110 protein-coding genes, 3 pseudogenes and 1 riboswitch (2 of these 114 running past the window's edge) are annotated in these 115343 nt (G+C 53.1%); of the genes and pseudogenes, 69 read left to right on the top strand and 44 right to left on the bottom strand.

Annotation, left to right across the window (positions count from 1 at the left end; genetic code table 11):
- From IEV46_RS05945 to obgE, 4 genes are all read left to right on the top strand, one after another.
- Positions 1-90, top strand: partial view of a ribosomal-processing cysteine protease Prp gene (locus IEV46_RS05945; protein ID WP_188430920.1) — the 3' end only. Its footprint begins 249 nt before the window's first position; the window shows 90 of its 339 coding nt (coding positions 250-339); its start codon lies beyond the left edge, outside the window; the stop codon is at positions 88-90.
- A gap of 26 nt (positions 91-116) precedes the next feature.
- On the top strand, positions 117-419 hold the full coding sequence (gene rpmA, locus IEV46_RS05940; protein WP_188430918.1) for a 50S ribosomal protein L27: 303 nt from the start codon (positions 117-119) through the stop codon (positions 417-419).
- An 89-nt stretch (positions 420-508) separates the two neighbouring features.
- Complete coding sequence (locus tag IEV46_RS05935) at positions 509-1234, top strand: Spo0B domain-containing protein (RefSeq protein WP_188430915.1); 726 nt, start codon at positions 509-511, stop codon at positions 1232-1234.
- Between the two features lie 17 nt (positions 1235-1251).
- A complete protein-coding gene (gene obgE / locus IEV46_RS05930) occupies positions 1252-2529 on the top strand; it encodes a GTPase ObgE (protein ID WP_188430913.1) in 1278 nt (425 codons plus the stop codon).
- Between the two features lie 35 nt (positions 2530-2564).
- Here obgE and IEV46_RS05925 read toward each other — a convergent pair whose 3' ends face one another.
- The 4 genes from IEV46_RS05925 to IEV46_RS05910 all read right to left on the bottom strand — a co-directional run bounded on the left by IEV46_RS05925 (position 2565) and on the right by IEV46_RS05910 (position 7579).
- Positions 2565-2942 carry a ribonuclease G gene (locus tag IEV46_RS05925; RefSeq protein WP_188430911.1) on the bottom strand — a complete coding sequence of 126 codons (378 nt, stop codon included), beginning with the start codon at positions 2940-2942 and terminating at the stop codon, positions 2565-2567.
- Between the two features lie 366 nt (positions 2943-3308).
- Entirely contained in the window at positions 3309-4775 is a 1467-nt protein-coding gene (putP, locus tag IEV46_RS05920) for a sodium/proline symporter PutP (protein ID WP_188430909.1), read from the bottom strand.
- A 158-nt stretch (positions 4776-4933) separates the two neighbouring features.
- Entirely contained in the window at positions 4934-6481 is a 1548-nt protein-coding gene (gene pruA, locus IEV46_RS05915; protein ID WP_188430907.1) for an L-glutamate gamma-semialdehyde dehydrogenase, read from the bottom strand.
- A 183-nt stretch (positions 6482-6664) separates the two neighbouring features.
- Complete coding sequence (locus IEV46_RS05910; RefSeq protein ID WP_188430905.1) at positions 6665-7579, bottom strand: proline dehydrogenase family protein; 915 nt, start codon at positions 7577-7579, stop codon at positions 6665-6667.
- Positions 7580-7760: 181 nt separating this feature from the next.
- Between IEV46_RS05910 and IEV46_RS05905 the strand changes: the two genes are divergently transcribed.
- Complete coding sequence (locus IEV46_RS05905; protein WP_229735929.1) at positions 7761-9338, top strand: sigma-54 interaction domain-containing protein; 1578 nt, start codon at positions 7761-7763, stop codon at positions 9336-9338.
- A 229-nt stretch (positions 9339-9567) separates the two neighbouring features.
- Here IEV46_RS05905 and IEV46_RS05900 read toward each other — a convergent pair whose 3' ends face one another.
- Both IEV46_RS05900 and IEV46_RS05895 read right to left on the bottom strand, forming a co-directional pair.
- Positions 9568-10464, bottom strand: a complete 897-nt coding sequence (locus IEV46_RS05900; protein WP_188430903.1) for a fructosamine kinase family protein — start codon at positions 10462-10464, stop codon at positions 9568-9570.
- Positions 10464-10928, bottom strand: coding sequence for a low molecular weight protein-tyrosine-phosphatase (locus IEV46_RS05895; RefSeq protein ID WP_188430901.1), 465 nt, complete (start codon positions 10926-10928; stop codon positions 10464-10466). The genes IEV46_RS05900 and IEV46_RS05895 overlap by 1 nt, the downstream gene beginning before the upstream one ends.
- 204 nt (positions 10929-11132) lie before the next feature.
- Between IEV46_RS05895 and IEV46_RS05890 the strand changes: the two genes are divergently transcribed.
- The 6 genes from IEV46_RS05890 (at position 11133) to ilvE (ending at position 16960) form a co-directional block, all read left to right on the top strand.
- Positions 11133-11582 carry an ACT domain-containing protein gene (locus IEV46_RS05890; protein ID WP_188430899.1) on the top strand — a complete coding sequence of 150 codons (450 nt, stop codon included), beginning with the start codon at positions 11133-11135 and terminating at the stop codon, positions 11580-11582.
- Positions 11583-11601: 19 nt separating this feature from the next.
- A complete protein-coding gene (locus IEV46_RS05885) occupies positions 11602-12903 on the top strand; it encodes a homoserine dehydrogenase (protein ID WP_188430897.1) in 1302 nt (433 codons plus the stop codon).
- Complete coding sequence (gene thrC / locus IEV46_RS05880; RefSeq protein ID WP_373284558.1) at positions 12900-13961, top strand: threonine synthase; 1062 nt, start codon at positions 12900-12902, stop codon at positions 13959-13961. Before IEV46_RS05885 ends, thrC begins: the two co-directional genes overlap by 4 nt.
- A 1-nt stretch (position 13962) precedes the next feature.
- Positions 13963-14883 carry a homoserine kinase gene (thrB, locus tag IEV46_RS05875; protein ID WP_188430893.1) on the top strand — a complete coding sequence of 307 codons (921 nt, stop codon included), beginning with the start codon at positions 13963-13965 and terminating at the stop codon, positions 14881-14883.
- 33 nt (positions 14884-14916) lie between these two features.
- Positions 14917-15813: a prephenate dehydratase gene (gene pheA, locus IEV46_RS05870; protein ID WP_188430891.1), complete on the top strand. Its 897-nt coding sequence runs from the start codon at positions 14917-14919 to the stop codon at positions 15811-15813.
- Between the two features lie 235 nt (positions 15814-16048).
- Entirely contained in the window at positions 16049-16960 is a 912-nt protein-coding gene (gene ilvE, locus IEV46_RS05865; RefSeq protein ID WP_188430889.1) for a branched-chain-amino-acid transaminase, read from the top strand.
- Positions 16961-17045: 85 nt separating this feature from the next.
- Here the strand turns inward: ilvE and IEV46_RS05860 are convergent, their stop codons facing one another.
- The 7 genes and pseudogenes from IEV46_RS05860 to IEV46_RS05835 form a co-directional block, all read right to left on the bottom strand.
- Entirely contained in the window at positions 17046-17846 is an 801-nt protein-coding gene (locus tag IEV46_RS05860; RefSeq protein WP_188430887.1) for an alpha/beta fold hydrolase, read from the bottom strand.
- Positions 17797-18180, bottom strand: a complete 384-nt coding sequence (locus IEV46_RS05855; RefSeq protein WP_188430885.1) for a hypothetical protein — start codon at positions 18178-18180, stop codon at positions 17797-17799. The genes IEV46_RS05860 and IEV46_RS05855 overlap by 50 nt, the downstream gene beginning before the upstream one ends.
- Positions 18181-18465 carry a hypothetical protein gene (locus IEV46_RS18010; protein ID WP_229735928.1) on the bottom strand — a complete coding sequence of 95 codons (285 nt, stop codon included), beginning with the start codon at positions 18463-18465 and terminating at the stop codon, positions 18181-18183.
- A gap of 52 nt (positions 18466-18517) precedes the next feature.
- Positions 18518-18634, bottom strand: a pseudogene (locus IEV46_RS18595) (TetR/AcrR family transcriptional regulator); the annotation flags it as partial.
- 190 nt (positions 18635-18824) lie between these two features.
- A complete protein-coding gene (gene map / locus IEV46_RS05845; protein ID WP_188430883.1) occupies positions 18825-19574 on the bottom strand; it encodes a type I methionyl aminopeptidase in 750 nt (249 codons plus the stop codon).
- A gap of 317 nt (positions 19575-19891) precedes the next feature.
- On the bottom strand, positions 19892-20101 hold the full coding sequence (locus IEV46_RS05840) for a YbdD/YjiX family protein (protein ID WP_188430881.1): 210 nt from the start codon (positions 20099-20101) through the stop codon (positions 19892-19894).
- Entirely contained in the window at positions 20098-22191 is a 2094-nt protein-coding gene (locus IEV46_RS05835) for a carbon starvation CstA family protein (protein WP_188430879.1), read from the bottom strand. Before IEV46_RS05835 ends, IEV46_RS05840 begins: the two co-directional genes overlap by 4 nt.
- A gap of 388 nt (positions 22192-22579) precedes the next feature.
- Here IEV46_RS05835 and IEV46_RS05830 point away from each other — a divergent pair, with 388 nt between their 5' ends.
- On the top strand, positions 22580-23866 hold the full coding sequence (locus tag IEV46_RS05830) for an MDR family MFS transporter (protein ID WP_188430877.1): 1287 nt from the start codon (positions 22580-22582) through the stop codon (positions 23864-23866).
- A 583-nt stretch (positions 23867-24449) separates the two neighbouring features.
- Here the strand turns inward: IEV46_RS05830 and IEV46_RS05825 are convergent.
- From IEV46_RS05825 to IEV46_RS05815, 3 genes are read right to left on the bottom strand one after another with little or no spacing between them, the layout of a single operon-like run.
- Positions 24450-25433 (bottom strand): DUF2705 family protein, encoded by a 984-nt coding sequence (locus IEV46_RS05825; RefSeq protein ID WP_188431169.1) that lies wholly within the window; start codon positions 25431-25433, stop codon positions 24450-24452.
- Between the two features lies 1 nt (position 25434).
- Complete coding sequence (locus IEV46_RS05820; protein ID WP_188430875.1) at positions 25435-26364, bottom strand: ABC transporter ATP-binding protein; 930 nt, start codon at positions 26362-26364, stop codon at positions 25435-25437.
- Positions 26354-27166, bottom strand: a complete 813-nt coding sequence (locus tag IEV46_RS05815) for an SGNH/GDSL hydrolase family protein (protein WP_188430873.1) — start codon at positions 27164-27166, stop codon at positions 26354-26356. The genes IEV46_RS05820 and IEV46_RS05815 overlap by 11 nt, the downstream gene beginning before the upstream one ends.
- Before the next feature lie 210 nt (positions 27167-27376).
- Between IEV46_RS05815 and IEV46_RS05810 the strand changes: the two genes are divergently transcribed.
- The 9 genes from IEV46_RS05810 (at position 27377) to IEV46_RS05775 (ending at position 33928) form a co-directional block, all read left to right on the top strand.
- On the top strand, positions 27377-28288 hold the full coding sequence (locus IEV46_RS05810; RefSeq protein ID WP_188430871.1) for a LysM peptidoglycan-binding domain-containing protein: 912 nt from the start codon (positions 27377-27379) through the stop codon (positions 28286-28288).
- A gap of 23 nt (positions 28289-28311) precedes the next feature.
- On the top strand, positions 28312-29259 hold the full coding sequence (locus IEV46_RS05805) for a phosphotransferase (protein ID WP_188430864.1): 948 nt from the start codon (positions 28312-28314) through the stop codon (positions 29257-29259).
- Between the two features lie 59 nt (positions 29260-29318).
- On the top strand, positions 29319-30155 hold the full coding sequence (locus IEV46_RS05800; RefSeq protein WP_188430855.1) for a nitrilase-related carbon-nitrogen hydrolase: 837 nt from the start codon (positions 29319-29321) through the stop codon (positions 30153-30155).
- A 78-nt stretch (positions 30156-30233) separates the two neighbouring features.
- Positions 30234-30983 (top strand): YebC/PmpR family DNA-binding transcriptional regulator, encoded by a 750-nt coding sequence (locus tag IEV46_RS05795; RefSeq protein WP_188430853.1) that lies wholly within the window; start codon positions 30234-30236, stop codon positions 30981-30983.
- Entirely contained in the window at positions 30961-31125 is a 165-nt protein-coding gene (locus IEV46_RS05790) for a hypothetical protein (RefSeq protein ID WP_188430851.1), read from the top strand. Before IEV46_RS05795 ends, IEV46_RS05790 begins: the two co-directional genes overlap by 23 nt.
- Before the next feature lie 73 nt (positions 31126-31198).
- The gene (locus tag IEV46_RS18005; protein WP_229735927.1) at positions 31199-31603 is read left to right on the top strand and encodes a GNAT family N-acetyltransferase; all 405 of its coding nucleotides are present in this window, start codon (positions 31199-31201) and stop codon (positions 31601-31603) included.
- Entirely contained in the window at positions 31531-32445 is a 915-nt protein-coding gene (locus IEV46_RS05785) for a cation diffusion facilitator family transporter (RefSeq protein WP_229735926.1), read from the top strand. The genes IEV46_RS18005 and IEV46_RS05785 overlap by 73 nt, the downstream gene beginning before the upstream one ends.
- 661 nt (positions 32446-33106) lie before the next feature.
- Positions 33107-33586 (top strand): ArsI/CadI family heavy metal resistance metalloenzyme, encoded by a 480-nt coding sequence (locus IEV46_RS05780; protein ID WP_229735925.1) that lies wholly within the window; start codon positions 33107-33109, stop codon positions 33584-33586.
- 21 nt (positions 33587-33607) lie between these two features.
- A complete protein-coding gene (locus tag IEV46_RS05775) occupies positions 33608-33928 on the top strand; it encodes an ArsR/SmtB family transcription factor (RefSeq protein ID WP_188430847.1) in 321 nt (106 codons plus the stop codon).
- A 198-nt stretch (positions 33929-34126) separates the two neighbouring features.
- Here IEV46_RS05775 and IEV46_RS05770 read toward each other — a convergent pair whose 3' ends face one another.
- Genes IEV46_RS05770 through IEV46_RS05760 form a run of 3 tightly spaced genes read right to left on the bottom strand, consistent with a single transcriptional unit; the run spans position 34127 to position 36538 of the window.
- On the bottom strand, positions 34127-35527 hold the full coding sequence (locus tag IEV46_RS05770; RefSeq protein WP_188431165.1) for a nucleoside recognition domain-containing protein: 1401 nt from the start codon (positions 35525-35527) through the stop codon (positions 34127-34129).
- Positions 35499-36290: a FeoB small GTPase domain-containing protein gene (locus tag IEV46_RS05765; protein WP_188430845.1), complete on the bottom strand. Its 792-nt coding sequence runs from the start codon at positions 36288-36290 to the stop codon at positions 35499-35501. The genes IEV46_RS05770 and IEV46_RS05765 overlap by 29 nt, the downstream gene beginning before the upstream one ends.
- Positions 36287-36538 (bottom strand): FeoA family protein, encoded by a 252-nt coding sequence (locus IEV46_RS05760; RefSeq protein WP_188430837.1) that lies wholly within the window; start codon positions 36536-36538, stop codon positions 36287-36289. The genes IEV46_RS05765 and IEV46_RS05760 overlap by 4 nt, the downstream gene beginning before the upstream one ends.
- Before the next feature lie 357 nt (positions 36539-36895).
- On the opposite strand from IEV46_RS05760, the gene IEV46_RS05755 reads away from it, so the two are divergent.
- Entirely contained in the window at positions 36896-37255 is a 360-nt protein-coding gene (locus IEV46_RS05755; RefSeq protein WP_188430835.1) for a DUF2512 family protein, read from the top strand.
- A 115-nt stretch (positions 37256-37370) separates the two neighbouring features.
- Here the strand turns inward: IEV46_RS05755 and IEV46_RS05750 are convergent, their stop codons facing one another.
- Positions 37371-37838 (bottom strand): hypothetical protein, encoded by a 468-nt coding sequence (locus IEV46_RS05750; protein WP_188430833.1) that lies wholly within the window; start codon positions 37836-37838, stop codon positions 37371-37373.
- Positions 37839-37990: 152 nt separating this feature from the next.
- Between IEV46_RS05750 and ruvC the strand changes: the two genes are divergently transcribed.
- Genes ruvC through IEV46_RS05730 form a run of 4 tightly spaced genes read left to right on the top strand, consistent with a single transcriptional unit; the run spans position 37991 to position 40334 of the window.
- Positions 37991-38497, top strand: coding sequence for a crossover junction endodeoxyribonuclease RuvC (gene ruvC, locus IEV46_RS05745; RefSeq protein ID WP_188430831.1), 507 nt, complete (start codon positions 37991-37993; stop codon positions 38495-38497).
- Positions 38494-39108 (top strand): Holliday junction branch migration protein RuvA, encoded by a 615-nt coding sequence (gene ruvA / locus IEV46_RS05740; RefSeq protein ID WP_188430829.1) that lies wholly within the window; start codon positions 38494-38496, stop codon positions 39106-39108. Before ruvC ends, ruvA begins: the two co-directional genes overlap by 4 nt.
- Before the next feature lie 12 nt (positions 39109-39120).
- Complete coding sequence (ruvB, locus tag IEV46_RS05735; RefSeq protein WP_188430827.1) at positions 39121-40119, top strand: Holliday junction branch migration DNA helicase RuvB; 999 nt, start codon at positions 39121-39123, stop codon at positions 40117-40119.
- Positions 40116-40334, top strand: a complete 219-nt coding sequence (locus IEV46_RS05730; protein WP_188430825.1) for a DUF2905 domain-containing protein — start codon at positions 40116-40118, stop codon at positions 40332-40334. The genes ruvB and IEV46_RS05730 overlap by 4 nt, the downstream gene beginning before the upstream one ends.
- 113 nt (positions 40335-40447) lie before the next feature.
- On the opposite strand, the gene IEV46_RS05725 is transcribed toward IEV46_RS05730, so the two are convergent.
- Positions 40448-41905: a potassium/proton antiporter gene (locus IEV46_RS05725; protein ID WP_188430823.1), complete on the bottom strand. Its 1458-nt coding sequence runs from the start codon at positions 41903-41905 to the stop codon at positions 40448-40450.
- Positions 41906-42055: 150 nt separating this feature from the next.
- On the opposite strand from IEV46_RS05725, the gene queA reads away from it, so the two are divergent.
- The 3 genes from queA to yajC all read left to right on the top strand — a co-directional run bounded on the left by queA (position 42056) and on the right by yajC (position 44650).
- Entirely contained in the window at positions 42056-43087 is a 1032-nt protein-coding gene (gene queA / locus IEV46_RS05720) for a tRNA preQ1(34) S-adenosylmethionine ribosyltransferase-isomerase QueA (protein ID WP_188430821.1), read from the top strand.
- 73 nt (positions 43088-43160) lie between these two features.
- The gene (gene tgt / locus IEV46_RS05715; protein ID WP_188430819.1) at positions 43161-44297 is read left to right on the top strand and encodes a tRNA guanosine(34) transglycosylase Tgt; all 1137 of its coding nucleotides are present in this window, start codon (positions 43161-43163) and stop codon (positions 44295-44297) included.
- A 50-nt stretch (positions 44298-44347) separates the two neighbouring features.
- Positions 44348-44650: a preprotein translocase subunit YajC gene (yajC, locus tag IEV46_RS05710; RefSeq protein ID WP_188430816.1), complete on the top strand. Its 303-nt coding sequence runs from the start codon at positions 44348-44350 to the stop codon at positions 44648-44650.
- Positions 44651-44912: 262 nt separating this feature from the next.
- On the opposite strand, the gene IEV46_RS05705 is transcribed toward yajC, so the two are convergent.
- The gene (locus IEV46_RS05705) at positions 44913-45311 is read right to left on the bottom strand and encodes a TIGR04086 family membrane protein (RefSeq protein ID WP_188430814.1); all 399 of its coding nucleotides are present in this window, start codon (positions 45309-45311) and stop codon (positions 44913-44915) included.
- 129 nt (positions 45312-45440) lie between these two features.
- Here IEV46_RS05705 and IEV46_RS05700 point away from each other — a divergent pair, with 129 nt between their 5' ends.
- Positions 45441-46127, top strand: a complete 687-nt coding sequence (locus IEV46_RS05700) for a DUF421 domain-containing protein (protein WP_229735923.1) — start codon at positions 45441-45443, stop codon at positions 46125-46127.
- Here the strand turns inward: IEV46_RS05700 and spoVB are convergent.
- On the bottom strand, positions 46124-47707 hold the full coding sequence (gene spoVB / locus IEV46_RS05695) for a stage V sporulation protein B (RefSeq protein ID WP_188431163.1): 1584 nt from the start codon (positions 47705-47707) through the stop codon (positions 46124-46126). The genes IEV46_RS05700 and spoVB overlap by 4 nt on opposite strands.
- A gap of 271 nt (positions 47708-47978) precedes the next feature.
- Here spoVB and IEV46_RS05690 point away from each other — a divergent pair, with 271 nt between their 5' ends.
- The 7 genes from IEV46_RS05690 (at position 47979) to IEV46_RS05660 (ending at position 55254) form a co-directional block, all read left to right on the top strand.
- Positions 47979-48278 carry a post-transcriptional regulator gene (locus IEV46_RS05690; RefSeq protein ID WP_229735922.1) on the top strand — a complete coding sequence of 100 codons (300 nt, stop codon included), beginning with the start codon at positions 47979-47981 and terminating at the stop codon, positions 48276-48278.
- Positions 48279-48374: 96 nt separating this feature from the next.
- Entirely contained in the window at positions 48375-49616 is a 1242-nt protein-coding gene (secD, locus tag IEV46_RS05685; protein ID WP_229735921.1) for a protein translocase subunit SecD, read from the top strand.
- Positions 49606-50514, top strand: a complete 909-nt coding sequence (secF, locus tag IEV46_RS05680) for a protein translocase subunit SecF (RefSeq protein WP_229735920.1) — start codon at positions 49606-49608, stop codon at positions 50512-50514. The genes secD and secF overlap by 11 nt, the downstream gene beginning before the upstream one ends.
- Before the next feature lie 83 nt (positions 50515-50597).
- Positions 50598-51488, top strand: coding sequence for a cation diffusion facilitator family transporter (locus IEV46_RS05675; RefSeq protein WP_188430805.1), 891 nt, complete (start codon positions 50598-50600; stop codon positions 51486-51488).
- An 80-nt stretch (positions 51489-51568) separates the two neighbouring features.
- On the top strand, positions 51569-53914 hold the full coding sequence (recJ, locus tag IEV46_RS05670; protein WP_188430803.1) for a single-stranded-DNA-specific exonuclease RecJ: 2346 nt from the start codon (positions 51569-51571) through the stop codon (positions 53912-53914).
- Between the two features lie 13 nt (positions 53915-53927).
- Positions 53928-54440 carry an adenine phosphoribosyltransferase gene (locus tag IEV46_RS05665; protein ID WP_188430801.1) on the top strand — a complete coding sequence of 171 codons (513 nt, stop codon included), beginning with the start codon at positions 53928-53930 and terminating at the stop codon, positions 54438-54440.
- 661 nt (positions 54441-55101) lie between these two features.
- Positions 55102-55254 carry a hypothetical protein gene (locus IEV46_RS05660; protein WP_188430799.1) on the top strand — a complete coding sequence of 51 codons (153 nt, stop codon included), beginning with the start codon at positions 55102-55104 and terminating at the stop codon, positions 55252-55254.
- 410 nt (positions 55255-55664) lie between these two features.
- Here the strand turns inward: IEV46_RS05660 and IEV46_RS05655 are convergent, their stop codons facing one another.
- Positions 55665-57194 carry a class I adenylate-forming enzyme family protein gene (locus tag IEV46_RS05655; protein WP_229735919.1) on the bottom strand — a complete coding sequence of 510 codons (1530 nt, stop codon included), beginning with the start codon at positions 57192-57194 and terminating at the stop codon, positions 55665-55667.
- A gap of 220 nt (positions 57195-57414) precedes the next feature.
- Here IEV46_RS05655 and mobB point away from each other — a divergent pair, with 220 nt between their 5' ends.
- The 3 genes from mobB to IEV46_RS05640 all read left to right on the top strand — a co-directional run bounded on the left by mobB (position 57415) and on the right by IEV46_RS05640 (position 59930).
- On the top strand, positions 57415-57927 hold the full coding sequence (gene mobB, locus IEV46_RS05650) for a molybdopterin-guanine dinucleotide biosynthesis protein B (RefSeq protein WP_188430797.1): 513 nt from the start codon (positions 57415-57417) through the stop codon (positions 57925-57927).
- Positions 57928-58094: 167 nt separating this feature from the next.
- Positions 58095-59270, top strand: a complete 1176-nt coding sequence (locus IEV46_RS05645; RefSeq protein ID WP_188430795.1) for a homogentisate 1,2-dioxygenase — start codon at positions 58095-58097, stop codon at positions 59268-59270.
- A gap of 12 nt (positions 59271-59282) precedes the next feature.
- Positions 59283-59930 carry a flavin reductase family protein gene (locus IEV46_RS05640; protein ID WP_188430793.1) on the top strand — a complete coding sequence of 216 codons (648 nt, stop codon included), beginning with the start codon at positions 59283-59285 and terminating at the stop codon, positions 59928-59930.
- Between the two features lie 139 nt (positions 59931-60069).
- Here the strand turns inward: IEV46_RS05640 and IEV46_RS05635 are convergent, their stop codons facing one another.
- From IEV46_RS05635 to crcB, 3 genes are all read right to left on the bottom strand, one after another.
- A complete protein-coding gene (locus IEV46_RS05635) occupies positions 60070-61200 on the bottom strand; it encodes an AbrB family transcriptional regulator (RefSeq protein ID WP_188430791.1) in 1131 nt (376 codons plus the stop codon).
- 145 nt (positions 61201-61345) lie between these two features.
- Positions 61346-61702, bottom strand: coding sequence for a fluoride efflux transporter FluC (locus tag IEV46_RS05630; protein WP_308420276.1), 357 nt, complete (start codon positions 61700-61702; stop codon positions 61346-61348).
- A complete protein-coding gene (crcB, locus tag IEV46_RS05625) occupies positions 61696-62076 on the bottom strand; it encodes a fluoride efflux transporter CrcB (protein ID WP_188430789.1) in 381 nt (126 codons plus the stop codon). The genes IEV46_RS05630 and crcB overlap by 7 nt, the downstream gene beginning before the upstream one ends.
- Before the next feature lie 235 nt (positions 62077-62311).
- On the opposite strand from crcB, the gene IEV46_RS05620 reads away from it, so the two are divergent.
- Together IEV46_RS05620 and IEV46_RS05615 are read left to right on the top strand one after the other, a co-directional pair.
- Entirely contained in the window at positions 62312-63250 is a 939-nt protein-coding gene (locus IEV46_RS05620; protein ID WP_188430787.1) for a hypothetical protein, read from the top strand.
- A gap of 170 nt (positions 63251-63420) precedes the next feature.
- Positions 63421-64929, top strand: coding sequence for a family 10 glycosylhydrolase (locus IEV46_RS05615; protein ID WP_188430785.1), 1509 nt, complete (start codon positions 63421-63423; stop codon positions 64927-64929).
- A gap of 17 nt (positions 64930-64946) precedes the next feature.
- Here IEV46_RS05615 and IEV46_RS18590 read toward each other — a convergent pair whose 3' ends face one another.
- Complete coding sequence (locus IEV46_RS18590; RefSeq protein ID WP_188430783.1) at positions 64947-65240, bottom strand: IS3 family transposase; 294 nt, start codon at positions 65238-65240, stop codon at positions 64947-64949.
- 491 nt (positions 65241-65731) lie between these two features.
- Here IEV46_RS18590 and IEV46_RS05605 point away from each other — a divergent pair, with 491 nt between their 5' ends.
- Complete coding sequence (locus tag IEV46_RS05605) at positions 65732-67039, top strand: anti-phage deoxyguanosine triphosphatase (protein WP_188430781.1); 1308 nt, start codon at positions 65732-65734, stop codon at positions 67037-67039.
- A gap of 53 nt (positions 67040-67092) precedes the next feature.
- Positions 67093-67434, top strand: a complete 342-nt coding sequence (locus IEV46_RS05600; protein WP_188430780.1) for a hypothetical protein — start codon at positions 67093-67095, stop codon at positions 67432-67434.
- 312 nt (positions 67435-67746) lie between these two features.
- Here the strand turns inward: IEV46_RS05600 and IEV46_RS05595 are convergent, their stop codons facing one another.
- Positions 67747-68052 (bottom strand): hypothetical protein, encoded by a 306-nt coding sequence (locus IEV46_RS05595; RefSeq protein ID WP_188430778.1) that lies wholly within the window; start codon positions 68050-68052, stop codon positions 67747-67749.
- A 273-nt stretch (positions 68053-68325) separates the two neighbouring features.
- On the opposite strand from IEV46_RS05595, the pseudogene IEV46_RS18585 reads away from it, so the two are divergent.
- Positions 68326-68892: pseudogene (locus tag IEV46_RS18585) on the top strand (GNAT family N-acetyltransferase).
- A 25-nt stretch (positions 68893-68917) separates the two neighbouring features.
- Here IEV46_RS18585 and IEV46_RS05585 read toward each other — a convergent pair.
- Positions 68918-69736, bottom strand: coding sequence for a YqhG family protein (locus IEV46_RS05585; RefSeq protein ID WP_188430775.1), 819 nt, complete (start codon positions 69734-69736; stop codon positions 68918-68920).
- Positions 69717-71441, bottom strand: coding sequence for a DEAD/DEAH box helicase (locus IEV46_RS05580; RefSeq protein ID WP_188430773.1), 1725 nt, complete (start codon positions 71439-71441; stop codon positions 69717-69719). The genes IEV46_RS05585 and IEV46_RS05580 overlap by 20 nt, the downstream gene beginning before the upstream one ends.
- Before the next feature lie 150 nt (positions 71442-71591).
- Positions 71592-71688: riboswitch (glycine riboswitch) on the top strand.
- Between the two features lie 157 nt (positions 71689-71845).
- On the opposite strand from IEV46_RS05580, the gene gcvT reads away from it, so the two are divergent.
- The 4 genes from gcvT to IEV46_RS05560 all read left to right on the top strand — a co-directional run bounded on the left by gcvT (position 71846) and on the right by IEV46_RS05560 (position 76924).
- Positions 71846-72943 carry a glycine cleavage system aminomethyltransferase GcvT gene (gene gcvT / locus IEV46_RS05575; RefSeq protein ID WP_188430771.1) on the top strand — a complete coding sequence of 366 codons (1098 nt, stop codon included), beginning with the start codon at positions 71846-71848 and terminating at the stop codon, positions 72941-72943.
- A gap of 190 nt (positions 72944-73133) precedes the next feature.
- Complete coding sequence (gene gcvPA / locus IEV46_RS05570; RefSeq protein ID WP_188430769.1) at positions 73134-74480, top strand: aminomethyl-transferring glycine dehydrogenase subunit GcvPA; 1347 nt, start codon at positions 73134-73136, stop codon at positions 74478-74480.
- Entirely contained in the window at positions 74477-75937 is a 1461-nt protein-coding gene (gene gcvPB, locus IEV46_RS05565) for an aminomethyl-transferring glycine dehydrogenase subunit GcvPB (protein WP_188430767.1), read from the top strand. Before gcvPA ends, gcvPB begins: the two co-directional genes overlap by 4 nt.
- Positions 75938-76108: 171 nt before the next feature.
- Entirely contained in the window at positions 76109-76924 is an 816-nt protein-coding gene (locus tag IEV46_RS05560; protein WP_188430765.1) for an SPL family radical SAM protein, read from the top strand.
- A 34-nt stretch (positions 76925-76958) separates the two neighbouring features.
- On the opposite strand, the gene IEV46_RS05555 is transcribed toward IEV46_RS05560, so the two are convergent.
- Complete coding sequence (locus tag IEV46_RS05555; RefSeq protein ID WP_188430763.1) at positions 76959-77417, bottom strand: ferritin-like domain-containing protein; 459 nt, start codon at positions 77415-77417, stop codon at positions 76959-76961.
- A 274-nt stretch (positions 77418-77691) separates the two neighbouring features.
- On the opposite strand from IEV46_RS05555, the gene IEV46_RS05550 reads away from it, so the two are divergent.
- The 3 genes from IEV46_RS05550 to IEV46_RS05540 all read left to right on the top strand — a co-directional run bounded on the left by IEV46_RS05550 (position 77692) and on the right by IEV46_RS05540 (position 81142).
- Positions 77692-78324: a TetR/AcrR family transcriptional regulator gene (locus IEV46_RS05550; protein ID WP_188430761.1), complete on the top strand. Its 633-nt coding sequence runs from the start codon at positions 77692-77694 to the stop codon at positions 78322-78324.
- Positions 78325-78585: 261 nt separating this feature from the next.
- Positions 78586-80418 (top strand): AMP-dependent synthetase/ligase, encoded by a 1833-nt coding sequence (locus IEV46_RS05545; RefSeq protein ID WP_229735918.1) that lies wholly within the window; start codon positions 78586-78588, stop codon positions 80416-80418.
- 571 nt (positions 80419-80989) lie between these two features.
- Positions 80990-81142: a hypothetical protein gene (locus tag IEV46_RS05540; protein ID WP_188430757.1), complete on the top strand. Its 153-nt coding sequence runs from the start codon at positions 80990-80992 to the stop codon at positions 81140-81142.
- 594 nt (positions 81143-81736) lie between these two features.
- On the opposite strand, the gene IEV46_RS05535 is transcribed toward IEV46_RS05540, so the two are convergent.
- Complete coding sequence (locus IEV46_RS05535) at positions 81737-81961, bottom strand: hypothetical protein (protein WP_188430754.1); 225 nt, start codon at positions 81959-81961, stop codon at positions 81737-81739.
- 268 nt (positions 81962-82229) lie between these two features.
- Between IEV46_RS05535 and exaC the strand changes: the two genes are divergently transcribed.
- Positions 82230-83762, top strand: a complete 1533-nt coding sequence (gene exaC / locus IEV46_RS05530; protein WP_188430752.1) for an acetaldehyde dehydrogenase ExaC — start codon at positions 82230-82232, stop codon at positions 83760-83762.
- 4 nt (positions 83763-83766) lie between these two features.
- Complete coding sequence (locus IEV46_RS05525; protein WP_188430750.1) at positions 83767-84159, top strand: DUF779 domain-containing protein; 393 nt, start codon at positions 83767-83769, stop codon at positions 84157-84159.
- Between the two features lie 49 nt (positions 84160-84208).
- On the opposite strand, the gene IEV46_RS05520 is transcribed toward IEV46_RS05525, so the two are convergent.
- Together IEV46_RS05520 and IEV46_RS05515 are read right to left on the bottom strand one after the other, a co-directional pair.
- The gene (locus tag IEV46_RS05520; protein WP_188430748.1) at positions 84209-85525 is read right to left on the bottom strand and encodes a D-arabinono-1,4-lactone oxidase; all 1317 of its coding nucleotides are present in this window, start codon (positions 85523-85525) and stop codon (positions 84209-84211) included.
- Positions 85522-86712 (bottom strand): amino acid deaminase/aldolase, encoded by a 1191-nt coding sequence (locus IEV46_RS05515; protein ID WP_188430746.1) that lies wholly within the window; start codon positions 86710-86712, stop codon positions 85522-85524. The genes IEV46_RS05520 and IEV46_RS05515 overlap by 4 nt, the downstream gene beginning before the upstream one ends.
- A 134-nt stretch (positions 86713-86846) precedes the next feature.
- Here IEV46_RS05515 and nagZ point away from each other — a divergent pair, with 134 nt between their 5' ends.
- From nagZ to IEV46_RS05480, 7 genes and pseudogenes are all read left to right on the top strand, one after another.
- Positions 86847-88562: a beta-N-acetylhexosaminidase gene (gene nagZ, locus IEV46_RS05510; protein WP_188430744.1), complete on the top strand. Its 1716-nt coding sequence runs from the start codon at positions 86847-86849 to the stop codon at positions 88560-88562.
- A gap of 103 nt (positions 88563-88665) precedes the next feature.
- The gene (locus IEV46_RS05505; RefSeq protein WP_188430742.1) at positions 88666-89643 is read left to right on the top strand and encodes an SDR family NAD(P)-dependent oxidoreductase; all 978 of its coding nucleotides are present in this window, start codon (positions 88666-88668) and stop codon (positions 89641-89643) included.
- A gap of 65 nt (positions 89644-89708) precedes the next feature.
- Positions 89709-90545 carry an octanoyltransferase LipM gene (gene lipM, locus IEV46_RS05500; protein WP_188430740.1) on the top strand — a complete coding sequence of 279 codons (837 nt, stop codon included), beginning with the start codon at positions 89709-89711 and terminating at the stop codon, positions 90543-90545.
- A 120-nt stretch (positions 90546-90665) separates the two neighbouring features.
- A complete protein-coding gene (locus IEV46_RS05495; protein ID WP_188430738.1) occupies positions 90666-92072 on the top strand; it encodes a hypothetical protein in 1407 nt (468 codons plus the stop codon).
- 106 nt (positions 92073-92178) lie between these two features.
- Positions 92179-94437, top strand: a pseudogene (locus IEV46_RS05490) (DEAD/DEAH box helicase).
- A 43-nt stretch (positions 94438-94480) separates the two neighbouring features.
- On the top strand, positions 94481-95743 hold the full coding sequence (locus IEV46_RS05485) for a ribonuclease H-like domain-containing protein (RefSeq protein WP_188430736.1): 1263 nt from the start codon (positions 94481-94483) through the stop codon (positions 95741-95743).
- A 177-nt stretch (positions 95744-95920) separates the two neighbouring features.
- Positions 95921-97720, top strand: coding sequence for a serine/threonine-protein kinase (locus IEV46_RS05480; protein ID WP_188430734.1), 1800 nt, complete (start codon positions 95921-95923; stop codon positions 97718-97720).
- A 72-nt stretch (positions 97721-97792) separates the two neighbouring features.
- Here IEV46_RS05480 and dat read toward each other — a convergent pair whose 3' ends face one another.
- Positions 97793-98641, bottom strand: a complete 849-nt coding sequence (gene dat, locus IEV46_RS05475) for a D-amino-acid transaminase (protein WP_188430732.1) — start codon at positions 98639-98641, stop codon at positions 97793-97795.
- 224 nt (positions 98642-98865) lie between these two features.
- Between dat and IEV46_RS05470 the strand changes: the two genes are divergently transcribed.
- A complete protein-coding gene (locus tag IEV46_RS05470; protein ID WP_308420282.1) occupies positions 98866-102249 on the top strand; it encodes a vitamin B12-dependent ribonucleotide reductase in 3384 nt (1127 codons plus the stop codon).
- Between the two features lie 45 nt (positions 102250-102294).
- Here the strand turns inward: IEV46_RS05470 and IEV46_RS05465 are convergent, their stop codons facing one another.
- Positions 102295-102957, bottom strand: coding sequence for an SGNH/GDSL hydrolase family protein (locus IEV46_RS05465; protein ID WP_188430730.1), 663 nt, complete (start codon positions 102955-102957; stop codon positions 102295-102297).
- A 154-nt stretch (positions 102958-103111) separates the two neighbouring features.
- Between IEV46_RS05465 and IEV46_RS05460 the strand changes: the two genes are divergently transcribed.
- Positions 103112-103852: a metallophosphoesterase gene (locus IEV46_RS05460; RefSeq protein ID WP_188430728.1), complete on the top strand. Its 741-nt coding sequence runs from the start codon at positions 103112-103114 to the stop codon at positions 103850-103852.
- A gap of 42 nt (positions 103853-103894) precedes the next feature.
- On the opposite strand, the gene hutH is transcribed toward IEV46_RS05460, so the two are convergent.
- Complete coding sequence (gene hutH / locus IEV46_RS05455; RefSeq protein WP_188430726.1) at positions 103895-105424, bottom strand: histidine ammonia-lyase; 1530 nt, start codon at positions 105422-105424, stop codon at positions 103895-103897.
- A 1111-nt stretch (positions 105425-106535) separates the two neighbouring features.
- Here hutH and mntR point away from each other — a divergent pair.
- The 3 genes from mntR to IEV46_RS05440 all read left to right on the top strand — a co-directional run bounded on the left by mntR (position 106536) and on the right by IEV46_RS05440 (position 108460).
- Positions 106536-106970 carry a transcriptional regulator MntR gene (gene mntR, locus IEV46_RS05450; protein ID WP_188430724.1) on the top strand — a complete coding sequence of 145 codons (435 nt, stop codon included), beginning with the start codon at positions 106536-106538 and terminating at the stop codon, positions 106968-106970.
- 94 nt (positions 106971-107064) lie between these two features.
- Positions 107065-108021, top strand: a complete 957-nt coding sequence (locus tag IEV46_RS05445; RefSeq protein ID WP_229735916.1) for a patatin-like phospholipase family protein — start codon at positions 107065-107067, stop codon at positions 108019-108021.
- Between the two features lie 13 nt (positions 108022-108034).
- Positions 108035-108460 (top strand): protease complex subunit PrcB family protein, encoded by a 426-nt coding sequence (locus IEV46_RS05440; RefSeq protein WP_188430722.1) that lies wholly within the window; start codon positions 108035-108037, stop codon positions 108458-108460.
- 105 nt (positions 108461-108565) lie between these two features.
- Here IEV46_RS05440 and IEV46_RS05435 read toward each other — a convergent pair whose 3' ends face one another.
- Together IEV46_RS05435 and IEV46_RS05430 are read right to left on the bottom strand one after the other, a co-directional pair.
- On the bottom strand, positions 108566-108856 hold the full coding sequence (locus IEV46_RS05435) for a hypothetical protein (protein ID WP_188430720.1): 291 nt from the start codon (positions 108854-108856) through the stop codon (positions 108566-108568).
- 38 nt (positions 108857-108894) lie between these two features.
- Complete coding sequence (locus tag IEV46_RS05430) at positions 108895-109839, bottom strand: DUF1385 domain-containing protein (protein WP_188430718.1); 945 nt, start codon at positions 109837-109839, stop codon at positions 108895-108897.
- A gap of 193 nt (positions 109840-110032) precedes the next feature.
- Here IEV46_RS05430 and aroQ point away from each other — a divergent pair, with 193 nt between their 5' ends.
- From aroQ to efp, 3 genes are all read left to right on the top strand, one after another.
- Positions 110033-110476, top strand: coding sequence for a type II 3-dehydroquinate dehydratase (gene aroQ / locus IEV46_RS05425; protein ID WP_188430716.1), 444 nt, complete (start codon positions 110033-110035; stop codon positions 110474-110476).
- 131 nt (positions 110477-110607) lie between these two features.
- On the top strand, positions 110608-111699 hold the full coding sequence (locus IEV46_RS05420) for a M24 family metallopeptidase (protein ID WP_188431151.1): 1092 nt from the start codon (positions 110608-110610) through the stop codon (positions 111697-111699).
- Between the two features lie 24 nt (positions 111700-111723).
- Entirely contained in the window at positions 111724-112281 is a 558-nt protein-coding gene (gene efp / locus IEV46_RS05415; RefSeq protein ID WP_188430714.1) for an elongation factor P, read from the top strand.
- Between the two features lie 39 nt (positions 112282-112320).
- On the opposite strand, the gene IEV46_RS05410 is transcribed toward efp, so the two are convergent.
- From IEV46_RS05410 to IEV46_RS05395, 4 genes are all read right to left on the bottom strand, one after another.
- Entirely contained in the window at positions 112321-112776 is a 456-nt protein-coding gene (locus IEV46_RS05410; protein WP_188430712.1) for a DUF441 domain-containing protein, read from the bottom strand.
- A 69-nt stretch (positions 112777-112845) separates the two neighbouring features.
- Positions 112846-113550, bottom strand: a complete 705-nt coding sequence (locus IEV46_RS05405) for a 2-phosphosulfolactate phosphatase (protein WP_188430711.1) — start codon at positions 113548-113550, stop codon at positions 112846-112848.
- Positions 113547-114365, bottom strand: a complete 819-nt coding sequence (gene comA, locus IEV46_RS05400; RefSeq protein ID WP_188430709.1) for a phosphosulfolactate synthase — start codon at positions 114363-114365, stop codon at positions 113547-113549. Before comA ends, IEV46_RS05405 begins: the two co-directional genes overlap by 4 nt.
- An 87-nt stretch (positions 114366-114452) precedes the next feature.
- Positions 114453-115343, bottom strand: partial view of an MFS transporter gene (locus tag IEV46_RS05395; protein WP_188430707.1) — the 3' portion only. The gene runs 405 nt beyond the window's last position; the window shows 891 of its 1296 coding nt (coding positions 406-1296); the start codon falls outside the window, past its right edge — the gene reads right to left on this strand; the stop codon is at positions 114453-114455.

The raw sequence follows: 115343 nt of genomic DNA, 5'->3' as shown, positions 1-115343 counted from the left end.
AAGGTCCGTTTCCTCCTGGATGTGATGGCGGCAGCCCTTCAATCGGTGGCGGATGCATACCCCGCTTTTATTCAAATCCGAGAATGTTGATTTTCATATAAAGGAGGTGGACATCCATGCTGAAAATGAACTTGCAGTTTTTCGCTCAGAAAAAAGGGGTCGGTTCCACCAAAAACGGCCGGGATAGCATTGCCAAGCGCTTGGGTGTGAAACGTGGAGACGGTCAACTGGTAAGTGCTGGAAGCATCCTTGTCCGACAACGGGGGACCAAGATCTATCCCGGGATCGGCGTTGGCCGTGGCGGCGATGACACCCTCTTCGCCAAAGTGGAAGGCGTCGTGAAATTTGAACGGATGGGCCGAGACCGCAAACGGGTCAGTGTTTATCCCCAAGCGGAATTGGCCCAAATCGAAGCCTGATTGGAGTCGAGAAACCCCGGCTGGACCGCCGGGGTTTTTTCATGGGCAAAAATGGATTAACATAGATAGAAAAGACGGGAGAGGGTTTTGTGCCGAAAGGGTTCACTTTTTGGCTGAGGATGGCTCCCCTGGCAGTGGGGATGCTGCTTTTATCCGTGCATCCTTGGGATTGGCGGGTGGGCCTGGCGACTGGATTGGGGTTGTCTGTTGTGGCCGCTTGGTGGGTGAGAGATTGGTTACGCCAGTTGGAAAAACAGCATCAAAAGCGGAGCGCCCGGGAACAGTTGGAACTGTTGAGCCGGCAACGCCATGACTGGATGAATCATCTCCAGGTTTTGATGGGGTTTACCACTTTGAATAAACCGGAACGAATCGCCCCCTATCTGCAGGAGCTGGTGAACCGGTTGGAAATCGAACGAGTGAGTTCCCGCTTGGAGCCTCCGGACTTGGCTTTGAGACTCGCCTTGTTGAACCGGGATCACCCGGAGTGGCACTGGGTGGTGGAGATCGGGGAGGAAATGGGGCAACTGCCGGAAAATGTGGCTGATCGAATCGGACGGATCCTCGAACAAACGGCAACCTGGCTGAAACCGTTTGCCGGGGAGCAGGGGGAAGTGAAGGATTTGTACTTCCAACTCTCCGGAGATCAGGAGGGATTCCTGATGAAATTCAGACCGGAAGGGGAAGAGAAGAAATATTCCACGGGTGAATGGCAGCAGCTTCGGGAAAGGATAAAAGCATGTGGAGGAGAAGCGGTGCTTGGGGATTCCGGACGGTTTTTCGACATCTGGATTCCGAATGATAGAAATACATAACACAGGCGGTGGGGAACATGTTTGTGGACAAGGTGAAAGTGTTTGTCAAAGGGGGCGACGGCGGGAATGGCATGGTCGCCTTTCGGCGGGAAAAGTATGAGCCCCACGGAGGTCCGGCAGGTGGGGACGGTGGCCGGGGCGGGGATGTTGTGTTTCAAGTGGACGAAGGCCTGCGGACGCTGATGGATTTTCGTTATCGAAAACAATTTAAAGCCGACCGGGGAGAGCATGGACGTTCCAAAAGTCAGCATGGAAAAGGAGCGGATTCCTTGGTGGTGAAGGTTCCGCCGGGAACACTGGTCGTCGATGCGGAGACTGGCGAGACGATCGCCGATCTGACCGAAAAGGGTCAGACAGCGGTCATCGCTCGAGGGGGGCGGGGAGGACGGGGAAACATCCGGTTTTCCTCTCCCAAAAATCCAGCTCCCCGTGTTGCGGAAAACGGAGAGCCCGGGGTGGAGCGATGGGTGGAACTGGAGTTGAAACTCCTGGCCGATGCAGGACTGGTAGGTTACCCTAGTGTGGGGAAGTCCACTTTGCTGTCTGCAGTGTCTGCGGCCCGTCCCAAAACCGGAGCCTATCATTTCACCACCATCCACCCCAATCTGGGTGTGGTGGAAACGGAGGATGGTCGCAGCTTTGTCATGGCAGACCTGCCCGGTCTGATCGAAGGAGCGCACACAGGGGTTGGTCTGGGTCATCAGTTTTTGCGTCATGTGGAACGGACCCGGGTATTGGTACATGTGGTGGATATGGCGGGTTCCGAGGGGAGAGATCCCTATGAGGACTGGGTGAGAATCAACGAAGAGTTGAGATTGTATCGGGATGAGCTGGTCAATCGGCCCCAAATCGTCGCTGCCAATAAAATGGACCTCCCCGAAGCGGAGAAAAATCTGGAGAGGTTTAAAGCCGCCATCGATGGGGAAGTTCCTGTCTTTCCCGTTTCCTCCGCGACCCGCGAGGGCCTGCGGGAGCTTCTGTTTGCGGTGGCGGATCGTTTGGATGCGCTTCCTGAAGAGACACTGGAAAAAGGGAAGAAGGAAGAACGGAAGATATACCGAAGTCCTGCTGCTGAGGAGCCTTTCTGGATCCGCAGAGAGAATGAACTCTTTGTGGTGGAAGGGGAACGGGTGGAAAAGTTGGTCAAAATGACGAATTTCCAGTATGACGAATCGATCCGCCGCTTTGCACACACCCTGAAACGGATGGGGGTGGATGATGCTCTCCGGGAAAAGGGGGCCAAGGAAGGGGATACAATTCGGATTGGGGAGATGGAGTTCGATTTTCAGGATTGAAACAAACAACTGGGCGAAATCCGCCCAGTTGTTTGTTAATAATCTGTTGTCGGCATTTCATAATTTCTTGTCGGCACATCTACAGAGACTGCTAAAATAACGGATAAAACGATAAGCAAGATTGACACTAGGATTCCGGCGAAAAAAATCACCGCTCCCCAGATGGCCCACTTGCGTTGCACCCGTTTAAAGTGCTCCACACTCTCCCAGTCCTTCGCTTTCCAAGCCCATTCGCTTCCTTTGGCTCCCAGGACAAAAATCATAATAAATCCGACAAAGGGCACAAAGCTTAGAAAAGAGATCCAGACATGGTTGCCGATTCCCCAGATCCAGCTGAGGAAAAAGGCACCCCAGTTCCATTTTTTTACTTCCGAAGGAACTTCTTCGGAATGGGGTTCGATTCTTTCTTCCATGTTTCATTCTCCTTGCTGCTATGTAGTTGAGTTGAAGCTCACCTTTAGTGTGGGAAGCGTATGTACAGTGTACATCGATTCAGCTTCAATAGTAAAGTTGTTTTTTGGTTAAATTCCCTTTTCTGATGGTTTACAGGGAGACCCAGAACATCTTTTTTGATCATGACCGTTTACCGGGCAAATTGCTGCTTTCCCGCTTCCTTAGTCGGTGTTTGCCGATGGTTTCGGGGAGGCGTCGACACAGGCCTCTCACCTTTATTTCATAATGAAATAAGTGTATGTGATGAAGCAGACCTCGTCAAGTTCCCATCAAAATAAAGAGGATGGTTCCCATGTTTTGGGGAACCATCCTGTTGATCCAGCGCGTTAAACCTTGATTTGTTTAATCGCTTGGTCAAAATCGGCTTCAATCTCAGCTTCGGGTTTCTTAGTCAACAGACTAACTACAATAATTGCGATCGTGCAGGCGATGAATCCGGGAATCATTTCGTAGATCTCCTGTACAGCCTCGATATTTGACCAGATGATCACTGTTGCCGCACCGGTCAGCATACCCGCCAGTGCACCCCATTTGTTCATGCGTTTCCAGTACAGGCTGAGAAGTACCACCGGTCCAAAGGCGGAGCCGAATCCGGCCCAGGCGTAACCCACCAGATTCAAGATGGTTTCATTGGGGTTGAAGGCCAGGTAAAGGGCGATCAGAGCCACTCCCAGCAAGGAGAGGCGACCGACCAGGACCAGCTCTTTGTCCGAGGCGGAGCGGCGGAAAAAGGCGCGATAGAAATCTTCGGTCAGAGCGCTGGCCGTCACCAGTAACTGAGAGGAGATGGTGCTCATAATCGCTGCCATGATCGCCGACAGCAGGAAACCGGTGATCAGGGGATGAAATAAAATTTTGGCCAGTACAATAAAGACGGTCTCCGGATTGTCCAAGGTCAATTGCTCTTTATGAAAGTAAGCAATACCGATCAGACCGGTAAACATCGCTCCTACGATGGAGAAGATCATCCAGCCCATGCCGATGCGGCGGGCGTTTTTCATCTCTTGGACTGAAGTGATGGCCATAAAGCGAACGATGATATGAGGCTGCCCAAAGTACCCCAATCCCCAGGCCAACAGGGAGAGGATGCCGATCACACTCGTCCCTTTAAAGGCATCCAGCAACGACGGATCAATGGAACGAATCTCAGCGAAAGTGGCATCGAATCCCCCAGTTTGCGTAATGACCACGATCGGAACCAGGACCAGGGCGAGAAACATGATCGTTCCCTGCACAAAGTCCGTCCAGCTGACAGCGAGAAAGCCGCCGAACAGGGTGTACAGGATTACGACTCCCGCAGTGAGCCAGATTCCCCACAAATAATCCATGCCGAAGGCGCTTTTAAACAACTCGCCGCCGGCAACCATTCCCGAGGAGGTGTAGAAAGTGAAGAAGATGAAAATGACCAGTGCAGAGACAATCCGCAGGATGCGGGAATCGTCTTTAAAGCGGTTTTCAAAATAGTCCGGAATTGTGATGGAATTATTGGCGATCTCTGTGTAGGTTCGCAGACGGGGAGCTACATACAGCCAGTTCAGCCAAGCACCGGTGGTTAATCCGACCACGATCCATCCACTGCTCAAGCCGGCGGCGTACATCGCGCCGGGAAGACCCATCAACAGCCATCCGCTCATGTCCGATGCTCCGGCGCTCAACGCCGTCACTGCAGGTCCGAGGTTCCGTCCTCCGAGCATATAGTCAGATAAGTCTGAAGTCCGTCTGTAGGCATAATAGCCGATGGACAACATGGCAACCAAATAAATTCCGATGGAAATAAAAACGCCAGACTCCATGAGTTCCCCCCCTAAATGGTTCAGCAATCATTTTAAAATGCTTTCAAGCTGGATTCAGTGAAAAAACAACCTGCACTCTATGATACGATACATTGATCCGCTTTATTTATTTTTACGGACAGCAATCTCGATATCTGAGACTGCTGTCCGTGTAATTTTTATAACATCTGACTGATCGTTTTGGCCTGCATGTGTAGAATCAAGTAGTCAGGTCCGCCGGCCTTTGAATCAGTTCCTGACATCTTAAATCCGCCGAAGGGATGGTACCCCACAATGGCTCCGGTGCAGTTGCGGTTGAAGTAGAGGTTCCCCACATGGAAGTCACGCTTGGCACGCTCGATGTGCTCCGCATTGTTGGAGATGACAGCTCCGGTTAAGCCGTATTCGGTGTTATTGGCAATCTCAATCGCTTCATCAAAGTTCTTGGCTTTACAGAAGGCGACTACCGGCCCGAAGATCTCTTCCTGCATGATGCGGGCTTTGGGATCGACGTCGGCGAAGATGGTCGGCTGGATGAAGTATCCTTTGGAATCATCCGCCTCGCCGCCGATTACCAACCGCCCTTCCTCTTTTCCGATATCAATGTAACCGGTGATTTTGTCGAAGGCCTTCTGGTTGATGACTGGCCCCATGTAGTTCTGGTGGGAGCGGGGATCTCCGACGGTCAGATCCTTCGTCAGCCGAACCACTTTTTCCAGCACCTCATCGTAAACATCCTCATGGATGACGGCACGGGAACCGGCGGAACATTTTTGGCCGGAGAAGCCAAAGGCAGAGGTGACGATAGCTTCGGCTGCCAAGTCGAGATCCGCCTCCCGGTCCACCACCATGGTATCTTTTCCACCCATTTCGATGATGACGCGCTTCAGATGGGTCTGACCTTCATGGACGACGGATGCCCGTTGGTAAATGCGGGTTCCCACGGCGCGGGAACCGGTGAAGGTGATCAGTGCGGTTTTCGGATGGTCGACCAGGTATTCGCCGACTTCAATCGGATCTCCGGGAACAAAGTTTACAACCCCTTTGGGGACCCCGGCTTCTTCCAGTACCTCAACAAATTTGGCGGCAATCACTGGTGTCGATTCCGCTGGTTTCAACAGCACAGTGTTCCCGGTGACCAAGGGGGCGACAGTGGTGCCCACCATGATCGCGCAGGCGAAGTTCCATGGGGGGATCACCACACTGACGCCGGTTGGGGTGTAAATGTAGCGGTTCACTTCGCCTTCCCGGCTGTTGACCGGTTTCCCGTCTTTCAGCTCCAGCATCTGGCGGGCATAGTATTCCATAAAGTCAATCGCCTCAGCCGTGTCGGCATCTGCCTCTTTCCAGGGTTTTCCCGCTTCTTTCACCAACAGAGCGGAAAACTCATGTTTGCGACGACGGACCTTGGCAGCGGCACGGAAAAGGATCTCGGCACGGGCAGCTGGGTCCCACTTTCTCCAGCTTTCAAAGGCTTCAAGGGCGGCATCCATCGCTTGGTCAGCCAGTGCTTGGTTGGCTTTGGAGACGGTGCCGATGATTTCTTCTTTATTTGCAGGGTTGACAGATACCAATTTTTCTTCGGTGGAAATCCGCTCCCCGCCGATGATGAGCGGATAGTCCTGACCCAGGGAAGCTTCCACTTGGTTTAAAGCGGCTTCAAAGGCCCGCCGATTCTCCTCATTGGAAAAGTCGGTGAAAGGTTCATGCTTGTAAGTGGTGGTCATGATCAATCTCCTTTCCTCATCCGGATCTCAGCTTATTTTTTAAAGCAAGAAATATGCCATAAACCATCCCCGTTTAGATGAGGATGGATTCTCTTTTAGATGGAGAGTTATACATATTTGTAAAGACAGTGTACAGATATTAACATGATTGTAAATGTATCCGTTTTCCTGAATTAACATCTTTTACTTGGAGAAGAAGCCTTTCAGGGCGAAGGTGACATTTTGCGGCCGTTCGGCCAAACGACGCATGAAATAACCAAACCAGTCGTTGCCGTAGGGGACATAGACTCGTACTGTGTATCCTTCTTTTACCAGCTGGAGCTGCAATTCGTTCCGAAAACCGTATAACATCTGAAACTCAAACCGGTTCCGGGAAATTTGTTTCTCCTCGGCAAAGGCTTTCACCTTGGCGATGATGTTGTGATCATGGGAAGCGATGGCAGTATAACTGCCGCTGGTGAGGTGCTCCTGAATAATCTTTATATAGTTTTCGTCCACTTTTTCCTTGTCCTGAAAAGCCACCTCGGGGGATTCCTTGTAAGCACCCTTCACCAGGCGGAGCGGAATCCCCTTCAAATCCTTCACATCCTGCATGGAACGGTGAAGATAAGCCTGAATCACCGTCCCGACGTGATCATAATCCTTGCGGAGCTCTTTGAGCAAATCCAACGTGATCTGGCAATGGGCGTAATCCTCCATGTCAATCCGCACAAAATTGTTGTGTTTTTGGGCGGTGTCCAGTATTTTACGCATATTGTCGAGGCAGAATTGATAATCGATATCCAAACCAAGTTGGGTCAATTTCAGGGAGAGATTGGAGTTGACTCCGAATCTAGCGATCGCTTTCAAGGTGTCGATGCAGTACCGGGTGGATTCAGCGGCTTCTTCCCTGCTGGAAACAAACTCACCCAAGTGGTCCACGGTGCATACGAGCCCTTTTTCATTCAGGGAACGGACTGTCTTCATGGCACTTTCGATGCTTTCCCCGGCCACCACCTGGGCAGCTCCGAATTTCAGTCCCCACCTCCTTGCAGCCCGATTGAGAATTTTGTTTTGAGAGGCGTATAGAAAGATATTTTTTGAGATGGATTCAATCATGGTCTTCCTCCCAACCACCGTAATAGTTCAGTTCCTCTGATTTCAAGTGTTATGAACAAGCAATTATCGTGCCATTTATGTTTTCCACTGAATGGAGATTGACAGGTTCTTGATTTTGAACAATTATGTTTAAGTAGATACAAAGTTGTATTTTTGTATACAAAAGTGAATATGGAGGGGGGTGAAGAAATTGCAACAACAGATCTCTCTGCTTTCATTGGCGTCACCTTGGGAGAAAGCCTTGGATCCGGCCGGCATGCAAAAGGTTCCCATGGATGCATCGCTGTCCGATTTGGATGAATCGGCTCTGGACAAGGATCTGGCACTGCAGGATCAAGAGGGAGAATTTGTAGGGTGGATCCCTGCTCGAAAGATTACAAAAGTCCTGTGGCAACAGTGGAACATCTGCCGCGCCTACTATGAAACACTGTTGGAGGCTGTTGATGATGCGATCACAGCTGTGGACGGAAAAGGGAATATCGTTTCCTGGAATCATCGATCGGAAGCGATCTTTGATTATTCCCGGGATCAAATTCTGGGCAGGCCGATCACCGAGTTTTTTGAGCAGGATGCCCTTGAAGTGATGTCGGTGTTGACCGGGGGAAAAGGGGGGAAAGGGGTCTTCCGGAAGTACCATCAACCCAGCCCCCATGTTTATGTTCTGATCAATGCATTGCCGGTGGTGATGAATCACCGAGTGATCGGCGGGATTTCTGTGGAACGGGATATTACCGATGTGGTCAGACTGAATGATGAACTGTCCACGACCACTGCTTACATTCAGGATTTGGAAAAGCAGTTCGATAAACAGAAGGTTGAGGATCCGTTTCATAAAATCAAAGGAAGGAGCCAAACCATTCGTCACGCGGTGGGGCTGGCCAAAAAAGTGGCGTCGACGGACGCTTCGGTTTTGATCACGGGGGAAAGCGGTGTGGGCAAGGAATTGTTCGCCGGCGCCATCCATAAGGGGGGACCCCGTGGAAAGGGGCCCTTCATCGATATCAACTGCGGAGCCATTCCCGCCCCTCTCTTCGAAAGTGAACTGTTTGGTTATGAACGGGGGACTTTCACCGGGGCAAACAAGGAGGGGAAAAAGGGGAAGTTGGATGCCGCCAAGGGTGGAACCCTGTTCTTGGATGAAATCGGGGAGATGCCCTTGGATCTGCAAGTAAAGCTGTTACGGGTTTTGCAGGAAAAGCGATATTATCGGGTCGGCGGCACGGAGCCGATCCCTTTGGACGTCCGGATCATCGCTGCCACCAACCGGGATCTGGAGGAGATGATCGAGGCGGGACGGTTCAGATCGGATCTGTATTATCGGCTCCATGTGGTCTCTATCCGAATCCCTCCTCTGCGTGAACGAATGGAAGATATCCCGGAGTTGATCCAGCTCTGTCTGAATGAGTTTTCCCTCAAATATTCCAAGCCGATTCCCGAACTCGACCCAGAGGTGATGTATCGCTTTATCCACCATGACTGGCCCGGGAATGTGAGGCAACTGCGCAACATTATTGAACGGATCATGATCTTGACTGATGGAGAAACGATTCGGCCCCATCATTTGCCAAACCAGTTCATGAAGAGGAAAAAAGATGGAACCACAAGCCCACCCTCTCTCCATTCCCCGGTGGCCGACAGTGAAGAGATGAGGATCCGGAATGCTTTGAAAACCACCTATGGCAATAAATCCGCCGCCGCCAAACTGCTCGGCATCTCCAGAGCCACACTGTACAATAAAATACGGAAGTACCATTTGTGAAAGGAAAGGGATTCCTGATCGGGAGTCCCTTTTTGTGTTGGTGGAGAAGGCGATGCTGGAACTGCGGACATGGAGGGAACACTGTCGCCCCCCCTGTTCCCGATTCATCATATTGTGAGCAAGAAGGGGAGGCTGCTTTGGTCAGCTTGTTCCGGTGAGAGGAGAATGTCGCTTCGGAGCTGTTACATCAACAAAGTCCGTCTCCCGTAACAGGGAGACGGACTTTGTGCTACCCCGCATATTGTTTGAGGATCCGGTCCACTGAGGCCCCGTAGGATTCCCCAAAGTGGTTGAGGTGGACGAGGAGGTAGTAGAGTTGGTAGAGAGGCTTTCGGTCTTGATAGTCGGTTTTCAGAGGAAAAGCTTCCCGGTAGGCATCATAAAAGCGGTTAGGGAAACCGCCGAAAAGTTCGGTGAAAGCCAGATCCACTTCTCGATGCCCATAGTAGACCGCCGGATCGATCAGATAAGGAGCCCCGCCGGGACCGACCATCCAGTTGCCCCCCCACAGGTCGCCGTGGAGAAGAGAGGGGGAAATGGTGGAGTCATCCAGCCAGTTATCCAGCCGATCCAGCAATCGGTTTAACAGACGGTTCCGATCGGGAGGAAGTCGGTTTCTTTTGCCGGCGATCTCCATTTGGGGCAGTAGGCGGCAGTCCCGGTAAAAGTCGGCCCACTTTTTTCTTTGACGATTGGGTTGGGGCAGGAGACCAATAAAGTTGTTCCGTTCCAGACCGTAGACGGAGGAGGTATGTTGGTGGAGTTCCGCCAGTCCCCGGCCCAGGGTTTCCGCCATCCCATGAGGCTGGATCGAACTCGGCTCGATCCATTCCATCAAGATCCAGCCGGTCCCTGTTTTCTCCGGTCCTTCGTGGGCGATCACTTCCGGGATCTGAATGGACCGGCTGTTCCGGGCCAATCTCTCCAACCCGTCCCGTTCAGCGGTGAAGATACCGGCGGGAGCCTCGGTCCGGAATTTTAAAAAATAGCGCCCTGCCGGGGTTTCCAACCGGAAAGACTGTCCGATGTCCCCGCCAGAGACGGGGTGGGGTGGTTGCAGTGGACCGGGATCACCATATGTGCGCAGTGCTGATTCCACCGTCGACTTGAGGGCGAGAGGGAGCATCAGAGTCCTTCCCTTTCTCTGAGGGTTTTGATGATCCCTTGGCAACCTGCTTCCACCAACCGGTAGGTTTCCTCAAAATCCCCGGTGAAATAGGGATCGGGGACTTCTTTGTACTCTGTGTCGGGTATGAAATCGACAAACCGGTGGATTTCAGTTTCATTTCTTGCCAGTTTCTTTACATCCCCATAATTGTTGTTATCCATCACAATGACATAATCAAAGTTCTCCAAGTCTTGCTTCCCGATTTGCCGGGCCCGAATTCCGTCGACGGAAATACCGCGATCGGCGAGGAGGTCGCGAGTTCCCCGGTGGGGAGGTTCACCGGCGTGCCAGTTACCGGTTCCGGCGGAATCGACCCGTACTTTCTCCACTAATCCTTCCTCACGAAGTTGGTGTCGCAGCACCGCTTCAGCCATGGGAGAGCGGCAGATGTTTCCCAAGCAGACGAACAGAACAGATACCAAAGTAAGAGCACTCCTTTTTCATCCGGAATCAGAGCCAATCCTATCTTAACACAACATACCCCTGGCCCGGTGCAAAGGGAATTTTTACGATGAAAATGAAAGTGCTTTAAAGGAGAGTTAACAAAATAATTCTTGCAAAGGGAAGAGGTACCCGGTATAATGTCCGTTATATAAAAACATTTGTCTTCTTTAGGAGGACATAAAATGAATCCAAAGGATGAGACCTACTATCTGATCCGTTCCGACATGTTGCCCGAGGCGATTCAGAAGACGGTGAAAGCCAAAGCGATGCTGGCATCAGGGGAGGTGCAAACAGTCCAGGAGGCAGTGGACGGGGTAGGGATGAGCCGCAGTTCTTTTTACAAATATAAAGACGGAGTGTATCCCTTCAATGCCCTGATGAAAGAGAAAATCGTCACCATCTCTCTGACGTTGGAGCATCGTGCAGGAGTGTTATCCGGCATTTTGTCCTATCTGGCGATGCGCAGAGGGAATGTGCTGACGATTCATCAGACCATTCCCCTGCAGGGAATAGCAGGGGTTACCATGTCTCTTGACACGGCGCAGGTGCTGATCAGTTTGACAGAGTTGATCGACGGAATGAAAGAGATGGACGGGGTGGTTCGGGCGGCCCTTGTGGGTCGGGGAGAATAAGATAGAAGGAGTGGGGAAGATGGTACAAGAACCGATCCGGGTGGGTTTGATGGGCCTTGGCACTGTGGGTTCCGGCGTGGTCCGTCTGGTGAAAAACCACCGGGAGGACCTGTTTCATCGGTCGGGGCGTCGGATTTCCATTGAGAAGATATTGGTGAGAGACAAGGAGAAAGAGCGATCTGTTCAAGTGGATCCCGCCTTGCTGACGGACCGGCCGGAGGAGATTTTGCAAGATCAACGGATCGATTTGGTGGTGGAGGTGATGGGCGGGATCGAACCCGCATACTCCTGTATCCGGCAAGCGCTGGAAGGGGGAAAACATGTGGTTACGGCCAACAAGGATCTGATGGCGCTGCACGGGACGGAGTTGCTGACCATCGCCCGTGAAAAGGGTTGTGACCTCTTTTACGAAGCCAGCGTTGCCGGAGGAATTCCCATTCTGCGGGCCTTGACGGAAGGACTTTCCTCGGATCGAATCACGGCGATCATGGGGATTGTCAACGGCACCACCAACTATATTTTGACGGAGATGACCCGGAAAGGCACTCCCTTTGCCGATTCCCTCGCCCAGGCTCAGGACCTGGGTTACGCCGAAGCGGATCCCACCGCTGATGTGGAAGGGCTGGATGCGGCCCGAAAGATGGTGATCCTGGCCAATCTGGGCTTCCATACTCACCTTTCTTTGGAGGAAGTGTCCGTGCGGGGGATCACTGACGTGACCACGGAGGATATCCGGTTTGCCGGGCAGTTGGGTTATGTGCTCAAGTTGATGGGGATCGCCAAGCGGGACGAGGGGAGAGTGGAGGTGAGTGTGCAACCGGCACTGTTGTCCGAGGAACACCCTCTGGCAACGGTGGATGGGGTGTTCAATGCGGTCTATGTCCATGGGGAAGCGGTGGGAGAGACGATGTTCTATGGTCCGGGGGCAGGAGAGATGCCTACTGCCACCGCTGTGGTCTCCGATCTGGTGACAGTGGTGAAAAACATGGGGCTCGGGGTCAACGGCAGGGGAATCGTGGCCCCTTATTGTGAGAAACGATGGAAAAGTTCCCGGGAGATTTTCGCCAAACATTTTCTTCGCCTCCGGTTGGCGGATGAGGCAGGTGTGATGGCTGGACTGACGGGAATCTTCGCCGAGGAGGCGGTCAGCCTGGAAAAGGTGTTACAGGTACCGGTTTCCCGGGGGGATGAGGCGGAAATCGTCCTGATCACGCATACGGCGAGTCAACACCAGTTGGAGGCGGTCCTCCATCGGCTGGACGAGATGCCGGCAGTGCGCCGGCTGATGAGCCACTATCGGGTGGAAGGAGGAGAGGGATGATGAATCCGGGGGTGATCCAACGATATCGACAATTTTTGCCTGTCACCGATGAGACTCCCCATCTGACCCTTCATGAAGGGGGCACTCCTTTGATTCAAGCCCGCCGGCTGTCAGAGGAATGGGGGATCGATCTCCGCTTGAAAGTGGAGGGATTCAATCCCACTGGCTCCTTCAAAGATCGGGGAATGGTGATGGCCATCGCCAAGGCGGCGGAAGCCGGGAGCCAGGCGGTGATTTGTGCCTCGACGGGGAACACTTCGGCTTCTGCGGCAGCCTACGCTGCCCGTATGGGACTTCGTTGCATTGTGGTAATTCCCGACGGTTACGTCGCCCTGGGGAAGTTATCCCAGGCAGTAATGTATGGGGCGGAAGTGCTGGCGGTGCAGGGCAACTTTGATCAGGCGCTGGAAATCGTTCGGGAGATCGCCGGCCATCATTCGGTCACCTTGGTCAATTCGGTCAATCCTTACCGGATTGAGGGGCAGAAGACGGGGGCTTTTGAGATCTGTGACCAATGGGGAGTGGCTCCGGATATCTTGGCGATTCCTGTAGGCAATGCCGGCAACATCACCGCTTACTGGAAAGGATTCAAGGAGTACCGGGAGGCGGGCCGCAGTGGGAAACTGCCGCGCATGTGCGGGTTTGAAGCGGAAGGGGCGGCCGCCATTGTGCGGGGAGAGCGGGTGGATCAACCGAAGACAATGGCCACTGCGATCCGGATCGGCAACCCGGCCAGCTGGAAGTCGGCTGTGGAGGCGGCCAATGAGTCCGGCGGCAAAATCGACAGTGTCACCGATGAAGAGATCCTGGAGGCTTACCGGGATTTAGCCCAAAAAGAAGGGGTTTTTTCCGAACCGGCCTCGGCGGCTTCCCTGGCAGGGGTGAAAAAACTGTGCCGGTCGGGGGAGATTCCGAAGGGTGCCCGGGTGGCTTGCATTCTGACGGGAAACGGTCTTAAAGATCCGACAACGGCCATGGAAGCGATTGCCGTGAAACCCCGGGTGCTTTCCTGTGACAGGGAAGCGGTGATGGAAGCGGTGACGGGAAGGGAGGGGTAAAATGGATCCGTTTCAACCCTTTGAAGTGACGGTGCCGGGAAGCAGTGCCAACCTGGGTTCCGGCTTCGATTCCATCGGTATGGCGGTGAACTGTTTCCTCCACCTGCGTTTTTCTCCGGCGGAAAAATGGACTGTCTCGTCTGAAAACGAGTCACTCCGGGAAATTCTGCGAAACGGGGACAATCTGATCCTGGAGATGATGGGGGAGGTATTCCGATCCGTGGATCAGCCGCTGCCCCCCTTCCGAATGGAAGTGGAGACAGGGATTCCCTTGATGCGGGGGTTGGGAAGCAGTGCGGCCGCCATTGTGGGCGGGTTGGTGGCGGCCAATCACCTGTTGGGCAACCCCTTCAGTTCTCAGGAGCTGTTTCGGCTGGCGGTCCACCGGGAAGGACATCCCGACAATGTGGGTCCGTCGCTGTTCGGCGGAGTGGTGGTCGCCTCCTGGGACGGGGAGGAAGCCCATGCAGTTCAGGCGCCGCTTCCTCCCTTCACCGTGGTTGCAGCCATTCCGGAGGTGCCCTTGGCTACCTCCCGCTCCCGGAAAGCTTTGCCCGGCCGATTGGGTTTTGGTGAGGCGGTTTTGGGCAGCAGCCGGGCCAATTTGCTGACCGCGGCTCTCTTCGCCGGGGACTGGGATGCCTTTCGGGTGGGCTTGAGGGACCGGTTCCACCAACCCTATCGGAGTCCCCTGGTTCCGGGGTTGGACCGGGTGTTGCAGGGGGCGGTCCGCCATGGCGCCCTCGGAGCGGCTCTGAGCGGAGCAGGTCCCACCATGGTCGTCTTCACTTTCGATCCTGATCCGGTACGTCAGTTTGTGGCGGAAGTCTTCCGAGAGGAGAGGGTCCCGGTTCAGGTGTTGACCCTGTATCCACAGGCTGAAGGGGCTGCCGTCCGGTTGACAGAGGAAAGGGGATCATAGTAGAGTGTTGGGAAACATCAAAGGAGAGAGCCCATGAGACATCCGGTGGCCTATCTCGGGCCGCGGGGGACTTTCACCCATGAAGCGGCCCGGGCATTGTTTCCAGAGACAAACTACCAACATACACCCTGCGACTCCATTCCGGAAGTATTGCTCGCTGTGGACCGGGGGGAGTTTGCTCACGGGGTGGTGCCTGTGGAAAACGCGATTGAGGGATCGGTCAATCTGACACTGGATTGGCTGGTGCATCATGTAAGCGTGACCCTGACTGCAGAACTGGTCCATCCCATCAACCAGAATCTGATGGTTCATCCAGATCATGCCCATTGGCCGCTGGCCGGTTTTACACGGGTATTGTCCCATCCTCAAGCGGTGGCTCAGTGCCGATCCCATCTGCGGAAAATTTTGCCTGGGGTTGCTGTCACCTATGTGGACAGCACCGCAGAAGCGGCTCGACGGGTGGCAGGCCATCCGGAGGAAGCCTGGGTAGCCATCGGTCCCCAAAGTTCCGGCTTGTTGTACGGTTTGACGATACTGGAGTCAGGGGTCCAGGATTATCCCAACAATTTCACCCGGTTTATCTCCGTGGGCCAACCTTGGACACACCCGACGGCAACCGCTGTCGGGTGGAAGACGACTCTCCTGATCACGCTGCCCTCAGATTTTCCCGGTGCTCTTCACCGGGTGCTGGCCTCTTTTGGCGACCGCAAGATCAATCTGTCCCGGATTGAGTCCCGGCCCACCAAGAAAAGGCTGGGAACCTACTACTTTTTCATTGATGCGGAGGAGGCATTGGAGCACCCGGGGATGGTTGAAGCCGTCGCGGATGTGGAGCAGTGGGGTTGCCGGGTGCGCCGGTTGGGCTCCTACCCCTGCTACACTTTCGACAAAATCGGTGGTCCCCGTCCGGTTGACAAGGGCCAACGATGAACCTATAATCATCGTTAAATTCAGTTTTTTATATTCAGCTTTTGGAATCATATCAGAAGGATACCTAGGGTTCCGCTTCGCCGATGTTGTGAAGGTCTGGTCCAAGCGGTATCAACACCTGACTCCGGTGTACACCGTGGGGAGAAAAGCCCCTTGCGGCAGGTTCTGATTTCCGTTCAGCCTGTTGTGAGGGGTTTTGTTGTATCCAAAATTAGAAATTTCGGGGGTGGAATCCATGGAAGAGCGCTGGGTGTACATGAATGGAAATTTTGTGAAAAAGGAGGAGGCTGCTGTCTCTATTTTTGATCACGGGTTTCTCTACGGGGACGGGGTGTTTGAGGGAATACGGGTCTACGGGGGGAATGTATTCCGGCTTCGGGAACACTTGGAGCGCCTGTATGAATCCGCCCGTTCCATCCTTCTTGACATTCCGGTGGGGATCGAGGAGATGGAGGATGCGGTGCTGGAAACAGTAAGGAAAAACAGGTTGACTGATGCATACATCCGGTTGGTAGTCTCCCGGGGGAAGGGGGAACTCTGTCTGGATCCGGCCAAGTGTTCCAATCCCCAGGTCATCATCATTGCCGATCAAGTCAAAATGTTCCCCCAGGAACAGTATGATAATGGATTGAAAATCATCACCGTCCCTACCCGTCGCAATGTACCTGATGCACTCAACCCGAAGATTAAGTCCCTCAATTATCTGAACAATATCCTGGTGAAGATCGAAGCCAATCAGGCCGGGGTGGGGGAGGCCCTGATGCTGAACAGCGACGGTTACGTGGCCGAAGGATCGGGAGACAATATCTTTATTGTCAAGCGGGGTATCCTTTATACACCCCCCGGATATGTAGGCGCCCTGGACGGGATCACCCGCCGCGCCATCATGGACTTGTGTGACCGTCTCGGATATGTGGTGAAGGAGCAGCCTTTCACCCGTCATGATGTTTATGTGGCGGATGAGGCTTTCCTCACGGGAACCGCCGCCGAAGTGATCGCTGTCGTCCAGGTGGATGGCCGCAGGATCGGGGAGGGCAAGCCGGGGCCGATCACCCGTCATCTACTGGCGGAATTCCGCAAGCTGGTTACCGTTGAGGGGTCCAAGGTGTATCCAAAACCCACTGTGGAGAAAGCGACGAGCGGTTAAGCGGATGGAGAGCAACTTCATAAGAGAGGAAGGAGCAATAAAAAGTGCCCATGGAGCCGAGCCAAGCTCGATTCCATGGGCTTTCTCATATCTGATCCGCTGTTTCACTCCACACCCACCGGAGGGCATCAAAGAGGGCTTCAGGTCTGACAGTCGGGATCATATGTGACGTGTCGGGAAGCTTGATCAATCTGGAATGGGGAAGCTCCCGGTGCAACCGGTTGGATTGCAGTTTTGGATCGAGGAAAGGATCCTGTTCCCCGATGACGATGGCGACCGGCACCCAGATCTCAGGGTAGCGGGGACTCAGTTGGCTTGCAGTTGGACTGAAATAGAGAATATCCTCCCAGTTGGCCTTGATTTGGCCGGGTCTTGGCCATAGGACTGAAGCCAGTTTCAGATACTCGGGCGGGGCGGGGTCCGGTGCAAAGGTGGCTTTCACCACGGAGTTGACGATCCTGCAGCCCAGAGGTGGTAGAACCGTGTTCGACAGAAAGTCCCCGATTACGGGGGTGGTGATGAGTCGGGAGAGAAGGAGGTTGCCCCGGCTGGCGGGGTAGGCTTCCCCGCCATACACTGCCGCCCCGAGCAGGACGGCGCCGCTGATCTCCCTGGGGTAGTTCAAGGCATAGGAGAGGACAAGCGGGCCGCTCATGGAATGTCCGGCGAGTACAGGCCTCTCAACACCCACTTTCTGTAATGCACCATGCAGAAGTCGGGCCTGGACGGTTGCCGTCACTTTTTCCCTGCGAGGTCGTTCGCTGTAGCCGTATCTCGGACGATCAAATGCGATGGCCCGGCAATCCCGGTGAACCAGGTCCAGCACCCTGGAATAATCATAGGTGGACAGGATTCCACCATGAAGGAAGACGATAGGTTTGCCCATCTCCTTTGCTGACGTAGTGCAAGCGGTGGCCTTCAACGGAGACAAAGGAGCCGGCCGGAGGGAATTCCTCCTCCGCCTGATGAACCCTGCGACGGTTGTACCCATAGAGAAGGATGAACAGGAGGACCAGGGTCACCAGAATGAACGCCAGATCATCTCGGTTCGCTCCACCTCCATCATAGGGGTTGCAGATGAAATCTGATTCTCCATCCACCATCCAAGGCAGGGAGGGAAGGGTGAGGGACTCGGGGGCGGGAACCGGCGGGATTCCCCATAGATCACAGCCGGTTTTGTACAAAAGTTGAAGTTGGTCGGCACCTTGGGTGCCGAACATCTAGCTGCCCAACAGGGCATTGAAGACCAGACAGGCCAAAGCGGGAGCTTCCTTCTCTGGGTGACCCCGCTCGATGAGCACGGTGCCCAGGGATTGGATGGTCGTCTGGGTAAATAGATTCAATGCCCGGACAGAGGCTGGGGAATGCAGTCCGGGAGCGCCCAGGATTTGCATGACCATCCGGGTGTACAGCGGGAAAAACCCGGTCTGGCCCAGACGAAGGGTCATGGAAAATGCCCATCTTCGCAACCGGTCTTCCGGCGTTTCTCCTTCTGAAAGCGCCAAACGGCCCGCTTAATCCAAGCCTGACTGAAGCACTTCTGCAAAAAAGCTGTTCCTTTGAACCGAAGTAATGATGGACCAGGCCGTGACTGAGTCCAGCATCGGCCGCAATGGCCGAAACGGTCGTCCCCGCATAGCCGTTGTCGGAGAATCTTCGCAGACCGGCTTTCAGGATTTGAAGGCGGGGATCTTTCCTGTGGGTTTGGTTGGGGGGGATGTTCGTCGCGGTTTTGGCTGTGGTTCCGACGGATCACTGATCGGCTCCGTCTTCATTCACACTGGAAAATTGCGATGGAGAGGATCGACAGTCTCCGGGAGGGGAGAAACCGATCAAGATCGGGGCCCACATGGGCCCCAAATCTTTATTTCTGTTCCGTCAAAACGACCGGTCCGTCATCGGTGACGGCCACGGTGTGTTCATATTGAACGCAGATGGAGCCGTCGACCGTACGGGCTGTCCACCCGTCTTTGTCAATCTGTGCGCACCAACTGCCGAGGGTGAGCATTGGTTCAATGGCGAGAACCATGCCCGCTTTCAGGAGGGGCCCGGTATTGGGAAGGCCGAAATGGGGAACTTGGGGCTCTTCCCAGAGTTCACGGCCGACACCATGGCCGGAGAACTCCCGGACGATTCCGTAGCCGAGGGGTTCTGCAAAGGACTGTATGGCGTGGCCGATGTCTCCGATCCGGCGGCCGGGTCGGGCCTGTTCAATGCCGAGGAACAGTGCTTTCTCACTATCCTTCATGAGTCGGCGGATCTTCGGGGAGACCTCACCCACGGCATAGGTCCAGGCGGAGTCACCATGATAGCCTTCATAGCGGGCTCCGATGTCGATCGTGACCACATCGCCTTCTTTCAGAGGCTGGGAGCGGGGAAAACCGTGGCAGATCTCATCATTGAGAGCGACGCAGATGGAAGAGGGAAAACCATGATGCCCCTTGAAACTGGGTGTCGCCCCGCTTTTTCGGATATGTTGTTCCACCAAGGCGTCCAGATCCCGGGTGTTCACCCCGGGGCGGATGGCTTGGCTCATCAGGGCGTGACACTCGGCAACGATGGAACCGGCCTTGCGCATGACTTTCAGTTCATCCGAAGATTTCGTACGAATCATGCAGGACACCACCAGATGAAGAGTGCCGTCGGCGCAGAGGGGGTAGCTTGGGTGCAATCCACCGCCAAGCACCGCCGGAAGGTACTTAATGTGATCCTATGCAAACCGGAAAGTATTGTCAATCGATGACCCAAAAAGAAAGGCCCGCCGCCTTCACGGCGACTGGCCTTTCAGAAGCGTTGTGAAAAACCGTACAGGGAGGGTTGGGTTTCACATGAAGTGATTTTGGCAGGTTAAGAACTTTTACGCCGGAATGTAAAATCCAATTCCGACCGCCTTCAAACGCAGTAAATCACAACGCTCATAGTGGGAAGGATTCAACAACAGCGGCGAATCTTGCCCCCGCCGTATTTTTCGTCAGTGGCCCGCTTGTGGAATTCCTTCTCTGAGAGTGGGGTCTCACCGGGATGATTGCGGCGGAAGTGTTCCAGATAGCGTGCATAATCGGGAACTCCTGCGATGGCATTCAGGTAGGCGGTCATCGCTTTAAAGGATTTGGTGCAGGCTTGGAGAATGGTGTCAGTCATCCTTTGACGTTCCCTCCTTCCCAGGGGATGTAAGGGGATTCGGACAAGGGCAGGGCCTCCCGTTTCACCAGCTTTTTGTACCAGATCCGACCGGCGTCCAAGATGATCGCGATCACCATCAACATAAACAGACCGGTGAGAAGGGCGTCGATCTGGTTGTTGAACGCGATTCGGCTCATCTCATCCAGAGATTTGGCAGGGTGAAGTACCTCCCCGCTGGCAGCTGCCGCTTGAAATTTGTTGGCGGCGGCGAGGAACCCGATCTGGGGATCGGTATGAAACAGTTTCTGCCAACCGGCTGTCATTGTGACAACAGTCAACCAAGTGGTGGGAACCAGCGTGACCCAGGCATAAACGGCTTTGCCCATTTTGATCAGGATCGTGGTTCCGACGACAAGGGCGATCACTGCCAACATCTGGTTGGCGATGCCGAACAGAGGCCACAAGGTGTTGATCCCACCCAGGGGATCGATTACACCCTGATAGAGAAAATATCCCCACCCGGCGACGATGACGGCACTGCAGATCACATTAGCCGGATACCATTCGGTTTCTCCCCATTTTTTGGAGAATTGACCGAGGAGATCCTGCAACATAAAACGTCCGACCCGGGTACCGGCGTCAATGGTGGTCAGGATGAACACTGCTTCAAACAGAATGGCAAAGTGATACCAGAAGGCCATCAAGGCTTTCCCACCGATAATACTGGAGAAAATGTGGGCCATCCCCACGGCGAGGGTTGGCGCTCCACCGGTGCGGGACAGGATACTTTGTTCGCCGATATCTTTGGCCATGCCCGCCAGCTGTTCCGGTGTGACGACGAAGCCCCAGGTGGAGATGGTCCGGGCGGCGGAGACAACGTCTGCACCGATGACGGCAACGGGACTGTTCATGGCAAAATAAACTCCCGGAGTGAGCACACAGGCGGCGATCAAGGCCATGATCGCGACGAATGATTCCGTCAGCATCCCACCGTAACCGATGAAACGGGCCTGGCTCTCCCTGGAGATCATCTTGGGAGTTGTCCCCGAGGAGACCAAAGCATGGAATCCTGAGATGGATCCGCAAGCGATGGTGATAAAGACAAAGGGAAATAGATTTCCGGAGAAGACAGGTCCCGTCCCATCGATAAACCGGGTCACCGAGGGCATCTTCATTTCAGGCATCACAAGCAGAATGCCTAGAGCAAGACCAAAGATCACCCCGATTTTGAGAAACGTGCTTAGATAGTCCCGGGGCGCAAGCAGGAGCCAGACCGGGATGACGGATGCGACGAAGCCGTAAATGATCATCATCCAGGCGATGGTGGTTCCTTCAAAGGTAAACAGAGGGGACAAAGACGGGTGCTCGGCCACATACTGACCGACCCACAAGGAAATCATCAGCAAAAGGAAACCGATGATGGAGGTTTCCAGCACCCGGCCCGGCCGGATGAATCGCATGTAGATTCCCATAAACAGGGCGATCGGAATGGTCATCGCCAGTGTGAACATTCCCCAGGGACTGTTGGCGAGGGCTTGAACAACGACCAAGGCCAAGACTGCCAGCAGGATGATCATAATTCCGAGAATGGCGAAGAGGGCGATGAAGCCGCCGACGGGTCCGATCTCTTCCCGGGTGATTTCACCGAGGGATTTCCCGTTTCTGCGCATGGAACCGAACAGGATGATGAAATCCTGTACCGCTCCCCCCAGCACCACTCCGACAATAATCCACAGGGTGCCCGGCAGATAACCCATCTGGGCAGCCAAAATCGGTCCAACAAGGGGCCCTGCCCCGGCAATTGCTGCGAAATGATGTCCAAACAGAACCCATTTGTTGGTGGGGACATAATCCTTGCCGTCATTGTGCACTTCTGCAGGTGTTTTTCGCTTGTCATCCAGCTCAAATACTTTTTGGGCCAGGAACCGGCTGTAAAAACGATAGGCGACAGCGTAGGTGCAGACTGCGGCCACCAACAACCAGACAGCGTTGATCGATTCGCCCCGGGAAAGGGCGAGAATGCCGAAGGCAGCTGCTCCAGCGGCGGATACGGCGGCCCAGACCAGATAAGAGATCCACTTTTTCAACGGGAAGCTCCTCCAATCCATGAATCAGGTCAAATAATATACTCTTTGATGATTTCGATTATATCTGAGTAGTCAGTTTAATTACAAGCGATAATCGAGAGGAAGTTCGGTCAGGGAAAATCGAGGGGAACATCGGAAATTTATTTTTTACGATGTGCGATGGTTCGATTCAAGTACTTTTTGCTTTATGAATAAATATTCAATAGATATAGAGGTTTAAGTGTCTATTTTTGATAAAGGGACAGATAAGAGGTAAATCCGCTGATTATGTGTCACCTCAAATCTAATTAAAGGATAAGTAAAACGGAAAATTTTTAACCATTCTGTTTCCTTTCTCTCAGTTTGGTGTTATAATCTGTAAACGGTGTGCATTGAAAATTTGAACATATCTGCAAAGGGGTAAGGTTGAGTGACCAAAAATCCCAAATCTTCTTTCAGGACGAATGTGAGCGGTGTGATTCGGGACACGGTGATGAAGGTGCGTGACAGGTACCATCCGATTGTCTGGGTTCACTTTTGGCTCACAATGTCCCGGTGTATCACCGGATTTATGATGTATCCTTATTTGGTGGTCTATATGACAGAACAGTTGGGCGCCTCTGTTGTGGCTGCAGCGGGGGCAATCAGCTTTCCGTCATTTCTGTCCATGTTTTTCAAATTATGGGCGGGAAATGTTTCCGACCGGTTCGGGCGGCGACCGGTGTTGCTGTTTGTTCCGATGTTGCAATTTTTGATGCTGACGGGGATGATGTTTGCCAACGAAGTCTGGCACTTTTATGTGTTGTTGACATTGAACGGGTTGGTTTTCAACCTCTATACTCCGGCGGAAAGTGCACAGATCACCGATGTCGTCCCTGAACAGGAACGTACGGAAGCCTTTGCCCTCAATAATGTCGCGATCAATATCGGAGCGACACTGGGCCCTCTGCTTGGGATCGCGGCATATCATTTCAATCCCACTCTGATCTTCGGGGGAGAGGCTGCAGTGACACTGCTCACGGCGGCCCTGGTTTACTTCAAAGTTCCGGAGACAAAGCCTGATCACGTAGAGAAACCTGCGGAACAGGTGAGCAAAGGCTCTGTTTTTCGGGGATTGGGATCCCATTTCCCGTTGCTTCTGCTGATTGTATTGACCGTTCCAGCCTTTATGGTGGAGATGCAGATGAATTCGACGATGCCCTTGTATTTGAAAACCCAATTTGTTGACTATCTGTTCATTTACGGAACATTGCGAACTACCACAGGGATTTTGACTGTGGTACTCCAGATGCCTGTCACTCTGTGGAGTAAAAAATGGCAGGCGAAAAGGGTGGTCCTGGTGGGTTATTCTCTCTTGGTGGCGTACAGCCTCTTTTATGGGTTCACCCCTTTTTTCTGGATACTCGTGATTGCCGAAGCTTGTTGGACCTTGACCGATATGCTACTCTTTCCCAGGTTGAAACAGATTGTGTCGGTGATGGCCGATCCCAAAGTCCGGGCCCGGTATTTCTCCTTGTTTGACATCAGTCTCAGTGTGGCTAAAATGACAGCACCGGTGTTAGGAAGTATGGTGTTGGTACAATACGGCGGGAAAGCTTTGTTTGGAGGATTGGCTGTTTTATTGCTCCTAGCCGGGGTTTGCCAAGTGATCTTGGTATCGCGGGTGCTTTCCCCTGACAGCGGAAAGAAAGAACAGGCTCCTGAAATGACGGGTTGAGAGCGCAGGATATGCAATTTATCGAGTCTCTCATTCAAGACGCGATTCACCGATACCGGAATGTGCCTGGCTGACCAAAGGACTAAATGTAAACTTGCATAGCTCCTTCAACATTCAGAGGAGCTTGATTGAATGAGAGACTGAAGAAAAAACTGCACAAAATCTATCTGTATGATCTGGTTTATGAGCTGAGTAACTCTGATGCATGGAGAAAAAAGTGGATCAGACTTCATATAGGAATAAAATTCATATCTGTAAACTTAGCTATGGAAATCTACCGGATATTTAAGAAGAAAGATGGTCCGTCATAACCTACCTTATGATGTGTATAAGATTGGAGAAAACCGAGAGTATAAGATATATTGTTTTGAATCCTCCAGCTTGCCTGACCATGTGCGTGATTATTCATTAAATAACCCGGACAAGGTGTTGTGATCCGCCAAGATCATGTGTGTAAATGCATCCTTTTTGCGACCTGCATGGGTGGATGGATGGATTGGGAAAACAATGTTTCTAAATCGAAAGAATAAGTGTTTCCATTGGAAAAGAGACAAACCACCCCTTTCTACAGGATGGTTTGTTGTCATGCCAGTACATCCCGTTTCACAAACACCGTGAAAGCCACCACTAGACTGGCCAAGGACCAGATGCTGAGAACCGCCAGGGAGAAGGGAAGGGTCATTCCTTCGATCATGGTGGGAGTGCCGGAAAGATAGTCCGTCAGGCGAAGGTTAGTGAAGGCCAGGTACTTGAGGGCCGTCCAGCTGGGCGCCGCCTGGGTGAGCAGACTTCCGGAGATCAGGGAGGCCAACATGATTCCCATTCCGGCGGCGGTACTCCGTACGACGACAGACACCATGAAGGAGAGAGTGGCGACAGCTGTACAAGAAAACCAGGCCAGTCCGCAACTCATCAGGATGTACTGCCATTGTGGCACCAAATGTACCTGGTCCGTGATCATCTCTCCATTAATCTCCTGGAATCCGGTGAAGACAGGCAGTTCCCATCCCCCATATCCAAAGATAATTCCCGACAGGAGAGTACCGAGGATCGCTGTGGCAACCACGATCAGAGATACCAGCAGGAGAAGAGCCAGGTACTTGGATAACAGGATGCGCCATCGCCGGATCGGCCGGGTCAAAAGTAGTTTGATCGTGCCTGCTGAATGTTCCGAGCTGACGATGTCCGCCGCCACCACCACCACCAACAGGGGAAGGAACAGGGAGATGGATTCCTCGGTGAATTTTCGGACGAAGGTGGGAGCCCCGGGAGCCATCGGGTTGATATCGTGATCCAGATAGTATTGTTGTTGTTGGATGTTGAGACGGACGAGTTTCTTCCATTCTTCAGGCATGCGATTGGATGAAAGGCGGTTTTGGTTATCGATGATCTGTTGTTGCAGGATGGAGCGCCAGTCCGAAGTTCCCATCTGTTGAATCGTGGTTTGAACGGTACGGTACTGGGCATAGGTGAAAACGGGGATCAGTACGGCGATGATCAGCAGGACGACAAGCACCCTTTTTTTCTTCACAGTTTTCAAGAGCTCGTTATAGACAAGAGCGATCAGGTTACGCAAGGGAATCCCCCTCTGTCAACTGAAGGAAGATATCCTCCAGTGTGGGGGATTTGCGGTGGATGGTTTGGACCTTCACTCCCGCGTGCAACAGTTCCCGGTTGGCCTCATGGATGCAATCCTCCGGGATTCGGGTGAAGACAAGGCCATCATCCCGACGCTCCAGGATCGTGACATCCGGGAGGGACTCCAACACTTTCACCCCTCGGTCAAGAGGGGAAAACTTCCATTCCACTGGAGAATCCCCTTCCAAGAGCTGATCGACGGGGCCGATTTGGATGATCCGGCCTTTGTTGATGATGGCTACCCGGTCACACAGCAGTTGCACTTCGTGCAGGATATGGCTGGAGATCAAGACGCTGATTTTTTCTTCTCGGGCCAGTTGTCTGATAAAACGGCGCATCTCGCGGATGCCGGAGGGATCCAGTCCATTGGTGGGTTCGTCCAGGATCAGCAATTTGGGTCTTCCCAAAAGGGCTTGAGCGATGCCGAGTCGTTGTCGCATGCCCAGGGAATAGGTTTTTACTTTGTCATCGATCCGCTGATCCAGTTCTACCAGCCGGACCACTTCCTCGATCCGGTCCGGGGTGACCTCTTCGATCATTCGTCCGAAAATTTCTAAATTCTCCCGGCCAGTCAAATAGGGATACATCTCCGGATTTTCCACGATACAGCCCACATGTCGGAGTGCCTGTAACGGTTCTTTTCCGAGGTCGTAGCCGCCGATTTGTACCTTTCCCCGGGTGGGGCGGATCAATCCGACCAGCATTCGGATGGTGGTGGTTTTCCCTGCTCCATTGGGTCCGAGGAAACCGTAGATCTCACCGTGTTCCACATCGAAGGTGAGGTCCGTGACGATCTCTCTTTGACCGATTCGCTTACTTAGATTCTCCACAAACAGAATCTTTTCTTCATCAGCGGGCACCGGCCGACACCTCCTCCGAGTTTTCTTCCATCGCCTGCAACAGACGATTGGCCATCCTTTGATACCCTTTTTGGTTGGGATGGAAGTGATCACTATACAGATAAGCCTGTGGATTCAGTTGGAAGAGATCGAAAACGGGAATCACCACCACTTTGTCAAACTTTTCGGTGGTTTCCGTGAGGGTTCGGTTCCATTCCCCCACGATTTGATTGCTGGTTTCTTTTTGGCCGAGATCACCGAAGGGATTGTAAAGTCCAAACAGGAACACCGGAGTGTCTGGATTTTCCTTGCGGATGACGGACAAGATGGTTTTAAGGTTTTTTTGATATCTTTTTCGCGCTTTTTCTGATTGCTTCCTATCGATGGTTTCCGATTGCCCACTGTTTTGAAACAGATCGTTTCCGCCGATGGTCAGTGTGATCCAGCGAGCTTCTTTCAACAGACGCCGGACTCGTGGTTGGCGGACTTGATCTTTCAATTGGTCGGAGGTCTGTCCTTTCACAGCAAGATTGACTGCACTGATGCGACTGTGTTCCTTTCGGAGGCTTTCTTTGATCCGACCGGCATAGCCTTGTCCATCCGGGTCCCCGGTACCCCGGGTCAATGAATCCCCAAGGGTGAGCAGAAGTGCTGTTTCCGTGGAGTTGCCTCTTTCTTGCCGGGGCTTCTTGAGAGACAGACCTTCTGACGGGGGATGGAGTATATCTTTGATGGCCCATCCGAAGCCGGCAATCAGGAAAAACAGAGAGAACAATGAAAACAGACTGAATGCAATCCATGTAGGGTTTCCTTTGATCCTCATAGCCCACTCCTTTGAGTCATATGATCGAAGATGGATGACAAAGTTTTAAAGGATGCATCCCGCCAGAGGACCGGCAAAATATATCTTATCACAAAAAGGGTTCTGGTTCTCCCAATCTTTTCATATAACTTTTCCGGGGACAAATGGGCGCAAACAGCCCATGGTCGCATATATATAGAACGCATGGTTTTTTAAAGGAGGGATATCTCGTTGAAGTTGCATATCGTTCGGCCGGGGGATACCCTTAGGAAGATTGCCCGGCGATTTGACATTCCTGTGCAACGTCTGATGGATCTCAATCCATCATTGGATCCGGAGCATCCGGAACCGGGGGCAAAAGTTAAAATCCCAGGGGGAAAGGTTCCTGTTGCCAGACAGGGGAAGAGAAAGGCGGCGGTGACGGGGGAGAAGCCGAAATCCTCCCACCGGAAACCGGATTCACCCCCGGTTCCCGGTCTCTCCGAAGCGAGTATGGAAGGGTCCGAGTCTCCCGAAGAGCAACCGCTGCCCAAAAAGCCGGACCAATCTCCTTTCCGGATGATTCCCCCGATGCCCAAAGCACCGGAGTACCGACCGGGAATGGCTGAAGAGAAGGTGCCGGAAAGTAAGGAGATGTCACCAGATTACACTTTTCAACCCCTTCCGTATCCGTTTCCTTCCATGAGTGTACCCTACTCGGGAGAACAATTTCCCCAACCGACCAAACCCTATCCTTATCCTTATCCGATCCTGCGTCAACCGGGGCCGGATGACCGGCAACGATGGCCCGTGTGGCCCTGCCCGGGAATCGGGCAACCGCAGTCACCCGGATTTCCTTACCCCGGCTACGGTCAGCCCGGTCAGGAACAACTACCCGGATTCTTCACCCCCGGCTACGGAGAACAGCCGGAACAAGGACAGCCGCAACAACCTTGGATTCCCATGCCATATCCTTTACCGGGATTCCCCCAGTCTCAGGGATTCACTCCCAACCTGGGGTCCACGATGGGGGAGTCGGCAAGAGAGGAGAACGTCGACTTCGACGGACAATCGGTCAATGAGCCGAAGGCGAGTGAATGGGATATTTCCACTCTCCTCCATCAGGAGGAAGAAGCCTGGGAGGAAAGCTCCACAGAGAAATAACGAGGCCGGAAGGGGGGAACGGGATGGAGGACGCAGTGATCCATCATTGGGAAACCACCTTGGGGACAAGAGTTTATCGGGTGGGGATTTTTCACGGAAACTATCTGTTGGAAACGGGTTCCGGAGAATGGGTGGCGAAAAGATCCCGCCATCCCTCCCACCTCCGATGGTGGATCTGGGTGGATCGGGAGCTTCGGTATCGTGGATTTGACCGTATGCCCGCTTTTGTGACTGATGGTCGGGAGTGGGTGCTGACATCCCGGGTAGAGTCCCGTCCCGCCACCTACCGGAACCCCGAGGAGATTCGCAAGGCGGCAGGTCTCCTTTCCCTCTTCCACACAGCGGGGCGGGGTTTGCTCACTCCACGTGCTTCATCCGGTTCCCAGACTTTGATGGAGCGGATCGAAATCCGATACCGCTCCTTTTCCCAATTGATGAAAAGTGTGAACAGGGTGGATGGTGAGCTGGGAGAAATGCTGCGGGAATACGGGGCGCTCTACCAAAGGTACGGAAAGGTGGCCAGGGAACGCTTGAAACACCTGCCCCTGCGGAAATTAATCGGGTGGGAGCGAGGGGGGCGTTGTGTGGCCCACCGGGATCTCGCCAGCCACAACATTTTGATTGATGAGAGTGGGAAGAGCTGGCTGATCGACTTTGAGACGGCAGAGTATGATGCTCAGATCGGGGATTTGTGGCAGCTGTTGTCGAGAAGTCTTTCGGAACAGGATTGGGATCCGACGGTGTTAAGAGAAACCGTTGCTGCCTATGAGAAAAACCGTCCACTGGTGCCGGCGGAGCGAATGATCTTGTCCGTTTTGCTCGGATTCCCCAATGAATTTTTCCGGGAGGTGCTGGGCTTGACTCTGGAAAAGAAGGGTTACACCAAGGAAAAGACCCTGCCCTATCTTCAGAAAATTGCCCGTGCACTCCCCCAGTGGCAGGAGTTTCTCCGGGATTGGGCAGGTTGGTAGCTTCAGGCATGTATGTTATGATAAAAGACAGTCTGAAATCCTTGGCGGGGGGTGTTGTGATGAAAGTGGGTCTGGCCCAGCTCGCCCCGGTGTTGGGTGGGGTGGAAGAAAACCTGCGGCTCCATGAAGAGATGATCCGCCGTGCCGATTCTGAGCAGGTGGATCTTTTGGTTTTTCCGGAGCTGAGTTTGACAGGGTATTCCTTGGGAGAGCGAACGCCGGATGCGGCCAGAATGGCGACGGACGAAGATCTTCTTGCACTGGGTGCCTCGGCGGGGAAAACAGATGTTGTTTTAGGATTTGCGGAGGAAAGCCAAGATCACGTTTTCTACAATTCCGCCGCATATCTCAGCCAGGGGCAGATCCGGCTGATTCACAGGAAAACGTATCTGCCCACTTACGGGATGTTTCAGGAAGGGCGGTATTTTGGGCGTGGAAGCCGCATCCGCGGGGTGGATACACGCTTTGGTCGGGTGGGGGTGGTCATCTGTGAAGAGGCCTGGCATCCTTCTGTTCCCTATCTGTTGGCCCAGGAAGGAGTCAAACTTCTCCTGGTGATGGCCAACGGGCCGGTGAAGGAAGGTGGGGAAGAAGCCTCCCGGGAACCCTGGCACCGGATCTTGTCCACCCATTCGATGCTTCACAGTGTATACACTGTTTTCGTCAACCGGGCGGGTATGGAAAAGGGTGTTCGTTTTTTCGGCAACTCCGCTGTTTTTAATCCTTTCGGAGACAAGGTGGAGGAAGCCCCCTTGTTGGAATCGGGTCTGTTCATCGTGGACATCGACTTGGATGCTCTTCGACAGGCTCGCTGGCGGATGCCTTCAGCTTTGCGGGATGAAGACCTGGATCTCACCCTGAGGGAATTGGAACGGATCCGTCAATCGAGGGGATGACCACCCTGCAGGATTTCACTTCCTTCCAAAGGGCTTTTTCTAACCATTGATCCGGATCTTGATAAAGAGGTGATCGGAATGGCCGGCCATTCCAAATGGAAAAATATTCAACATCGTAAAGGGCGTCAGGATGCTCTGCGTGGGAAACTCTTCGCCAAACTGGCTCGCGAAATTTCCGTGGCGGCAAGGGAAGGGGGCGGGGATCCCGACCAAAACCAACGATTGCGCCTGGCGATTTCCAAGGCCCGCTCCCAAAACATGCCCAATGATAATATTGAACGGGCGATCAAACGGGGGATCGGTGCTGAAGGCGGGAGCAACTATGAAGCCGTCACCTATGAAGGCTATGGTCCGGGGGGTGCGGCGGTGATGGTGGAAGCCCTGACTGACAACCGCAACCGAACGGCGGCGGATGTGCGGCATATCTTCTCCAAACGGGGGGGCAGTATGGGAGAGGCTGGTTGTGTGGCTTGGATGTTTGATAAAAAAGGTTTGTTGCGAATCGATCGGGTGTCCGCCGGGCAGGATGAGGATGAAATGATGTTGCAGGTGTTGGAAGCCGGTGCGGAGGATTTCGAAGCGTCGGAAGATGTTTTTGAGATCACGACCTCTCCGGACCACTTTGAAGAGGTGAAAGAGTCCTTGGAAAGGGAGGGCTTCCGCTTTTCTACGGCGGAAGTCACCATGATGCCTCAAAACACGGTAACATTGACTGGAGACCATGTGAGCAAAATGCTTCAGCTGCTCGAAGCGCTGGAAGATCACGATGATGTTCAGAACGTCTACTCCAATGTGGAGATCGATGATGAACTGGAAAACCATGGGTGAGTCGGTACTCGCCGTTGAACGGGTGCGTCTCACTGCGCTGGAGGAGAAGGACTTGGCCACTGTTGCCACCTGGTACCGGGATGATCATTTTAGCGCTCATTGGCCGCTGAAGCCTCCTTACCCCAAACGGAGAACCTACTGAAGAAGTGGTTGGCCGAGTACCATGAAAGTGACAAGGACTTCCTGTCCCCCTCCGTTCCCCGGAAAGGGAAGAGATGATCGGGTTTGTCGAAATGGATGGTCTCCTCTGGAACCACAGGACCGGTTGGATCTCCATCGGCATCGGCAGTCCGGAGTATCGCGGCCGGGGGTGGGGTCGGGAGGAGATGTCTATCGCCCTCCGCTTTGCCTTTCTGGAACTGAATCTCCATCGATTGCAGTTGACGGCGTTCAGTTACAACACCGACGCGATCCGGCTGTATGAAAGGCTGGGATTACCCGGGAGGGGACCTATCGGAGATTTTTGGAGCCGGACGGAAAACGTTGGGACATGTTGTTGTTCGGATTGCTGCGACGGGAATGGAATCACCGGAAAGGAGGGCCATCCTTGCATCATCATGGACACACTCATGATCATGCCCATGGCCGTCAGCGGGAACAAAATAAAAAAGGGTTGCTGATCGCTTTGGTGATCACCACTGGAATCATGTTTCTGGAATTTTTCGGGGGATTGATCACCAACAGTCTGGCCCTGTTGTCCGACTCGGGTCACATGTTGAGTGATGCCGCTTCCCTCGCCCTGAGCCTGGTTGCTTTCCGGTTTGCGTCCCGGCCTCCGTCACCGAACAAAACATACGGTTTTTACCGATTTGAAATTCTGGCGGCCCTCTTCAACGGTGTGACGCTGTTTGTGATTGCAGGGCTGATCATGTGGGAAGCCGTTCATCGCTTTTATTCCCCACCCCAAGTGGCGGGAACCTCCATGATGCTGATCGCTGTCGTCGGACTGACGGCCAACGTGGTGAGTGCTTGGTTTTTGGCGAAAAAAGGTGATGTGAAAGGGAATGTCAACCTGCGGAGCGCTTATCTGCATGTCCTCGGCGATGCTTTGGGCTCTGTGGGGGCGATTGTGGCGGCTTCGCTGATGATTTCCTTTTCCTGGTATGTGGTGGATCCCCTTATCAGTGTCGCTGTGGCGTTGTTGATCTTGCGCAGTGCCTGGGGAGTCATCAGTCACAGTGTCCATATCTTGATGGAAGGAACTCCGATCACCATCGACCAGGAAGAGGTGAAGGAGACCCTCCGGGAGGTTCCCGGAGTGAGGGATGTGCATGACCTTCACATCTGGACGATCACTTCCGGTTTGGATTCCTTAAGTTGTCATCTTCTTATAGAGGATCATCTTGACGGGCAGGAAGTACTGCAACAGGCGATCCGGAAAATCGAGGAGCGATTCAAAATCCGGCATACCACGATCCAGGTCGAGAAAGCCGATCTGGAGCATCCGGAAACGGAAGTCTGATCAAAAAAATGCTGCGGTGCTGCTCCGCAGCAGGAATATCCTTGTTTGGCAGGCTAATTCATAGTCTGCTGTTTTTTGTGCGCTGATGGGGGCGTGTATTGTGGGAAAATTTCGTGTCGGCTGATTTCATATTTTTTCTGCAACCACAGTCAAATGAAATATCCTCCGCTGATTTCAGCGAGTCCCGTGATTAAAAACAAGCTATTGGCGCATCCTCTCCTTATAACTATAAGCGGGCAAAGTTCCTACAAATATTAAGGTCGGTACTTTTTTCTCTCCGCATTTGAACGGATCCTCTGTCAAGTGAAAAACATATAACCATCAAAGTTCCATTCAAAAAACATTCCCGTCACCAAACGATAAGGATTGACACATCAAATATTGTTGATATATGATTGCATCAACAAAAATTGCTTTGAGGTGAATCGTCTTGTTCAACGGTTACGAAACAGAGATGGCCCGTATCCGTCATGAAGAGATCAAGAACCAGTTCCAGAAGGTTAACCGTCTCTCTCGGAAACGGCTTAGCTGGATCCAAATCCTCCGGTCCATCTGGAAAAACTTCGATAACCATGAACCTCACCATGTAAAACAAGGGTTGTCCTGTTGTTCAGCTCCGCTTTGCTGTGAATAATTTTTATTGAGGAGAGGATGGAAAATGGTGTTGAAACCCCATGTCGCCATCAATGTAAAGGATTTAGACGCATCAATCAAGTTTTATCGGCACCTGTTCGGAGAGGAACCGGCGAAGGTGCGTCCCGGCTATGCGAAGTTTGACCTGGATGAACCGCTCCTAAACTTCGCCTTGAATGAGGGAGGCGAAATCGTTGGGGGAATCAACCACATGGGGATTCAAGTGGGGTCGACAGAGGCGGTGATCGCTGCCAAGGAACGATTGGAAAATGCGGGGTTGGCTTCCTTCGACGAAATGGATACCACCTGTTGCTATGCCCGTCAGGACAAAATTTGGGTGATCAGTCCCGACGGTCATCGATGGGAAGTCTTTTTTGAAGGAAGATGCGGATCAATTTGGGCACTCATCGACCATTCCCGAGACCAGAAACGCTTGCTGTACCCACAAACAGCCGTAAGTCCATTTTACCCAGAACAAAACTCGGGCATCGCCCGAGTTTTGCAATGACCTAATAAGGAGTGAAGGCCGATGGCTTGTTGCACCAGTGAACAATTGTCACTGATCACCCGGGCGTTGTCGGACCCGATCCGGTATCAAATTCTGGACCTGATCGCTCAGAGTGACACAGAAGATCCAATACAATGTTGTAAGATCGGAATGTGTGTCTGTGATATCCAAGAAGCTTTAGACTTAAAGCAATCAAAGGTCTCATATCACCTTAAGGAGCTGAAAAATGCGGGACTGTTACACATGCGCAAACAAGGGAAATGGAGCTATTATTCGATCAACCAAAGTATGCTGAAGGCCTTCTGCGATGAACTGTCCCGACGTTTCCACCTGACTCGATGAACTGGTGACCTTGGGCTAGATCGGAACGCTCTTAACGATGAAGAAAGGTGAAGGTTTATTTTGTTGACAAACACTTCTACTGTTGAGAAATCGGAAGGGAAGATCGCTGGGTTTCTGTCGGTGTCGGGAAATAAAAAACAGCCGCAGAAATTCTCTGCGGCAGGATCTCATTGCCCCAACACTTGGGTTTTGCAGGCTTTAGAGCAGTCCCAGTGCCCGAACTGTCTGGGTCACGATAAAGGTGACCCCGATGGCGATCCCCGTGGGAATGGCAAAGGAGAGGAAGGTCCATTTGGGACTTTTGGTTTCCTTGTATATATTGATAAGGGTGGTTCCACAGGGATAGTGGAGGAGGGAGAACAACATCATATTGAGGGCAGTCAGCCAAGTCCAACCGTGATCCAGAAAGATCTGTTTCAGGGCAGCCATGTCTTCCACTTCGGTCATGGCTCCGGTGGAGAGATAACCCATCAGCAGGATGGGCAGGACAATCTCATTGGCGGGTAATCCCAGGATAAAGGCCATCAGGATAAAGCCGTCCAACCCCAATGCCCGCGCAAAAGGATCGAGAAATGCGACGACCTGTTCCAGAGCGCTGACATCTCCCGCCGGAGTGTTGGCCAGAATCCAGGTGATCACCCCGGCGGGGGCGGCCACGATCACGGCCCGTTTCAACACGTACAGGGATTTGTCCAGGGTGGCGCGCAGGATGGTGTTCCAAAATTTCGGCTTGCGGTAAGGGGGGAGTTCCAGTGTGTAGTGGGTGGGAACTCCCCGCAGGGCGGTTTTGGACAGTCCCCAGGAGACCGTCAGGGTGACGACGATGCCGAAGAGCACCATTCCCATCACAACGGCGGCGGTGACGAAGGTTTGCATGCCATCGGCAATACCTGCAGCCATAAAGAGGGAGGAGAGCAGAATCAGGGTTGGCCACCGGCCGTTACAGGGGACAAAATTGTTGGTCAGAATGGCCAGCATCCGCTCTCGGGGCGATTCGATGATCCGGGTGGACAGAATCGCCGCCGCATTGCATCCGAATCCCATGGCCATGGTTAAGGATTGTTTGCCGTGGCCGCCGGAACCTTTGAACAGACGGTCCATGTTAAAGGCGACCCGGGGCAGGTAACCGAAGTTTTCCAACAGGCCGAAAATCGGGAAGAAGATGGCCATCGGAGGCAACATCACGCTGACCACCCAGGAGATTCCCCGGTACAATCCCAACACCAACAAGCCGTGAAGCCAATCGGGGGCATGAAGTGCCTGGAAGGTGAGGGTGAGATACCCCTCCAACCAGCCGAACAATTGTGCCAACATCTCCGAGGGGGCATTGGCCCCGGCGATGGTCAGCCAGAAGATCACGCCCAGCATGGCCAGCATGATTGGGTAGCCCCAGATCGGGGAGGTCAGGACCCGATCCAACTTTTCCGTGCGGAACAGACGCTCCTTATCCTGATAATGAACCACATCTTCGCAGATGGAGCGGGTGGTTTGATAGACACGGGCCACGATGTCATCCCGCGCGGAAGCATCTCCAAGTTGCCGGGAACGGGCGATCAGGGAGTCCAGATGGTTACGCTTCGACTGGATAAGGGGATCCATCGGTTGTCCCACTTTGATCGACCTCCTCCTTTCCCAGGCGGTTCCGCAAGGCCTTCGCCAGACCGGCGTCCCCGTCCAGCAGGCGGAGGGCAATCCAGCGGGAGGGCAGGCGATTGCCGAAGACTCTTCGAACCTCCGGCTCCAGTTCGGCGATCTTGGTCTCCAGTTTCTCGTCGTAGCGAAGCCGGTAGGGCCGGGTGGTGATTTTCCCCTGGGCCATGCGGGCGATCACCTGCTTCAGTTCTTCCAGCCCTTCCCCCTCTCTCGCCGCTGTCTTGATTACCGGCACCCCCAGCTTGTCGGAGAGTTTCCCGCTGTTGATCTGGATTCCCTTCCGTTTGGCCTCATCCATCAGGTTGACGCAAAGCACCACATGATCACTCATCTCCAGTACCTGAAGAGCCAGGTTGAGGTTGCGTTCCAAGGCGGTGGCATCGAGAACCACGACTGTTACATCCGGCTGATCAAAAACGATATGATCTCGTGCCACCTCTTCATCGGCGGAATTGGAAAAAAGAGAATAAGTGCCCGGCAGGTCAATCACGGTGTAGGTCTCCCCGTTGTGAAGATATCTTCCCTCCGCATGGAGCACGGTTTTTCCCGGCCAGTTTCCCGTATGTTGGCGCATACCGGTCAGAGCGTTGAAAAGAGTGCTCTTTCCTGTGTTGGGGTTGCCGGCCAATGCCACACGATAGCCGGAGAGCGAGGGGGATTTTCCCGGCTGTTGCCGGTCCCAGGGTCTTTTGTTTCCTTGGGAGTTCACAGTTTGTTCCCTCCTTTGACTTCCCCGAAAATTCGGGAACTCTCTTCTTTTCGAAGGGCAATCGTCGTATGACTCACCCGGAAGGCGACGGGATCACCCAGTGGGCTTTTTTGCAGAACATAGACCTCGGCTCCCGGGACAAAGCCCAGATCCAGCAACCGACGGCGCATGGTGCCCGTCAGATCCAGTCGGGTGATTCGGACGGATTGGCCGACGGCTGCTTCAGACAGTGGGATTTCGGTGTGCATGGGTACCCCTCCGTTGATCTCTGTACAAAACTTTTCAAAGTAGGAGATGGAAACGTTTCAGAAAAATATGCCTGAAGGCATAATTGTTTTATAGAGGAATTAATGTTTGCTAGGAATATCAATTTTGCCCTAGGTAAACTTTTGACTATTGTTAGTTTATGCCCCAAATGTGTGAGATGTCAACATCTTTTTTGTTTGTTTTTCAACTTTGGGGAAACAGCCTGAGTTTCGCATGCAAATGAAAGGAGTGGAGAGTGTTGACAACCATTCTCGCAGTGGATGATGAACCTAAGTGTATATTCCTCGCGATGTAGGGAATCATGGAAACGCCATTTATTTTATGAAAGGAGCGTTCCGATGAAACACGGTGCGTTTCTTGTAACTAAGTTTATCGCTTACTTTGTGACTCTCTCGGTGATCTTGGGATGGTTGACTAATTTCAGCTGGGAAAATCTAGCTTTACTCAGTGGGGTGCTGGCAGTGGTGGCATTCTTGGGGGATGTGATCCTCCTTCCCAAACTAAATAACACCGTGGCCACTTTGGCCGATATGGGGATGGCTCTCCTGATAATCGGATTTGCAGGCAACCGTCTGCTCTCGATGGATCTGACGCTGATCAACATCAGTTATTTTTTGATTGCCGCAGTGGTAATCGGTGTTGTGGAATGGATTGCCCACGGATATTATCAACGGATGGTTTTGAAACGGCCCCTTTGAGATCCCCGAGGAAGGGTGATCCTTCAAAGTCCTTTCGATATTTACGGAAAGGACTTTTTTTTCGTTCATAAATGAAAGGTTGCGGAAACATTTCCGCAACCTCCCTCATCATTTGCTATGGTTGTTCCACCCGTTTCCACTTCAAACCGGGATATTCCCTGACATAGCGTTGAAAGGCGTCGTTCCCGATATAGCCGCCTCTGCGGTTGTCGTAGTTTTGTTGGAAGTTGACCACCTTCCAGCCACGGGCGGTTCGACGGAGTTTGACCCGGAAGTCCCGCTTATCCGATGGACGGTGAATCCAGATGGTTTTGCTCATGATTTGGGAATCGGATGGAGAGACCGTGACCAGGATGGGTGGATTTTTCTTTTCGGAGCTCTTGGTCTGTTCCACCCGCCATCCCAACTCTTTCCGGTTGTGCTGACGGTCCAACAGACGGGAGGAATGGTTCAGATCGCCTTCCACCCAGACTTCTTTGTAAAATCGGACTGCGGTCTTTTCCGGACCGGACAGTTTGTTTCCGCAGCCTCCCGAGGCCAGGCCCAGCAGGAGGGTGAGAAACAGGATCCCGTATTTTTTCATCCTCGGCACTCCCGACATATGGATTCTTCAGTCATAGTCATGTGCCGGGAGGAGGGAAATCATTCAAACCTTCATTCCTTGTGTCGTCAAAAAATATGATATAATCGATCAGTTGATGCCAAACGCAGGTTCGACCACCGGGAGGTGCAGGTGTGCGAATTATAGGGATTGATCCGGGAATCGCCATTGTGGGCTATGGTGTAATCGATCAACAGGGAAATCGGCTAAAAGCCGTCGACTACGGCAGTATCCAGACGGAGGCGGGATTGTCAACGGCGACCCGGCTCAAACAGATTTATGATGAGATTACTCAACTGTATCAAAAATTCCGGCCGGATGTGGTGGCGATTGAGAAATTGTTCTTCAATCGGAATGTGACCACGGCGTTCACGGTTGGACAGGCGCGGGGTGTGTTGATGCTGGCGACGGAGGAGGCGGGAGCCGCCATCACAGAGTACACGCCGTTGCAAGTCAAGATGGCAGTGGTCGGTTACGGTCAGGCACAAAAGCGGCAGATTCAGGAGATGGTTCGGATCCTCCTGAATCTGCCGGAGATCCCAAAGCCTGATGATGTGGCGGATGCTCTGGGAGTGGCGATTTGTGAGGCCCATTCTGCCACCTTCATCGATCGATTCGGGAAGGGGAGGTGGAACGGATGATTGAGTTTATCCGGGGAGTTGTGGCTTATCGGACGACGGAAGCGATTGTGGTGGAAACAGAGGGGGTGGGGTATCTGATTTTTTGCATCCAACCTCTAAAGTGGGAAGAGGGAAAAGAGGTGACGGTGTATACCCACCAAGTGATTCGGGAGGATGCCCATACTCTGTACGGATTTCGTGAGCGGCAGGTGCGGGATCTGTTCCGGCTCCTTTTGGGGGTTTCGGGTATCGGGCCCAAAGTGGCACTGGCGGTGACCGGTTCCGGAGATCCAGGGCGGTTGGTGAAGGCGGTGGAGCAGGAAGATCTTCGCTTTCTGACCAAACTGCCGGGGGTGGGGAAAAAAACGGCCCAGCGGATCGTGTTGGATTTGAAGGACAAGTTGAAAAAAGCGGGTTTCAGTGGGAACACCTTTTCCGATTCTCCGGTTGAAATCCAAGAGGACGTGGAACGTGTCGGGTCCGAAGAGGCGATTGAAGCCCTCCAAGCCCTGGGATATAATGAAGAGGAAGCTTCCCGGGCCGTGGCGATGGCCAGGAAAGATTTCGGTGATGAAGAGCCGGAACTGGATCGATGGATTCGTCGGGCATTGCAACTTTCCATGAAGGAATAAGGGGGGGACGGGATGGAAGAACGGATGATCTCTTCCCATTTCTCAACGGAAGATGAACCGATGGAATTCAGCCTGCGTCCCCGTTACCTGGATGATTACATCGGACAGACACGGGTGAAAGAGAACTTGAAGGTGTTTATAGAGGCGGCCAAGATGCGGAGGGATCCCCTGGATCATGTGTTGTTGTACGGTCCTCCGGGTCTGGGGAAGACCACCCTTTCCCACATCATTGCCAATGAGATGGGAGTTCAGGTCCGGATCACTTCCGGGCCGGCCATCGAACGTCCGGGGGACCTTGCTGCGATTTTGACCAATCTGCAACAGGGCGATCTCCTGTTCATCGATGAAATTCACCGACTCAACCGCAGTGTAGAGGAGGTTCTCTATCCGGCGATGGAGGACTTCGCTCTGGATATTGTGATCGGAAAAGGGCCCAGTGCCCGCTCAGTTCGCTTGGATCTTCCCCCTTTCACCCTGGTGGGTGCCACCACCCGGGCCGGTTCTCTCTCTTCCCCGTTGCGGGACCGGTTTGGCGTGGTCAGTCGGTTGGAATACTATTCCACTGAGGAGCTGTCCCTGATTGTGATGCGGGCGGCGGACCTTTTGGGGGTGTCGATCCAGGAAGAGGGGGCGGAGGAGATCGCCTGCCGGTCCAGGGGAACGCCGCGGGTCTCCAACCGTTTGCTGAAGCGGGTGCGGGATTTTGTCCAAGTTCAAGGCGACGGAGTGATTACCGGGGAGGCAGCCCGGGATGCATTGGATCGCATTCAGGTGGACAGACTGGGATTGGATGAGGTGGATCACAAGCTGTTGAAAACGATCATTACCCATTTTCGGGGAGGGCCCGTCGGGCTGGAGACGATTGCGGCCACGATCGGGGAGGAAGCGCATACGGTGGAGGATGTGTACGAGCCGTATCTGATGCAGATCGGATTTCTGCAGCGGACCCCCCGCGGGCGGATGCTCACTCCCCGTTGTTATCAACACTTTGGGGTGGAGTCGCCAACATGAATCCAGTTCCGAAGATGCTGATTTTCCTTGGTATCCTCTTGGTTGTGTTCGGTCTGTTGTGGCATTTTGGCGGCCGTTTTTTCAACTTGGGACGTCTGCCGGGAGATATTGTGATTGAAAAAGAGAACTTCAAATTTTACTTTCCGCTGATGACCAGCATTCTGATCAGTGTGGCACTTTCCTTGTTGCTTTATTTGTTTCGCCTGTTCCGGTGAGGAGCAGGTATTTTTTCTTCCTGAAAAAAGATCCGGCGATCCCTGTCAGGCGATCGCCGGATTCTCTGTGATTGGTTGGGATATGTTGCGAAAAAGTCATTACAGGGGGGGGGTTAGCCGGTGGGCTGGCTTCCCAACATCTGTTTTTTGAGAGAGGCGCTATTCTCCTTGGATACCAATACGAACAGAACGTCTCCTTCCTCAATCACTGTTTTTCCTTTGGGGGTGATCACTTGATCATCGCGAATGATCGCGTTGATCAACGTATCTTTTGGAAGCTGCAAGGCACGGATGGCTTTTCCGACTATCGGGGAATCCTCTTGGATCGAAAGTTCGATGATGTCGGCGTTGGCTCTCCGGATGGAGACCAGTTCCAAGGAGTAGGATGTGGTGTTTTTTTCGTCTTCGGCCAAGTTGAGATATTGGGCCAGGGGGGAAATGGTCAACCCTTGGATCAGTGCCGAGGAGACCACAACAAAGAAGATGACGTTGAAGAAGAGTTGACTCTGTTCATATCCAGCCAACATGGGAAAAGTGGCCAGAATAATCGGGACAGCCCCTCTCAGCCCCGCCCAGGAAAGGAAGGTGCGTTCCTTCCAGGTCATCTTGAAGAAGGCCGTACAGATCAGGACTCCGATGGGACGTGCTACAAACATGAGCAGCAGGGAAAGGGAAAATCCGGGTATCACCACCTGGATCACCTGATCGGGGAACACGAGCAGCCCCAACAGGATAAACATCAAGATCTGCATCATCCAGGCAAACCCTTCATTAAAGCGAAGGGTGGAGTAGCGGTTGGAAATCTCCGAGTTTCCAATGACGAGACCAGCTACATAGACGGCGAGAAAGCCACTTCCACCGATGGCTGCCACCAGTCCGTAAATCAGCAACCCCAGGCCGATGGTTAATACAGGGTAGAGGCCGCCGGCTTCCAGATGGATTCGATTGATCAACCAAACCGCGATTCGTCCCAATACATAGCCCAATAGTAAACCGAGGGCCATCTGCCAGAAAAAACTTCCGATAAATGTCCATATGTTGGCCTGATTTCCCATAATCACTTCAATCAAGGAAATCGTCAAAAAAACAGCCATGGGATCGTTGGAGCCGGATTCCGCTTCCAGGATGGAACGCATTTTCCTTTGGATACTTTTGCTTCCCAACACCATGAAGACAGCGGCAGCATCCGTTGAGCCGACAATGGCACCGAAGAGAAGACCTTCGAAGAGGGAGACATCCAAAATAAGAGCCGCAAATCCTCCGATGATGGCAGTGGTGATCAGGACTCCGATCGTGGCCAAGGTCAAGGATTCCCACTTCACCTGCTTGATATCGGTCCACTGGGTTTGTGTCCCACCGTCAAACAAAATAATAATCAAAGCCAGGACGCCAAAAAACTGGGCCAGTTCGGCGTTGTCGAAATAGAAGAAGTGGCCGACCAGCATGCCGACGGCGATAAACAACACCAGAGCGGGAACCCCCATCCTGGAGGAGACCTTGGTGGTCAAAACACCCACCACCAACAGAAGAGCCGTAAACAATACAAAAGAATCAGGGGAAAAAGGGAGCATTATCTCCATCCTTTACTTGTTTAATCTATCTTATTTATTATATATGAACAATGGGGTGGTTTGTATCAAGGGGAAATCTTGTTCAAATGATGTACAAAAAATACATCGGAGGGCAGATTCGCATTCTTCCAAGATAGGAGTTTTGAGGAGATGGATGTTTCACAGTTCGATTTTGAACTCCCCGAAGAATTGATCGCTCAGGAACCGGCCCCAAAGCGGAGCGGTTCCCGGTTGATGGTGGTAAACCGGGAGAATCAGACCGTTGAGCATCGCCGGTTCCCCGATCTTCTGGAATATCTTCACCCGGGTGATGTGTTGGTTCTGAACGACACCCGGGTGCGCCCCGCCCGCCTGGTGGGCGTAAAGGAGGAAACCGGTGCCCGGATTGAACTTCTATTACTCAGCCCTCTGGGCGGGGATCGTTGGGAAGCTTTGGTCAAACCGGCGAAGCGGGTGAAAGAAGGCACTGTGATCCGCTTTGGGAAAGGGGAGCTTCAAGGGACGGCTCAAAAAGTGACGGATGCCGCGGGGGGGCGGGTGTTTCAATTTCAATATCAGGGGCAGGATCTGGAGACATTGTTGGAAAGGCTGGGGGAGATGCCGCTGCCCCCTTATATCCACCGGCGGCTGGATGAACCGGAACGATATCAGACCGTCTACTCCCGGGCCGTCGGTTCTGCCGCGGCTCCCACGGCAGGTCTTCACTTTACGGAGGATCTTCTGAACCGGGCAAAGGAGAAGGGAGTGAAGATCGTCACGATCACATTGCATGTGGGATTGGGTACCTTTCGTCCGGTGACGGCGGAAAGTATCGAGGAACATCAGATGCATGCCGAGTTTTATGAGGTATCCGAGGAAGCGGCGGAACAGATTCGCGTCGCCAAGGCAAAGGGGAACCGGGTGATGGCGGTGGGCACCACTTCGGTGCGGACGTTGGAGACGGTGGCCCGGGATCACGGGGAGATCCGGGCGGCCAGGGGTTGGACGGATATCTTCATATATCCGGGGTTCCCGTTCCGGGTGACTGACGCCCTGTTGACCAACTTTCATCTGCCCAAATCGACATTGCTGATGTTGGTGAGCGCCTTTTCATCCCGGGAGCTGATGCTTCAAGCTTACCGGACAGCCGTCCGGGAGAAATACCGCTTTTTCAGTTTCGGCGATGCCATGCTGATTCTGTGACGCATGGGAAATAAGTCAAACCGTTTATCCCAAGCAAGTATTAAGGTATAATGGAAAAGTAGGAGGAGACCCATTGGCTTTGCGATATGAATTGATCAAGACGTGCAAACAGTCAGGTGCCCGACTCGGGCGGTTACATACTCCCCATGGAACAGTGGACACCCCGGTGTTTATGCCGGTGGGAACGCTGGCCACCGTTAAAACGATGAGCCCTGAGGAATTAAAGGAGATGGGCAGCGGGATCATCCTGTCCAACACTTATCACCTGCTTCTTCGTCCCGGACATGATGTGGTCCGGGAAGCGGGCGGGCTTCATCGGTTTATGAACTGGGATCGGGCGATTTTGACCGATAGTGGGGGATTTCAGGTATTCAGCCTCAGTGACCTTCGGGAAATTACCGAAGAAGGAGTCTCCTTCCGTTCCCATCTGAACGGAGAGCCACTCTTTCTCAGCCCGGAGAAATCGATGGAAATACAAAATGCTCTGGGTGCCGATATTATCATGGCTTTCGACGAATGTCCGCCTTACCCGGCGGACCGGGAGTATGTAAAAAACTCCATGGATCGTACCCACCGTTGGTTGCAACGATGTGCAACGGCCCATCGGCGGAAGGAAGAGCAAGCCCTCTTCGGCATTATTCAAGGGGGAATGTACCGGGATCTTCGGGAAGAGAGTGCCCGTCAGATCACATCAGTGAACTTGCCGGGTTATGCCATCGGTGGTCTCAGCGTCGGGGAACCGAAAGAGATGATGTATGAAGCGCTCGAATGGACCACTCCTCTGATGCCCAAGGAAAAACCCCGGTATTTGATGGGAGTGGGTTCACCTGATGCCCTGGTGGAGGGAGTGATCCGCGGAGTGGATATGTTTGACTGTGTTCTGCCGACCCGGATCGCCCGCAACGGCACCACGATGACCAGTCGGGGGCGGGTGGTTGTCCGAAATGCCAAGTATGTCCGCGACTTTTCCCCTTTGGACCCGGAATGTGATTGCTACACCTGTCGGAATTATTCCCGGGCCTATCTGCGCCATCTGATCAAATCGGAGGAGACCTTTGGGTTGCGTCTGACGACGTACCACAATCTCCACTTTCTGCTGAAATTGATGGAGAAGGTACGGCAAGCGATCCGGGATGATCGCCTGTTGGATTTTAAGAATCGCTTTTTTGAGGAGTATTACGGGTCCATCCGACCCACGAGGAATTTTTAACCGGCTTCTGCCTGGAAATAAACATAACCCTGTGACAGGAGGATGTTGAAATGTCAGCCACATTGAGCCAGTTTCTTCCGCTGATCTTGATCATCGCTGTTTTTTATTTTCTGTTGATCCGACCGCAACAGAAACATAAGAAAGAGCGGAATGCGATGTTGTCCGCCCTCAAAAAAGGAGATAAGATTATCACCATCGGCGGATTGCATGGGACGATCACAGATTTGACGGAAGATCGTGTCACCCTGAAGGTGAACGACAACAGTCGTCTGGTCTTTGAGCGTTCCGCCGTTAACTCGGTGGTCAACGCCGAAGATGGAAATGAAGAAAAGGAAGAGAAAAAGGAAAGTTGAATTCAGCGGAACCATGGCCGACCCAGGGACGAACCGATCCGGTTCGTCCCTGCTTTTTTGAAGAGGAACTCCCCGCAGACAATGGATTCGGTGTATCCCAAAGTGAGACCATTCCGTCTTTATTTAGGCTGGAACCGGCCGCTTTCCATCGTTTTCGGATCCTTTTTTTCAGTGGGCTTAAAGAGTGCGCAGGCCCGAGTCATGATGTTCGCGATAAACTTCGGTTTTATAACCGGTGCGTTAATGATCTCTAACCCAGTGATCAGGGTCTCCTCGTGCTGACACCGAAGATTCCTCCCAAAGCACTCAAGCCCGTTGCGCACACGGTGAACAGAAAAGGTTGCACCCGCATGCTGGCATCAAAGGCCAGAAAGCCAATGATCAATATGATGAGAACATACAAAATTCCGGTTATCCCTCCATACAGCCACCCCTTATACCCCGCCCTTCTCCCGGCCAACCATCCCCCGGACAGGAGTGCCACTCCATTGATCCCATATGTGAAGTAAGGCAAATCCGCCTCAGCCACAGCGGAGAAGCGGAGTAACACTGCAAGGATTAGGGACCCGGACAAAACGGTTCCCAGAACGACAGTGATTCCGGTCAGGAGAGGAGAGCGAAAAATGGGCCGAGCTGATTCGTCCATGCTGGACTGTTTCATTGCTGCACCTCCCGGCAGTCTTTGTACATGGGTATGAGTTTTTGTCACCATATATTCCGTGACGGCGAATGTGGAGAAGGCACATAAATCCCCATCTCAGGAAGAGAATATCCGAGAGGGGGGATGGCTGTGCAAGAACCAATGACCATGATGATACGGGCATTGTTTATCTATCTGTTTGTGCTCCTGATCATGCGGTTGATGGGAAAACGGGAGATTGGCAAACTTTCCGTGTTTGATCTGGTTGTTTCCATCATGATTGCTGACTTTGCAGTGATCTCCATTGAGAATACCAATATGCTTTTTGTATACGGATTACTCCCGATTGTGGTGATGATGGCTGCCCAAATTCTGTTCTCTTGGCTGTCTTTAAAAAGTTCCACGATCCGGAACATCATTGACGGGAAACCCACCTATATCATTAAAAACGGAAAGATTAATGAAAATGAGATGAAAAAGCACCGATACAATATGGACGATCTTCTATTACAACTTCGGGAACACAAGATCGCCAATGTGGACGATGTGGAATTTGCCATCCTGGAGACGACGGGAAAGTTGACGGTTTTTCCAAAAGAGGGGAAGTCACCTCTGAAGAAAGAAGACCTGTTGCCTTCCCGTCGTGTTTCCAGGTTGCCGATTCCCTTGGTGATCGACAGTCAAATCCAGCGGGATTCGCTGAAAATGATCGGACAGGATGAAGCGTGGTTGAGGGATCAACTGCAGCGCTATGGCTACAAAGATCTGAACCAGGTTTTTTTTGTCAGTGTCGATCATACAGGAAAACTATACGTGGATGCTCGCGATGATGACTAACGGGGCAGGATGGGGGAAATCCACTTTCCGATGTACGGAATTCGAAGAAGGTCCTCCCGCCGCACCAAGGAAAAGAGAATTAATCCGGCCACGTAAACGGCTAGCCCCGCACCCAGGGCCAGTAAGAGATTTCCTGTCTGTCCGCCTGTTTTCAACAATACTCCGTGGGAAGCAAAAGCCATCGTCGCAACAGTCAGTGCCAGTTTGATCAGATCTCCCGCCATCAGCGTAAAGGGGACATAGTGTAACACACTGAGAAAGTGGAGGACAGTGACGATCACGATTCCGCAGTTGATGGCGATCACTACCCCGTCGATCCCCAAGGAAGGCTGAGAGCCCAGGAAAAAGATGAGGACTGTTTTCACCACGGAACCGAAGATGGAGTTCCGCATGGCATCCTTTGCCTTGTCCAATCCCTGCAAGACTGCGGAAAGGGGACCTTGGATATACTGGAAGACGGCGAAAGGGGCCAGGATTCGCAGCAGTCGGGCCACCTCCACATTGTTGTACAGGAGATCGGTGAGAGGAACTGCCAGGATGAACAGGATGGCAGCGCAGGGGGATCCCACCACCAGAGCCAGCCGCAGTGCCTGATTGAGCCGATGTTCCACCATTCGCTGTTGACCTTTGGCTGTTGCTTCCGAAATGGCCGGAACCAGGGAGACAGACAAAGCATAGGTGATAAACCCGGGAAAAAACAGGAGCGGGATCGCCATTCCTTCCAGTTGTCCGTACATCGCGGTGGAAGCAGCCACTGTGATTCCGGCGATGGCCAGACTCTGGGAAACGACGATTGGTTCCACCGCATAAGAGAGTGAACCGACGATGCGGCTGGCAGTCACGGGAATCGTGATTCGCATCAAGCGAGTGGTGGTGGTGCGGAAGCGTCTCCACTGTCTCAGATGGAAGACTTCTGTCAGACGAAAACGGATGGGCGGTCGTTTGGGATCTTTTTTATAGGAGCGGAACAAAAAGAGCATTCCCGCAAATTCGCCAAAGACAACTCCCATCATGGCTCCCGCCGCCGCGTATTCCACTCCCAAGGGAAGCAGATGGCGGGCCAACAGCAGAACGGCGAAGATGCGAACGATCTGTTCGACGATCTGGGAAACAGCGTAAGGACTCATATGTTGCCGCCCCTGAAAGTATCCCCGGAAGATCGAAGAGACCGCCACGATCGGGATGACCGGAGCAATGCCCATCAAGGAATAGACTGCCCTTCGATCGGTCAGGAGGGTGTCGGCGATCACCGGTGCGGCCAGCAGAATGAGGATGGTGAAAAAAATGCTGGTGCAGGCGACAAACAGAATGGCGACCACCAGGGTGGACCGGATCCGTTGTTCATCTTTCTTTGCCTCTGCTTCGGAAACCAATTTGGAAATGGCCACCGGGATGCCGCCGGTGGTGATCACAATGATGAACAACAGGATGGGAAAGGCCATCTGAAACAGGCCGACCCCTTCGTCCCCGATCATGCGGGACAGGGCGATTCGATAGATAAACCCCAGGACCTTGGTGATAAAACCGGCACCGACCAGGATGAGGGTTCCATGTAAAAAGGTTTGCTTGGTCAAAACCATGCCCCTCTTTCTTCGAGGTTGATGATACAAGCTTATGCCCTTGTCTCCCAGGATCATGACTGAGGAGGGCCAAGACGATAAATATGCCTGTTAAATCCTTGGGGGAAAAGGGTTTCTCACCTGGGTCTCTTGCCGGGAAGCGATGGCAACTCTATAATGAGAAAAGGATAAAATATTTGCGGCGGTCAAAAAGGGGTAACGGGTTGCGGACAAGCCCGGAACAGCCGGTCGTTCGTCATTCCGGGCCGCACGCCGAAAGGGGGAAGAGGGCGTGGCAAGACAGAACCTGAAGCCGGTCAGCCGGCGGCGAAGGCAATCGGCAGAGCTGCTGAGTGAAGCGGAATTGATGAAGTGCATCGAAGATTTGTGCAACAGTAAGGCAGAGGAATTCCGTTATTTCGGCTACGAAGATGTGACCGGTGAGCAGGTTTGGGCCTGTGTCTCTGAAAATTACCGCAGGGGTTGGCCCCGGCTGAATCGATTGGTCAACGATATCTTGTCTTTGAAGGCGACACGATTCATGAACTGGCTGATGGTCAGCGTCTACAAAAACCCGGGCGACGAAAAATAACGCGCTCGGTTTTTTGTTCGTGCCCATAAATTGACATGTCTGTCCCGGCTTGGGATAATGGGGATGGTCTCTCAAAGAAGAAGGAGGAGCGTCAGCATGAGGGTTCGCAAAGGGAAAATGGTGATTTTTTCCCTCCTGGTGATTTCCATTTTGGTCACTGTGGCCTTGACCGGGCAACAAGTGGCCAACCGCATCACCCTGGGTTTGGATTTGCAGGGCGGTTTTGAGGTCCTGTATGAAGCCGAGCCCCTGGAAAAAGGACAGAAAATCACTGCATCCACACTGAATGATGCCGCACAGGCGGTCAGCCGGCGGATCGATGTTCTCGGTGTATCGGAACCGCAGATCACGGTGGAAGGCGAAGATCGGATCCGGGTGCAGCTGGCTGGAGTGACCGATCCGGATAAAGCCCGGGATATCCTTGGCAAACCTGCCGTTCTCACCTTCCGGGCCCCCGACGGAAAAAAGGTTCTGATGCGGGGAACGGATTTGAAAGAAGGCGGGGCAAAGCAAGATTACAACGAGAACGGTCAACCGATTGTCAGTGTGAAATTTAAGGATCCAAAATTATTTGCGAAATACACCAAAGAGTATCTGGGCCAACCGATGCCGATCTATTTGGACCAGCAGGAACTCTCTTCCCCTGTCATCCAGGATGTGATTGCTGGCGGAAATGCCCAGATCAGCGGCAACTTCACCACGGAAGAAGCCAAGGAGCTGGCCAATCTGCTCAATGCGGGCGCTCTGCCGGTCAAGCTGAAGGAAAAGCAGAGTTTTGCCGTCGATTCCACTTTGGGAAAGGAATCCCTGATGAAGAGTCTGGAAGCCGGCGTCTATGCTCTCTTGATTATTTTCATCTTCATGATCGGCTATTACCGATTGCCCGGTTTGGTGGCGGTGATCACCCTGGTGACTTATGGCTATCTGGTGCTGTTGGTTTTCTCTCTGTTACACGTAACCCTCACTCTGCCGGGAATAGCCGCTTTCATCCTGGGTGTCGGGATGGCCGTGGATGCCAACATCTTGATGTATGAACGGATCAAGGACGAGATGCGTCATGGAAAAAGTGTTCCATCGGCGTTTAAGTCGGGCTCTCGCCGTTCCTTCCTGACGATTTTTGACGCCAATATCACGACTGTGATCGCGGCAGCTGTCCTGTTCTATTTCGGAACCGCAGGCGTGCGGGGGTTCTCCGTCTCCCTGATCACCGGGATTTTGGTCAGCTTTCTGACTGCGGTGGCCCTCTCCCGGATTTTGCTGAACCTGTTGGTTAAATCCAACCTGTTCCGGCATCCAAAGTGGTTCGGTGTGAAGGAAGGTGAGATCGGTGAACTTTAAACTGGATTTTGTGGGCTACAGAAGATGGTTCTTCATCTTCTCGGGTATTGTTCTCATCCTGGGCATTTTGTCCCTTCTGTTTCAAGGCCTCAATCTCGGGGTGGACTTCGTCAGTGGGACCCGGGTGGATATCAAGATCGACAAACCATTCGATCTGGAAGAGGCGAAGGGGCATCTGGAAAAACTGGGATATAAAAGCCCGGATGCCAGTACGGCCGGGGCCAACCATGAGTGGCTCATTTTCCGAACCAATCAGGTATTGGATCACAAAGATATCGGAAAGATCCGAGATGAATTTCGCAGTAGTTATGGCAAGGGAGTCGATGTGAACGAACAGAAGGTGGATCCGATCATTGGCCGCGAATTGGCCAAAAATGCGATTTTCTCCCTTCTGATCGCTTCCCTGGGTATCATCCTTTATGTGACGATCCGGTTTGAATACCGGATGGCGGTGTCGGCGGTTTTGGCATTGCTTCACGATGTTTTGGTGGTGACCGGTGTCTTTTCCATCTTTCAGTGGGAAGTGGATCTGGTGTTTATTGCCGCCATCCTGACGATTGTCGGTTTTTCGATCAATGACACCATCGTGATCTTTGATCGGATCCGGGAAAACATGAACTTGGAAAAACCGAAAACCTGGGAAGACTTCGGGAAAACAGTGAATGAAAGCATTCAACAAACCTTGGTCCGTTCCATCAACACATCTTTGACTGTGGTCTTTGCCGCCTTGTCATTGTTCGTGTTGGGCGGGGAGAGTATCCGGTATTTTTCCCTCGCTCTCCTGATCGGGTTGATTTTCGGTACCTATTCGTCCATTTTCATTGCCAGCCAGATTTGGGTTGGTTGGAAGTGGAGGTCCATGAAAAAGACGAAACTGAAGGTCCAGACAGCTGAATAAAAACATCCTTCTTGAACCAAAATGGTACAAGGCGGAGGCCGCGGGAGATCCCCGCGGCCTATTTTTGAGGGGCGATACAAGGTATGAACAATCAACAGACCCGTCAGGCGAAGACAGGTGCCTGGGTGGGGATCATCGGAAATCTGATCCTGGCAGTGCTGAAGGGGGGCATCGGTTGGTTTTCCCACAGCCGGGCATTGATGGCGGATGCAATCCATTCCGCCTCGGATGTGATCGGATCCATGGCGGTACTGATCGGTGTCCGGGCAGCCAATCTCCCGCCGGATGAGGAACACCCCTACGGCCATGGCAAGGCGGAATCTGTTGCGGCGATTATTGTCTCGATTCTGCTCGGATTGGCCGGACTTCAAATCGGGTACGGTTCCTTCAAAGCGCTGTTTGGTCCGGCAATCGCACCGGGGTGGCCGGCCGCCGCCGCCGCTATTGTCTCCATGCTGGCCAAGGAAGGGATGTTTCGGTACAAATATATGTTGGGCAAGCGAATTGGCAGCCAAGCCATCATCGCCAACGCTTGGGAGCATCGCTCGGATGTCTACTCCTCGGTTGCCGCTCTGGTCGGGATCGGGGGAGCACTTTTGGGGGAACAGTGGGAAGTGCCTTTGCTTGTTCAATTGGATCCGGTGGCCGGCATGTTCGTCTCCGTTCTGGTGTTGCAAATGGCGTGGCGTCTGTCCAAAGAGTCCATCCGAAGTACATTGGATCAAGTTCTCCCGGAGGAAGAATCCCGCGAATTGGTGAAGGTTGCCGCCCAAGTCAAAGGAGTCCGGAATGTGGATGTGCTCCGGGCCAGAAAACATGGTTTTTATGTGATTGTGGATATCAAAGTGGCGGTGGATTCTCAATTGACAGTGGAGGAAGGGCACCAAGTGGGAAAAGAGGTGAAGCGGCAATTATTGGACCGATTTGACCATGTGGCCGATGTACTGGTCCACATCAACCCCTATCACATATAGATAAAAACTTCGCTGCTGTTATAAGTACCGGCATTCAGGTGTGCTATAATGAAAAACGGCAAAGCGAGGTGAACCGCTTTATGCTTCAATCCAAGACCCGTTGGCAACTTGTTGAGGCTGAGGAGTCACAGGTACGGGAACTGGCCGGGAAATTGGAAATTCACCCTCTGACTGCCCGTCTCCTGATCAACCGGGGAGTCTCCGACCCGGAACAAGCCCGAAGGTTTCTACAGGTGGATCTGTCAGGGATTTACAGCCCTTTTTTGATGGACGGAATCCAAGAGGCGGTGGATCGAATTCGCGCCGCTTTGGATCAACGGGAGAAGATCTTGATTTATGGGGATTATGATGTGGACGGCGTCAGTAGTACCACCCTGTTGATGAAGATGTTCCAAGGCCTGGAGGCCGATGTGGACTATTACATACCTAACCGTTTCACGGAAGGATACGGATTGAACGAAAATGCTCTTAGAAGAGCCAAAGAGGCCGGTGTGCAGTTGATGATTTCCGTCGACACCGGCATCAGTGCAGTCAAGGAAGCAAAGATTGCCAGGCAGTTGGGTCTGGACCTGATTATCACCGATCATCACGAACCGCCGGCAGTACTGCCTGAGGGAGTGGCGGTGATCAACCCGAAAAAGCCGGGTTGTTCTTATCCCTGTAAACTGTTGGCGGGGGTAGGGGTGGCCTTTAAACTGGCCCATGCCTTGTTGGGGCGTGTACCGGAAGAGGTGTTGGATCTGGCCGCCTTGGGCACGATTGCCGACTTGGTTCCTCTGATGGATGAAAACCGGGTCATCGCCGCCCTGGGGCTGAAAGAGATCAACCGGAGACGCAATATCGGTCTTTCCGCCTTGATGGATGTTGCAGGTATTCAGGGAGAAGTAACGGCGGGGCATGTCGGTTTTTCCCTGGGTCCCCGCATCAATGCCGGGGGACGGTTGGATACTGCGGGAACCGCCGTGGAACTGTTGCTGACGGAGGATCCAAAACAGGCCCGTGTCTTGGCGGAAGAATTGGACGGGATGAATCGGGAACGGCAGAAATTGGTGGAGGAGATCGCCGGGGAGGCTTGTGCCGCCGTGGAATCCGCTCCTGAAAAGCACCGCCGTTTCATCGTGGTGGCTGCACCGGGATGGAACGTCGGGGTGATCGGAATTGTTGCCTCCCGCTTGGTGGAAAAATACTACCGCCCCACGATTGTGCTGGGAATTGATGAAGAGACAGGCATGGCCAAGGGTTCGGCCCGCAGTATCGCAGGCTTGGATCTATACCAGGCCTTAACAACATGTACTGATCTGTTATCTCAATTTGGCGGACATGAAATGGCAGCAGGAATGTCACTTCCCCAGGAAAACATTGAAGAGTTTCATCGCCGGTTGGATCAAATCGCCGGCGAGTGGCTGCAGGAGGAGGATTATATCCCTCTCTCCCGGGTGGAGGCGGACCTCTCAATTGCAGAGGTGAATCTGAATCTGATCGAAGAGCTGGAAAGCTTGGAACCCTGTGGTATGGGAAATCCGACTCCACGGTTTCGACTGCGGGGGGCGGGTCTGTCCCGTCTGCAAGTGATGGGCCGGGAAAAAAATCATCTCAAGATGGTTCTCAAAGATCAAAGAGATTCCCTGGAAGCCGTCGGTTTCCGATTGGGAGAATTGGCCGAGGAGATCGCTCCCTTGGCTCGGCCGGAACTATTGGGCGAATTAACGATCAATGAATGGAATCACCGTCGAAGTCCGCAATTCCTGATCCGGGACATCCGTGTGCCCCATCTGCAGGTGTTTGATTGGCGCAGCAACGGTGATTTGATTGATCGCTTCCGTCGGTTGGCTGAAGGGGATGCTCCTCTGTTTATCATCTGCCAAAAGACGCTTCAGGAAGAGTGGGTCACGGAATTGATGATTCAAGCCCTCACTTGGGAGGAGCTCTCCCTCGGAGAAAAGCAGCCTCCGACGGAGCCTCGGCAACTGGTTCTGGCGGATCTTCCGCCGGCAGTTTCTGTTTTTGAAGAGTTGTTGCGCTCCTTTTCCGGTCTGGAAAGGCTGTACTTCGCCTTTGGGGATACCGAATTGGTGGGGAGTTTGACTCGGACACCGGATCGGGAACAGTTTAAAGTGCTGTACACCTCCCTCATGCGACGGAAGCACTTCAGAATCCCTTCCGAACTGAATGGATTGTCCCGGATGACAGGGTTGTCCGGCCGTTGGATCGGGTTTATGCTAAAAGTCTTTGGTGAGCTGGGGTTTGTGCGGGTTTCCGGTGATCAGCTGGAGGTGATCCCCCAACCGGCCAAACGGCCGCTCACCCAATCCCGTCTCTACCGGGAACAGTTGGAGCGGGAAAAAGTGCAAAACGCATTCGTTTATTCATCGTATCGTGACCTTTGCCATTTAGTCGCTTCGCTGCTTTCAACCGATCGGAAATGAGGAGGAACCGATGATGGATTTCAAAGAAAAAATCCGGGTGATCGAGGATTTTCCACAACCGGGAGTTCGCTTTAAGGATATCACCACTCTTTTGAAAGACGGAAACGCCTTCCGGGCTGCAATCGACACCATGGCGGACTCTTTTCGAGACCGGAAAGTGGACTTGGTGGTCGGGCCGGAGGCCCGGGGATTTGTGGTGGGTACTCCGCTGGCCTATGCGCTGGGCGTCGGGTTTATTCCTGTTCGGAAGTCGGGAAAACTGCCGGCGGAAACCGTGGAGGCGGATTACAGCTTGGAATACGGGAAGGATCAATTGGCTATTCACAAGGATGCCATCGAGCCCGGACAACGAGTGTTGATTGTGGATGATCTGCTTGCCACCGGCGGAACCGTCCGTGCCACGCTGAACCTGGTCCACCGCCTGCAGGCGGAGGTGGTGGGGGTCGCTTTTGTGATCGAGTTGACCTACCTGAACGGAAGGGAAAAGCTGCCGGGTGTGGATATTTTCAGCTTGATCCAATATTAGGATAAAGCTTTTAACATTTGATCAAGCCAGGAAAACGAGCTTTTGTGGAGAGTTTGGCCAGAGCACGATGAAACGAGAAGCTCGCCATTTCAATGGCGGGAGGTTTACAACAAGTTCCCCTGCTTCCAATAAGCAGGGTTTTTTTCTGGTCTGGTTTCCGAAATGTCTGTGAATTGGGGAGGAGGATTGGTATTGAAGCAGAATTTTATTAGAAACCTAGAAGCGTTGTGAATTAGTGGTGGCCGGGTCGGGTTTCATATGATCTTTTCGTTGTTCTGAACTGCCAAATCACTTTATGTAAAAGCCAACCCTCCCTGCATAGCGTGACCGGGGAGCGAAGCGACCCTAGGCACGACTTGTGCTCTGTGGGTATGAACGACTTTTAACAATGCTTCTAGTATTGCTTTGAGTGTTGATGAATTTTACTCAAGAAAATGTCGAATGTTGTCCCGAGTCAATTGAAAACAGACGGTGATTCTGCATTTGGAGTTCGCTCCATACCCACAATACAGACTATGTTCGACATCGATTGACACTCTTTAAGTAAGGCTCAAGGTAGTACTAGTGGATTGGTTCTGATTTTTTAAAACGGGAAGGGAGAAGTGGTTCATGTGCTGCTTGAGAAAGCTTTGAAGACGTTCATAACAAGGAGGGGAGAATATTGAAAAGGAGAAAAGATGATTTGATTCCGGAAGATGTGGAGAACCAGGAGGAACCGGGAATCAATCTGACATTGATCGGATTGGGAGTCTGGGGGGTGGGTGTCATCACCTATGTGGTGATGGTCCGTCTCGGTCTGATCAGTGGTCTGTAATACATCAGAGACAAAGAGAAAAACCGACTCCGAGCTCGGAAAGTTGGCACTCTCTCTTTTTTGGGGGCGGTTCTACCGGGATCACCCGGACGGAACGTCGATGATAAAGTTTCTTGGAGGGAACATTTAAATTGCAGCTTGGCCCTTTTTCCCCGACTTGCCCTGGGATTCCAGAAGATCAGACCCTCTTGCTCCCGGTTTATCCTTCACATTCGGGTGGAACCCCACAACTTGCCGGAAAGGTCCGACAGAAAGGCATGGGTTGCCAAGGGTATGCCCCCGAACTGTAGTGCTCGATGATTTTTATTGGGATCACCTGATGTTGCAGCGAAGTCAGACGGGACATCGGTGAAAAAGAGGGCCCGGCGCAACCGCCGGGCTTTTGCAAAAAGTGGCGTTTGGGCTATCTATCAAATCTGGGCGGGATGGTTTTCCTGGTTGGCATGTTCCCGGAGGATGAACTTGAGGACTTTGCCCATGCTGTTTTTTGGCAATTCATCTACAAACACCACATCGTGGAGGTTGTGGTCGGCCAGGTGTTTCCGGGTGTGAGCCAGTATGTCCTCTTTCGAGAGGGCAGCTTCTTCTTTCAGGACCACATAAGCACGGGCCAGCTCTCCCCATACCTCGTGGCGGACTCCTACGACAGCGGCTTCAGCCACCCCCTCCAGTTGCAGGAGGACGGACTCCACTTGGGCGGGGAAGACCTTTTCTCCGCCGGTGATCACCATATCCTTGAGTCGGTCCACAATATGGAGAAATCCCTTTTCATCCATCCAGCCCAAGTCCCCGGTGTGATACCAGCCGTTTTTAAGAACTTTCTCCGTCTCTTGCGGTCGATTCCAATAACCGGCGAACAGAACTGGACTGCGGCAGATGATTTCGCCGATCTCTCCGTTGGGAAGGGCTTCGCCGGTGGATGGATCGATGATTTTGATTTCAGCATGAAAAATAGCGGGTCCGACGGAATCACAGGTCTCAATCCCCATATCGGGCAGCCAGTAGGTGATGGCTCCGGAGGTTTCTGTCGCTCCGTACACCTGGACCACATGGTAACCCAGTTCAAACATCACTCGGATCAGCGGGGCCGGAACCAAAGATCCGCCACAGAGGATCATCCGGAGAGAGGGAACATCCACGTCCTGCGCTTTGAGGCCTTCCATCATATAGTTCAGAATCACAGGCACCGACATCATACCGGTAATTTGTTCCTTTTGCAACAGTCCCCAGATTTTGACGGGATGGAACTGGGTCTCCAGGACCAGGGTGAATCCGCGCATGATCGGTGCCAACATGAACATCATCCCGGAAATGTGGAACAGGGGTGTGACGAACAGGAACCGATCCTTATACCGCAGATCGAGTGTATTGGTATTGGCAACTCCGGCTGCGTAGATATTGGCGTGATTGTTGACGACCCCCTTGGGGCGACCGGTGGTTCCCGAGGTGTAGATGATCAGGGCCGGATCTTCATCACGTACCTCCACCTTCGGCTCTCCACCGGGGCGGGCGGAGTAGAGTTCTTCAAAATAGGGATGAATCATCTCCCCGTCACCGACCCGGATCTTCTGTTTCAAGAAGTCCAGCTCATTGAGCAGGGGGAGAACCTGTTTGAAATCATCATCATAAAAAAGAATGCGTGGACGGCAGTCTTCCAGGATCCAACGGAGCTCATCAGTTTTCATGCGCCAGTTCAGCGGGACGGTGATTGCTCCAATCTTGGCGGCAGCCAGGTAGATCAGGGGCATGGGATATTGATTTTTGCACAGGATCGCGATCCGATCCCCTTTTTCGATACGGGATTCCAGCAGGTAGTGTGCCAGCTGGTTCACCATGTGGTTGTACTCCCGGTACAGAATCCGACGGTTTCCTGACACGATTGCTTCCATATCCGGGGACAGCCGGGCCCGATCCCGAAGCAGGTTTCCAATGACAGCCATGATGGACCTCCGTTTCCTATATATAATGATTGAAGAGAGCTCAAGATTGATATTAATATATGTATTTGCTTTTTCCAAGAATTTTGTATTGCAAAAACCAACGGTACTGGTGTGGATCGAATTTTTTGACGAACTTCCAGCAACCGATCAGATGTTAAACCGGGGATGGGGGACCAGTTGATTGTTTACCTTGATAGATCAAAGAAAAGGAGGAACACCTGTGACCATTGGATCGATTCCACCTGTCGTCCAGATCGTCGGCTATTCCGACTCGGGAAAGACGACCTTGATCGCCAGCCTGATCCGGCACTTGACCCGGGTAGGATGGCAGGTGGGCGCCATGAAGCGTCATGCCGGGGAGCTGGAGATGGATCAACGGGGCAAGGACTCTTGGCGTCATCGGGAGGCGGGGGCGGATCGGGTGGCCGTCACCGCTGCCAACCAGACAGCTTTGATCATTCCCCGCCACTTGGATTTGGCGGAGCTTCTCCCCTTGTTTCGGGGATTGGATCTGGTGCTGGTGGAGGGGTTTAAAGGGGCTTTATATCCCAAGTTGGTGGTGGTGAGAGATCCAACCGACCTTTCCATTCTGGGAGAGTTGTCCGATGTGCGGGGTGTGGTCACTTCCTTTCCTTTGTTTCAGACATCCGTTCCAGTCTACCGGCGGGAGGATGTGGAGGGGATCGCAAAAGCGGTGAAGGAGATGATTCCCCGGGGTTTTCCGTCCAAGTGATGGCCGGGAATCCTTTTTTGTGGAGCAGTTTTGCAGTGAGTATGTTCCAAAGCGATAAAGGAAAAACGAAAATTGCGAAAGTAAGGTAAAAGATGCCGACGGAATCGTAGTCTGTTAATATGGAATTGAAAGGGTTTTCGGAAAACGGAATAAGGAGGAGGTTTCAAATGCCCTTCTATCACCGGCTGGGAAAGATCCCTCATAAACGTCACATCCAGTTTCGCAAGGAAGATGGCTCCCTTTTCCGGGAAGAAGTGATGGGGACCAAGGGATTTTCCGGGATCCAATCGATCCTGTATCATCACCATCCGCCGACTCAGGTAAGCCGGGTGGAATGGTTGCGGGAGTGGCAGCCGGAGTTGGAGGAACAGGGGGCCAACCGTCATCGCCATCTGCTCACCGAAGGTCTCACTGCCGGAGGCGATCTGGTGGAGGGGCGTGTTCATCTGTTGGCTAATGAGGATGTGGCGATCGGTGTGGTCCGACCGACGGAAGCGATGGATTACTACTTCCGCAACAGTGACGGGGATGAGGTGCTGTTTGTTCACGAAGGGGAAGGTGAGTTCCAGTCTGTCTTTGGCCAGATGCCTTACCGGCCGGGAGATTACATTGTGATTCCCGTGGGGACCACCTATCGGCTGGAAATGAAGAAGGGACCCCAACGTTTTTTGGTGATTGAATCCACAGGCGAGATCACTCCGCCCAAACGATACCGAAACGAATTTGGGCAGTTGATGGAGCACAGCCCTTATTGCGAGCGGGACATTCGCGTGCCGGAGTCTTTAAAACCCCGCCTGGAGTCAGGTACCTTTGAGGTTCGGGTAAAGGCTCAAGGTCAGCTGACTGTTTATCAGTATGACTTTCACCCCTTTGATGTGGTGGGATGGGATGGTTACCTCTACCCGTGGATCTTCAATGTGGAGGATTTTGAGCCGATTACCGGACGGATCCATCAGCCGCCACCTGTTCACCAGACCTTTGCCGGCCCCAATTTTGTGATCTGCTCTTTTGTGCCGCGTCTCTATGACTACCATCCCGAAGCGATTCCGGCTCCTTACTGGCACAGCAACGTAAACAGCGATGAAGTGCTCTATTATGTGGACGGTAACTTTATGAGCCGGAAAGGCATCCGGGAAGGCTCGATCACTCTCCACCCCAGCGGTCTGCCCCACGGTCCTCATCCGGGGAAAGCGGAGGCCAGTATCGGTAAGAAAGGGACGGAGGAACTGGCAGTGATGATCGACACTTTTCGTCCCCTGAGAGTGACCCGGGCCGCTTTGAAAATGGAGGATGCGGACTATATCTACAGCTGGCTTCCCGAAACCGATGCCGCAAAAAACTGAGGAGAGATCGCAGTGCAAATCGACCCCAAGAAGCAACAAAAACAGGATAACTACAAACTGCTGATCGGAAGCGTCCTGCCTCGGCCGATCGCTTTCGTCACCACCATGGGAGATGCGGATGTGGTGAATGCCGCTCCTTTCAGTTTTTTTTCCGTAGTCAGCACGGATCCGCCGATGTTATCAGTAACTGTTAATCGGAAGCCCGGCGGAGTCCGGAAAGATACGGCCCGCAATATCGCTGCAACAAAAGAGTATGTGATCCAGGTAGTGGATTCAGACACTGTGGAAAAAGTGAATCAGTGCTCCACCGATTTTCCACCGGAGACGAGCGAAGCCGAAGTTGTCGGTTTTGACCTCCTGCCAAGTCAAAAGGTGAAGGTCCCCCGAATCGCTCAGTGCAAGATTCAGATGGAGTGCCGTCTCCATCAGATCCTGCCCATGGGGGGGAGAGAGGAAGAACCCAATGCGGACCTGATCATAGGTGAAGTGGTCTGGTTCCACATCCGGGATGATCTGTATGATCAAGGCCGGATCGACACCGTCAAATTGGATCCCGTCGGCCGTTTGGCGGGGGTGACCTATGGTAAGCTGGGAGAGATGTTTTCCCATCCACGCTTGGGTTACGAAGAGTGGCAGAAACAGTACGGGAGCCAATCCTGACAGAAAGAAATCCCCGTCCAACTTTATGAGACGGGGATTTCTTTTGTTTATGAAAACAACCGGAGGCGCCTTCGTTGTCGGTCGGATCCGATCCGGGCGTGTCTTGGGAAGGAGGTTTCCGGGGTGAAATCCGGCATGTTCACTTGTTGCCTCCATCTCGTCGGGTAAGATGGAGGCTTCTCGGTGATTTTTTATGATCGGTATTGGTGGAACGTTTAAACAACCATCGCAGAAAGGGAGGGACAAATATCAGGATAAAGAAGACCCGAAACATCTGGAATCCGGTGACCGTGGCCAAATCCGCTCGGATATCCTGAGCCACGACACCCATTTCTGCCATTCCCCCCGGTGCCAGGCTCAGAAAGGCAGTGGTCAGAGAGGTTGGAGTCCACAGGGTGAACAAACAGCTGATTCCAAAGCTGATCACGATGAGAACAAGGGCGGTCAAAACAGCCAACAGGGGAACTCTCCGCTGATGGATCAGTTGTTCCGTCCGGATCATCAAGCCGAGATGGGCTCCCATAAACATTTGACCCATGTGATTCAAAAAGGGTGGAAGTGGGGGGGCCTCAAAGCCCAGTATTTGAAGAAGGGAGACTGCAAGGACCGGTCCGATCAGGAACGCCGTAGGGAACTTCAGTTTCCAGGCGGCCCAAGCGGCCAAGAGGGCGACGGACCCGAACAGAAACCCATCGGTAAACGTTGTTGCCTGTCTCATGGTTTCCGGCACCATTTTGGCCACATTCTCTTCCGGGAGCCACTCGATAAGAAATGGAACGATGAATACAACAATCAGCAGGCGTGTCACCTGAAACAGGGTGACGACGGTGATGTCGATCCCCCGGATCTCTTCCCCCAGTGTGACCATTTGCGACAGCCCACCTGGGATGTTGGCGGTGAGAGTCGTCCGGTAGTTGAGACCGGTCCACCGGGAGACCAGCCAGGCGATTCCCGCGCCACAACCGATCGTGATCATGGTAATCGCCAGCATGAGCGGTAAATGACCCACCATATCCCACATCGTTTCCCGTGTAAAGGAGGTCCCCAAGGTGTACCCAATGGCGATCAAGCCCGCATTTCTCCATCCGGCAGGCCAGCGGAGGGGAATGCGCAGCGTTTTGGACCAGAGAAGGATCATCACCATCGGTCCGAGAACCCATGGGAGGGGGATCTGTATCCAAGCAAAAAGTGTGCCCCCGGTCACGGCCAATAGAAGCGTCCGCAACCAGGGGAAGAGATGGTGTCTGTATTCTTTGATGATCGCTGTCACCTTCCTGCTCGCACATACTCAACTCCAACTTAAAGCAAATCACCTCTGTTGACAAGTGTTTGGAGGGACGAAAGTTTCGAATGAGGAATGATATGGGATCCCTGTGGGTATCCCGGGGGGCTGTCATCCAAAGAGGGGCCGGTCTTTAAGAGACAGCCGCACCGGCGGCACTTCCGGCAAAGGCTCCCAGGATACCCAGGGTGTAAGTGATGCCCAAATAGATCACCGCCCGGGAGCAACCTTTCCCCTGAATCATCTGCCGGGCCTCCCAATGCAGGGTGGAAAAGGTGGTGAAGGAGCCCATAAAGCCGGTCCCGGCAAACAAGAGAGCATAGTGACCCCAACCGGCTCCCGAGATCCAGCCCAGCAGGAAGGATCCCGACAGGTTGGCCGCCAGGGTACCCCAGGGGAGGAAAGCCCCCCGGTTCCAACGGCTGAGGAGATGGCGGGCCAGCGCTCCCAATCCGCCCCCCGCCGCCACCCAAAAACATGATGTCAGCACGCCCGATCCTCCTTTCCCCTCGCCAGGCGCACCCCGGTCCGGAGGAGGAAGATGCCTCCCCAGAGGCTGGCCAGCAGGTAGAGACAGGCGGTTCCCATCTGTCCTGACTGCAGCAATTGATGGGTTTCCACACTGAAGGTGGAAAAGGTGGTGAAGGAACCGATCAGACCGGTGGCGATCCCCCCTCGAACAGCCGGAGAGAGAGGAGCTCCGGAAAAACGGCTGTGAAACCATCCCAAAGCCAGACAGCCGATCCAGTTGGCGGTCAGGGTTCCCACAGGAAAACCGCCGACCGGCGGTGCCAAGGCGAGCCCCAGTCCATACCGGAGGAGGGCTCCCGCCATTCCTCCCAAACCCACGGCAAGAACTTGCATGTCACCTTCTCCTTCTTCACGGCAAATTGTTGGTTCCGGTGTACAAACCGGAACTTTTTTCAGTTTAGAGGAGAGGAACTCCCCTGTGCAAGTGAGGAGAAATCCTATATGGGCCCGTTTTTAGAATTTGTGGAAAAAAGCCTTGTCATGGAGTCAGGGAGTGTGTATTATATAACAAAACGAATAATCGTTATACTGTTATACTACAATTAACCTGTGGGAGGAGCGGGGTAGGATGGAAAGCCGGGAGCTGGAACGTTATCGGGGAGTGTTTACCAAAGTGCCGGGAGACCCGTCCCGGTGGAGACGGTGGGAACGAATGGGGCATAGGTGGGTGCTGGATTATCTCCGACGACAGGGAGGTCTCCCGATTTCCCTCGTCTGTAGGGGAGGGGAGAAGGTGTTTCCCCGTTACTTTCAGCTGCTGGCGCCGGGGGGGAGGCTTACTTTCCGGGGTTCCCTGGAGGGAGTTCACTATACATTTTTGGGAAAACGAGGCAATCTCTCTCCCCGGCAAGCCTTTGAAAAAGCAGAGATGCGGCGGGGAGAAACCGTATTGATCTATTACGGCTCCGACTGGAATTCCAAGGTGGATCCCGTTGGTATGGAGGCGATTGAGTCAGCACTGGATCTGGGAGGGATCCCGGTAGTGGCCGTCGCCACGGAGGAACAAGGCCACTTTGTGAAAAAACGATGGGTCGGGCAACTGGCAGGTGTGTTCAGTCTAGAGGAGATGGCAGGGGAAGTGAAGTCTTTCGATTGGCCTTCGTCGATGCCCGTCCTGCCGGATCCGGCATCGCAGTTTCGGGAGTGTCGGGAGGCATTGGCCTTGTATCAGGAACGAACTGTTCATCCCTTCCGCAACTGGGCCCTCACCCGGCTTGGGCGGGAGGTTCTTCCGGAAACGGGATTTGACCTGGTGTTTGAACGGAGCGGACAGGATACCCTCGGGATCAGTATTCATCTGATCCGACCCGGCACAGGACGGGTGGTTTACGGGGAGGAGATGGCTGGTCGACGCTACAGCTTTTATGCACCGCAACTTTGGATGAATCAAAGACAGATCATTATGCCCTCGGCGATCATCATGGGGAAGGCGCCTGTTCCGGAGGGGGAACTTTCCACGGATGTGGAGCAGCTCGCCCGTCGTCTGGAACCGGTGGGTATCCGATAAAAAAAGCAACCGCCTGTTTGTTGACAGGTGGTTTTGAATTTTTGCATGATATTTTCCGTGAGGACAGATTTCTACAAACCTCGCAATACGAAGAAGATAGAATATAAGTGTTGAGTTGGATCCGTCTGGATGTGGGTCCGCTCCAGATACAGTTTTGGAGGAGGAGAAAAATGAAGCGATGGATCGCATGGCTGATGGTGACAGTTCTAGTGGTGTCATTGATGCCGGCGAGAGGTCCATCTCCGGTGGCGGCTGTGGAACCGAAGCGGGAATTCCGCGCTTTTTGGGTGGATGCATTTCACGATGGATTTAAAACTCCGGACCAAGTGGATCAATTGATGAAAGAGGTTCGCCGTTCCAAGGCCAATGCAGTGATTGTCCAGGTACGCCGCAGGGGAGATGCTTATTTCAACAAGTCTCTGGAACCCCGCACCGAAGATCCGGCTCTGAAAGAAGGCTTTGATGCGCTGGATTATCTTTTGGAAAAGGCCCACAGCGAAACGCCACGGATCGAGGTGCATGCCTGGTTGGCTACTTTGCCCATATGGAATTCAGTCACTCCGCCGAAATCCCCAGATCATGTGTTTAATCAGCACGGCCCCGGAGCAAAGGGAAAGGATTACTGGTTGATGGACAACTATGCCGGGGAGAACCGTTCCGGAGCCGATTATGTGCTGGATCCAGGTCATCCCGATGCCCTGGATTACACCGTTGAACAATATATCAACGTGGTGAAACAGTATCCTGTGGATGGAATCCATCTGGACCTGGTCCGGTATATGGGAGAGGAATGGGGATACAATCCGGCCAGCCTAAAGCGTTACCGGAAACAGACAGGAGCCGTGGGCAGGCCGGATCCCGGGGACGTGAAGTGGAAAGAATGGCGTCGGGAACAGGTGGATCATCTCATGCGTAAGGTTTATCTGAAATCGATCGCCATCCGTCCCGATGTGAAGGTATCGGCGGCGGTGATTGCCTGGGGAAAAGGTCCGCAGACCATGGAAGAGTATCGACAATCCGCCCCCTATAACCAGGTAATGCAAAATTGGGACGGTTGGCTTTCGGAGGGGATCCTGGATCTTGCCCTGCCCATGAATTATGACCGGGAACATGTGGAGGAACAGAAGGCGTGGTACGATCTATGGATCAATTGGGAAAAAGATCACCAGTATAACCGACAGATCGCCGCCGGACCGGGTATCTACCTCAATTCCATTTCCGGCAGTCTGGCCCAGATCGCCCGGGCCCAGGCTCCTTCTGCGGCGGGTCATCGCCTCGCCGGGGTCAGTCTTTACAGTTATGCCGAAACCAACAAAGACGGGGATTCCCGTGAGGAATTCCTGACTGCGCTCAGAAAACCCACCTCCCATGGGGATCCGGTGTTCACAGAACCCGCCCTCCCTCCGGAAATGCCCTGGAAAACCCGCCCTGCAAAGGGCACACTGATGGGACAAGTCCTCGACAGACATAAAAAACCACTGGATGGGCTTACTCTCCAACTCCGTCGTGGAAGGCGGGTCCATACACTCCGAACTGACGGCAACGGTTTCTTCGGCAAAACAGAGCTCCTTCCGGGTCTCTACACTCTCAAGCCTGACCCGTCTTCCGGTTCCAGTCGCACCCAAGCAGTCCGGATCGCTGCGGGAAAGGTGGTGGAGGTGAAGGTGCAAATGAAGTGAAGGGTTTCATCCCCCGCTTAAGGATCGATGATCAGGAGGACTGATGTTCGCGAAAAGAAAAGGTTTCCTATCTGGTCTTGATCCGTAAAGTAGACAGTGAAAAAAGAACAATTTATGCGGAGACTTTTTCCTGATATTCTACAGGGGAAAGGTTCTTTGTTGTAAAAGTTGGTAATGTATTCCTCTACAACTTGGCAGGCTTCTTCGAAAGTCTTTGAGTGTGTGAGATGAAGTTTCCCCGTTTTCAGATGGGAGAAGAAGGATTCGATGCAAGCAACTTCTCCAGCGCGAGTGGCTCCAAACGGTGGCATGGATCAGGAGGTATACTGAAAACCTTGATCCGAGTGTACCGGATCTCCAAGTGCTCACAAATGGAAAGGTAGGACAAGCCTTCCTCCAGATGAAGGTGAATCCCTTCCACCTCAGTTCCAATGTAAAGAAAATCCCTCCCGGCAGTTGAGTGCTTTGTGCTTTTGTCCATCTTACCAGATGGACTTTTTTCGTTGTCTATCGTATGGGGATAATACCATTCCATGGTGTCGGGGAGTGTTCTTTGTTCCACGGAGTGCAGCTTGGCCCTTTTTCTCACTCCCCGGTTCGTGATCCAATGGGTTTCCCGCTCGGAAGGGATCGTTTCATGAAGGTGTTTCTCTTTAATTATCTCTTTCCGGAAAGGGAGGAAAGGCAGGCGGTTCTCTGTGCTCATAATACGGGTCCAGCTGGAGAAAATCCAAAAGAGGAAACTGTCAAATTCGGGTGGAAATCCTATTCATGAATGAAAGGTTCGGGAGGTAAATCCACCATGTGGTTCACAGTAGGGGAAAACAGATTCTATCGGAGAGAGGACAGGGAACGTCGGATTCCACACGGCCCCCGCTCCGAACGGGACTTGCGTGATCCCTTTGAACGGGATCACGGACGGATTGTCCACAGCGCCGCCTTCCGGCGGTTGCAGTCGAAAAAGCAGGTGATCGGGACTGATCGGGGGGATTTCCACCGAACACGGTTGACCCATTCGATGGAGGTGGCCCAGATTGCACGGGGTATCGCACTTTCCCTCAACCGCCGCTCCCCCCTGCTTTCGGAAGGGGGAAAGATAGATATCTCGCTGGTGGAGGCCGCTGCCCTGGCCCACGATCTGGGTCATCCTCCCTTCGGACATGAAGGGGAGCGGGCCCTTCACAGATGCATGTCCGGGGAGGGGGGATTTGAAGGGAATGCCCAAACCTTTCGGATACTGACCCGATTGGAAGGAAAGAAAGGCGAAGGCTTGAACCTGACCCGCGCCTTGCTGCTCTCTGTCATGAAATATCCCATTCTTCTGGGGAAAGCATTACAGGATCCGGACCATCCTCAAGCGGCAAATTTTCCCCCGAAAGCGAGTGTCTACACAGATGACCGGGAAGTATTTCACTGGGTGTTGGATCCCTTTACAGTGGAGGAAATCCGATTCTTCACGGAAACGGAGCCTGAAGTCTCTCCCTTCCTTCGGACTTCTCGCAAGTCTTTGGAGTGTTCTCTGATCGATTTGGCTGACGATATCGCTTATGCCACCCATGATTTGGAAGACGCTATAAATTTTCGATTGGTGGAGGTGGAGGAACTGTTGGGGATTTTGGAGGAGGCGGCTGCATCTCCAACAATTGAGGAACTGAGGCAGGCCTTGGCTCTGACCCGGAAGCTTCATCCCCGGCAAAGGGATTTCAAATACAAGCTGAAGCAGGTGGTGGCCAATCTGATCTCCGCCTTTGTCAACTGTACAGATTTGGTGAAACAAGGGGATTCGACTTATTCCCCCCGCTTTCGTTATCGGGTGGTTCTGCCTGAAGGGTTGAAACAACTGAATCGAGCCCTGAAGAAAACTGTGAGGAACCGGGTGATCGATTCCCCCGATGTCCAAGCTCTGGCATTCAAGGGGGAACGCATCGTTCGTTTGCTGTTTGAGGCGATGATGGCTGAGGAAAAACTGCTTCCGGAAAACGATCGCAGAAGCTTGGAGCAAGCACCGGAACAACGGGCGAGGATTGTCTGTGATTACATTGCCGGAATGACCGATCCCTTTGCCGAGCGCATGTACCATCGGTTGTATGGATCCGGCCGGGACCTCTGATCATACTTCCTCCTCTCATTATGCAAACTATAAAATCCAAGGGAGGAATGAAAATGAGCACGATCCGGACAAAAACGGCCGTACTGGTTTTGATGTGGATAATGACAGTAAGTCTGTTCCCGGTGGATGCCCGGGGGGAGCCGCAAAGGATGGAATTGACCGGAACCATGCATTTTCTTCATATCCAGGGAGGATGCTGGGTGTTGGAAGCAGATCGGGGAAGGCGCTATGAACTGGTGGGTGACAGAGCGTCCCTCCTCCCCTTGCGGCAGGAGGGACTGCGGGTGACCGTGGAGGTGGAGGCGGACCCGGATCTGGTGGGGCGATGCATGGTCGGCAGAATGGTGCGTCTGATCCGGGTGATCCACACAGAATCTCATTTGTCGACCAGTTAAAAAAAGAAAAACTGAGGAATCAGGTGATGGAAAGATGGAGTATCTTATCTGGATTTCCATCAGATGGGATTGGGGAGGATATCATTTCGGACTTGGATCAAGTTCTCTGGCGATGCCGGAAATCGGCCGTTTGCTGAACATTCTCCTCAAAGAGTAAAGGTAAAGCGCCCCCGACAAAATATCGCTGTCGGGGGCGTTTGATGATGAGCAGATCACTTTTTCTCCGGGTGTTCTGCAGAGGAAACAGTCGGCAACCGGTCCCATCCGGATCCTTGACCTGAGAAAGGATGGATTCAATCAAAATCGGACGGTTCAATAATAGGAAGGTTTGGTTTGGGGACGGGCGGGGTATTCCGGCTTTTTCTCTTCGGTGGGACCAAATTCCGTAACCAGCGGCTGACGTTCGATTTCAAGAATATCCTGCCATTCATCCCGTTCCGTTGTTTCGGGTTTCAGGTTGAGCCGGTCAATTTCGACCGTATGTATTTCCTTACGGATATGAATGGAATTCAGTTCGAAATATTTTTCCAACACCCGGCGAAGGTCCTGTTGAAACTCCTCTTTGTCCTTGCCCTCATATTCCCGGGCAATATCAATTTGGATATCCAGTTTCCGCATGTGGGTGGCTCCTTCCTGATATACTCTCCTTAACGGTGATATCCACCTTCATACTAAGACAAAACCCCGGGCAGTGACAAGCCGCGGACAGGTTGAACCCACCTTCAGTCTGCTTCAGCATCCACGCTGAATTGATTTGGTTCCAGGCCGTCCGTTTTGGGTGGCCTTATTTTTTAATTTTTTGATTGTGGAAGGAGCACGGCTTGTGATAGATTGACAACGAACAGGGTTCCCCCGTGGGCAGCCACAATGGAGTTGAAAGGATGAGGATCGTTGGAGATGGTGAGCGGCCGGATCGCACTTCGCTTTCTCGAGGAATCGGATGCGGAGGCGCTTCTCCACCTGCATCTTCGAAACCGTTCATTTTTTGAGCGCTACTCGGTCACACGGGATGATTCTTTTTACACCCTCGATTCACGGAAGGAAGCGATCCGGCAACAGCAGATGTTGCGGGAATAGGATGTTTCGTATTCCTTTGGAATATTTCTGAGGGAAACAGGTGAACTGATCGGAGATATCGCCCTTACCGAGATTCAGCGCGCCAACTTGCAGAGTTGCTGGCTCGGTTACCTATTGGACGAACAACACAACGGAAAAGGATATATGACGGAAGCGGTCCGGTGGGTCGTTGGTTACGCTTTTGACGAATTGACTTTGCACCGGATCGAAGCCGGTGTAATGCCGAAGAATCCAGCTTCCATGCGGGTCTTGGAAAAAGTGGGTTTTCGGAAGGAAGGTCTGGCCCGGAAAAACGTGAATATCAATGGTCAATGGGAGGATCACTGGACCTTTGCCATTCTGAGCGGGGAGCACCGAAAACAAATAAGTCCGGCAGGCTGAAAGCTTGCCGGACTATCGAGGAAGTTTAACTCTCCGGCGGGGAATCCAAATAGAACAGTCCCGCATTGATCACTTCGACTTCAACCCGGGGGTGATACTGCCAGACGGTTTCCCGGATTCGCTGTTTCTTCTCGTCATGGAGAGAATCACTCATTCGCCATTCCTCCGGGTAATAAGCATGGAGCTGCTCCAGTTCTTGCTCCATTCGCTTCATGGCTTCCCGGGCCCAGGAAAGGTCTTGCTTTTCAATATACCCTTGCAGGTTGTATTCCAGTTCACCCACAGCCTCTGCCAGAGGGAGGAGTGGAGGGAGAATGTGGCGCCGGGCAGGCAGTCGTGGGGACCAGTTGCGGGATTGAATCCGGCGATAAAAATGCTTTAAGACTTCCCCGGTCCGCAAATGGATTCCCATATGAAGGATCTCATCTTTTTTCATATCACAGATATAGGATATGTGGTAGTTGACGCCCAGCCAGGGGTCGTAGGGGTTGGAACCGGTCCGACTGCGTATCGGACGGGGGGTGTCTTCATACAAGCGGACAAATCGTCCGTTTTTTTGTGCGGAGGCGAGCATCTGGTTGAAGCGGGGGGAACCATAGCTTAACAACTCCGCCCCGACTCCCTTTGGAGTATCGGTTCCGTCAAAGACCCAGGTGAGGGTGGTCGTTTGCGGCGTGAGCCCCATCTTCTCCACATACATCCAGTAGAAGGGGCGGTGAACCAAATCCTGATCGGCTTCGACGGAGAGTTCCGTCTGGATCCAATTGGGGGCACGTTCCAGGATGCGGCAGTCGAAGGCGGTCAGATATCTTTCAGCAAAGGACTCAACTTGAGTGGGTTCCATCCAAGATTACCTCCCTTCGGTCTTTTTTGCCTGTGGTCTCTTGCCGGGCATTTTCGAATGTGTCTCCCAGAGCGGAGAGCCGCTGTCGAATCTCCCGGTCATCCTCGGATTCCAGCAGGATCTTCATCACATTCTGCTCCATCTCTTCTCCGGATCCCCATTTTGTCAAGATGGTTTCCATGTCTCCGATCACCATGCGAAACATATCGATCTTTTCGTGGAGGAGCCACAAAATATGCTCTTCAATGGTGTCCCGGGTGGAAAAATTATAGATAGTGACATCTTTCTCCTGCCCCAGTCGGTGGACTCTGCCGATCCGTTGCTCCACCCGCATCGGGTTCCAGGGGAGGTCGTAGTTGATGATATGATTGCAAAATTGAAGATTGATCCCCTCACCGCCGGCTTCCGTGGCCACCATCACCCGGGCTCGGGTGCGGAAGAGTTCCATCATCCAATCCTTTTTATTGCGGGCAAAGCCGCCTCGATAAGGAACAGCGATGATCCCTTCGGCGGAGAGGGAGCGAAGGATCAGATCCTGGGTGGCCCGGTATTCAGTGAAGATGATCATTTTCTCCCCGGTGGAGCGAACCAAATCCACTGCCCGTTCCACTTTGGATTGTCGTTTCACGCCACGGAGCAGTTCCACTAGTCGGTGGACATGGGGCGGAAGTTCCGCATCTGAGCCCACCCCTTTTTTCAGGAGTTTGAACAGGGTGAGGAACGCGGCGTCCCGGCTGCTGCATACTTCCCTTTGCAGGGTGATCAGAGAGAGAAGGCTTTTGATGTGACCGTCGTGCTCCCGGTATTGCTCCCTCACAAAACGGGTGATTTCTTCGTACAGTTCCCGCTCGGCGGGGGAAAGGGTGATGGAGATGGTCTGCACATTTCGTCTGGTGAAAGCGATATGGCCGTCGCTCCGTTTGTTCCGGATCATCAGCCGTTGCACTTCTTCCCGCAGCTTCTCTTCGTTTTTCGGTTTCCGCTTGGCGGCCACATAATGAGTGCTGAACGCATGCTGTTGGCCGAGATGACCCGGCTTCAACAGGGTGACCAGATTATACAGTTCATACAGGTCATTTTGGACCGGTGTCGCGGTGAGAAGGAGTGCGTACTTCTTGCGGATCTCATTGACGAATTGCCAGTTTTTTGTACGTCGGTTTTTCAATTTGTGAGCTTCGTCGATGATCAGCATATCATAGTGGCGTCCCAACACCTTGGAGCGGTGAGGTTCCCGTTTGGCGGTATCGATGGAGGCGACCAGGATATCATATTTGTCCCACATCCACTTTTTTTTCTGGGCGACGGCGGGGATCTGGAACTTCTGATTCAATTCCCGGGTCCATTGCAGAACCAGGGAGGAAGGGACCAGGATCAAGGCGTTTTTCACCAGGTCCCGAACCAGGTACTCCTTTAAAATCAAGCCGGCCTCTATCGTTTTCCCCAGACCGACTTCATCAGCCAGAATGGCACGTCCGCGCATTTCTCCCAGAACACGGCGGGCGGTTTCCACCTGGTGGGGAAGGGGAGTGACCCCCTGCAGGATCCTCAGGCTACGCAGGGTGTCAAAATCGGGGATCTGTTGGGATTCCGCCGCTTCCAAGGCCAGCTGGAACCGTTCCCAGGTGGACCAACCGCTGTCTGTTTCGGCCCTTTCCAAAAAGTCGTTCAACCACCGACGGTCCATCCGAATCGGAACTGATTCCATCGATCCACACCTCCGTGTCATAAAACCCGATTCTTTCTTCCAAACTAGTATGAGAGGAAAGGGCTTCTCTTATGTAAAAACGGCGAAGGTCTCGAAATGGGGCTCCGGATGTGGCACAATGGGAAGGGAATGAACCTGTTTCCGGAGCGGTTGAAGGCGGGAGGAGAGACCATCTTCCGGTGGCGCCGAAGGAGCAAACCGGGTTTTCGCCGGTGAATCTCTCAGGCAAAAGGAGGCCCGCCGGACGTTCCCTGGAAAGTGCCGTTCGCGGCCACCCAAGGGGCAAAACCCGACGTGTCGGGCCGAACTCTCAGGTAACCGGACAGGGGAAAACGGATCGGGGAATTCATGTTGAAAAATCGATTTTCACCGTATTTTGCGGGAACAATGGAGGTGGGAAACAAGTGACGAAACTGAAACGGACATCAGTATACCCCTTGTACAAGGACGAGGCCAAACTGGTTCCCTTCGCCGGGTGGGAGATGCCGGTACAATTTTCGGGTATCAAGGCTGAGCATGAAGCGGTCCGTACCCGGGCCGGTCTTTTTGATGTCTCTCACATGGGAGAGGTGGAGGTGGTGGGGGCTGATGCCCTGGATCTCCTGCAGAAACTGATGACCAACGATGTCTCCAAGCTGGCGGACGGACGGGTACAATACACGGCTATGTGCTATCCCGACGGGGGAACTGTGGACGATCTCCTGATCTACCGGAAAGGGGAAGGGAGATACTTTTTGGTGTTGAATGCCGCCAATATCGACAAGGATGTGGAGTGGATCGAAAAACACATCCAAGGGGATGTGTCGGTCAAGAACATTTCCGATGAGACCGGGCTGCTTGCATTGCAGGGGCCGTTGGCGGAACAAGTGCTTCAGGGATTGACACAGACGGATCTGTCGCAAATCAAACCCTTCGGTTTTCAGGATGAGGTTTCTCTTGGAGAGGTGAAGGGGTTGGTTTCCCGCACGGGTTACACCGGCGAGGATGGCTTTGAGATCTATCTTCCGGCACAGGATGCGCCGTTACTTTGGAAGCAGATCCTGGAAGAAGGGAAGGAAAAAGGAGTGATTCCTTGCGGTCTTGGTGCCAGGGATACCCTTCGCTTTGAAGCCCGGCTCCCACTCTACGGCAATGAACTCTCTGCCAGTATCACGCCCATTGAGGCGGGGATCGGATTTGCAGTGAAACCGGAAAAAGGGGAATTTATAGGACGCGAAGTTTTGGCAAAGCAAAAGGAAGAAGGATCCTCCCGAAAACTGGTCGGACTGGAGATGATCGGTAGAGGAATCCCCCGTTCTCATTATCCGGTATATGTTGGAGATGCAGAGGTGGGCGAAGTCACCTCCGGCACTCAATCCCCCACGCTGAAAAAGAATGTCGGTTTGGCGCTGATCCAGGCAGAACACGCGGAGTTGGGCCGGGAAGTGGATGTGGAGATCCGCGGGAAAAGAATCCCGGCAAAAATCATTAAAACCCCCTTTTATCAACGTCCGAAACAGTGACAGCCGGACCGACGTATACACTGGGAGTATTGTGACTTACTACGTTTGAAGGCGGTCGGGATTGGGTTTCACATGTCGTTTTCGTTGTTCTGACGATCCAAAATCACTCCATGCGAAACCCAACCCTCCCTCTGAACGGCTTTTTTCACAATGCTTCTGGGTCGGAACAATGCCAGAGGAGGAATCTGGAGTGAACTTTCGATATTTGCCCATGACGGAGGCGGATCGCCGGGAGATGTTCGAAACTCTCGGGATCGACTCCGTTGAAGACCTCTTCCAAGATATCCCCGGGAACATCCGGTTCCAGGGGCGTCTCAACATACCGGAGCCCATGGCGGAACCGGTTTTGACCCGACATATGAAGCGGCTGGCGGAGAAAAACGCTTCCTTCGATCAGTACGCTTCGTTCCTGGGGGCAGGGGCTTATGAGCATTACATCCCCAGTGTGGTCAATCATGTGATTTCCCGTTCGGAATTTTACACCGCCTACACCCCTTACCAACCGGAGATCAGTCAGGGAGAATTGCAGGCGATTTTTGAATTTCAGTCGATGATCTGCGAGTTGACCGGAATGGATGTGGCCAACTCTTCCATGTATGACGGTCCAACCGCTCTCGCAGAGGCGGCCGGGGTGGCCTCCTCTGTCTCCGGAAAATCGAAGGTGCTCATCTCCCGGGCGGTTCATCCGGAAGCCCGGGCCATTCTGACCACTCAGGCCAAGGGCCTCGGCCTGGAAGTGAAGGAGATTCCTTGCCATGACGGGGTGACCGATCTGGAGGAGTTGGAAGCGGCCTCCGATGTGGACACGGCGGCGGTGATTCTCCAGTCCCCCAACTTTTTCGGCAATCTGGAGGATCTGTCCCGGGTGGAACCGATCGCCCACCGGCATAAAGGGCTGCTGATCGTCAGTACCCACCCCATTTCCCTCGGTCTCCTGAAACCTCCCGGGGAATTCGGAGCGGATATTGTGGTGGGGGATACCCAACCGATGGGGATTCCCGTGCAATTCGGCGGCCCTCACTGTGGATTTTTCGCTGTAACCAAAAAACTGATGCGGAAGGTGCCTGGCCGGATCGTCGGTCAGACGACAGATGAGGAGGGGGTGCGCGGGTTTGTGCTGACATTGCAGGCCCGGGAGCAGCACATCCGCCGGGAAAAAGCCACTTCCAACATTTGCTCCAATCAGGCACTGAACGCTTTGGCCTCTGCGGTCTGGATGACCGCACTCGGCAAGGTGGGTTTACAGGAACTGGCCAAGCTCAACCTGGATAAGGCCCACTATGCCAGGGAACGGTTGAGCCGGATCGACCGAGTGGAGCCGCTCTTTGACCAGCCCTTTTTCAACGAGTTCGCCCTGCGGCTCAACCGGCCGGTGGCTGAGGTGAACCGGGTGCTCTTCAAGGAAGGGATCATCGGCGGTTACGATCTGGGCCGCGACTATCCGGAGTGGGCGGGATCGATGCTGATCGCGGTGACTGATATGCGCACCAAAGAGGAGATCGACGAGCTGGCCCGCGTATTGGAGGGATTGTCATGAGCGAGGAGAAAGCATTGATCTTTGAGATGAGCAAACCGGGCCGGACGGCCTACAGCCTCCCCCCATCCGATGTTCCTTCCCCGGAGGCATCGGAGCGGATTCCCGAAGGCATGCTCCGGGAAACTCCGGCGGAACTGCCGGAGGTCTCCGAGCTGGATCTGATCCGCCACTATACGGAGCTGTCCCGTCGCAACCACGGGGTCGACAACGGATTTTACCCCCTGGGTTCCTGCACGATGAAGTACAACCCCAAGCTCAATGAAGATGTGGTCCGCTATGCCGGATTTGCTCAAATCCACCCTTATCAGCCGGAAGAGACGGTTCAGGGAGCCCTGCAATTGATGTATGAATTGCAGGAGGATTTGGCAAAGATCACTGGAATGGACCGGGTCACCCTGCAACCTGCAGCCGGTGCCCAGGGGGAATGGACCGGGCTGATGATGATCAAGGCGTATCATGAAAGCCGGGGGGAGAACCGTCGGAACAAGGTGATCGTTCCCGACTCCGCTCACGGGACCAACCCGGCCAGTGCTGCCGTGTCCGGGTTTGAGGCAGTGACCGTGCCATCGAATGAGCAGGGGTTGGTCAGCGTGGAGGAGCTGAAGAAGGTGGTGGGGGAGGATACCGCTGCCCTGATGTTGACCAATCCCAACACCCTGGGACTGTTTGAAAAGGAAATCAAGGAGATTGCCGAGATCGTCCATGAAGCCGGCGGTCTGCTTTATTACGATGGTGCCAATGCCAACGCCATTCTGGGGAAAGCCCGCCCCGGCGATATGGGTTTTGATGTGGTCCACCTAAACTTGCACAAAACCTTCACCACACCCCATGGCGGAGGTGGTCCCGGATCGGGTCCCGTCGGCGTGAAGGAAGTGCTGGTTCCCTTCCTGCCGACTCCGGTGGTGGAAAAAGGGGGACAGGGTTACTTCTTCAGTTATGAGTTCCCCCATTCCATCGGACGGGTAAAAGGTTTCCATGGAAATTTCGGCATGCTGGTGCGGGCTTACACTTACATTCGAACCATGGGACCCGACGGACTCAGGCAGGTGTCCGAAGATGCCGTCCTGAATGCCAACTACCTGATGAAGCGGCTGGAAACCCACTTCGATGTTCCCTTCAAACAGGCGTGCAAGCATGAGTTCGTCCTGTCGGGAAACCGGCAGAAGAGTCAAGGGGTCCGTACCCTGGACATGGCCAAGCGCTTGCTGGATTTTGGAATCCATCCACCGACGGTCTATTTCCCCTTGATCGTCGAGGAGTGTATGATGATCGAACCGACGGAAACCGAAAGCAAGGAGACGCTGGATCATTTTATCGATGTGATGATCCAAATTGCCAAGGAAGCGGAAGAGAATCCAGAAGTGATTTTGGAAGCTCCTCACCACACTCCGGTGAAGCGATTGGACGAGGTGACCGCCGCCCGCAAGCCGGTGTTGCGGTGGCAAAAAGAAGATTGATCAACCAATCCCCTGTCTGGCTATGGCAGGGGTTTTTTGGTGATATCTCTGTGACTTCTGTCTGAGTACGATACAATTTAAGTATAGGATTAAGAAGGATGATACAGATATTGGATTGGCAGGAGTTTACCGCAATTCCAACCTGAATGGTTGATCTTTGGAGGATTTCCTGTGAAAAGTAAGTTGATCTATAAATACCCGAAGACGCTTCTCAATAAGGGAACCGGCTTTTTGGCCGGTTACAGTCATACTCTCAACCCGTATGCAGGCTGTTCATTCGGGTGTTCCTACTGTTATGTACGGCAAATGCCGGTCTCCTTCCGCGGGGAAGAATGGGGAACCTGGGTGGATATCAAAAAAGGGGCGGCTGAGTTACTGCGCAAAGAGCTTACAAAGGCCAAATCAAAAGGCAAAGTGACGATTTTCATGTCATCCAGCACCGATCCCTATCAGCCGATCGAATATCGGGAAGAGATCACAAGGTCCTTGCTGGAAGTGATGGTGGAAGTTCCGCCTGATTTCTTATTTGTGCAGACCCGAAGTCCATTGGTGCAGAGAGACATCGATCTGTTCCTCCGCTTCAAGGATCGCGTCCGGATCAGCATGACCATAGAGACGGACCGGGAAGAGATTCGCAAGCATTTTACGCCGGGTGCTCCGCCGATCACTGGCCGGTTGAAGGCGCTGCAACTTTTGGCGGAGGCCGGAGTACCGACCCAAGCCGCGATCGCCCCGGTTTTGCCCAGCAGTGAGGAGTTTCCGGCCACATTGGCGGAAGTGGTCGATCGTGTCTGTGTGGACGATTATTTTATGGGTGATGGCAGCGGGGGCAAACGAACCCGAAACTTGGGAATTGATTCGCTGTATGAAAGGTTGGGATTGGAAGAATGGTACAATCCTGCCGCTTGGCGGATCGTCTATGACCGGTTGAAAGGGGTTTTCTCCGATGATCAAGTTTATGTGAGCCAAGAGGGGTTTGCCCCATAATAGAGAAGAAACTCCGCGGTGGATCTGCGGAGTTTCAGTTGCTTTTCAGACAGCATTGTTTGGTCCAGAAGAATAAAAACCAGACAGCATGCCTTTGTTCGTCCTGAGCCGCCCGCATGTATGCCTGCTTGATGTGGGGAGTGACAGCCCGATCGGCGATATGGAGATAAAAATCAACCGTTTCCTGTTCGTCTTTCAGTGCAAACTCCAGGGCTTCCCGGTAGTTTTTCGGACAGGGTTCCGGAGTGATTCCAGGGGGTTTTTGTCCGGTAAGGCTGGTATAGATGTTGACGAAGGTGTGGTAATGACGAATCTCTTCCTGTCGGATGCCCAGAATTTTTTCTTTCTGTTGCACTGGAGCCATCTCGGCGATCTGGGCGTAGCAGGTGATCGCCTGGTACTGCCCGTTGATCGATCTGACAATATCTTGCAACAGAATGAGGTCCGGGTTTTTGCTGGGTGTGATCACGGGATAAGAATAGGGAAGACGCATTTGTTACCCTCCTCTGAACTGGCTTCTGCTTTATTGTATGGACACATGTGCCGGAGGGTGTGCCCAATGATCCCGGGATTTTTTCCGCTGGGAGAAATGATCAGGTCGGATGTGGATTTCGACTTTCGGGATGTGACAGAGTTCACTGGAGGTGCAAAAGCATCTCTCATTTGCGTTTTTCTCCGCAGTATTTTTGGACTATTCCGTATTGACCCACTGTTTCCTTTGCAGTAAAATACGTGTACGTACTGGTATCGGAATGGGAGTGTGGAGTGTGAAACCTTTGTTGCTCACCAGAGAGTTGCCGGACTATCCCAGAGAAAAGATCCTTTACTCCGCGATGCACCTGTTTGTATCCAAAGGGTATAAAGAGACGTCCATTCTGGATGTAGTGGAGATGGCCAGAATCTCCAAAACCACTTTTTATAATTTCTTCCGAAGCAAGGATGAATTGTTGGCCGATCTGTTTGACCAATTGGCGGATGAATTTCTCCGGGAAGTGGAAAAGGCGATCCATGCTGAAAGGAAAGTGGCTTACAAGGGATATGCCGGGATCCGTCGGTATATGGAATTGTGCAATGACCATCAGGAGATTGCCCAGGTATTGTTAATCACCTCCGTGGGAATCAGTCCGGAGGTGGAAGGAGTTCGTAGGAAGGCACATCATCGTTTTGCCCGGATGATCCATGACACGGTCCGGTCCATTCTGCCTGAAGGCATTTCCGATTCGGAGATGGGGTTGGTCTCTCAGGCCATGGTGGGGGCGATTAACGAAGTGGTCATCCAGCGTCTGATGAACGAAAAGGAAGAAGTCGAAGTGGAATCGGTGGCTCGCTTGCTCAACCGAATCGCCGTAGGTTCCTTCACTGCTCTGGCTTTGGATCGAAACCGGCCTTTGCCCAGATGACTCCGGGGGCTTCCTTACTCTCCACCGGTAAGACCGGCTCAGAGAACACGTCGGGTGATTCTTGTGGATCCAAATCGTCCTGCGCCAAAAAGGAAAAAGGAAAAGGGTCATCCACGTAAATATGAATATCCCCCGTTTTTTGAAAGATGGATTCCGGTCAGCGAGATAACAAATGACTCGTTCAAGTGGATCGTCACAGCGACGGGGAAAGTTAAAGGTGGAGTGAAATCATATGAATCCATAGGGAATGGAGGCAAAATGATGAAGCCCAAGAACCTGTTGGAGATGGTATGGCAATCAGTGGAGCGTGAACCCGACAGAGAGGCGCTGATGTACAAGGAAGAAGGGGCTTACCGGTCGATCACATACCGGGAGATGTGGGAGCAGGTGAGAGAGACTGCGGCAGGGCTTGCCCATCTCGGGGTGGGGCCGGGGGATAAAGTGGCGATCCTCTCCAACAATAACCAGATGTGGCCGGTTACAGACCTGGCGGTGGCCAGTCTGGCAGCGGTCAGTGTCCCGATCTACCCGACGCTGACCGCTGATCAGACCGGATATATTCTGAAAAATGCGGATTGCCGGACAGCTGTGGTGGAAGCGGATGATCAGCTCCACAAAATTCGGTCCACAGACGCAGGGCTGTCTCATCATATCGTGATGAAAACCGCCCCCGGTTTTTCAGAAGGGGAAGGGGTACTCTCCTTTGACTCCCTTCGAAAAGCGGGGCGAGAGCATCCCCGAAGGGACTGGGAGGAAGGGTGGAGGAAGATCGAAGGGGATCAGCTCTTCACCATTATCCACACCTCGGGTACCACTGGTCCCCCCAAGGGGGCGATGCTGACCCATCGCAATTTGCTGGCCAATACGGAAGGCGTGCAATTCTGGATTGTGGAGTTGGTACCCGGGGATGTATGTCTGTCCTATCTCCCTCTCTCCCATGTGTTTGAGCGGATGGCGGGACAGTTCGTCCCCTTGCGGGAGGGGGCGACAATTGCATACGCGGAAAGCATTGACACCATCGAGGAGAATCTGCTCGAAGTGCGACCCACGGTGATGACCACCGTCCCCCGACTGTTGGAGAAGATCTATGCCAAAGTACAGGAACAGATGGCGTCGGCATCGCCGTTCAGGCGGAAAATTTTCAACTGGGCGGTGAATGTGGGTCGCAGGCGTTATGAAGGTTTTGTCGATGCCCGGATGGATTTGTTGATCAAGGGAGAGGCGATCCCCTCAGACCTCAGACGACAATTCGCATTGGCGGATCGGCTGGTCTTCCGGAAGATCAAGGAACGGGTCGGTGGGCGGCTGCGGGGCTTGGTCTCCGGGGCGGCTCCCCTCAATCCGGAAATCGCCCGCTTTTTCTGGTCGATCGACATCCCGGTGCTGGAAGGTTACGGTTTGACGGAAGCTTCCCCCGTCATTGCCGCCAATCCGATGGTACGTTCCAAAATTGGCACGGTGGGAAAACCGCTGCCCAATCTGGAAGTGAAAATCGGTTCCGATGGGGAAATCCTGGCACGTGGTCCAAGCATCATGCTAGGGTATTACAAAAATGAAGAAGCCACCCGGGAAGCGCTCCGGGATGGATGGTTGCACACCGGTGATTTGGGAGAATGGGATCGAGACGGTTTCCTGCGGGTGGTCGATCGGAAAAAGAATTTGATCGTGTTGTCCACTGGGAAAAATGTGGCTCCCCAGCCGGTGGAAAACCACATCACCAACAGCCCGTATATTGCTCAGGCGACTCTGATCGGAAATGGACGCAAGTATGTGATCGCCTTGGTGGTTCCTGACTATGAGAACCTGCTTCCCTGGGCCCGGAAGCGAAGCCTTCCGGAACAAGATCCTGAAAATCTGGCGGAACATCCCGAAGTGAAACGATTCCTGAATGAAGAGGTGGAGAAACATACAAAGGGGTTTGCCGCGTATGAAAGACCCAAGAAAACCGTGGTCTGCGGCAAGGAGTGGTCCGTCGACGGCGGCGAGTTGACACCCACCTTGAAAGTGAAGGTGAATGTGGTGGAAGAGAAATATAAGAATCTGATTGATATGGCTTATGACCAACCGGCTCCCAAAATGGAAACAACTTCGTGATAGGTTCCACTTCTTCTCCCTGCAGATGTTTGAGTATTCACTCATATATGGTTGCCGGCTTTCCAGTCTCATCGTTGTCCTCTTCAATACATCGTTCCTGGCTTGGTCTGTTGACACCGCAGTGGAAGAGAAGGGACTTGTCAAGGCTTGCGGGATATGATATTGGCAAGGCGGTAGGGCCTTCCAGGTGGCTTTCTTTGGTGAAAGCTCCAGAATGAAGTATCCGTGGCTGGCACTGTTGAATAGTTTGATCCAGATATTTTCGGTCAGAATCCGTTTGGTAATGGGCTGTGATTTCCTGAAGATAGATTGTTTGGAAGTTTGGCTGAGCTGGATCCGGGAGCTCAGGATGCGGTGACGGAAAAGCTGAAGGAGCTGATGGACAAAAACGAGGGCAAGATCGTATCACGGTGGAACGGGTGCTAAAATAAAAAACCAAGTCGGGCAGGGTTGATTCCCTCCCGGCTTCGTTCTTTGTATACGGCCATTGACTAGAGGTTAAAATCCGATACATATTTCTCTTCCTAAAGTAGGTAATATGATTGTAAACTAATAAAGGAGTGTACCTTCCATGGAACAGCCACCGATTGCAATTGACGAATGTCATGATGAGTGTAAAGAATTTGACGGGGAGTTTTATTTAGGTAAATCCGGATTTCAAACCAATACTCTTGATCCTTCGTCAAGAACCAAGAATGGTCAAAAAAGCAGGAAATGGTATTAACTTCCATACGAAACCAGACTGGAAATGGCCTTAATGTTGGATGACCACCAATGTACACTGAAAGTTGCTTTGCATCAGTACAACAAACAAACACCATTGGATGACAGAGGGAGCCGAGTCGTTTATCAGTTTGCACCATTTGCTTGATGAGCATCGGGATAAAACAGAATCGGAAATGGGACAACTTCAAGGTGAAAAATCCGGTTAGGGTTTCCCCTACCCGGATTTTTTGTTCCCATTGTCAGGGCTGTTGATTAACCGGGAGTGGATAGGGAGTCGTATGTTGCCATAATCAACACGCCTGTCCCATTGTATATCATCGTATAAAGTGTATTTAATAGTGGCAAGAGATAAGGAATGAGGGACGCCCTACCGTGGGCCTGTGACCGGTTGCAAAGTACCACCTTCACAATCGGTTTTCATATACTCAAATCAAGGGGTCAACGCTACTTCTTCGATGGCGACCATGCCAGTCCGGGAAGCGAGCAACGGCCATAAGTGCGACGAGCAACGCCGTGAGAGCTTCCATTCGATGCGCCTCCACCCTCGGTTGCCGTAAACTCGGCCTGGGAGGTGAGGCTTTTCGTTCTCTCTTTATGGTAATAGTTTAAAATCCTTCTTATCCACGAACCGAAGAAGATGATAATATCCGTTGGTATAATCTTGGCAACTGATATAGGCAAACCGGAGAGAGGAGGGAGCGAGGGCCCGGAAGCGGCCGGTCTGGGGGTGTCCCGTTTTGGCGATGAAACGGTAAAAATAGGTTTGGCCTGGTGCCAGCAATCCAGCTTGCATCACAGCAAAAACCGTTGTTATCACCGGGGATTGTCCTCCGGGGGAATGTTCCCTGATCCGGGTACATATCTTTATCTCGGGACGGGAAGTAGGTGATGATCCATGAAACTGACAGGGACACGCAATATTCAAAAGGAGCGTGGGAATTTTGATCCCAGACCCCAACGGAAATAAAGTTGGCCAAATATTTGGAATAAGGGAGGGTTCAGCGATTCCCTGTCGAAGGCTTCTAAGGGACATCCATTCAAAAGTCCCGTTGTTTCCAAATCGAACAGAGGAGGAATGAACGGCGATGAGTGTGACGTTGTCCGGCTACAAAAAGCCCAATACCGAGGGAAGCCCGGTTCAGTTCAAACCCCGTTATGAAAATTTCATCGGGGGGGAATGGGTGCCTCCGGTGGGAGGTGAATATTTTGATAACCCATCCCCGGTGGATGGAAAGGTTTTCACCCGGGTGCCCCGCTCCCGGAAAGAAGATATTGATTTGGCTCTCCGCAAAGCCCATCAGGCCAAGGAGAAGTGGGGGAATACACCGGCTGCCAAACGGAGTAAAATTCTCCTGAAAATCGCCGACCGCATCGACCGAAACCGAGAGATGCTGGCTCTCTCCGAAACCTGGGACAATGGAAAACCGATCCGGGAGACGTTGGCGGCTGACATCCCGTTGGCTGCCGACCATTTCCGCTATTTCGCCGGTGTGATCCGGGGGGAGGAGGGCAGCGTATCGGAGATCGACGCGCAGACGGTGGCCATGCACATCAAAGAGCCTGTCGGTGTGGTGGGGCAGATCATCCCCTGGAATTTTCCTTTGCTGATGGCCGCTTGGAAATTGGCTCCCGCTCTTGCGGCAGGAAACTGTGTCGTTTTGAAACCGGCGGAACAGACCCCCGCCACGATCCTCCTCTTCGTCGAATTGGTGGCGGATCTGCTGCCGCCGGGAGTTCTCAATGTGGTGAACGGATTTGGTCCGGAGGCGGGGCAGCCTCTTGCCACCCATCCGGATGTGGGTAAGATTGCTTTTACCGGAGAGACGACGACAGGTCGCCTGATCATGCAATTTGCGTCGGAAAACATCAAGCCGGTCACCTTGGAGCTGGGCGGGAAATCACCCAATATCTTCACCGAAAGTGTGATGGCCAAGGATGACTCCTTCCTGGAAAAAGCGGTGGAGGGGTTTACTATGTTCGCTCTCAACCAGGGAGAAGTCTGTACCTGTCCTTCCCGCGCCCTGATTCAGGAATCCATCTATGATGAATTCATGGAGCGGGCACTGCGACGGGTGGAGAAGATCCGGCTGGGTGATCCCTTGGATCCGCAAACCATGATGGGAGCCCAGGCCTCCCGGGATCAATTTGAAAAGATTATGAGTTATCTGGATATCGGGAAGAAGGAAGGGGCAAAAGTTCTGATCGGCGGGGAGGCTTATCAAAACGAGTGGTATCCCGACGGTTTTTATGTGAAGCCGACCGTTTTTGAAGGAAACAACCAAATGCGCATCTTCCAGGAAGAGATCTTTGGACCGGTGGTTTCCGTCACCAAATTCAAGGATGAGGAAGAGTTGCTCCAGATCGCCAACGATACTCTGTACGGACTAGGTTCGGGACTCTGGACGAGGGATGTCCATCAGGCCTATCAGATTGCCCGCAAGATCGAGGCGGGGCGGGTCTGGATCAATTGTTATCACCAGTATCCGGCCCATGCGGCCTTTGGGGGATATAAACAGTCGGGGATCGGCCGGGAGAATCATAAGATGATGCTGGAGCATTACCAGCAGACGAAGAATCTCCTGATTTCCTATGATCAAAATCCGACCGGGTTATTCTGATCCGATGAAGGAGGGAAAGGTGGTGGAGCGAGTCCCCCGGGTTCTCGTCACTGAGGCGGCGAAACAAGTGATCGACCGACTTCGGGAAGAGCACGGGGACCTGATGTTTCACCAGAGCGGAGGTTGTTGCGACGGATCGGCGCCGATGTGCTTCCGAAAAGGGGATTTTCGGACGGGGATGAGCGATGTATGTTTAGGACAGATCCATGGGTGTGACTTTTATATGTCCCGTTCTCAGTTTGAATATTGGAAACACACCCAACTGACTGTGGATGTCACAGAAGGGCGTGGAGCTTCCTTCTCTTTGGAGATTCCACTGGGCCTCCGCTTTCTGATCCGATCCCGGCCATACACCGAGGAAGAGCAGAATCATCTGGTGCCGGTGGAAGAAGGGTGAATGGATAAAAAACGGGCTGATGATCGGCCCGTTTTTTTTGGCGTGGGGCTCATAAACCGAAGATGCGTCGCAGATGGGGGTTGAGGAAGAGTCCATCGGGATCCAGTTTGCGGCGGATTCGTTGGAAGTCTTGCCAGCGGGGATAAAGCTTGCAGAGCTCATCGGCCCCCAGGTGGTGCATCTTTCCCCAATGGGGTCGGCCGTCGTGGCGGAGGAAGATTTGTTCCATCGCCTGGAAGTATTCTTTATAAGGCATCCCTTTATACATATGGACGGCGACGAAGGCGGAGTCCCGGCCGAAGGCGGGACTGAGCCAGATGTCATCCCCTTTGACGAATCGAATCTCGATGGGGAAGTGAACCGGGAACCGACGTTTCTCCATCGTTTGTTTCATCTCCTCGATCACCGTTGGGAGGGATTCTGCGGGAATGCTGTATTCCATTTCGTTAAACCGAACATGACGGGGAGTGGCAAAAAGGGATTGGCTGTCGCCGGTCTCTTCAAATTGGGGAACCCCCCAGGCGGCGATCCGGCTGACTGTCCGGCTGACACGGGGAATGATCCGGGCTCCCTCCGACAGGAACCAAAAAACGCCGTTTTCAAGAACCAACTTGTTAAAGGAACTCCACCATCCTTTACGGGTGGGAGGGGCATCGGTCTTGTTCATAAACTTGGCCTGTACCGAATCCGTATAGGGAAACCAGAAAAATTCAAAGTGCCGATGATTTGATTTATACTCCTCCAGCCGATTCACCACTTCGTCCAGTGGAAGGCGCTTGCTCCGAAAATGAAGGCGATATAGGGGTTCCACCCGCAGCCGAACCCGGGTGATGATGCCCAGGCTTCCGATGGATGCTCGGGCCGCCTGGTACAAGTCTGGATCTTGTTTTGCGGAGCATTCCCGGATCTGACCGTCGGCAGTGATCAGGGTGAGGGCTTCGGCCTGCTCGGAGAGGCTTCCCAATCTCATACCGGTGCCGTGGGTACCGGTGCTGACGGCACCGGCGATGGACTGGGCATCGATATCCCCCAGGTTTTCCGGTGACCAGCCTTGTTGGAGGAGAGATGCACCCAGGGCTTTCAGCTTGGTGCCGCCCAGGACGGACACCTGTTGTTCTTCAGGGTCGACGGGTTGGACTCCCTGCATCCGATCCAGAGAGACGAGAGTGGAGTCCGTTTCAACCAACGGAGTGAAAGAATGACCGGAGCCGATGACCCGGATCGAGGTGCCTCTTTCTCGGGCCCGACGGACGAGGGAGATCATCTCCTCTTCCGTGGCGGGGAGGGCGATTTCTCGGGGGGTGAAGCGAACAGACCCGGACCAGTTGGTCCAAATTTTTGGTCTGGTTTTCACATTGGGTTTCATAGAAAGCAGGCCCCCATTCCTCGGTATGTCAGATAGCGATCAATGGGTTCTCCATCGGAGATGACCCACAATTCATTGAAATGCTCACACAATTCCCCCGCCTTGGCATGGCGGAAAAAGACCGGGTCTCCCAGGGAAAGCTCGCCCTCCCTCAATCGAAGAGGAGTTTGCACTTCACCGGCTCCCTCAAGAGAGGTTAAACGTGCTCCCGCCGGGAGATAAGGTCGGGGAAGTCGATCTGCCCCCGCCGCACCCGAGGCGATGTAGCCGCCTCCGGCGCAAGTGTAGATCCCCGGGCGGGGGTGACGGGTGACTTCTAGGGCGAAACCCGCCGCCGGTTGATAGCAAAAGGAGCGGTAGTGATCAAAGAGAGCCGGGGAGTAAAACCCGGATCCGACAGTCACTTCAGTTACCACATCCTCCCGGGCGGTTTCAGCCAGGCTCCCTGTTCCACCGCCATTGATGAAGCGGGGGGACAGTCCCAGTTCTTCCAGGGCGGCGGTCCATTCTTTACGAATGCGGGCCGTCCGTGAGATGGAATGCTTTTTCAACAGACGGATCAGCCCGTTTTTGATGAATTGGCCGGGAACACGATCACCCACACCGGCCACTTGGGCCTCATAACCCATAATCCCATCCAGTCGGAGGTGTTTTGCATCATGGATTCTTTTCGCTGTCTCCAGAAATGAATCCCGGGTGGACAAAGGAGAACGGTGAACACCAAAATGAAGGCCCGGTAAGGAGACGGAGACATCCAGGTCCAGGCAGACGGGGAGGCAAACCCCCTGTTCTCGACCCACCTGCTCCAGCCGGTCCACATGCGGGGGAGAATCCACCATCAGGGTGATGCACTTTCCCGCATTTACTCGGGCGGCGACGGAGCGTAAGTGCTCTTTTTCCCAGGCCGGGTAGGCGATGAGCAGATCGTCAAATCCTTGTTCTGCCAAAAACAAGGCTTCCAAGGGGGAGTAACACATCACTCCCCGGAAAGGTTCCCCAGACTCCAGGATCAGTCGAAGCACAGGCACACTGCGGATCGATTTGCTGGCGATCCGCACATTCTTCCCTCGGCTCCGATCCTGAATGTCCTTGATATTTTCCCGTAACAGATCGAGGTCGAGAAAGGCAAAAGGTTTGGGAACGCCGGCAAAAATCTTTTTGTAACGGGCATAACGACTCTCAATCAAATTCTGATCACCTCTTTATCCAGGGAATCAACCTGTTCGACATAATCACCGAAAATACCACTCTTTCGAAAGGTTCGAACTATAAATAGAATAATAGATGAGAGAGAAGGATTCCAGTGAAGGGAGAAATAACGATGAAAAGACATCGCTTGATTGCGGTCTTGTTGTCAGTGTTACTGGCGGTAACCTGGGTGGGATTACCGGTGAAGGCCGATCCGGGGAAGAAGGCGCAGGGAATCGGTCAATGGTTAAAACGGATGACTCTGGAAGAGAAAGTGGGACAGATGATGATGGTCGGATTCTACGGCTCGGATCCGACCTCCGACATCCGGCGCCTGATTGAGGAGAGTCATACGGGAAGTGTGATTCTGTTCGCCTATTCGGATAATATACAGACGCCTGACCAGACAGCCCGATTGAACAACGGTCTGCAGGAGATCGCCTCCGGCACCCGTCTCGGGATTCCTCTGATCATCGCGACGGATCAGGAAGGGGGCGTGGTGGCGAGGATGACCGAGGGTGCGACGGAACTTCCGGGAAATATGGCTCTGGGAGCGGGCCGGGACCCGGAGGGTTCTTACCGGGCGGCGCAACTGACTGCGAAAGAGCTGCGGGCGGTGGGGATCCAGATGAATCTGGCACCTGTGCTGGATGTCAACGTCAATCCGGAGAACCCGGTGATCGGGGTGCGTTCCTATGGTGAATCTCCCCGATTGGTATCCAAGTTGGGAGCGGCAGCCATACGTGGATCTCAAAAAAACGGGGTGATTGCCACTGCCAAGCATTTCCCTGGACACGGGGACACTGATGTGGATTCCCATCTGGGCCTGCCGGTCATCGACAAATCCCGGGCCGAGCTGGAAAAAACAGAGTTCGTCCCCTTCCGGCGGGCGATCCGGGAGGGGATCGATGCGATCATGACCGCCCATATCCACATCCCGGCTCTGGATGACACCCCCGAATTGCCGGCCACGCTCTCCAAACCGATCCTGACAGGCCTGTTGCGGAAAGAGATGGGTTTTCAGGGTCTCATCATCACCGATTCCATGACGATGTCCGGAGTGGCTGATTATTTCGGCGGGGTTCCAGAAGCGGCGGTGAAGGCAGTGGATGCCGGCGCGGACATCATCCTGCTGACTCCTTCCCTCTCGGCTCAGGAACAGATCGAAGTCTTTGAGGCGATTGTGAACGCAGTTCGATCCGGTGAGATTTCAGAAAAGAGAATCGACCGGTCCGTCCACCGGATTTTGCAGAAGAAAAAGAAATACCACCTGTTTGATGAGCGCATGGTGGATGTGGATCAGCTACCGAAGCGGGTGGGGACTCCCGAACACCGGGAAATCGCCCGGGATTTGGCGGATCGTTCCATCACCCTTGTAAAAAATGAGCAGGATTTACTCCCTTTGAAATTGAAGAAGGGACAGAGATTGGGGATCATCAGTCCGTATTCTCTCCGGGACCGGGTGGCCGCTTACCATGCCGATACTTCTGAAGTTCTTATGAAGGCCAACCCGACAGATGATCAGATCCGGCAAGCGGTGGAGATGGCGAAAAAACAGGATGTGCTCCTGGTGGGAACCACCTCTTCCCATCTCAATCCGCAACAGGTGAAGTTGGTGAAAGCCCTGAGGGAGTTGGACAAGCCGCTGGTGGTCATTGCATTTCGCAACCCCTACGACATCAAGGATTATTCCGATGTGGATGCCTATATGACTGCCTATGGCTTCAACTCCGTCTCCCTGGATGCGGTGGTGGACACCCTGTTTGGAGTGAACCCGCCTCGGGGAAAATTGCCGGTGACCATTCCAGGGATGTATGAATATGGGTGGGGGCTTGACTACAGAAAATGACGGCTTCCTCCCACTGACGGAAGAAACCCAAGCGGGTTTCTTCCTGGTTTTGGGGTAAGTTTGAGGTGGGAGATCAAAGAAAACAAGAATCGGGGTGCATATCATGCGTGTGCTGGTGACGGGAGGAACAGGGTTTCTGGGGAGAAATTTGGTGCGCCGGTTGCTGGAACGGGGAGACGAGGTGACCATTCTGTACAGACGGGAAGGCAAGCGGGAGCGGCTGCCGGAGGAGATCCGAAGGGAGGTGCGCTTTCTCAAGGGAGATGTGCTGGAGCCGGATTCACTGACAGGTTGCACCCGGGGGATGGAGTGGGTGTTTCATGCCGCCGGGACTGTAGCCTGGGGGAGGGCCTTGCGGAAAAGCATGGGGGAGAGCCATGTTCAGGGAACGAAAAATATGGTGGTGGAAGTGATTCGGGGTGATGTGAACCGGTTGATTCAGACGAGTTCCGCGGCAGCGGTGGGATTTTCGGAAACGGGAGAACCGGTGGATGAAACCTTTCCTTTCAACGGAGACCAGTTGAACAATGGATATGCCATGGCCAAATGGCAGGCGGAACGCATCGTGCTGAAAGAGACGGAAGCCGGGAGGCTGCCGGGAGTGGTGGTCAATCCGAGCATCATTTTGGGGGAGGGTCGCCCGGGATTTGTCCGGAAAGTGGCCCAGGGGAAATTGCAGTTCGCACCGGCAGGGGGTGTCAACCTCTGCGATGTGGTGGATGTGGTGAAAGGGCACCTGGCAGCGGCGGAGAGAGGGAGGATCGGGGAACGTTACCTCCTGGGTGGAGCCAATCTTTCCTTGACAGAGGCTTTTCAAATGATTGCCGATGCCGCCGGTATGAACCGGAGGATTCGGACTCTCCCCCGATGGGTGGCGACGGGGGTTGCAGCAACGGGGGAGGTGTACGGATATCTGAAAAAGAAAGAAGCCCCCTTGGCCTGGGATCTGGTCCGATTGATAAATGGGGCCGTCTATTATGACTCTTCCAAAGCGGAACGGGAGTTGGGCTACCGTTGGAGACCTTTGGAGAAAACCATCGCCGACAGTGTGAAATGGATGAGGGAGCATGGCCACCTCTGATCCGGTTTGTGGAAATGGGACAGAAGCGGTAAAATGGTTTCGTATCTGAAAGGTAGGTGATGGGGATGACGGCAGATACTTGGCGTCTTCTACATACAGGAAACCGTTCCAGCGCGGAAAACATGGCGATCGACGAGGCAGTTCTGATCGCCGTCAGCGAAGGGGAGTCACCGCCCACCCTCCGTTTCTACGGGTGGGATCCTGCGACACTGTCCATCGGTTATTTTCAAAAGGTGAAGAAGGAAGTGAATCGGGATCGGATCCGTGCCAACGGGTTGGGCTTTGTGCGCCGCCCCACGGGAGGACGGGCGGTTCTCCATGACCGGGAAGTCACCTACAGTGTCATCCTGAGTGAGGATTACCCGGGCATGCCTACTTCCGTCACCGATTCCTACCGGGTGATCAGCACCGGGCTTCTGGAAGGGTTCCGGGAGCTGGGTTTGCAGGCAGAGATGGTCCCTTTGGAAACAGAGGAGGAGAAGGTCCAATATGCGTCTTTGGGTTCGGCGGCCTGTTTTGACTCACCTTCCAACTATGAACTGGTGGTGGAAGGGAGAAAAGTGGCGGGAAGTGCCCAGACCCGACAACGGGGTGTGATTTTGCAACACGGTTCCATTTTGTTGGATCTGGATGTGGACCTGCTTTTTGATGTGCTCCGGTTTCCTTCAGAAAGGGTGAAGGAGCGGGTGAAGCGGGGCTTTCTCAACAAGGCGGTGGCTATCAATCAATTGCGGCAACACCCGGTTTCCTTTGATGAAGCGGTGCTGGCGATGACCCGGGGGTTTGAAAAGGGATTGCAGATCCGGCTGGAGCCCGGAGAATTAACCCCGCGGGAACAAGAGTTGGCACAGCAGTTGGTATCATCCCGGTATGGGCGGGATGAGTGGAATTTTAAAAAATGATGATTCTTCCAAGCCCCCTCCGGTCTACGGTGGGGGCCTTTTGTTTCAGGAAATCACGCCTTACATGTCTTTCCCATATGATGAACGACCATTCCCATCGGGAAAAGGAAGGTGCCGGAAATGGGGCTGTCTGTGGCACACGGAATCTATGCTTTGGTGACCCTGGTCGTGATTGGGACGATGCTGTTCCGTCGTGGAGTGATCTTGCCCGCATGGATCGGAACCTGGCTGGTCGCCTGGCTTTGGAAAGGTCATCTGGTGACCGGTTTCCAGGCTGTTTTTAACGCCAATCTGGTGGCAGCACGGGAATTATTCAGCATCTTTTTGATCATTGCCCTCATGGTGGCACTGTTACGTTCTCTGGAAGATCTGGGTGCCGACCGGTTGATGGTGGCACCGGTGCAACGGATGATGGTGAACGGTCATCTCTCCTACTTCATACTGGCGGGAGGGACCTACATTTTGTCCCTGTTTTTTTGGCCGACTCCGGCCGTCCCCCTGATCGGAGCCTTGTTGCTTCCGCCGGCAATCCGGGCAGGACTTCCGGCCATCGGCGGGGCGGTAGCGATCTCCTTGGCCGGTCAGGGGATGGCTCTCTCATCGGATTACGTGATGCAGGTGGCTCCCATGTTGAGCGCTAAGGCCGCAGGGGTGAGTCCGGCGGCTGTGGCGGAGCGGGCCTGGTTTCTCTCATGGATCACCGGCTTGGTCGCTCTCGGGTGGGCTTATCTTTCCTTGCGAAAGCAGATGGGGAAGAGAGATCCGGCGCTGGGGATGAAGCCCAAATTCCAGAAGAATGGAAAGGAATTCTCCTTGCGTGAGAAGGGTTTAACCGTCTGGGGACGGGTCTTTGCGATGGTGGTGCCATTGTCGTTGTTGAGTGTCATAGTCTATATGGTCACCTCCCAATCGGGTGGTCACTCCGTGGCGGGTTTGGGAGGGGCAGCCCTGATCGGGGGAGTGGCGGCGATTCTCTTGACCGCGTCCACCGTCGCCTATGCGCGGGTTCAAGCATTGGACCGGGTCAATGATCACTTGGTGGAAGGTTTTTTGTTCGCCTTTCGCACCATGGGACCGGTGGTTCCCATCGCTGGCTTCTTCTTCCTGGGGAGCGGGGATTTTTCCGGAGAGATCCTGTCTGCAGGGAGGGATGCTCCCTCCTTCCTGTTTGATCTCGTCCGGGCGGGGCAGGACTTGGTTCCCGAAAACGGGGTCCTGACCGCATTTGGAATCTTGGTGGTTGGCATGATCACAGGTCTGGACGGTTCCGGTTTTTCCGGACTGCCCTTGACCGGGGGGCTTTCCGGGGCGTTGGCCGTCCCTTCGGGAATGGATCCCGTCACCTTAGCTGTCGTGGGTCAGATGGGCAGTGTCTGGACCGGAGGAGGTACGATGATCGCCTGGTCATCCTTGATGGCGGTGGCGGGATTTGCCGGCGTATCGGTGACGGAGTTGGTCCGAAGGAATTTTATCCCTGTCCTGGCAGGTCTAATCCTGTCCACTCTGGCGGCTGTGTGGATGTGGTGAAAACAGGCAGACATCCCCGGTTCTGGAATGTTCGTGTCATGAGAGTTTTTTCAGTCTTGTGCCCGAACGTGCTTTCGGGTATCCTCCGAATAGGGAGGAGAATTGGATGAATGCCAAGATGCTGATTGAACAGATGAAAAATCGGAGGCAGATTCGGAACAAAGTGACCCGCTGGGAGACGATTCCGGCAACACCGGCGCAATATGCCGATTTTCCCGAAGAGTTGCATACGGATTTAAAGGAGGTTCTTCGGCAGCGGGGAATTGAAAGGTTGTACACTCACCAGGCGACGGCAGTGAAAGCTTGTCTGGAGGGAAAACACGTGGTCACCATCACCCCGACCGCGTCGGGGAAGACGCTGTGCTATAATTTGCCGGTTTTGCACCGGATCCTGGAAGATTCGTAGGCCCGGGCCTTGTACATCTTTCCGACAAAAGCCTTGGCCTATGATCAGATGAAGGAATTAAATACCATGATTGAAGCGTTGGATCGCGGGATCAAAGGGTATACCTATGACGGGGACACTCCTCCCGCCGCCCGGCAAATGATTCGCCGGGCGGGACATCTGGTGGTGACCAATCCTGATATGTTGCACCAGGCGGTTCTGCCACATCATACCAAGTGGGTGAAGCTGTTTGAAAACCTTCGCTGTATCGTGATTGATGAACTTCACGCTTACCGGGGAGTGTTCGGAAGTCATTTTGCCAATGTGCTTCGCCGGCTGAAGCGGATTTGCCGCCATTATGGTTCCGATCCGCAGTTTATCATGTCCTCGGCCACCATTGCCAATCCCTTGGAGTTCGCCGAGAAATTAGTGGGCGAGCCGGTCCGGATCGTGGATAACAACGGAGCACCCAGTGGCGAGAAGCATTTTGTTTTTTTCAATCCGCCCGTGGCCAACCCCGCCCTCGGAATCCGGCGGAGCAGTCTGTTGGAGGCGAAAACCCTGGCGGAAGAATTGATTCAAAACGGTGTGCAGACGATTGTGTTCGCTCGTTCCCGGGTGCGGGTGGAGGTACTTCTCACCTATTTGCAAAGAGCCCTGCCAGGCAAGGTGCGGGGTTACCGTGGCGGGTATCTTCCCATTCAGCGTCGAAAGATTGAAGAGGGTCTCCGTAAGGGGGAGATTCGGGGAGTCGTCAGCACCAATGCCTTGGAATTGGGAATCGATATCGGAGAGTTGGAAGCTTGTGTCATCTGCGGATATCCGGGGACCATCGCCAGCACTTGGCAGCAAGCAGGGCGGGCGGGACGCCGTCAGAGAGCCTCAGTCACTTTTTTGGTGGCTTCGAGCAATCCGCTGGACCAATATGTGATTGAACACCCGGAGTATTTTTTGAAACGAACACCGGAGCATGCTCTCATCCAGCCGGATAACCTGGTGATTTTGGTCAATCACATCAAGTGTGCCGCCTATGAGCTTCCTTTTGAAGAAGGAGATGAATTCGGTGTCGCCACGGAAGAGGTGTTGGATTTCCTGGTGGAGGAGCGGATTCTGCACCGGTCGGGAGGACGTTGGTATTGGATGGATCAATCCTTTCCCGCCAAAGAGATCAGTCTCCGTTCCGCCGCCCAAGAGAACTTCGTCATCATCGACATCAGCGAGACGGGACATCACCGTGTTCTGGGGGAAGTGGACCGGTTCAGCGCACCAACCCTGATTCATGAAGAAGCGATCTATCTTCATGAAGGGATTCAGTATCAGGTGGAAAAATTGGACTATGAAGAGAAAAAGGCCTTTGTACGAAAGGTGGATGTCGATTATTACACTGATGCTAATCTGGCAGTTCAACTCCGGGTGTTGGAGATGGAGCGGACAGAGATGGATGGTCCCAACCGGGAAAGGACGATGGGGGAAGTGACGGTGAACGCGCTGGCGACCCTTTTTAAAAAGATCAAGTTCGGAACCCATGAGAATATCGGCAGTGGTCCGATCCACCTTCCGGAAGAGGAGATGCACACCACCGCTTACTGGATGACGGCTGGGGAGGAGATCGCCTCCCGGCTTGGCCGGGAGGATCTGCAATCGGGGTTGGTGGGACTCAGCAACGTCCTCTCCCAATTGGCTCCCCTCTATCTGATGTGTGACCCCCGGGATTTGGGGGTGGTTACTCAAGTGAAAGCGACCCTCACCGGAAAACCGACGATTTTTCTGTATGATAAATATCCCGGGGGTGTGGGGCTCAGTGAGAAACTTTTTGAACTGCACCGGGAGCTGCTCCATACCTCCCGGGAACACATCCATCGTTGTCCCTGTGAAGAAGGGTGTCCATCCTGCACCGGACCCGAAGAGGAAATCGGGAGAAAGGGAAAGGCATTAACCCTTACTCTTTTGAATTCTCTCCTGGAGGAGTGGGAGAGCTGAAATAGTTTTCCAGGCATCGCTTTTTCGCCCGGTTGAGGATACAATGAGAACATCAGAGCGAATGAAAAGCGGAGTGATGGTGATGTCCCTGAGAGACCGATTGCGAATGCACTTTCAAGCTCAAAAAAAGCCGACCCCGGCGTCGGAGTCTCCTGCTGGAGGAGCGGAGACTCCCCTCCCAGGTTTTATTTGTCGGGAAAAGGAAAAGGGTGCCTATCTATACCGCCGCAAGGTTTATCCTTTGGAGAAGCGAATGGGCCTATATTCCCTCGGGGAGCTGCGGGGAAGCCCGTTGGGCGCGTCTCCATTGTGGCCCGAGGGGGTCGAGGAGAGAGCAGTTGAAGACCTGCTCTTTTTTGATACCGAAACAACGGGGCTCGGGACAGGAGCCGGAAACCTGATTTTTTTATATGGCATCGGATACTACCGGGAGGATTCTTTTATTGTGGAGCACTTCTTTTTGCCCCGGGTGGAGGGCGAACCGGCGTTGCTGGAAGATTTTCTGGAGCTGGTCTCCTCTTTTCCTGTGGTGGTTTCTTATAATGGCAAAGCTTTTGACTGGAATCAGTTAAAAACGAGGACCACTGTTCACCGCCTGCCCTGGGTGGAGGAAAAGGTTCACTGTGATCTTTTGTATCCCAGCCGTCGGTTGTGGAGGGAACAACTTCCCTCTTGCCGGTTGCAAGAGGTGGAAGCGGCCCGACTGGGCGTGAAGCGTTTGAACGATGTTCCGGGGCAATTGGCCCCGACACTTTATTTCGATTACTTGAAGGGAGGGGATCCGGCTAAAATGGATGGGGTTTTCCGTCATAACGAACAGGATGTCCTTTCTCTCGTCTCATTGTGGATCCATCTCAACTATCTGAGTATTGGAAAGATTCAGCCCACTCATCCCGCTGAGTCGTTGGCTTTGGGAAATTGGTGGCGGGAGCGGGATCCGGAGCGGGCTCTTGCTAGATTTTCACAGATCCACACCCGGCCGGATCTGCCCCTTCGTTACAGAAGGGAAGCCTTTCGGGGAGCCTCCTCACTGTTGAAGGGGAAGGGGGAATGGGAAGCGGCCCTGCAGCTGTGGATGACGTGGATGGAAGAAGACCGGCTCAACCCGGAGCCTTGTGTGGAGTTGTCCAAGCTCTTTGAGCACCGGACAGGGGAGGTGAACCGGGCGTATCGGATGGCACAGGAAGCGAAGGGACGCTTGTTGAAACGGAAGCGGAGGGGACAGGGGAACTGCGGGAGAGAGTTGGATGCTTTGAATCACCGTCTCCGCCGGTTGGAGGAAAAACGCATACATTGTCTGTTTTAGTTTTAAGCGTTGTCGGGCTTTCACGTTCTGTGTCATAATAGGTTTAGGGTATACATCGGGTGAATCCATACCGGAATCCCGTGGTATAAAGGAACGAGTCATTGCGCCCGGTGGTAAATCCCGCGGTGCCTTCGCTCGTGAAAAAATTTTAGCACTTTTGTTTGGGAGGAACGATCTATGAGCTCCACGGGTAATGCGAATGGCCGGTATTATGAGCACTATCAGGTGGAAGACGTTTTGACGTTTTTCTCCGGCCAGCTGATCTCGGCCAAATCGCCGGACGGGATGCAGGTTCTTCTCCAGGAGATTTCTCTCAAGGATCCATTACCTCCGGGTTTGGAAAAAATGTTGATCAACCTTGAGAACGTGCATTTGGCACCGATTTTGGATGTCATCGAGGAGCCGGACCGGATCGTCTTGGTCCATCCTCCGTTGACCGGTGAACCCCTTTCGCTGATGATCCGGCCGCGACAGGGGATGGAGCCGGCCCAAGCTCTTTCGGTTTATCGTCAATTGTTACGGACAACGGTTCGGTTGTCCAAACTGCCGATCCCCCTCTATACCACATTGGATCCGCGGAATATCATCATGGAGGGATCCCGGCCTTTTGTGTTGTTTGTCAGTTTTGAAAAATTGTCCAAAATGAAGGACGATGTGAAATGGCGGTTTCTTCTTCATTTTTTGCTTACGGGTTTTCAATTGGACAGGTGTCCTGAGGAGCCCGAATCGGAACGAAGTATCCGTGAACTCCCCAAACCGATGAAAGATCTGGTGTTGAAAACGATGGACCCGGAACAATCCATGGAACAGGTGTTGGAGGCGGCTGAAAAAACAGTGCCTCCGAAAGCGAACAAGCCTTCTTCAAAGAAAAGACCGGTTTCCGCCCGTAAGTGGGTTTATCCGGGGATAGCCGTGGTATTGCTGACGGCCGGTGTGATCGCAGGAAATGAGTTGATCAATAACAACGGTGCTGCGGCGGATGAAGAAAATGCGGAGAAACAGTTGAGCATCAAAGGAAAGGGTACATACTCCGATGTTTCTTTCGCGAAGGATAAGCCGACGACACAAACTTTGCCCCCCTCCATAGACACCTCTTTCCGACTGACGGGCGAGCTTTCCCAGAAGGATCACAAGCCCTTCTCGTTGGCGGTGGTTTCCGAGAATGTGGAGTCGGACTTCGGCGTTCGAGTCACTCGCAACGGCAAAGTGAACCTGTTTCAGTATGTGAATGGAGAGACCTTTGACTTGGTTCATCCAAGGGATCGATTCTCGATCCAACCTGACAAAAAGTATGAGCTGGAAGTGATTTATCTGCCGGGCCAACCTTTCCGGGTCTCCCTTACGGAAAAGGGAACCGACCAAAAATGGGTGGCAGTGGGGCAGGTACCGATGGATTCCGTGTTCAAGGTGGAGATGAAAGGGGAGAAAGGGACCCGGTTTGCCAATCCCGAAATTTCCAGGATCGACTCGGAAACTGAATCCCTTTCCGGCTGGATGGAAGGACAGCCTTGGTTGTTGGTCGACGGTAACGGGATTTTATATCAGGACCGGTTTGAAGTGGGGCCTGATGCACGGGTTCATGTGAATCAAGAACAGTCCTCCTTTTTCTTTAAGCGCAAGGAGGACTTTGAAGGGGATCCCCTTCGGTTGGAGATGGAAAGTGTCACTGGAGAGCGTTATACTCTCTCCTGGATGAAAAACGGACTGATCGAACTTTCCCGGATCGGCTATGAAACAGAAAAATTGGGAACCGGTTATCTGGGGACGAAGTGGGACCCCGCAAAAGACTCCGGGGTTTCCATCGCCAGTGATTCCAGCGAGTTTTCCGTTGAGTTAACCCATCAGAATGTCAAGCGGAAGATTGAGACTCATCCGACCAAACCGGTTTCCCTCCGCAGGATCTCTGTCGTCACAAAATCGGAGATCACTTTGATGAGGGACAAATCCGATTCCTTGGAAATTGGAAATCATAGTTGAATCATCCTTTAAAACAGAAACGCCCTGCCTGTGTGGACGGGGCGTTTTCCTGTGCAGGGCAACCGGCGACGATCAGCTACCGGAGGCGGAATGGGAAATTCGCTTTTCAAAGGCAGTTTGCAACTGGCGGGTCAGTGGACCGGGAGAGCCGCTTCCCACCTTGCGGCCGTCGATGGATATGATGGGTGTGATCTCCATGGTGGTGGAGGAGATCAACACCTCATCGGCACGGAAGAGTTCTTCTACGGAGAAGGCTCTCTCCGTCACGGGAATCCCCAGCTCTTTCGCTAATTCTATGACCACGTCCCGGGTGATTCCCCGGAGGATGAAATGGTCGGCGGGGTGGGTGGCGAGACGTCCATCTTTGACGATGAAGACATTGGTGGAGCTTCCTTCGGTCACTTGACCATCCCGGTGCAGAATGGCTTCCTGACAACCGCTATCCACCGCCTTCTGTTTGGCGAGGACAGCTCCCAGCAGGTTGAGGGACTTGATATCACAACGGAGCCAGCGCAGATCCGGTTCCGTGATCGCACGGACACCTTGTCGGAGGGTCTCAAGAGGACGGGGGGCCTCCGTTGTATAAGCTATCACCTTGGAACGGGCCTGTTCAGGGAAGGAATGGTTTCGGGGGGCGGTTCCCCGACTCGCCTGCAGATAGATGGTTCCTTCTCGGAGCCGGTTTTGTTTGACCAGCTCTTCCAACAGAGTGTCCAGCCGTTCCAGGGTGAAGGGGAGATTAAGCCGGATTTCATTGGCACTTCGCTCCAGACGGCTCAGGTGCTGAGCCTTGCAAAACATGTTTCCGCCATAGACACGGATCACCTCATAGACGCCGTCCCCGAACTGATACCCCCGATCTTCAATATCCACGTGCGCCCGGTTTCGGGGGATCAGTTGTTCATCGAACAGAATTACCATATTATCTTCCTCCCATGTGTTCAGAGGGTTAGCACCAGTGTGACTGATCAGCGACAAAATGACAAGCATTACCTTCTCAAAATCAAAAAAGGCAAACCCGAAAAAAGGGGATCAGGAATCAAGAGGTCACCGGAGTCCTCTTTATCTTCCCGCGACGGGTTCTATCGATGAAATTCAGATTTTATTCTATATATAGTAGTGGTATAATAACATAGAACCTACATATTGCGATTTTTCATCATACGAATGATACATCAAGGAAGTCGCAGAAGAGGGGGAGATGGAGTTTGAAGATCCAACGATATTTCACCCGCAATGGTGACGATCCCTTCGAGAGCGTCGAGTATGTGAAACGGGATTGCCGCATCACCAATCCCGACGGCTCGGTCGTTTTTGAAATGAAAGGGGCGGAAGTTCCGAAACAATGGTCCCAAGTGGCCGCGGATATCATGATCTCAAAGTATTTTCGGAAGGCGGGGGTTCCCCAGACCGATAAAAACGGGACTCCGATCTTGGATGAAAATGGGGAGCCGGTCACCGGTCCCGAGCGGAGTGTCCGCCAGGTGATTCACCGGCTCGCCGGTTGCTGGCGCGAGTGGGGGGAGAACAACGGGTACTTCGACACTAAAGAGGACGCCCAGGCTTTTTATGATGAGCTGGTTTATATGCTGCTCCATCAGATGGCCGCTCCCAATTCACCCCAATGGTTCAACACCGGGCTGGCCTATGCCTACGGGATTACGGGTAAAGCCCAAGGACACTACTATGTTGATCCGGAGACGGAGGAGCTGCACCGGGGGAAAGATGCGTATAGCCGCCCCCAACCCCACGCCTGCTTTATCCAATCAGTGGAAGATGATCTGGTGAACGAGGGGGGAATCATGGACCTCTGGGTGCGGGAAGCCCGTCTCTTTAAATATGGAAGTGGGACAGGCACCAACTTTTCCAATATCCGTGGGAAGGGGGAACCCCTCTCCGGAGGCGGGACGTCTTCGGGACTGCTCTCTTTTCTGAAGATCGGCGACCGGGCCGCCGGTGCCATCAAATCCGGAGGGACCACTCGTCGTGCCGCGAAGATGGTCACCCTGGATCTGGATCATCCCGATGTGGAAGAGTTTATCAACTGGAAGTCCAACGAAGAGAAAAAGGTGCGGGCCCTGATTGAAGCGGGCTACGACTCTTCCTTCAACGGGGAAGCCTACGAGACCATCTCCGGGCAAAATTCCAACAACTCAGTCCGTGTCCCCAATGAATTTTTCCGGGCACTGGAAGAGGATGGGGGATGGAATCTGATCCGCCGGACAGATGGGAAAGTGAGCAAGACGGTGCCAGCCAGGGATCTCTGGCGGCAAATCTCGGAGGCGGCCTGGGAGTGTGCTGATCCGGGTCTCCAATATGACGGGACGATCAATGAATGGCATACTTCACCCGCCGGCATGGATGGTCAGTTGGGAGCCCGCCACAATCGGATCAATGCGTCCAACCCCTGCTCTGAATATATGTTCCTGGACAATACGGCCTGTAACCTGGCATCCTTGAATTTGCTGAAATTCTATGATGTGGAAAAGACCCGGTTCGATATTCCGGCGTTGAAGCATGCTTCCCGTCTCTGGACGGTGGTGCTGGAGATCTCCGTGTTGATGGCACAGTACCCCTCCAAGGAGATCGCCCGACTCTCCTATGAGTATCGGACACTGGGATTGGGTTATGCCAATATCGGCACGGTCTTGATGGTATCGGGAATTCCCTATGACTCCGACGAAGCTTTGGCGATCACAGGGGCGGTGACAGCGATCATGACCGGAACCGCCTATGCCACATCAGCGGAGATGGCCCGCGAACTCGGGCCGTTCAAGGCTTTTCCCCTCAACCGGGAGCATATGCTCCGTGTGATCCGCAATCACCGCCGGGCAGCCTACAATGTGGCCGATGACGAGTATGAAGGCCTGACCGTACCGCCGATGGGAATCCATCCCACCCACTGTCCGCCGGATCTGTTGGAGGCGGCGCGATTGAGCTGGGATGAAGCCCTGGAACTGGGAGAGAAGTATGGCTATCGCAATGCCCAGGCGACGTTGCTGGCTCCAACGGGCACCATTGGTCTGCTGATGGACTGTGACACTACGGGAGTGGAACCCGATTTTGCCCTGGTCAAATTTAAAAAGCTGGCCGGTGGCGGATATTTCAAGATCGCCAATCAATCCATCCGGCCGGCTCTGAAGAACTTGGGTTACACTGAAGAGGAGATTCGGGACATTCTGACCTATGTTACCGGAACCCTCCGCCTGACCGATGCACCCCATATCAATCGGAGGACATTAAAAGAAAAAGGGTTGACCGATGCGGAGTTGGACCGGGTGGAGGAGGCTTTGCCCACTGTTTTTGAACTCTCCTTCGCCTTCAACCTCTGGACGTTGGGGGAAGAATGCATCAAACGGTTGGGCTTTGAACCGGAGGAAGTTCAATCTCCCGATTTCAATTTCTTGCAGGCGATCGGATTTACACGTGCTCAAATCGAGGAAGCCAATGATACGGTTTGCGGGATGATGACCACGGAAGGGGCGCCCCATCTGAGGGAAGAGCATTATCCGGTCTTCGATACCGCTAATCCCTGCGGCAAGCACGGAAAACGGTTTATCCATTACATGGGTCATTTGCGGATGATGGCTGCGGCTCAGCCTTTCCTGTCCGGAGCGATCTCTAAGACGATCAATATGCCCGGGGATTCCACAGTGGAAGATATTCAGCATGCTTACCATGAAGGGTGGAGACTGGGGCTAAAAGCAGTGGCCCTGTATCGTGACGGTTCCAAAAGTTCCCAGCCTCTGAACTCCCGCGGGGATGATCAAGGAGATGGAGAGGAAGCGGAGACGAATTCCAAACTCCGGACGGAGACGTCAGAATCCCTGGCCGCGACCGCTTCCAGTCTGAAAGAAGTATATGCGAAAGGGCACGTTCCCAGCGTACGGCGCCGCCTGCCCAAAAAGCGCGGAGGAATCACTCAGGAAGCCCGGGTGGCGGGTCATAAAATCTTTGTCCGCACCGGTGAATATGAAGATGGTTCCCTGGGTGAGATCTTTATCGACATGCACAAAGCCGGAAGCACCATGCGCGGTATGTTGGATGCTTTTGCCGTGGCCGTCTCTCTGGGACTGCAACATGGGGTTCCTTTGGAAAAGTACATTAACTCCATGACTTTCACCCGGTTTGAACCGGCGGGGACCGTCAACCATCCCAACATCAAAATGGCTACCTCCGTCATCGATTATGTGTTCCGCCTTCTCGGGATGGAATACCTGGGACGGACTGATTTTGTTCAGCTTCCCCCAAAACAGGAAGAACTTCGAATCTACGCGAACCGATGGAAACGGGAGCAGGTGGAGATCGAAGAGAAAGAGGAAAGAGCTGCTACGCCGGTGCATGCCGGCACCGAGTTGGAACAAGCTTTCAAGGAAGTCACCGGAAGTCGGGAAGCATCTCAGGACAACCTGGAGGCGATCCGCGCCTCCAGCGGTGCCCCGCTCTGCGTTGAGTGTGGCGGGATGACCAAGAGAAACGGTTCCTGCTATGTGTGTTTGGATTGTGGATCCACCACCGGCTGTTCCTGAATGTGACAAAGAAGTCCCGCATCACTGTGATGCGGGGCGTTTTTTTCAGGAATTGATCACTCCCCACAGGGTATTGGCAATCACTTCATGTCCCCTCCTGTTGGGATGGACGGGTCGACGGCCGATCAGAGGGATATCAGAGATCGTTCCATTTTGGTAACCGTGAATCAGTTCCGCCTCTCTCCCCAGAAAGATCGAATGGATATCCACCATGGGAACCGTCCAACGATTGCACACTCCGGCGAGTACTTGATTGAATTCTTCAACCCATCGGCGGGCAAACCCCGAATTGGGAAAAGGATTATAAAGGTTGCAAACGAGAAACGGACGGGAACGGACCTGATGGACTCGGGTAAAGATTTGATCCATCGTGTGCAGGTATTGAGTCAAAGCCCGCTCATAAAGGTGAGGGGATGTGGACATCATGCCCTTGATATATGCAAAGATCAGATCGTTACCGCCGATCCACAAGGTTAATAGGTCCGCACGGCCAACAGCCCACAAAAGACGCGGAGAGTGGCGGAGCCGAAGCAGAAGCCGTCGGCTGGTCCATCCTTTTCGGCCCGTGTTACGGAGGCGGAAGGAGGGGTGTTCCCTACGGAGTCGGTATGCCAGCAAGTTGACGTAGCCGAATTTGTGTGGAGCGGAATAACCTTCTGTAATGGAATCTCCCAAAGCTGTGTAGAGGAACCTTTTGGAAGGCGTCAACAGCGTCCCCCTTCGTCTATTGATCATAGTTATATTTATTCAAGGGAAAAGGGGGAAGGAAGGGCGTATTCCTTTGGGGGGGCACCTTTCTCATGATATAATGTGTTCGTTCCGCGATGGATCAGTGGATGACAGAAAAGGATGTGATCCAATCTTGGGCATTTATGCGATCAGTGATCTCCATCTCTCTTTTAACAAAGCGGTGGGTCTGTACGATATCAATTTTGAACAGGACATCGATAAACCGATGGATAAATTTGGGTGGACTCGACATTACGAGCAGATTCGGGATCATTGGTTGGAAGTTGTTGGCCCTGAGGATACGGTGTTGATCCCCGGGGATATCAGTTGGGCACTCAAATTGGACCAAGCACGCTATGATTTTGAGTGGATCCATGCGTTGCCGGGAAAAAAAGTTCTCTCACCGGGTAACCATTGTTATTACGCCCAGAGTAAAAGAAAGGTGCGGAAGACTCTCCCTCCAGGAATGGAGTGGGTGGACGCCGATTATACCTTGGTGGAAGAGTATGCGGTGGCGGGCACCCGGGGATGGAATCTGCCAGGGGATTCCGTATGGGATGAGGGGACAGACCGGAAGATTTATGACAGACAAGTGGGTCGCCTGCGGCTGGCGCTGGAGTCTGCGGTGAAAGAACATCCGGACAAAGAGAGAATCGCCATGCTTCATTTTCCCCCAGTGACTGCCCGGGTGAACACATCCGACTTTATGGAACTGCTCAAGGAGTATGAGGTAAAAGTCTGTATTTACGGTCACCTTCACGGGCGTGCCCACCGCGATGCGGTGGAAGGAATGGTGGAAGGTGTGCGACTGAAGCTGGTTTCTTGTGACTATCTGAATTACAAACCGGTCCCCCTGCCTTTAGAAGAAGAATAGAACACCCACCCCCTTCTGTTGAACAGAGTGGGGTGGGTCTTTTTAGTCCAGATTTGATTGAAGGTGTTTTCTCACTGTTTCATCCAAGCGACCGTTTCGGATCAATCCAGCGGCTTTTTCCACATCGGTGTGTCCCACCCGGTCGTCGGTCAAAGGGGGGACCTGCTCCCGGAGCAGCCGATAGGCCGCCTCTGTCCCTGTGCCAAGCTGGCCTTCCCCGTATTCCAGCGCTTGGGCGGCACACAGGTATTCCACCGCCAATGTTCGGGTCACATTTTGGATGACGGTGCGCAGTTTGCGGGCGGCGATGGAGCCCATGCTGACATGATCCTCCTGATTGGCGGAGGACGGGATGGAATCGACGGATGCCGGATGACAAAGGGTTTTGTTTTCCGAGACGAGGGAAGCCGCCAGGTACTGAAGAATCATATAACCTGAATGAAGTCCTCCGTTACGGGTCAAAAAGGCAGGCAATCCGCTCAGTTGCGGGTTGACCAGTCGTTCCGTCCTCCGCTCGGAGATACTGCCCAGTTCTGCCACGGCGATCGCTAAAAAATCCGCCGCCAACGCGAGAGGTTGTCCGTGAAAATTGCCCCCGGAAATCACCTCCCCTTCCTCAGGAAATAACAGAGGATTGTCAGTGGCGGCATTCAGTTCCCGCACCACCACTTGTTGCACATAGTGATAGGCATCCAGTGAGGCACCGTGCACCTGAGGGATGCAGCGGAGACTGTATGCATCTTGAACCCGTTTTTCACCGGGGCGGGTGGTTCGTTGACTGCCGGACAGAAGCTGTCTCAATCTCAGGGCGGTTTCGGTTTGTCCCAGTTGTCCCCTCGCTTCATGGAGAAGGGGATGAAAGGCATGGGGGATGCCGCCGAGGGCTTCCAGAGTCATGGCGGCGATCACATCCGCTGCCAGCAGCAGTCGGTGGGTATCCAGGATGGACAAGGCCGCCAGACTGGTCATCATCTGGGTACCGTTAATCAAGGCCAACCCCTCTTTGGCTTCCAATCGGACCGGGGGGATTCCGACCTGTTCCAGTGCGGTGGCCGCATCCATCCGTCGGCCATGGTGGATTACCTCTCCTTCCCCCAGGAGAGACAGGGACATGTGAGCGAGAGGGGCGAGGTCGCCACTGGCTCCGAGAGACCCCTGGGAAGGGATCACGGGATGAATTTTGTTATTCAGAAGCTGGATCAGGGTTTCTACTGTGACCGGCCGGATTCCCGAATATCCTTTGGCCAAGGCATTGGCCCGAAGAAGCATCATCCCCCGAACTGTCTCTTCATCCAGGGGATTCCCTGCCCCACAGGCGTGACTTCGAATCAGATTCATCTGCAGTTCCGTCGATTGGGAGCGGTCGATCAGGGTATCACTGAATTTCCCGAAGCCGGTGGTGATGCCATATACAGTCCGACCGTCCCGAACCAGGGATTCCACTGTGGACCGGGAGCGGTTCATCTTCTCAACAGCGCTTTCGGACAGAGAGACCGGAGCACCCCAACGGACCACTTGTTCAAATTCCTCCAGGGTGAGATCTTCTCCATTTAGAGTGATGGTGCTAGACATATCACTTTCCTCCTTTAGTTGAAAAAAGCCCAAGCAAAAAGGGAACCGGGACAGGCCCGATTCCCCTTTTTGCTGGGAGGGATAAACTGGCGAACTTGAATAAGCATCTTGTTTTTTTACCGGAAACTACCGGCCTGTGAACCTGAATCCATTTGTACATGGTATTCCTCCAGGTGGTCCCGGTTTCCTGAGTGAGCTGAAAATAGGCTGTCTCCACGGGATGTTCATGGGACGCGGCTGAAGCCGTCGGATTCTTGGGTAATTCTCCAAGCCAACCAGGGCTTGTATGATAAAAATCATTGCTAGAAGCGTTGTAAATGAGTTACACACATCAAAGTGAATGACCAGACACACCTTAAGCGAGCCCTACAGCTAGTTGCCATGATCCAAGCGGAAATGAACGGTTGGTTTCGGATTTCATATCCAACCATGAAGGTACGCATGGCATTTTGCATGCAAGCAAATTGGCTTGCACAACCCCATATGTTTTCCACTAGTTTAACCAAGGACCGCTTGTTTGTAAAGATCAGGGCTGCTGATAACCAAAACCAGGCATTGGAAAGGGAGGCGTTACCTGTCTCAATGAGACTGGAGGCGAATCGCACCTGCTAAGACTTGTGTTCCGTGGGTGTAACTGCCGCATGGCAGCCACCGAACGACGTTCGTTTCATCCTAACCCATGAAGACTGTTTTTCTTAACTTACACACTTGAAAAAGGGCGACTTTCAAAGTGGGCTGTCATCATGGCGGGGAGATGGATTTGGTTGGTTGCCAATCCGATTCGTCGCGTATCTGCTGGATTGGAGAATGGAGGATGAACCCCCTTTTGGAATCCGGAACCTCAAACAGAGGATATCAGTCGGCATGAGATGCCAGCTACTTTTCAAGGAGCGGATTGTCCCGTGAAAGATTAGAACATTAGTTTGCAAACTTTTTTGCCAACCGATACAATGGGGTGAAGGAATTTGAGGTGCATCAGTCGAAGGGTTCACTACATATTCCCATCATGGGATTACCATGTCATGTATAATAGTATGGACAGATTATATGAACCCAGTCGGAACTGAGGGAGATTGTACCGATTCGGGATGACCTGGACAGGAGGAGTTTTATGCCGACGCCAAGTATGGAGGATTACTTGGAAGTGATCTATAAACTGATTGAAGAAAAGGGGTATGCCAGAGTTTCGGATATTGCCGAAGCACTGGAGGTGCACCCTTCTTCGGTTACCAAAATGGTGCAAAAACTGGATCAGAACCAGTATCTGATTTATGAGAAATACCGGGGTTTGGTTTTGACACCGAAAGGAAAAAAAATCGGCAAAAGACTGTTGGACCGTCACACACTTCTAGAAGAGTTTTTGCGGATCATCGGTGTGGATGAAAGCCGAATATATGATGATGTGGAGGGGATAGAACACCATCTCAGTTGGGATTCCATCAACAACATTGAATACCTGGTGGAATATTTCCAAAAGAATCCGGAGCGGGTAAAGGAATTGAAGGCTTTTAAACAGGCATATGAACTGGAAGAGATTGACTCATGAAGAGCCCTGTGGTGATCCATGGGGTTTTTTTGTTCCTTGAGCGGCATAAACATGATATGGGGCAGCCCGACTGGCGGCCAATCCTTTCCGGGGGGTGATCCGGATTTTTGCCGATGCGGTGTTGGAAGGAGGAGGGGTCAAAGCTTTTGGGTTGGTGGGGGCTTTAAGTGTGGCTGAAGAAAAAGGATATAAATGGAAACGACTGGCCGGAACCTCCGCCGGGTCTCTGGTCGCCGCCTTGCTGGCGGCGGGCTACCGAAGCGGGGAATTATACCGGGAGCTGGAGGAGTATGATTTTACCACGCTTACGGCAACAGCGTGGTATCACCGACTTCCCTATATCGGCCCGAGTATTCGCTTATGGGTGAAAAAGGGATTATACTCCGGCCGCCCGTTGGAACGATGGGTCGGGGAAATGCTGGCCAGGAAAAATGTTTACACTTTCGCGGATCTAAAAGAACGGGAGCTGTCGATTATCGCCTCGGATATCAGCAGGGGAAATCTCTTGGTGCTCCCACAGGACTTGCAGGAATACGGGATTTCCCCCGAAAAATTGTCTGTTGCCCGGGCGGTTCTGATGAGCTGTTCCATCCCTTTCTTCTTCGATCCGGTTCGGGTGTTCCACAGACCTTCCAAAGAAACCAGTTATGTGGTGGACGGTGGAGTGCTCAGCAATTTTCCCGTCTGGCTATTCGATCAAAAAAATCCCAGGTGGCCCACCTTCGGATTTCGGTTTCTGTCGGAGGAAGCGGGGGGTCACCAGATCGAAGGTCCTATCTCTCTGTTACGGGCGATGTTTCTCACGATGATGGATGCCCACGACAACCGGCATATCAAGGAACAGGATCGGGTGAGGACGATTCAGGTGCCTACCCTGGGAGTTAAGATGACTGATTTCGACCTGGATAAAAAGAAGCGGAAGGGGATGTTCGACGCGGGAGTTGAAGCGGCGGAAAGTTTCTTTAAACGTTGGTCATTTAAACAATACCTTGCTCTCCGAGGATGTGAACAGGGCCTTTCCTGGAACCTTCATACTTCGAATTCCGGTTAAAGGGGGGTGAAAAATGGAGGGTGATGGAAAGCGGGCGGGGGAATTCTCCTATCGGGTCTTATCCATCAAAGAGCAGAAAAGGTTGCCGGGAAGCCTCCGCAATTGGCTGGAAGAAGTGAAACAGAGACGGGGGGTACATCTCTTTCGACACCGCGGGGATCTATATTTGATGATTTCAGCCGGGATGAAACCAAATCCGGGACATCGGTTGGAGTTGGTCGGCATTAAAAAAGATGGGGGGGAGCCCGGATTTCTCATTCGCGAAGTGGCTCCCGAACCAGGCAAGATGCATCCCCAGGTGATCACCTTTCCATGCTTGGTGATTCGCGTCAAAGGCCCCGTCCCAAGGGTTCTGAATACTTCAGGGGAAATTTTCACCCGAGGAGTGATGGAGGCCGATCACGAAATGAAGAAGACCATCGAATCACCGAAGGACTGAGGCAGCCCTTCGGTTTTTCGTTGCAAGGGCTTGTCCCAAAATAAAAAATGAAACCCGGAACGGGTTTCGGGTGTCCGGATTTCTCCGGATCAGGGCATCTTCGTTTTATGATGAACGGTTGCCATTTCCGTCGATGACGCGGAAGCGTCTTTTTTTCCGCTCCCGCGACTTTGATTTACTGGTGGAGGCCCTGGGTTTTCCCCAGGTAGGGGAGGCGGTTTGGGGATGGCTCAGCCGGATCAGCCACCGGGGCGGGCGCCGATACAGGTACCAAATCAGGATTGTCGCGGCGAGGACACCCAGAAAGAGGATTGTCTCGTTGATTAACATGGCGACCAATCCGATAGCGACAAGGGCCAGGATCACGCTGCGCCAAATTTTTGTTCTTGTGCTCAACACTGCGTTCTCTCCCTCACTTCATAAAACCCTTATGGTTAACTCGAGTGGACAAGACTGGATCGCTTCATCGGTTCCGCCGTTTCCTGATCCAGCTCATGCATCCGATTAAAAGCGGCGATGGCCACCTCGACCTGATTGTCTTCCGGTTGTCGCGTAGTCAATTTTTGAAGCCACAGACCGGGATAGCCAAGCCAGGTGAGCACCGGGACATCCCGGAGTGCGTTGGTGATCCGGAGCAGTTCATAGGAAAGGCCGATCACCACGGGAATCAGGAGTAAACGGGTGAGGATGCGATCCCAAACGTTATCGTATGAAAAGAAGGAATAAAGAATCACACCCACGATCACAGTCAAAATGATGAAACTGCTGCCACAGCGGTAGTGAAGTGTCGACTGTTTTTGAACGTTCTCCACTGTTAAGTCTTCCCCGGACTCGTAGGCATTAATCACTTTATGTTCCGCTCCGTGATATTGAAACAGGCGTTTGATGAGCGGTGTCTGGGAAATGGCCAAGAGGTATCCCAGCAGAAAAAGGGTCTTGATCGCACCTTCGATTAGATTTTGCAGAATCAGGTTGCTCACCAAACCGTCGAAAAGGATGCTGGCCAGAAATGCGGGAAAAGCTGTGAAAATCATTTTCCCGATTACGAGAGAGAGAACACCGACTACGGCGACGCCCAAGATCATTTCCAGCCGGGAGGCGGTTTTCTCCGGTTCTTCCCCGGGTTCCAGATCATATCGGTCTGCAGCGAATTGAAGATGTCGGGAGCCGGAGGCGCTGGCTTCCAACAAGGCGATCACTCCGCGAACCAGGGGGATTTTTTTCAACAGATCCAGGCCGGTTCGTTTTCTGCCGGTCTGTTCAAACATCTCGATCTCCCCGTTTTTCCTCCGGATGGCGGTTACCTGGGCATGTCGTCCTCCGAACATGACACCTTCCACCACCGCTTGACCACCGTATGCCACTGTTTCGGTTTCCATGAAAGCTCCACCTCCTGGTTGGATGGGTCCTTGGTTTGATGGACTGTTAAGATGTGGTTATACTATTGTAACACAATCTGTCCCTGCCCGCTGGGCTGTACGGATTGCAGGGATTGTCCTGTGGCCGTCTCCATCTTTTCCGGGATTTTGTGGTACAATGGCGAAGGGATCGAAGAGCGGAAGGGGGGATCTCATGCCCAAAGTGCTGGTGTTGCACGGACCCAACCTGAATCGGTTGGGGAAAAGGGAACCGGACATTTACGGGGGCGGGACTCTGGCAGAGCTGAATGAGCGATTGCGTACCAAAGGCGGGGAACTGGGGTTGGAGGTGGAAACCTTTCAATCCAACCACGAGGGGGATCTGATCGATCAGATCCACGGGGCGGAAGAAAGAGTGGATGTGCTGGTGATTAACCCCGGTGCATTTACTCACTACAGTTATGCGATCCGGGATGCCCTCGCCTCTGTATCCGTTCCTGCGATCGAAGTACATATTTCCAATGTGAACGCGAGAGAACCCTTCCGGGAGCTTTCCGTTACCGCCCCCGTTACACGGGGACAGATCATCGGATTCGGTTTCCACAGTTACGAGTTGGCCTTGATCGCCGCGGTCACGCTGGTCAGGGGAAGGGCCTGAAAGAGTTGTGATTGATGCATTCTTGAAGGGTCGGAATTGATTTCATATTCCTGCGCCAAAGTCCTGACGGTCCAAAGACGCTCCATGTGAAATTCAATCCTCCCTGTGAACGGCTTTGTCACAACGCTTTTATGCAGAAAGGAGAGAGAAATGTGGAAAGACGGTTGCTACGGCTGCGTCGCTTGATGGAAGAGCGTGATATCGAGGCCTTGTTGATCTCCCATCCCATCAACCGCCGATATTTAACCGGATTCACCGGTTCCTCCGGTTGGGTTGTGGTAACCCGAAGGGAACAAATTTTGATTACCGATTTTCGGTACAGGGGCCAAGTGAAAGACCAGGCACCTAACTTCGAATTTGTGGAACATGCGGGGAATCCTTTTATCGATATAAAAAAAATCATGATTCGATGCGGGATCGACTCCATCGCCTTTGAGGAAAATCATCTCACCTTCAGTCAATACAGGAAGCTTACAGAGTCGTTGGAGGGACTTAAAACGGTACCTTCTTCCGATTTGGTGGAAAGACTGAGGTTGATCAAGGATGAGGAAGAAGTTCAAAGGATCCGGGATGCGGTAGCCATTTCTGACGGGGCCTTTGAAAAGATTCTGGAAGAGATTCGACCTGGAATGACGGAGCGGGACATTTCCCTTCGCTTGGAATTTCTCATGCGGGAGGCAGGTGCGGAATCCTCTTCCTTTGACATGATTATCGCCTCCGGTCCCCGCTCCGCTCTCCCCCACGGGGTTGCCAGTGACCGTGTGTTGGCAACCGGGGATCTGGTCACAATGGATTTTGGTGCTTATTATCAAGGGTATTGCTCTGATATGACACGAACTGTCATGATTGGAAGTCCCTCGGATCAACAACGGGAGATTTACGGGATCGTCCTCGAAGCACAGAAGCGGGCAATTCAAGCGATCAAAGCCGGAATCAGCGGCAGGGAAGTGGACGCGAAGGCGAGAGATTATATTCGGGACCGCGGGTATGGGGAAGCATTCGGGCACAGCACCGGTCATGGGTTGGGGATGGAACTTCACGAGGGTCCCACCTTATCATACAAGAATGAACGGGAGCTGGAACCGGGGATGATCGTCACTGTGGAACCGGGAATCTACCTGCCGGATGTAGGTGGTGTCCGGATCGAAGATAATGTATTAGTTACGGACGAAGGGCATGAAGTGTTGACAAGAAGTCCCAAGGAATTGATCCAGATCGACTGATGACAGCAGAGGAGGAAGAGATCGATGATTTCCACCAGTGAATTCCGTACCGGGCTTACGATTGAATTGGACGGGGATGTATGGCAAGTGATGGATTTTCAGCATGTCAAACCGGGTAAAGGGGCGGCTTTTGTTCGTTCCAAACTGCGAAATCTCCGCAACGGAAATATCCAGGAGCGCACCTTCCGCGCCGGTGAAAAAATGGCCCAGGCTCATGTGGAGAGCCGGCAGATGCAATTTCTTTACGAGAGCGGCGGCGAATACACTTTTATGGACAATGAGACCTATGATCAGGTCACTCTCCCGGCGGATCGGCTGGAGCGGGAAGTCAAGTTTCTCAAGGAGAACATGAATGTCAACCTGGTCATCTATAACGGGGAGACTCTGGGGGTGGATCTTCCCAACACAGTGGAATTGGAAGTGGTGGAGACCGACCCGGGGATCCGGGGTGACACCGCCACCGGTGGATCCAAACCAGCCAAACTGGAGACCGGTTTGGTGGTGCAAGTGCCCCTTTTTATCAACGAGGGGGATCGACTGATTGTCGACACGAGAAAAGGAGAATATGTTTCCCGGGCCTGACCTCAAAAAACTGCCGTCATAATGCCGGCAGTTTTTTTGTCAGGACCAGATCCATTGGACGATTTTCATCAGAAAGGCGGTGATTCCCGCAGCCATCAGCGGGCCTACAGGGATTCCTCGCAAAAAGAGGATGCCGAATATCGATCCGATCACCAATCCGATGATCATCTGGGGATCCATTTTTAAAAGATCCAATCCTTTTCCGTTCATATAAGTGGCTATGGCTCCTCCGGCGATGGCTAAGATTCCGGGTACGGAGGTGAACACTCCAAGAACCTCTTTGAGGGAGATGCGGCCGGAGGCAAAGGGGACCAAAACAGCGATGGTCAGGAACAGCAGCCCGATTTCCAATCCCCTGCGCTCAACGGCGGGAAAAAAACGTTCCAGATGAGTTAATTTTAAGATGAGCAACAAGCTGGCAGCAGTCGCTATAATCGGCGACCGGCCGATAAGTCCGATGACAATCAATAACACTAACAAGAGATCTGGATTCATACGCATCCCCTGTCCAACTTGGTTAATACAGGTTATGTGAGGACAAGGGGGGTTATGAACTTTCATCTGTCATCGGATGATTCGGCCCTGTTTCCAGCGAGGGACGATGTCATATCGATCTGTTTGCAGACAGTCCAGGAGATCCCGATGGTGTCCCTGGGCGCCTAAACGTCGACCTGCCTGACTCATGGATAGAATTTCGGTAAGACGCTCCTGACAGGAAAGATACCCCAAACGAAGGGTATGGGCCAGATCACTCAATTCGACTGACGGATTCACTTCCAGGAGATGGTGGAGGATGCAACCTGCTGCCATCCCGTCTTCCATGGAAAAGCTCCCCCGGGTTCCTGCACAAAGAAAGACGACGTCCCGGTGCAGATCCCGGATGGTTTTTGCACATGTGGAGGCATTCAAAAAACAGCCCACCCGGATTTCCGATGCCCGGTTCGCTTTCAGAAGTGCACGGGTTCCATTAGTAGTGGTCATGACAATTCCCTTGTTTTTAACTCTGTTTGCGGAGTAATCCGCTGGTGAATTTCCAAGGTCAAATCCTTCCAAACTTTTACCGAATCGCTCTCCACCGGTTAACATTCCGGCTGTGGCAAGCTCCCGGGCTTTGGAAACGGTTTCGGCGGGAATGATGAACAGAGCGCCATTGGCCAGAGCGGTCACCATACAGCTGGAAGCACGAAAGGCGTCAATCATTACGACGGTTCGGTTGACTAATTGATCAGCGTGGAGATCATCCACGTGGGGGATGATCGACGCGATCATAAGGGGGCTTCCTCCCGGTGAGAACCAAAGGTGTAAAAGGTATCGGAACGTAGCCCCCGTCGCAGGGATTCCACAGACAAGACTTCTTGGGCGGGGACATTGCCCAGATTGGTGTCAGCACCGAGGAGTTTCAAGAGGGTGATCTGTTGCGCGGCTTGGGGGCATTCCCACCAAATCCGTGAGCGATCCACTTGTTGCTCCACGTTCAGTACGTAATCGGTGTCCACATCCCCTTTTTCATTGAACATCCCGATGTCCCTTCCGGACTCCCTGCCTTCCACAATGATATATTCCGCTCCGTTCTCCCGGTCTCGGTGGAAGGTTTCCACCAATTCGGCCACCGGAGTGATGGAACCTTTCTGTTTTTTTCCGATTTCCGTGATCACCCGGAAAGAAGAGTCCCTGGCCGCTGTGATCGACTCTGTGCGTTGTCCGGGAGACAGTGGAATGGTACCGTCGGAGATCTCCAACCATTGAAATCCGATCCGGGAGAGGGTTTCAAAATAATGGTTCATCCCATCCTGAATATAAGCCACCTCAAAGAAGGTGCCTCCGGGGTACAGATGTACGCCAAATGATTCGGACAAACGAAGTTTCTCTTTCAGCAGATGGGCCGGGGTGAGGATGGTGGTGCCAAAACCCAGTTTGATGAAATCGATGTAGTCGGCCGCCAATTCCAGAAGATCCCGGAAAGCGGAGATGCCCATTCCTTTGTCGATCACCATCGTTAATCCGCCGGAGCGGGGTTTCTTCTTCCTGCTGAGGGAAGGGTCTTGGAGTCGGTGTTCCCAGATCGGTTTTGCTACTGGCTCCATATGGTTCCTCCTCTTCCTGAGTCATATGCTCCCTATGCTATGCAAGTGAGGAGGTACAGGTGCCCGTTTTTTATGTGGGTCCTGAGTCTATGTGGGTCTGAGTCGTTTGCGTCCCAAATAGAGTCTGCTGTGGCCATGGGGGCTGCGAAGCCGTTCCGGTTTTCGGATGGCCCAGATGACCAAGATTCCTGTGACCAAAGCCAAACCTGCATTTCCCAGATACAACAGAAGTTTAGCTTTGGCTAAAGCACCGAATACCGGTGGACCTAGAGCGACGCCAAGGAAACGGACACTTCCGTAGAGAGAGGTGATAATCCCCCGTTCTTTGGAGCCCACCGCCGAAGTGATCAAGGTGTTTAAACAGGGGAGAATCAATCCGCTGCCGATTCCGATTCCCACCAGATCAGCGATTAAAAAATATGTGTTGGACAAAAAGGGAACCAGAGCCATCCCGATGGCGACAATAAACAGACCGGTTACAATAAACCGTTTCATGGTTTGGATCTTTTGTTTGACATGATTTCCGGCCCACAGGGAGACGGAGCTCATCGCCAACAACGGAATAGCCAGAACCAATCCTTTCACCACCCCGTCAATTCCGTAGCGCTTCTCAAGAAAATCGGAGAGGAAAAACAAAACCCCAAACAGGATGAACAATGTCAATGCTCCAGCCAGAAATGTTACCAATAACCACCTCCCGTCCTTATTCCATGTTTTTACAATGTTTTCTCTGTATTTGGAGAGGGGTTGAGGGTTGCGGTTCTGTTTCGGTTCCTGGATGAAAAACCACAGGGAAAGGGCGATGGGAACAGTCAGGATTGGAAATGTGAAGAAAAGCGCATACCAGGTGATCAAGGCGATCAGGGATCCCAGAATGGGACTGATCACTTTGCCGAACCCGTTTGCCGCTTCGATTACGCCCAGGGCACTACTTCGTTCTTCTTTTTTATATAAATCGCTCACCAAGGCCATGGCGAT

The sequence above is a fragment of the Kroppenstedtia guangzhouensis genome, assembly GCF_014637345.1.
Classification (GTDB): Bacteria; Bacillota; Bacilli; order Thermoactinomycetales; family DSM-45169; genus Kroppenstedtia; species Kroppenstedtia guangzhouensis.
This window is presented reverse-complemented; position numbering and strand designations above follow the sequence as displayed.

Excerpts from the sequence above, each read along its gene's own strand:
- rpmA (WP_188430918.1), top strand. The coding sequence starts at position 117 with ATGCTGAAAATGAACTTGCAGTTTTTCGCTCAGAAAAAAGGGGTCGGT.
- obgE (WP_188430913.1), top strand. The coding sequence starts at position 1,252 with ATGTTTGTGGACAAGGTGAAAGTGTTTGTCAAAGGGGGCGACGGCGGG.
- IEV46_RS05925 (WP_188430911.1), bottom strand. The coding sequence starts at position 2,942 with ATGGAAGAAAGAATCGAACCCCATTCCGAAGAAGTTCCTTCGGAAGTA.
- putP (WP_188430909.1), bottom strand. The coding sequence starts at position 4,775 with ATGGAGTCTGGCGTTTTTATTTCCATCGGAATTTATTTGGTTGCCATG.
- pruA (WP_188430907.1), bottom strand. The coding sequence starts at position 6,481 with ATGACCACCACTTACAAGCATGAACCTTTCACCGACTTTTCCAATGAG.
- IEV46_RS05910 (WP_188430905.1), bottom strand. The coding sequence starts at position 7,579 with ATGATTGAATCCATCTCAAAAAATATCTTTCTATACGCCTCTCAAAAC.
- IEV46_RS05900 (WP_188430903.1), bottom strand. The coding sequence starts at position 10,464 with ATGCTCCCTCTCGCCCTCAAGTCGACGGTGGAATCAGCACTGCGCACA.
- IEV46_RS05890 (WP_188430899.1), top strand. The coding sequence starts at position 11,133 with ATGAATCCAAAGGATGAGACCTACTATCTGATCCGTTCCGACATGTTG.
- IEV46_RS05885 (WP_188430897.1), top strand. The coding sequence starts at position 11,602 with ATGGTACAAGAACCGATCCGGGTGGGTTTGATGGGCCTTGGCACTGTG.
- thrC (WP_373284558.1), top strand. The coding sequence starts at position 12,900 with ATGATGAATCCGGGGGTGATCCAACGATATCGACAATTTTTGCCTGTC.
- thrB (WP_188430893.1), top strand. The coding sequence starts at position 13,963 with ATGGATCCGTTTCAACCCTTTGAAGTGACGGTGCCGGGAAGCAGTGCC.
- pheA (WP_188430891.1), top strand. The coding sequence starts at position 14,917 with ATGAGACATCCGGTGGCCTATCTCGGGCCGCGGGGGACTTTCACCCAT.
- ilvE (WP_188430889.1), top strand. The coding sequence starts at position 16,049 with ATGGAAGAGCGCTGGGTGTACATGAATGGAAATTTTGTGAAAAAGGAG.
- IEV46_RS05860 (WP_188430887.1), bottom strand. The coding sequence starts at position 17,846 with ATGGGCAAACCTATCGTCTTCCTTCATGGTGGAATCCTGTCCACCTAT.
- IEV46_RS05855 (WP_188430885.1), bottom strand. The coding sequence starts at position 18,180 with ATGTTCGGCACCCAAGGTGCCGACCAACTTCAACTTTTGTACAAAACC.
- map (WP_188430883.1), bottom strand. The coding sequence starts at position 19,574 with ATGATTCGTACGAAATCTTCGGATGAACTGAAAGTCATGCGCAAGGCC.
- IEV46_RS05840 (WP_188430881.1), bottom strand. The coding sequence starts at position 20,101 with ATGACTGACACCATTCTCCAAGCCTGCACCAAATCCTTTAAAGCGATG.
- IEV46_RS05835 (WP_188430879.1), bottom strand. The coding sequence starts at position 22,191 with ATGGATTGGAGGAGCTTCCCGTTGAAAAAGTGGATCTCTTATCTGGTC.
- IEV46_RS05815 (WP_188430873.1), bottom strand. The coding sequence starts at position 27,166 with ATGAGGATCAAAGGAAACCCTACATGGATTGCATTCAGTCTGTTTTCA.
- IEV46_RS05805 (WP_188430864.1), top strand. The coding sequence starts at position 28,312 with ATGGAGGACGCAGTGATCCATCATTGGGAAACCACCTTGGGGACAAGA.
- IEV46_RS05800 (WP_188430855.1), top strand. The coding sequence starts at position 29,319 with ATGAAAGTGGGTCTGGCCCAGCTCGCCCCGGTGTTGGGTGGGGTGGAA.
- IEV46_RS05795 (WP_188430853.1), top strand. The coding sequence starts at position 30,234 with ATGGCCGGCCATTCCAAATGGAAAAATATTCAACATCGTAAAGGGCGT.
- IEV46_RS05790 (WP_188430851.1), top strand. The coding sequence starts at position 30,961 with ATGAACTGGAAAACCATGGGTGAGTCGGTACTCGCCGTTGAACGGGTG.
- IEV46_RS18005 (WP_229735927.1), top strand. The coding sequence starts at position 31,199 with ATGATCGGGTTTGTCGAAATGGATGGTCTCCTCTGGAACCACAGGACC.
- IEV46_RS05775 (WP_188430847.1), top strand. The coding sequence starts at position 33,608 with ATGGCTTGTTGCACCAGTGAACAATTGTCACTGATCACCCGGGCGTTG.
- IEV46_RS05770 (WP_188431165.1), bottom strand. The coding sequence starts at position 35,527 with ATGGATCCCCTTATCCAGTCGAAGCGTAACCATCTGGACTCCCTGATC.
- IEV46_RS05760 (WP_188430837.1), bottom strand. The coding sequence starts at position 36,538 with ATGCACACCGAAATCCCACTGTCTGAAGCAGCCGTCGGCCAATCCGTC.
- IEV46_RS05755 (WP_188430835.1), top strand. The coding sequence starts at position 36,896 with ATGAAACACGGTGCGTTTCTTGTAACTAAGTTTATCGCTTACTTTGTG.
- IEV46_RS05750 (WP_188430833.1), bottom strand. The coding sequence starts at position 37,838 with ATGAAAAAATACGGGATCCTGTTTCTCACCCTCCTGCTGGGCCTGGCC.
- ruvA (WP_188430829.1), top strand. The coding sequence starts at position 38,494 with ATGATTGAGTTTATCCGGGGAGTTGTGGCTTATCGGACGACGGAAGCG.
- ruvB (WP_188430827.1), top strand. The coding sequence starts at position 39,121 with ATGGAAGAACGGATGATCTCTTCCCATTTCTCAACGGAAGATGAACCG.
- IEV46_RS05730 (WP_188430825.1), top strand. The coding sequence starts at position 40,116 with ATGAATCCAGTTCCGAAGATGCTGATTTTCCTTGGTATCCTCTTGGTT.
- IEV46_RS05725 (WP_188430823.1), bottom strand. The coding sequence starts at position 41,905 with ATGCTCCCTTTTTCCCCTGATTCTTTTGTATTGTTTACGGCTCTTCTG.
- queA (WP_188430821.1), top strand. The coding sequence starts at position 42,056 with ATGGATGTTTCACAGTTCGATTTTGAACTCCCCGAAGAATTGATCGCT.
- yajC (WP_188430816.1), top strand. The coding sequence starts at position 44,348 with ATGTCAGCCACATTGAGCCAGTTTCTTCCGCTGATCTTGATCATCGCT.
- IEV46_RS05705 (WP_188430814.1), bottom strand. The coding sequence starts at position 45,311 with ATGAAACAGTCCAGCATGGACGAATCAGCTCGGCCCATTTTTCGCTCT.
- spoVB (WP_188431163.1), bottom strand. The coding sequence starts at position 47,707 with ATGGTTTTGACCAAGCAAACCTTTTTACATGGAACCCTCATCCTGGTC.
- secD (WP_229735921.1), top strand. The coding sequence starts at position 48,375 with ATGAGGGTTCGCAAAGGGAAAATGGTGATTTTTTCCCTCCTGGTGATT.
- IEV46_RS05675 (WP_188430805.1), top strand. The coding sequence starts at position 50,598 with ATGAACAATCAACAGACCCGTCAGGCGAAGACAGGTGCCTGGGTGGGG.
- recJ (WP_188430803.1), top strand. The coding sequence starts at position 51,569 with ATGCTTCAATCCAAGACCCGTTGGCAACTTGTTGAGGCTGAGGAGTCA.
- IEV46_RS05665 (WP_188430801.1), top strand. The coding sequence starts at position 53,928 with ATGGATTTCAAAGAAAAAATCCGGGTGATCGAGGATTTTCCACAACCG.
- IEV46_RS05655 (WP_229735919.1), bottom strand. The coding sequence starts at position 57,194 with ATGGCTGTCATTGGAAACCTGCTTCGGGATCGGGCCCGGCTGTCCCCG.
- IEV46_RS05645 (WP_188430795.1), top strand. The coding sequence starts at position 58,095 with ATGCCCTTCTATCACCGGCTGGGAAAGATCCCTCATAAACGTCACATC.
- crcB (WP_188430789.1), bottom strand. The coding sequence starts at position 62,076 with ATGCAAGTTCTTGCCGTGGGTTTGGGAGGAATGGCGGGAGCCCTCCTC.
- IEV46_RS05620 (WP_188430787.1), top strand. The coding sequence starts at position 62,312 with ATGGAAAGCCGGGAGCTGGAACGTTATCGGGGAGTGTTTACCAAAGTG.
- IEV46_RS05615 (WP_188430785.1), top strand. The coding sequence starts at position 63,421 with ATGAAGCGATGGATCGCATGGCTGATGGTGACAGTTCTAGTGGTGTCA.
- IEV46_RS18590 (WP_188430783.1), bottom strand. The coding sequence starts at position 65,240 with ATGCCACCGTTTGGAGCCACTCGCGCTGGAGAAGTTGCTTGCATCGAA.
- IEV46_RS05605 (WP_188430781.1), top strand. The coding sequence starts at position 65,732 with ATGTGGTTCACAGTAGGGGAAAACAGATTCTATCGGAGAGAGGACAGG.
- IEV46_RS05600 (WP_188430780.1), top strand. The coding sequence starts at position 67,093 with ATGAGCACGATCCGGACAAAAACGGCCGTACTGGTTTTGATGTGGATA.
- IEV46_RS05595 (WP_188430778.1), bottom strand. The coding sequence starts at position 68,052 with ATGCGGAAACTGGATATCCAAATTGATATTGCCCGGGAATATGAGGGC.
- IEV46_RS05585 (WP_188430775.1), bottom strand. The coding sequence starts at position 69,736 with ATGGAACCCACTCAAGTTGAGTCCTTTGCTGAAAGATATCTGACCGCC.
- IEV46_RS05580 (WP_188430773.1), bottom strand. The coding sequence starts at position 71,441 with ATGGAATCAGTTCCGATTCGGATGGACCGTCGGTGGTTGAACGACTTT.
- gcvPB (WP_188430767.1), top strand. The coding sequence starts at position 74,477 with ATGAGCGAGGAGAAAGCATTGATCTTTGAGATGAGCAAACCGGGCCGG.
- IEV46_RS05555 (WP_188430763.1), bottom strand. The coding sequence starts at position 77,417 with ATGCGTCTTCCCTATTCTTATCCCGTGATCACACCCAGCAAAAACCCG.
- IEV46_RS05545 (WP_229735918.1), top strand. The coding sequence starts at position 78,586 with ATGAAGCCCAAGAACCTGTTGGAGATGGTATGGCAATCAGTGGAGCGT.
- IEV46_RS05540 (WP_188430757.1), top strand. The coding sequence starts at position 80,990 with ATGGAACAGCCACCGATTGCAATTGACGAATGTCATGATGAGTGTAAA.
- exaC (WP_188430752.1), top strand. The coding sequence starts at position 82,230 with ATGAGTGTGACGTTGTCCGGCTACAAAAAGCCCAATACCGAGGGAAGC.
- IEV46_RS05525 (WP_188430750.1), top strand. The coding sequence starts at position 83,767 with ATGAAGGAGGGAAAGGTGGTGGAGCGAGTCCCCCGGGTTCTCGTCACT.
- IEV46_RS05520 (WP_188430748.1), bottom strand. The coding sequence starts at position 85,525 with ATGAAACCCAATGTGAAAACCAGACCAAAAATTTGGACCAACTGGTCC.
- nagZ (WP_188430744.1), top strand. The coding sequence starts at position 86,847 with ATGAAAAGACATCGCTTGATTGCGGTCTTGTTGTCAGTGTTACTGGCG.
- IEV46_RS05505 (WP_188430742.1), top strand. The coding sequence starts at position 88,666 with ATGCGTGTGCTGGTGACGGGAGGAACAGGGTTTCTGGGGAGAAATTTG.
- lipM (WP_188430740.1), top strand. The coding sequence starts at position 89,709 with ATGACGGCAGATACTTGGCGTCTTCTACATACAGGAAACCGTTCCAGC.
- IEV46_RS05495 (WP_188430738.1), top strand. The coding sequence starts at position 90,666 with ATGGGGCTGTCTGTGGCACACGGAATCTATGCTTTGGTGACCCTGGTC.
- IEV46_RS05485 (WP_188430736.1), top strand. The coding sequence starts at position 94,481 with ATGAGAACATCAGAGCGAATGAAAAGCGGAGTGATGGTGATGTCCCTG.
- IEV46_RS05480 (WP_188430734.1), top strand. The coding sequence starts at position 95,921 with ATGAGCTCCACGGGTAATGCGAATGGCCGGTATTATGAGCACTATCAG.
- dat (WP_188430732.1), bottom strand. The coding sequence starts at position 98,641 with ATGGTAATTCTGTTCGATGAACAACTGATCCCCCGAAACCGGGCGCAC.
- hutH (WP_188430726.1), bottom strand. The coding sequence starts at position 105,424 with ATGTCTAGCACCATCACTCTAAATGGAGAAGATCTCACCCTGGAGGAA.
- mntR (WP_188430724.1), top strand. The coding sequence starts at position 106,536 with ATGCCGACGCCAAGTATGGAGGATTACTTGGAAGTGATCTATAAACTG.
- IEV46_RS05440 (WP_188430722.1), top strand. The coding sequence starts at position 108,035 with ATGGAGGGTGATGGAAAGCGGGCGGGGGAATTCTCCTATCGGGTCTTA.
- IEV46_RS05430 (WP_188430718.1), bottom strand. The coding sequence starts at position 109,839 with ATGGAAACCGAAACAGTGGCATACGGTGGTCAAGCGGTGGTGGAAGGT.
- aroQ (WP_188430716.1), top strand. The coding sequence starts at position 110,033 with ATGCCCAAAGTGCTGGTGTTGCACGGACCCAACCTGAATCGGTTGGGG.
- IEV46_RS05420 (WP_188431151.1), top strand. The coding sequence starts at position 110,608 with ATGCAGAAAGGAGAGAGAAATGTGGAAAGACGGTTGCTACGGCTGCGT.
- efp (WP_188430714.1), top strand. The coding sequence starts at position 111,724 with ATGATTTCCACCAGTGAATTCCGTACCGGGCTTACGATTGAATTGGAC.
- IEV46_RS05410 (WP_188430712.1), bottom strand. The coding sequence starts at position 112,776 with ATGAATCCAGATCTCTTGTTAGTGTTATTGATTGTCATCGGACTTATC.
- IEV46_RS05405 (WP_188430711.1), bottom strand. The coding sequence starts at position 113,550 with ATGATCGCGTCGATCATCCCCCACGTGGATGATCTCCACGCTGATCAA.
- comA (WP_188430709.1), bottom strand. The coding sequence starts at position 114,365 with ATGGAGCCAGTAGCAAAACCGATCTGGGAACACCGACTCCAAGACCCT.